76 protein-coding genes and 7 pseudogenes (1 of these 83 cut by a window edge) are annotated in these 115,343 nt (G+C 45.2%); 37 read left to right on the top strand and 46 right to left on the bottom strand.

Annotated features, from left to right (window positions below):
* The 3 genes in view from G7Y45_RS17515 to G7Y45_RS17525 are tightly spaced (at most 29 nt apart) and all read left to right on the top strand, a layout consistent with a single transcriptional unit that may run on beyond the window.
* Window positions 1-832: the 3' portion of a two-component regulator propeller domain-containing protein gene (locus G7Y45_RS17515; protein WP_022011633.1), read on the top strand. 3,164 nt of this gene lie to the left of the window's left edge; only the last 832 of its 3,996 coding nucleotides appear in the window; its start codon lies beyond the left edge, outside the window; the stop codon is at window positions 830-832.
* Window positions 833-861: 29 nt separating this feature from the next.
* Window positions 862-1,404: a chromate transporter gene (locus G7Y45_RS17520; RefSeq protein WP_005807708.1), complete on the top strand. Its 543-nt coding sequence runs from the start codon at window positions 862-864 to the stop codon at window positions 1,402-1,404.
* Between the two features lie 25 nt (window positions 1,405-1,429).
* On the top strand, window positions 1,430-1,978 hold the full coding sequence (locus G7Y45_RS17525) for a chromate transporter (protein ID WP_005780686.1): 549 nt from the start codon (window positions 1,430-1,432) through the stop codon (window positions 1,976-1,978).
* A 142-nt stretch (window positions 1,979-2,120) separates the two neighbouring features.
* Here the strand turns inward: G7Y45_RS17525 and G7Y45_RS17530 are convergent, their stop codons facing one another.
* Window positions 2,121-3,629, bottom strand: a complete 1,509-nt coding sequence (locus G7Y45_RS17530) for a glycoside hydrolase family 10 protein (protein WP_005807709.1) — start codon at window positions 3,627-3,629, stop codon at window positions 2,121-2,123.
* A 169-nt stretch (window positions 3,630-3,798) separates the two neighbouring features.
* Here G7Y45_RS17530 and uvrA point away from each other — a divergent pair, with 169 nt between their 5' ends.
* The gene (gene uvrA, locus G7Y45_RS17535) at window positions 3,799-6,576 is read left to right on the top strand and encodes an excinuclease ABC subunit UvrA (protein ID WP_032540178.1); all 2,778 of its coding nucleotides are present in this window, start codon (window positions 3,799-3,801) and stop codon (window positions 6,574-6,576) included.
* A 168-nt stretch (window positions 6,577-6,744) separates the two neighbouring features.
* On the opposite strand, the gene G7Y45_RS17540 is transcribed toward uvrA, so the two are convergent.
* Genes G7Y45_RS17540 through G7Y45_RS17550 form a run of 3 tightly spaced genes read right to left on the bottom strand, consistent with a single transcriptional unit; the run spans window position 6,745 to window position 8,918 of the window.
* Window positions 6,745-7,227, bottom strand: a complete 483-nt coding sequence (locus G7Y45_RS17540; RefSeq protein ID WP_005807711.1) for an outer membrane beta-barrel protein — start codon at window positions 7,225-7,227, stop codon at window positions 6,745-6,747.
* Window positions 7,228-7,234: 7 nt separating this feature from the next.
* Window positions 7,235-7,465, bottom strand: coding sequence for a hypothetical protein (locus tag G7Y45_RS17545; RefSeq protein WP_005807712.1), 231 nt, complete (start codon window positions 7,463-7,465; stop codon window positions 7,235-7,237).
* Window positions 7,466-7,472: 7 nt separating this feature from the next.
* Window positions 7,473-8,918 (bottom strand): carbon starvation protein A, encoded by a 1,446-nt coding sequence (locus tag G7Y45_RS17550; RefSeq protein ID WP_022011283.1) that lies wholly within the window; start codon window positions 8,916-8,918, stop codon window positions 7,473-7,475.
* Window positions 8,919-9,168: 250 nt separating this feature from the next.
* Between G7Y45_RS17550 and G7Y45_RS17555 the strand changes: the two genes are divergently transcribed.
* On the top strand, window positions 9,169-10,686 hold the full coding sequence (locus G7Y45_RS17555; protein WP_022011284.1) for a glycoside hydrolase family 10 protein: 1,518 nt from the start codon (window positions 9,169-9,171) through the stop codon (window positions 10,684-10,686).
* Between the two features lie 82 nt (window positions 10,687-10,768).
* The gene (locus tag G7Y45_RS17560; protein ID WP_165015711.1) at window positions 10,769-13,039 is read left to right on the top strand and encodes an ATP-binding protein; all 2,271 of its coding nucleotides are present in this window, start codon (window positions 10,769-10,771) and stop codon (window positions 13,037-13,039) included.
* Window positions 13,040-13,047: 8 nt separating this feature from the next.
* On the opposite strand, the gene G7Y45_RS17565 is transcribed toward G7Y45_RS17560, so the two are convergent.
* Window positions 13,048-14,229, bottom strand: coding sequence for a hypothetical protein (locus tag G7Y45_RS17565; protein ID WP_032535696.1), 1,182 nt, complete (start codon window positions 14,227-14,229; stop codon window positions 13,048-13,050).
* A 769-nt stretch (window positions 14,230-14,998) separates the two neighbouring features.
* Here G7Y45_RS17565 and G7Y45_RS17570 point away from each other — a divergent pair.
* The 5 genes from G7Y45_RS17570 to G7Y45_RS17590 all read left to right on the top strand — a co-directional run bounded on the left by G7Y45_RS17570 (window position 14,999) and on the right by G7Y45_RS17590 (window position 21,594).
* Window positions 14,999-16,177, top strand: coding sequence for an ATP-binding protein (locus G7Y45_RS17570; RefSeq protein ID WP_165015586.1), 1,179 nt, complete (start codon window positions 14,999-15,001; stop codon window positions 16,175-16,177).
* An 18-nt stretch (window positions 16,178-16,195) separates the two neighbouring features.
* Window positions 16,196-16,774 carry a DUF4870 domain-containing protein gene (locus tag G7Y45_RS17575; protein ID WP_032529961.1) on the top strand — a complete coding sequence of 193 codons (579 nt, stop codon included), beginning with the start codon at window positions 16,196-16,198 and terminating at the stop codon, window positions 16,772-16,774.
* Window positions 16,775-16,788: 14 nt separating this feature from the next.
* Window positions 16,789-17,298: a DUF4870 domain-containing protein gene (locus G7Y45_RS17580; RefSeq protein ID WP_005821240.1), complete on the top strand. Its 510-nt coding sequence runs from the start codon at window positions 16,789-16,791 to the stop codon at window positions 17,296-17,298.
* Window positions 17,299-17,334: 36 nt separating this feature from the next.
* Window positions 17,335-20,889: a pyruvate:ferredoxin (flavodoxin) oxidoreductase gene (gene nifJ / locus G7Y45_RS17585; RefSeq protein WP_005807720.1), complete on the top strand. Its 3,555-nt coding sequence runs from the start codon at window positions 17,335-17,337 to the stop codon at window positions 20,887-20,889.
* A gap of 201 nt (window positions 20,890-21,090) precedes the next feature.
* A complete protein-coding gene (locus G7Y45_RS17590; RefSeq protein ID WP_165015583.1) occupies window positions 21,091-21,594 on the top strand; it encodes a GNAT family N-acetyltransferase in 504 nt (167 codons plus the stop codon).
* A gap of 41 nt (window positions 21,595-21,635) precedes the next feature.
* On the opposite strand, the gene G7Y45_RS17595 is transcribed toward G7Y45_RS17590, so the two are convergent.
* From G7Y45_RS17595 to G7Y45_RS17650, 13 genes and pseudogenes are all read right to left on the bottom strand, one after another.
* A complete protein-coding gene (locus G7Y45_RS17595; protein WP_165015580.1) occupies window positions 21,636-22,493 on the bottom strand; it encodes a glycine betaine ABC transporter substrate-binding protein in 858 nt (285 codons plus the stop codon).
* Window positions 22,494-22,511: 18 nt separating this feature from the next.
* The gene (locus tag G7Y45_RS17600; protein WP_005780712.1) at window positions 22,512-23,336 is read right to left on the bottom strand and encodes a proline/glycine betaine ABC transporter permease; all 825 of its coding nucleotides are present in this window, start codon (window positions 23,334-23,336) and stop codon (window positions 22,512-22,514) included.
* Window positions 23,333-24,559: a glycine betaine/L-proline ABC transporter ATP-binding protein gene (locus G7Y45_RS17605; RefSeq protein WP_005807723.1), complete on the bottom strand. Its 1,227-nt coding sequence runs from the start codon at window positions 24,557-24,559 to the stop codon at window positions 23,333-23,335. The genes G7Y45_RS17600 and G7Y45_RS17605 overlap by 4 nt, the downstream gene beginning before the upstream one ends.
* Before the next feature lie 341 nt (window positions 24,560-24,900).
* Entirely contained in the window at window positions 24,901-25,236 is a 336-nt protein-coding gene (locus G7Y45_RS17610) for an MGMT family protein (protein WP_022011291.1), read from the bottom strand.
* Window positions 25,237-25,266: 30 nt separating this feature from the next.
* Window positions 25,267-26,031: pseudogene (locus G7Y45_RS20170) on the bottom strand (response regulator); the annotation flags it as partial.
* 90 nt (window positions 26,032-26,121) lie between these two features.
* Window positions 26,122-27,990, bottom strand: a pseudogene (locus G7Y45_RS17615) (substrate-binding domain-containing protein); the annotation flags it as partial.
* 256 nt (window positions 27,991-28,246) lie between these two features.
* Window positions 28,247-29,137 (bottom strand): carbohydrate kinase, encoded by an 891-nt coding sequence (locus tag G7Y45_RS17620; protein ID WP_005780717.1) that lies wholly within the window; start codon window positions 29,135-29,137, stop codon window positions 28,247-28,249.
* 172 nt (window positions 29,138-29,309) lie between these two features.
* Window positions 29,310-30,476 carry an MFS transporter gene (locus G7Y45_RS17625; protein WP_005780718.1) on the bottom strand — a complete coding sequence of 389 codons (1,167 nt, stop codon included), beginning with the start codon at window positions 30,474-30,476 and terminating at the stop codon, window positions 29,310-29,312.
* Window positions 30,477-30,507: 31 nt separating this feature from the next.
* Window positions 30,508-32,376, bottom strand: coding sequence for a GH32 C-terminal domain-containing protein (locus G7Y45_RS17630; RefSeq protein ID WP_165015574.1), 1,869 nt, complete (start codon window positions 32,374-32,376; stop codon window positions 30,508-30,510).
* Window positions 32,377-32,499: 123 nt separating this feature from the next.
* Entirely contained in the window at window positions 32,500-34,788 is a 2,289-nt protein-coding gene (locus G7Y45_RS17635) for a TonB-dependent receptor (protein WP_165015571.1), read from the bottom strand.
* Between the two features lie 249 nt (window positions 34,789-35,037).
* Window positions 35,038-35,394: a helix-turn-helix transcriptional regulator gene (locus G7Y45_RS17640; RefSeq protein WP_165015568.1), complete on the bottom strand. Its 357-nt coding sequence runs from the start codon at window positions 35,392-35,394 to the stop codon at window positions 35,038-35,040.
* 147 nt (window positions 35,395-35,541) lie between these two features.
* On the bottom strand, window positions 35,542-36,315 hold the full coding sequence (locus tag G7Y45_RS17645; RefSeq protein WP_033572500.1) for a BT1926 family outer membrane beta-barrel protein: 774 nt from the start codon (window positions 36,313-36,315) through the stop codon (window positions 35,542-35,544).
* Window positions 36,316-36,362: 47 nt separating this feature from the next.
* A complete protein-coding gene (locus tag G7Y45_RS17650) occupies window positions 36,363-37,895 on the bottom strand; it encodes a DUF4082 domain-containing protein (protein ID WP_165015565.1) in 1,533 nt (510 codons plus the stop codon).
* Window positions 37,896-38,873: 978 nt separating this feature from the next.
* On the opposite strand from G7Y45_RS17650, the gene G7Y45_RS17655 reads away from it, so the two are divergent.
* The 3 genes and pseudogenes from G7Y45_RS17655 to G7Y45_RS20175 all read left to right on the top strand — a co-directional run.
* Window positions 38,874-39,260 (top strand): phage integrase SAM-like domain-containing protein, encoded by a 387-nt coding sequence (locus G7Y45_RS17655; protein ID WP_241158977.1) that lies wholly within the window; start codon window positions 38,874-38,876, stop codon window positions 39,258-39,260.
* A 163-nt stretch (window positions 39,261-39,423) separates the two neighbouring features.
* Window positions 39,424-40,176, top strand: a complete 753-nt coding sequence (locus G7Y45_RS17660) for an exonuclease subunit SbcD (protein WP_241158981.1) — start codon at window positions 39,424-39,426, stop codon at window positions 40,174-40,176.
* Between the two features lie 38 nt (window positions 40,177-40,214).
* A pseudogene (locus G7Y45_RS20175) lies at window positions 40,215-41,000 on the top strand (PDDEXK nuclease domain-containing protein); the annotation flags it as partial.
* A 340-nt stretch (window positions 41,001-41,340) separates the two neighbouring features.
* On the opposite strand, the gene G7Y45_RS17675 reads toward G7Y45_RS20175, so the two are convergent.
* A complete protein-coding gene (locus G7Y45_RS17675) occupies window positions 41,341-43,305 on the bottom strand; it encodes a radical SAM protein (protein WP_137569168.1) in 1,965 nt (654 codons plus the stop codon).
* An 80-nt stretch (window positions 43,306-43,385) separates the two neighbouring features.
* Window positions 43,386-43,579 (bottom strand): annotated as a pseudogene (locus tag G7Y45_RS20180) (tyrosine-type recombinase/integrase); the annotation flags it as partial.
* A 134-nt stretch (window positions 43,580-43,713) separates the two neighbouring features.
* On the opposite strand from G7Y45_RS20180, the pseudogene G7Y45_RS17680 reads away from it, so the two are divergent.
* A pseudogene (locus G7Y45_RS17680) lies at window positions 43,714-44,518 on the top strand (DUF4099 domain-containing protein); the annotation flags it as partial.
* A gap of 49 nt (window positions 44,519-44,567) precedes the next feature.
* Here the strand turns inward: G7Y45_RS17680 and G7Y45_RS17685 are convergent.
* Window positions 44,568-44,852, bottom strand: a pseudogene (locus G7Y45_RS17685) (helix-turn-helix domain-containing protein).
* A gap of 10 nt (window positions 44,853-44,862) precedes the next feature.
* On the bottom strand, window positions 44,863-45,984 hold the full coding sequence (locus G7Y45_RS17690; protein ID WP_032535642.1) for a YhcG family protein: 1,122 nt from the start codon (window positions 45,982-45,984) through the stop codon (window positions 44,863-44,865).
* 577 nt (window positions 45,985-46,561) lie between these two features.
* Here G7Y45_RS17690 and G7Y45_RS17695 point away from each other — a divergent pair.
* Window positions 46,562-48,874 carry an ABC transporter permease gene (locus G7Y45_RS17695; protein ID WP_032529969.1) on the top strand — a complete coding sequence of 771 codons (2,313 nt, stop codon included), beginning with the start codon at window positions 46,562-46,564 and terminating at the stop codon, window positions 48,872-48,874.
* 218 nt (window positions 48,875-49,092) lie between these two features.
* Window positions 49,093-50,358, top strand: a complete 1,266-nt coding sequence (locus G7Y45_RS17700) for an MFS transporter (RefSeq protein WP_165015563.1) — start codon at window positions 49,093-49,095, stop codon at window positions 50,356-50,358.
* On the opposite strand, the gene G7Y45_RS17705 is transcribed toward G7Y45_RS17700, so the two are convergent.
* From G7Y45_RS17705 to G7Y45_RS17730, 6 genes are all read right to left on the bottom strand, one after another.
* Complete coding sequence (locus tag G7Y45_RS17705) at window positions 50,355-51,083, bottom strand: nitroreductase family protein (protein WP_165015561.1); 729 nt, start codon at window positions 51,081-51,083, stop codon at window positions 50,355-50,357. The two genes, G7Y45_RS17700 and G7Y45_RS17705, sit on opposite strands and share 4 nt — an antisense overlap.
* Window positions 51,084-51,085: 2 nt before the next feature.
* Window positions 51,086-51,796: a type 1 glutamine amidotransferase domain-containing protein gene (locus G7Y45_RS17710; protein WP_165015558.1), complete on the bottom strand. Its 711-nt coding sequence runs from the start codon at window positions 51,794-51,796 to the stop codon at window positions 51,086-51,088.
* A gap of 137 nt (window positions 51,797-51,933) precedes the next feature.
* The gene (locus G7Y45_RS17715; protein ID WP_005807747.1) at window positions 51,934-52,773 is read right to left on the bottom strand and encodes a patatin family protein; all 840 of its coding nucleotides are present in this window, start codon (window positions 52,771-52,773) and stop codon (window positions 51,934-51,936) included.
* 37 nt (window positions 52,774-52,810) lie between these two features.
* Window positions 52,811-55,000, bottom strand: coding sequence for a cation:proton antiporter (locus tag G7Y45_RS17720; protein WP_165015555.1), 2,190 nt, complete (start codon window positions 54,998-55,000; stop codon window positions 52,811-52,813).
* A 375-nt stretch (window positions 55,001-55,375) separates the two neighbouring features.
* Entirely contained in the window at window positions 55,376-55,702 is a 327-nt protein-coding gene (locus G7Y45_RS17725; protein ID WP_227560173.1) for a DUF4907 domain-containing protein, read from the bottom strand.
* Window positions 55,689-56,741 (bottom strand): kelch repeat-containing protein, encoded by a 1,053-nt coding sequence (locus G7Y45_RS17730; RefSeq protein ID WP_005821296.1) that lies wholly within the window; start codon window positions 56,739-56,741, stop codon window positions 55,689-55,691. The genes G7Y45_RS17725 and G7Y45_RS17730 overlap by 14 nt, the downstream gene beginning before the upstream one ends.
* 195 nt (window positions 56,742-56,936) lie before the next feature.
* On the opposite strand from G7Y45_RS17730, the gene G7Y45_RS17735 reads away from it, so the two are divergent.
* Complete coding sequence (locus tag G7Y45_RS17735; protein ID WP_005821298.1) at window positions 56,937-58,262, top strand: DUF4270 family protein; 1,326 nt, start codon at window positions 56,937-56,939, stop codon at window positions 58,260-58,262.
* Window positions 58,259-59,464, top strand: coding sequence for a hypothetical protein (locus G7Y45_RS17740; RefSeq protein ID WP_005821300.1), 1,206 nt, complete (start codon window positions 58,259-58,261; stop codon window positions 59,462-59,464). Before G7Y45_RS17735 ends, G7Y45_RS17740 begins: the two co-directional genes overlap by 4 nt.
* 1 nt (window position 59,465) lies before the next feature.
* On the opposite strand, the gene G7Y45_RS17745 is transcribed toward G7Y45_RS17740, so the two are convergent.
* Complete coding sequence (locus G7Y45_RS17745; protein WP_005821302.1) at window positions 59,466-59,924, bottom strand: copper resistance protein NlpE; 459 nt, start codon at window positions 59,922-59,924, stop codon at window positions 59,466-59,468.
* A gap of 119 nt (window positions 59,925-60,043) precedes the next feature.
* Here G7Y45_RS17745 and G7Y45_RS17750 point away from each other — a divergent pair, with 119 nt between their 5' ends.
* The gene (locus G7Y45_RS17750; protein WP_005780746.1) at window positions 60,044-61,228 is read left to right on the top strand and encodes an aminopeptidase C; all 1,185 of its coding nucleotides are present in this window, start codon (window positions 60,044-60,046) and stop codon (window positions 61,226-61,228) included.
* Window positions 61,229-61,319: 91 nt separating this feature from the next.
* Here G7Y45_RS17750 and G7Y45_RS17755 read toward each other — a convergent pair whose 3' ends face one another.
* Both G7Y45_RS17755 and G7Y45_RS17760 read right to left on the bottom strand, forming a co-directional pair.
* The gene (locus G7Y45_RS17755; protein ID WP_165015550.1) at window positions 61,320-62,057 is read right to left on the bottom strand and encodes a LytTR family DNA-binding domain-containing protein; all 738 of its coding nucleotides are present in this window, start codon (window positions 62,055-62,057) and stop codon (window positions 61,320-61,322) included.
* The gene (locus tag G7Y45_RS17760) at window positions 62,054-63,175 is read right to left on the bottom strand and encodes a sensor histidine kinase (protein WP_165015547.1); all 1,122 of its coding nucleotides are present in this window, start codon (window positions 63,173-63,175) and stop codon (window positions 62,054-62,056) included. Before G7Y45_RS17760 ends, G7Y45_RS17755 begins: the two co-directional genes overlap by 4 nt.
* A gap of 233 nt (window positions 63,176-63,408) precedes the next feature.
* Here G7Y45_RS17760 and G7Y45_RS17765 point away from each other — a divergent pair, with 233 nt between their 5' ends.
* The 13 genes from G7Y45_RS17765 to G7Y45_RS17825 all read left to right on the top strand — a co-directional run bounded on the left by G7Y45_RS17765 (window position 63,409) and on the right by G7Y45_RS17825 (window position 90,966).
* A complete protein-coding gene (locus G7Y45_RS17765; protein ID WP_005780751.1) occupies window positions 63,409-64,089 on the top strand; it encodes a transporter in 681 nt (226 codons plus the stop codon).
* Between the two features lie 53 nt (window positions 64,090-64,142).
* Window positions 64,143-67,367 carry a SusC/RagA family TonB-linked outer membrane protein gene (locus tag G7Y45_RS20010; protein ID WP_165015544.1) on the top strand — a complete coding sequence of 1,075 codons (3,225 nt, stop codon included), beginning with the start codon at window positions 64,143-64,145 and terminating at the stop codon, window positions 67,365-67,367.
* Window positions 67,368-67,592: 225 nt separating this feature from the next.
* Window positions 67,593-69,029 (top strand): sialate O-acetylesterase, encoded by a 1,437-nt coding sequence (locus G7Y45_RS17775; protein ID WP_032535634.1) that lies wholly within the window; start codon window positions 67,593-67,595, stop codon window positions 69,027-69,029.
* 17 nt (window positions 69,030-69,046) lie between these two features.
* Complete coding sequence (locus tag G7Y45_RS17780) at window positions 69,047-71,857, top strand: NPCBM/NEW2 domain-containing protein (protein ID WP_165015540.1); 2,811 nt, start codon at window positions 69,047-69,049, stop codon at window positions 71,855-71,857.
* 20 nt (window positions 71,858-71,877) lie between these two features.
* Window positions 71,878-73,800 carry a glycoside hydrolase family 97 protein gene (locus G7Y45_RS17785; protein ID WP_165015537.1) on the top strand — a complete coding sequence of 641 codons (1,923 nt, stop codon included), beginning with the start codon at window positions 71,878-71,880 and terminating at the stop codon, window positions 73,798-73,800.
* A gap of 917 nt (window positions 73,801-74,717) precedes the next feature.
* Complete coding sequence (locus tag G7Y45_RS17790; RefSeq protein ID WP_165015534.1) at window positions 74,718-77,873, top strand: TonB-dependent receptor; 3,156 nt, start codon at window positions 74,718-74,720, stop codon at window positions 77,871-77,873.
* Between the two features lie 13 nt (window positions 77,874-77,886).
* Entirely contained in the window at window positions 77,887-79,575 is a 1,689-nt protein-coding gene (locus tag G7Y45_RS17795) for a RagB/SusD family nutrient uptake outer membrane protein (protein ID WP_005821310.1), read from the top strand.
* 79 nt (window positions 79,576-79,654) lie between these two features.
* Window positions 79,655-81,535: an alpha-L-fucosidase gene (locus G7Y45_RS17800; RefSeq protein WP_005821311.1), complete on the top strand. Its 1,881-nt coding sequence runs from the start codon at window positions 79,655-79,657 to the stop codon at window positions 81,533-81,535.
* A gap of 193 nt (window positions 81,536-81,728) precedes the next feature.
* Window positions 81,729-82,940 (top strand): 6-bladed beta-propeller, encoded by a 1,212-nt coding sequence (locus tag G7Y45_RS17805; protein ID WP_005780762.1) that lies wholly within the window; start codon window positions 81,729-81,731, stop codon window positions 82,938-82,940.
* 150 nt (window positions 82,941-83,090) lie between these two features.
* The gene (locus G7Y45_RS17810; RefSeq protein WP_005780764.1) at window positions 83,091-83,963 is read left to right on the top strand and encodes an electron transfer flavoprotein subunit beta/FixA family protein; all 873 of its coding nucleotides are present in this window, start codon (window positions 83,091-83,093) and stop codon (window positions 83,961-83,963) included.
* A 15-nt stretch (window positions 83,964-83,978) separates the two neighbouring features.
* Complete coding sequence (locus G7Y45_RS17815; RefSeq protein WP_005780766.1) at window positions 83,979-84,998, top strand: electron transfer flavoprotein subunit alpha/FixB family protein; 1,020 nt, start codon at window positions 83,979-83,981, stop codon at window positions 84,996-84,998.
* 3 nt (window positions 84,999-85,001) lie between these two features.
* Window positions 85,002-86,705, top strand: coding sequence for an acyl-CoA dehydrogenase family protein (locus G7Y45_RS17820; RefSeq protein ID WP_005780768.1), 1,704 nt, complete (start codon window positions 85,002-85,004; stop codon window positions 86,703-86,705).
* Window positions 86,706-86,940: 235 nt separating this feature from the next.
* Window positions 86,941-90,966 (top strand): glycoside hydrolase family 2 TIM barrel-domain containing protein, encoded by a 4,026-nt coding sequence (locus tag G7Y45_RS17825; RefSeq protein ID WP_165015531.1) that lies wholly within the window; start codon window positions 86,941-86,943, stop codon window positions 90,964-90,966.
* Window positions 90,967-91,112: 146 nt separating this feature from the next.
* Here G7Y45_RS17825 and G7Y45_RS17830 read toward each other — a convergent pair whose 3' ends face one another.
* The 5 genes from G7Y45_RS17830 to G7Y45_RS17850 all read right to left on the bottom strand — a co-directional run bounded on the left by G7Y45_RS17830 (window position 91,113) and on the right by G7Y45_RS17850 (window position 97,141).
* Complete coding sequence (locus G7Y45_RS17830) at window positions 91,113-91,424, bottom strand: chaperone modulator CbpM (RefSeq protein ID WP_005780772.1); 312 nt, start codon at window positions 91,422-91,424, stop codon at window positions 91,113-91,115.
* Window positions 91,425-91,439: 15 nt separating this feature from the next.
* Window positions 91,440-92,381: a DnaJ C-terminal domain-containing protein gene (locus tag G7Y45_RS17835; RefSeq protein WP_005807793.1), complete on the bottom strand. Its 942-nt coding sequence runs from the start codon at window positions 92,379-92,381 to the stop codon at window positions 91,440-91,442.
* A 73-nt stretch (window positions 92,382-92,454) separates the two neighbouring features.
* Window positions 92,455-94,092, bottom strand: coding sequence for an ATP-binding protein (locus G7Y45_RS17840; RefSeq protein WP_032529981.1), 1,638 nt, complete (start codon window positions 94,090-94,092; stop codon window positions 92,455-92,457).
* 141 nt (window positions 94,093-94,233) lie between these two features.
* The gene (locus tag G7Y45_RS17845) at window positions 94,234-95,934 is read right to left on the bottom strand and encodes a phosphoethanolamine transferase (protein WP_165015528.1); all 1,701 of its coding nucleotides are present in this window, start codon (window positions 95,932-95,934) and stop codon (window positions 94,234-94,236) included.
* A complete protein-coding gene (locus G7Y45_RS17850) occupies window positions 95,921-97,141 on the bottom strand; it encodes a BamA/TamA family outer membrane protein (protein WP_005821320.1) in 1,221 nt (406 codons plus the stop codon). The genes G7Y45_RS17845 and G7Y45_RS17850 overlap by 14 nt, the downstream gene beginning before the upstream one ends.
* A gap of 284 nt (window positions 97,142-97,425) precedes the next feature.
* Between G7Y45_RS17850 and G7Y45_RS17855 the strand changes: the two genes are divergently transcribed.
* Window positions 97,426-99,936, top strand: a complete 2,511-nt coding sequence (locus G7Y45_RS17855; RefSeq protein WP_165015525.1) for a glycoside hydrolase family 9 protein — start codon at window positions 97,426-97,428, stop codon at window positions 99,934-99,936.
* A 215-nt stretch (window positions 99,937-100,151) separates the two neighbouring features.
* On the opposite strand, the pseudogene G7Y45_RS17860 reads toward G7Y45_RS17855, so the two are convergent.
* Window positions 100,152-101,273: pseudogene (locus G7Y45_RS17860) on the bottom strand (ISAs1 family transposase).
* A gap of 896 nt (window positions 101,274-102,169) precedes the next feature.
* On the opposite strand from G7Y45_RS17860, the gene G7Y45_RS17865 reads away from it, so the two are divergent.
* Complete coding sequence (locus G7Y45_RS17865) at window positions 102,170-104,386, top strand: TlpA disulfide reductase family protein (protein ID WP_022011757.1); 2,217 nt, start codon at window positions 102,170-102,172, stop codon at window positions 104,384-104,386.
* Window positions 104,387-104,500: 114 nt separating this feature from the next.
* Here the strand turns inward: G7Y45_RS17865 and G7Y45_RS17870 are convergent, their stop codons facing one another.
* The 3 genes from G7Y45_RS17870 to G7Y45_RS17880 all read right to left on the bottom strand — a co-directional run bounded on the left by G7Y45_RS17870 (window position 104,501) and on the right by G7Y45_RS17880 (window position 106,705).
* Window positions 104,501-105,514 carry a low specificity L-threonine aldolase gene (locus G7Y45_RS17870; protein ID WP_005807807.1) on the bottom strand — a complete coding sequence of 338 codons (1,014 nt, stop codon included), beginning with the start codon at window positions 105,512-105,514 and terminating at the stop codon, window positions 104,501-104,503.
* A 268-nt stretch (window positions 105,515-105,782) separates the two neighbouring features.
* On the bottom strand, window positions 105,783-106,154 hold the full coding sequence (locus G7Y45_RS17875; protein ID WP_050496807.1) for a hypothetical protein: 372 nt from the start codon (window positions 106,152-106,154) through the stop codon (window positions 105,783-105,785).
* Window positions 106,154-106,705, bottom strand: a complete 552-nt coding sequence (locus tag G7Y45_RS17880) for an RNA polymerase sigma factor (RefSeq protein WP_122330555.1) — start codon at window positions 106,703-106,705, stop codon at window positions 106,154-106,156. Before G7Y45_RS17880 ends, G7Y45_RS17875 begins: the two co-directional genes overlap by 1 nt.
* Before the next feature lie 134 nt (window positions 106,706-106,839).
* Here G7Y45_RS17880 and G7Y45_RS17885 point away from each other — a divergent pair, with 134 nt between their 5' ends.
* Window positions 106,840-107,265, top strand: a complete 426-nt coding sequence (locus G7Y45_RS17885) for a DUF6249 domain-containing protein (protein WP_005807813.1) — start codon at window positions 106,840-106,842, stop codon at window positions 107,263-107,265.
* 68 nt (window positions 107,266-107,333) lie between these two features.
* On the opposite strand, the gene G7Y45_RS17890 is transcribed toward G7Y45_RS17885, so the two are convergent.
* Window positions 107,334-107,552, bottom strand: a complete 219-nt coding sequence (locus G7Y45_RS17890) for a winged helix-turn-helix domain-containing protein (RefSeq protein ID WP_005780792.1) — start codon at window positions 107,550-107,552, stop codon at window positions 107,334-107,336.
* A 240-nt stretch (window positions 107,553-107,792) separates the two neighbouring features.
* Here G7Y45_RS17890 and G7Y45_RS17895 point away from each other — a divergent pair, with 240 nt between their 5' ends.
* Entirely contained in the window at window positions 107,793-109,532 is a 1,740-nt protein-coding gene (locus G7Y45_RS17895) for a thiamine pyrophosphate-dependent enzyme (protein ID WP_165017771.1), read from the top strand.
* A gap of 103 nt (window positions 109,533-109,635) precedes the next feature.
* Here the strand turns inward: G7Y45_RS17895 and G7Y45_RS17900 are convergent, their stop codons facing one another.
* From G7Y45_RS17900 to G7Y45_RS17920, 5 genes are all read right to left on the bottom strand, one after another.
* Window positions 109,636-110,214: a flavodoxin family protein gene (locus G7Y45_RS17900; RefSeq protein WP_005807817.1), complete on the bottom strand. Its 579-nt coding sequence runs from the start codon at window positions 110,212-110,214 to the stop codon at window positions 109,636-109,638.
* Window positions 110,215-110,369: 155 nt separating this feature from the next.
* Window positions 110,370-111,653 carry a carboxypeptidase-like regulatory domain-containing protein gene (locus G7Y45_RS17905; RefSeq protein WP_032535619.1) on the bottom strand — a complete coding sequence of 428 codons (1,284 nt, stop codon included), beginning with the start codon at window positions 111,651-111,653 and terminating at the stop codon, window positions 110,370-110,372.
* 21 nt (window positions 111,654-111,674) lie between these two features.
* A complete protein-coding gene (locus tag G7Y45_RS17910; RefSeq protein WP_022011761.1) occupies window positions 111,675-112,832 on the bottom strand; it encodes a 6-bladed beta-propeller in 1,158 nt (385 codons plus the stop codon).
* 145 nt (window positions 112,833-112,977) lie between these two features.
* Complete coding sequence (gene groL, locus G7Y45_RS17915) at window positions 112,978-114,615, bottom strand: chaperonin GroEL (protein WP_005780800.1); 1,638 nt, start codon at window positions 114,613-114,615, stop codon at window positions 112,978-112,980.
* A gap of 42 nt (window positions 114,616-114,657) precedes the next feature.
* Window positions 114,658-114,930, bottom strand: a complete 273-nt coding sequence (locus tag G7Y45_RS17920) for a co-chaperone GroES (protein ID WP_005780804.1) — start codon at window positions 114,928-114,930, stop codon at window positions 114,658-114,660.
* Window positions 114,931-115,343: the final 413 nt, after the last annotated feature.

The raw sequence follows: 115,343 nt of genomic DNA on the forward strand, positions 1-115,343 counted from the left end.
TATTTACGAAAAGGCGAAAAAGCAGCATGACCAGAACCTGCAACGTTTACTGATCGTTGAAGACAATGATGAATTGCGTAATTACCTCACCCACACGTTATCGGATAATTACACCATCCAAACTTGTTCCAATGGCAAAGAGGCACTGACTATCGTAAAAGAGTATATGCCGGAATTGATCATTTCGGATATCATGATGCCGGAAATGCGGGGAGACGAACTTTGCGCCGCCATAAAAAATGACATTGAAACGTCACACATTCCCATCATCCTGCTTACGGCGCTGAATGATGAGAAGAATATCCTGGAAGGACTGAAAATAGGAGCAGACGAATACATAGTCAAGCCGTTCAACATCGGCATTCTGAAAGCAACCGTTGCCAACTTGCTGACAAACCGCGCACTGCTGAAAAGCAAATATGCCAACCTTGAAGTCAGCGAAGAGGAAGAGGCCTCTCCTAATTGTGCAACAGATCTCGACTGGAAATTCATTGCTACGGTCAAGAAGAGTGTCGAAGAAAACATAGACAATCCCGCCTTCAATGTAGATGTACTCTGCAACCTTTTGAATATGAGCCGCACGAGCTTCTATAATAAGCTAAAGGCATTGACCGATCAGGCTCCCGGAGATTATATCAGACTGATCCGCCTGAAACGGGCTGCAACATTATTAAAGACCGGACAACACTCCATCACCGAAATATCCGAGATGACGGGATTCAGTGACGTCAAGTATTTCCGTGAAGTATTTAAGAAACATTTCAATGTGAGTCCCAGCAAGTACTCTAAAGAGGGCGGCAAAGAGGATAAGGAAGAAGACCCACAAGAGTAAGAAAAAAGAGAATAAGAGTAACATATCAAATGAATATTTATCTTGAAGCGTTCGGCATCTTTTTCAAGATTGGTGCCTTTACTATCGGAGGTGGCTATGCCATGGTACCTCTGATAGAAAACGAAATCGTAACCAAACGGAACTGGATTTCCAAGGATGACTTCGTTGATCTGCTTGCCATATCCCAGTCGGCACCGGGCATCCTGGCGGTAAACATTTCCATCTTTATCGGATATAAACTGCGCGGTATACGCGGAAGCCTTGTAACTGCCCTTGGAACGGTGCTCCCGTCGTTTATCATCATACTGGCCATTGCCATGTTTTTCCATAACTTCAAAGATAACCCCATCGTAGAACGTATCTTCAAGGGTATCCGCCCGGCAGTGGTCGCACTGATTGCGGCACCCACTTTCAGTATGGCGAAATCTGCCAAAGTCAACCGGTATACAATCTGGATTCCGGTTGTTTCTGCCCTGCTTATCTGGTTACTGGGCTTCTCTCCTATCTGGATTATTATCGCGGCAGGCGTAGGCGGCTTTTGCTGGGGAAAATGGAAACAGTCACATCGCTAATCATCCACTTTGACATTTAAACATTATGATCTACCTGCAACTCTTTTATACATTCTTCAAGATCGGACTATTTGGCTTCGGAGGCGGATATGCCATGCTCTCAATGATTCAGGGTGAAGTCGTGACACGCTATGACTGGGTTAGTACTCAGGAGTTTACCGACATTGTAGCCATCAGTCAATCCACTCCCGGACCTATTGGTATCAATGCCGCCACTTATGTGGGTTTTACGGCTACGGGCAGTGTCTGGGGATCTGTCATCGCCACGTTTGCAGTAGTGCTCCCCTCTTTTATCCTGATGCTCACCATCAGTAAGTTTTTTCTGAAATACCAAAAACATCCTGCCGTAGAAGCTGTTTTCAGCGGACTCCGACCTGCCGTAGTAGGACTGCTGGCGTCGGCAGCACTGGTCTTGATGAATACGGAGAATTTCGGTTCACCGACAGGGGATACTTATACATTTGTAATCAGCATTATCATCTTCTTAGTGGCCTTTATCGGAACGAAAAAGTACAATGCCAACCCGATTCTGATGATTATTGCCTGCGGAATAGCAGGACTGATATTATATTAGGAGAGGATTGATGAACCACAGGATGACACATTGATGAACCACAGAGTTTTCAGACAAAAGAACATAAGAACAAATAAAGAATAGCCTGTTCTTTTGTTCTTATGTCTAAAAAAAGCTCTGTGTTACTCTGTGGTGAACTACTTTATAATTTCACCTTCTTACTTACCGATTTCGATTCATTGTGCAAGCGGTCGAGTGCTGTCACAACATAACGGTATTTGGTCTTTCCGTCATCGTAGGGAAGTTTATAGAAATTGTTTCGGGTAATGGCAACGATATGCGAAGCGTCATCAATGTTCACTTTCTCTTTTCCATCAAAACGGTAAACCACATATTGCACGGCACGGTCCATCTCGTCTTTTGCTTTCGGAGCAGTCCAGAAAAGCATATAGCCATCTTCCGTCCACACTTTTTTCACTTTACGCACCTTGCCCGGAGCCTTATCGTCCATAAAATCGAAGACAGGAACCAGAGCAGGATACTTATGATACTCTTGCACAAGTGCGTCCCGATACTTCCCGGCGTTTTCCACCACAGCGCTTGCCGGCCATTGGCAACTTCCGCCGATAGTCTGATAAGCTCTTTCCAGAGCCATCTTGCGAGGCAACTGATTGATGGACGGATTTTTCGGATCGGCATTCTGAACCGTATTCATTACGGATTGGCCGATGAACAAAGGACGGTTCTCCGTATTCTTTGCCCACCACTTCACCAGGGTTTCATAATCGGCAGCGGGGTGACCTATCTGCCAGTATATCTGCGGGATGTTATAATCCACCCAGCCATTACGCGCCCAGAGCAATACATCGGCATACAGGTCATCGTAATTCTGCAAACCATTGGTTTTACTACCCAACGGATCATTCTTCTCGTTACGGTAAATACCGAACGGACTGATACCGAACTTCACCCAGGGTTTCAAGCCACGGATGGTTTCATGAATCTTCTGGATCAGTATGTTCACGTTGCTTCGGCGCCAGTCGGCACGGTTGGTGAATCCTCCGCCGTAACGGGCAAAGCTCGCATCATCGGGGAAGTCGACGCCCTTTGCCGGATAAGGATAAAAGTAGTCGTCCATATGGATGGCATCCACATCGTAACGCGAAACAATGTCTGCCACCACCATACAGATGTGACGGCGGCTCTCGGGCAATGCCGGATCAAAATACAATTGATTATTGTAGGTGACAAACCATTCAGGATGGATATTGTACAGGTGATTGGCTGCCAGTTCACTCTTGAGCGATGTCTTTACCCGGTAAGGGTTAATCCACGCATGGAACTCCATTCCCCGTTTATGGCATTCGTCAATCATAAACTGCATCGGGTCCCAATAAGGCGAAGGCGCCTGTCCCTGCACACCGGTCAGGAAACGGCTCCACGGCTCCAATTGCGAAGCATACAAGGCATCCGCTTCGGGGCGCACCTGAAATATGATTGCATTGATACCTGCTCCCTGCAAAGAGTTGAGCTGATCAATGAGTGTCTGTTTCAGCTTCTCGGTAGGTATGCCACGGAACTGACCATTCACTGCCTGTATCCACGCTCCGCGGAATTCTCTCTTCGGATAAGGGCTTTGTTGTTGGATTTGTGCCCCCACTCCTGTTGCAAGGAAGAGAGCTAAAAGAAGAATCAATTTTCTCAGGTTCATAATCGGTTTCATAAAAATGTGGTGCAAAGATACAATTTTGCTCCTCATTTGCAACGGCTAAGCGAGCAATTCACTATTCGCAAGGTGTTTTTAAGATAAAAGTTCCTTTCTCTGTTAGGTTAAACGTTTCCGACTCGTTATCTTTGCAGTCCAAGTAACGAAAACGCTTATGACTGACAGTAAATACATCTCCATAAAGGGGGCCAGAGTCAACAATCTGAAGAATATTGACGTAAACATTCCCCGCAATAAACTGGTGGTGATAACCGGCCTTTCCGGTTCCGGAAAATCATCGCTTGCTTTCGACACCCTCTATGCCGAGGGACAGCGCCGCTATGTAGAAAGCCTCAGCAGTTATGCCCGCCAGTTCCTGGGCCGAATGAGCAAACCGGAATGTGACTTTATCAAAGGGATTCCGCCTGCCATCGCCATCGAACAGAAGGTAAACAGCCGCAACCCGCGCTCCACGGTGGGTACTTCGACCGAAATCTACGAGTACCTGCGCCTGCTTTATGCCCGTGTGGGCAAAACCTACAGCCCTGTCAGCGGTGAAGAAGTGAAAAAACACTCCATCGAGGACATTGTAAACTGCATGCTCTCATATCCCGAAGGAACCCGCTACACGGTGTTGACGCAGATTTTCCTGCACGACGGACGCACACTTGAACAGCAATTGGAGATCGACCAGAAACAAGGTTTCAACCGTCTTGAAGTGAACGGTGAGATGGTGCGTATCGACGAATACGCTGCCGGCAAAGACGACGTAGTCTACCTTCTCGTCGACCGAATGACGGTGGCAACAACCAAGGATGCCGTCAGCCGCCTGACCGACTCGGCCGAAACAGCCATGTACGAAGGCAATGGCATGTGTATGCTTCGCTTTTATCAACCGGACGGATCGACCCGGCTTCACACCTTCAGCACCAAGTTCGAGGCCGACGGCATCATATTTGAAGAACCGAACGACCAGATGTTTTCGTTCAACTCACCGATCGGTGCCTGTCCGGTATGCGAAGGATTCGGCAAGGTGATCGGCATCGACGAACATCTGGTAGTGCCCAACCGTTCGTTGTCGGTCTACGACGGAGCCATCGTCTGCTGGCGGGGCGAGAAGATGGGTGAATGGCGCGAAGAACTGATTCACAATGCAGAAAAATTCAACTTCCCGATTTTCACCCCTTACTACGAGCTGACCGATGAACAGCGCCGGGTGTTGTGGGAAGGAAACCAATATTTCCACGGCATCAACGACTTTTTCAAGATGCTTGAAGAGAACCAGTACAAGATTCAATATCGTGTGATGCTGGCACGCTATCGTGGAAAGACGCTTTGTCCGAAATGCCACGGTACCCGCCTGAAACCCGAAGCGGGATACGTGCGCGTAGGTGGAAAAAACATCTCGGAACTGGTGGACCTGCCCATCACCGAATTGCAGAAGTTCTTCGATTCGCTTGAACTGAACGAACACGACCAAGCCGTGGCACGCCGCATCCTGACAGAGATCAACAGCCGCATCCGTTTCCTGATCGATGTGGGATTGGGGTATCTCACCCTGAACCGGCTCAGTAATTCGCTCTCGGGCGGCGAAAGCCAGCGCATCAACCTGGCCACTTCGCTGGGAAGCAGTCTGGTGGGCAGTCTCTACATCCTCGACGAACCCAGTATCGGGCTTCACAGCCGGGATACGGACCGCCTGATCCACGTACTCCGCCAACTCCAACAGTTGGGCAATACGGTAGTGGTGGTGGAACATGACGAAGAGATCATACGTGCAGCGGACTACATCATCGACATCGGCCCGAATGCCGGCCGGCTGGGCGGACAGGTAGTCTATCAGGGGGATATGAAAGATTTACAGAAAGGCAGCAACAGTTACACTGTGAAATACCTGCTGGGCGAGGAAAACATTCCCGTACCGGAACACCGCCGCCCGTGGAACAACTATATCGAGATAAAAGGTGCCCGCGAAAACAACCTGAAAGGAGTAGACGTACGCTTCCCGCTCAATGTGATGACCGTCGTAACAGGGGTCAGCGGATCGGGAAAGAGCACACTGGTACGTGACATCTTCTACCGGGCGCTGAAGCGTGAACTGGACGAATGCACTGAACGCCCGGGTGAGTTTGCATCCATCGGAGGCGACCTGCGCAACCTGCGCAACGTGGAGTTTGTCGATCAGAACCCCATCGGTAAGTCCTCCCGTTCGAACCCGGTAACCTACATCAAAGCATACGACGAAATCCGTAAGCTCTGGGCAGATCAGCCACTGGCCAAGCAGATGGGCTATACGGCAGGCTATTTCAGCTTTAACAACGAGGGCGGACGCTGCGAAGAGTGCAAAGGCGACGGAACCATCACAGTGGAGATGCAGTTCATGGCCGACTTGGTGCTGGAGTGTGAATCGTGCCACGGCAAACGCTTCAAAGCCGATACGCTGGAAGTGAAGTTCCAAGATAAAAACATTTATGACGTACTGGAGATGACGGTCAACCAAGCCATCGAGTTCTTCACGGAACACGGGCAAAAGAAGATCGTAAAGAAGCTGATCCCCCTGCAGGATGTCGGTTTGGGATATATCAAGCTGGGACAATCATCGTCCACCCTCTCGGGAGGAGAGAACCAACGCGTGAAACTGGCTTATTATCTGAGTCAGGAGAAAGCGGATCCGACTTTGTTCATCTTCGACGAACCGACCACCGGACTGCACTTCCACGATATACGCAAGCTGCTCGACGCATTTGATGCGCTGATCCGTCGCGGACACTCCATCGTGATCATCGAGCACAACATGGATGTCATAAAATGTGCCGATTACGTGATAGACCTCGGACCGGAGGGCGGAGACAAAGGCGGTAATATTGTGGCAGTCGGGACACCGGAAGAGGTGGCTGCCTGTGCGGCAAGTTATACGGGACAATTCCTGCAGGAGAAGCTGAACCACTTGTAAAACAAGTAAGGGTTCTCTAATCAATTTTATCGGGAACTCACCACAAAGGGGCTGTCAAAAGTCTTTTCACCACAGAATACACAGATTATCAATATGGATAATCAATGACTTAAAATTCACCCAGTGTTACTCTGTGCCCTCTGTGGTGAGTTCCTTTTAAAGGAAAAATCAGAAGTAGAAGCCGAAGCCGACTTTCAGTCCGAACTTCGACCAATCGCTGTCTTTAAAACTCAAATCATAGTAAACAGCCGGCTCTATGGTCACTGTCCGTGTCAGGAAAAAAGCATAACCGGCCTCTGCACCAAGCGCAAAGTCGGTGGTGTCTCCCACCTTCCAGTTATAGCGGTTCATCTTCAATCCGGCACCTAAATAAATGCCACACTTATCAAAGTAATATCTTCCTCCGACACCCAGCGTGTATTTATCCTCAGGTTTGCTCCAGTTGGCACCGGCTGTAACCATCAACGCCACATTGTCCACCAGAAAGGCTCCGCCTTGCGCCTGCAATCCGAACTGTGTTTTCTCGGACTTGCTGTAAGAGAGTCCCAGCCCCGTCACCGAGGGATTCACAATCCACTTTCCTTTCTCAAACTGTGCCTGTGCCGTCACTGAAACAACAAGCAGACATACCATCCACATTAATTTCTTCATAACATTTCTATTTTTTCAGGTTGTTCATATGTTCTTCCTCCCGGCGGCGTTGCTGCATCTGTTCCTTTTTCCTCAGCACCAGCCAAAGAACGAGAACAATGACATACGAAGCAGCCAGGGTGAGATACTTCTCTGTATCGCTTACTTCATTATTGCGAGGCAGCAGATAAGCTGCTGTCACAGACACGTAGATCAGTAGGGCGACAGTAACCCAGGTTGATTTCTTTACTTTCTTCATACGAGTGTTAATTATGTAATAACTTCTTCAACTCCTGATTCGAGTTAAATCTATTTTTCCAAACAGCAAACCAAACGGCCGCCCCCAGCGTGCAAATACCTCCTATCGCATACGAAACGGCGTGTGACAATCCCAATCCTTCGGGAGCAATGCAAATATAAGTGGAGCAGACAGCTGTCATGAACAGGGCCGGAACCAGCGTCAATCCATACATCTTACGGGCACACGCCAGATAGACCGTAATGGCCCAGAGGGTAAATACCGACAAGGTCTGGTTGGCCCAGGCAAAGTAGCGCCAGATCATGTCGAATCCGTCCTTATCACGCAAACTATAAAGCAGCAGCCCGATGGCGGCAACAAACATCGGGACACAAATATACAAACGGCGGCGAATGCTTTTTTGTTCCAGTTTCAGGAAATCGGCAACAATCAGACGTGCCGAACGAAACGCGGTGTCGCCCGACGTAATAGGAGCAGCAATCACCCCCAGAATGGCAAGCACGCCACCCACTGCACCGAGCCACCCTTTCGTGATGGCATCCACAATGACAGAAGCGTTGTTTTCCTCCATACCATGCTCACGATAAAAATAAGTGGCGGCAGCGGCCCAGATCAAGGCGACGATTCCCTCGGTAATCATGGCACCGTAGAATACGGGACGGCCATGACGCTCGGAAGTCATGCAACGGGCCATCAACGGGCTTTGTGTAGCATGAAATCCGGAGATGGCTCCACAGGCGATACTGACAAACATGATTGGAAAAATAGGCAATGCGGCTGCATCCGGATGGGTATTCTGCAATCCGTCCCACAACTCGGGGAGCGCCGGATGATGGACATAGAGCATCACAAGGATGCCCACTGCCATAAACAGCAAAGCTACGGCAAACAGGGGATATATCTTTCCGATGATTTTATCGACCGGCAGCAATGTGGCGAGAATATAATAGATGAATACGACAATGATCCAGAAGGTGGTATCGAGGCTGTCGGGAGTGAGCTTTGCCAGCAGTCCGGCCGGACCTGCCACAAAGACGGCACCTACCAGGATCATCAGGATGACGGTGAAACCGCGCATCACCTGCTTGGTGGTCAGCCCCAGGTAGCGGCCGACAATTTCGGGTAAGCTCTCACCTCCGTTGCGAAGTGAAAGCATACCGGCAAAGTAGTCGTGCGTGGCACCGGCAAAGATGCTTCCCAGCACAATCCACAGGTAAGAAGCCGTACCGAACTTTGCGCCCATAATAGCTCCGAAGATGGGGCCGAGACCGGCTATATTCAGAAATTGAATCATAAAAATCTTCCAGGTGGGGAGAGGGATATAATCCACTCCGTCGGCATGTGTCAGTGCCGGGGTCTTTCGGTCGTCGGGGCCAAAGACACGCTCCACCAATCGTCCGTAAATGAAGTAACCTGCAACCAATGCCAGCAGGCAAATTGTAAATGTAATCATGGCGTGTTGAATTGTTAATCAGCGCAAATGTAACATAATCTGTGGAAACTACACAACTTTACAAAGGGTTTTGCTAACTTTGCGGAAGTTGTGTCGGAACTCTTTCACCACGGAGTAGCACAGAGTATCACAGAGTTTTCACTAATAATCAACAACTTAAAATCGTCTCTGTGTTACTCTGTGTCCTCTGTGGTGAGTTTTGACAGCCCCAGTTTAGAATTCTGTGGTGAACATCAAAACCATTATATTTATGAATACCATCTATAAAAGCCATAACGACTCTTTCTCAGTGAAAAAGAGAGCCGGAAGAGGAACATCCCTCCTCTTTCTTTTTCTCCTCTCCTTACTTCCGCTCCATGCGCAGACCTCCCCGAAACACGAGGTACGGGCTGCCTGGATCACTGCCGTCTACGGACTGGACTGGCCACGCACCAAAGCAACCACTCCCGCAGGCATCCGGCGGCAGAAGGAGGAGCTGATCGACATCCTCGACCGCCTGAAAGAAGCCAACTTTAATACAGTCCTTTTCCAGACACGTACCCGTGGAGATGTACTCTACCGTTCGGACATTGAACCTTTTAACTCCATACTGACCGGCAAGGTCGGCGGCGATCCCGGATACGACCCTTTGGCCTTCGCCATCGAAGAGTGCCACAAACGGGGTATGGAGTGTCATGCCTGGATGGTGACCATCCCACTTGGAGGCAAGAGACACGTAGCCTCACTCGGCAAACAATCGGTAACCAAACGCCAGCGGGACATCTGCGTGCCTTATAAAAACGAATATTTCCTCAACCCCGGACATCCCGCCACCAAAGAGTATCTGATGAAGTTGGTACGTGAAGTGGTCAGCCGCTACGACGTGGACGGAGTTCACTTCGACTACCTCCGCTATCCCGAAAACGCGCCCCGCTTCCCGGACAGTTACGACTTCCGCCGCTACGGTAAAGGACGTTCGCTGGCACAATGGCGCCGTGACAACCTGACGGACATTGTGCGTTACATCTATAACGGAGTGAAAGCCATGAAGCCCTGGGTGAAGGTGAGCACCTGTCCGGTAGGGAAATACCGCGACACGTCACGATACTCCTCCAAAGGCTGGAATGCTTTTTTCACCGTCTACCAGGATCCTCAGGGATGGCTGGGCGAGGGCATTCAAGACCAGATCTACCCGATGATGTATTTCCGCGGCAACGGCTTCTACCCCTTTGCGCTCGACTGGCAGGAGCAAAGCAACGGACGCCACATCGTGCCCGGGCTGGGAATCTACTTCCTTCATCCCGACGAGGGTAACTGGACCTCCGAAGAAGTGGAACGCCAGATACATTTCATCCGCGCCAACCACTTGGCAGGCGAAGCGCATTATCGGGTAAAGTACCTGATGGACAATACCCAGGAAGTATACGACATACTCCGGGAGCAGTTCTATCAATATCCGGCACTGCAACCGCCCATGCCGTGGATCGACAACGCGGCTCCTACCGCACCGTCGGAACTAAATGTAGTTTCCACCGGCGACGGATATACCCGGCTCAGCTGGAAAGCTGCCACGGATAATGACAGACAGAATGCACCGATGTACATAATTTACGCTTCGGACACCTATCCGGTGGACATTACGAACCCGGAAAACATTCTTGTACAAAACCTGCGGGACACGCACTACACCTATGCTCCCATCCGTCCGTGGATGGCCCGGAAGTATTTTGCCGTCACGGCAGTGGACCGCTGCGGGAATGAAAGTGAGGCGACACAAGGAGAAAAATGACATTTTTTTTAATGATACAATTTAATACACTATCTTTGCAAAACAAACAACGAATCAAACAAACAAACCATCAAAACATTGAATTAAAAGTATGCGGTTCATCCTATTATTTATAAGTTGCTATATCACCATATTTTTACTCACAGCATGCTCTTTCGAAGAAGAACGACGGATATTGGTAATCCACTCTTATGAAAACGATTATCAAGGATACGCAGAATACAATAAACTGATAAAAAAGGAGTTCTCAAAAGCCCGTATACCGGTGAAACTCTCTTTCTTTTATCTAAATTGTGAACGCTATAACGAACCACAAGAAATAAAACGAATCAACCTTTTCATGGATTCTATTGCCAAATGGAAACCCGAAATCATTCTTGTGAATGATGATCAAGCCACTTATTCGTTACTGAAAAGCCACAATCCCATATTAAAAGAAATACCCATCGTGTTTTCCGGAGTCAACTATCCCAATTGGGAACTGATAAAGCAGTATGATAATGTGACCGGATTTGAAGACAAGATAGATTTTAGCAAAAACCTGAAAATGATAAAAAGGCTAACCGGTATAACTAATATTTACACGATATTGGATTATACTTTTTTAGACCGGAAAATCAGAAACCACATCAACTGTCAATTAGAGTCAACTGATATCATATCCAACTTAGACTGGCATCTGGACAAACAGGCATCATGGAAAGAAACTCACAAAGGTAACATAGTATTTACCGCCCTATCTGCACGCAAAATATCCGAGGAACAAACTGAAGACCCAACAAACGGTGCAGACTTTTTATGGGCTATCGGTAAATACAGCAAAATGCCTTATCTACAAACCAAATTAGACTATACGACGCTCACGATGGCATCTTTTTCTACCCAGATGCGCTTTACAGCCATCAATGAGCTTTTTGACTGCGGATATAATTTTCTGGGCGGATACATGACTCCGAGCCACATTCAGGCACAAGAATCTGTCCATGCAGCAGTGCAGATCCTTAGAGGGAAAAACATCACTGACATGTCTATCCAAGAAAGCTCCAAAGGATATTTTATCGACTGGAACGTCATGCAAAAAGAGGGTATGACCATTGCAGACATCCCCAATGAATATACCATCATCAATATTCCCTTTAAAGCCCTGCATCCCGTCCTTTGGTGGTCCGGTTTATTGGGTAGTATCTTTTTTATTCTCGGCCTGCTGTCAGGCATCACCTACTTGTATTGGCGTGAAACCCAAAAGAAGCGTTCCATCCTCTATGAATTGGAAGATGAAAAAGAATCATTGGCACTGGCAGTGGAAGGAAGCGACACTTATGCGTGGCGGTTAAAAAACAACATGATGGTATTTGAAAATGCATTCTGGAAAAACTTAGACATAACTCCCCGCCCATTGACGATTCAGGAGTTCCTCTCTTTTGTAGATGCCGAATATCTGTCCGCAGCACAATTCCTTTTGGCAAAGAACGCCATCAGCAGCAAACACTTCATAAAGCTGAAATGTGATTTCAACGGGAAGGGGTATCAATGGTGGGAACTTCGATGCAGTACCATGGAAAGCGCTTTGGGAGGACAGAAGACCACGGGACTTTTATTGAACATAGAAGATTATAAAAAACGGGAACAAGAACTGATAGAAGCACGTAAGATGGCGGAGAAAGCAGAGCTCAAAGAGTCTTTCCTGGCCAACATGAGCCATGAAATACGTACACCATTAAACGCTATCGTCGGATTTTCCACCCTGCTTGCTTCTCCTGATGATACAGACATCTCGCAAGAAGAAAAAGACCTGTATGTGGAAACCATCCACCGCAACAACGAACTGCTGCTGAAACTTGTCAATGATATATTGGAAATATCCCGGATTGAATCCGGCTACATGTCATTCAAATACGACGATTATCCGCTGGCTACTCTTATCAACGATACTTACCAGACCCATAAGGTTCTAGTTTCTCAAAATATCAATTTCATACTGGAAGAGAGTGGCGAAGACATTATCGTGCATCTTGACAAAGACCGATTGATTCAGGTTATCACCAACCTCTTAAACAATGCTGTAAAATTCACTCAGGAAGGCTATATAAAACTGGGTTGGAAGTACCTTTCGCAGAATGAAGAAGTTGAAATTTATGTTGAAGATAGCGGAATAGGCATTCCGCAGTCCGAACAGAAAATGATATTCAACCGCTTCTACAAACAGAACGAATTCGCGCAAGGAACAGGACTGGGACTCTCCATCTGCAAAGTTATAGTAGAAAAACTTCAGGGAAGACTGTCATTACAGTCGATAGCAGGTGTAGGAAGCCGCTTCTCCATTTTCTTTTCCTGCAAAAAGCAATCCTTATAAACTCCGTCTCAGTCCTCCACAAGGATATATGCCCGGTAACGGCTCGTCTTCAGGACGGGGACCAATGGCAGATACCCCTTCACCACCCGGCCTTCTTCCGTATGCAGCGGGTGCCCGGCCTTCATCGCATTGTGTTCCTGCAATGCCTGCCCGTCGGATGGATAATAAGAGACACGAAACACCCCCGAAGCCCCGGATTGTACATAACGGTCGTATATCAGGCGGGACACAAGCCCCATATTCATGCGCAAATTGATTTCCACACAAGGATGGATGCGAAACGCCGGAAGAGCCCCGCACCGGCAAATCATCATATCTACTCCCAGATAACCGGCATACTCCGTTCCTAAAGAGACGGACAATCGTCTTTGCAGCTCTTCCCGAAGCCGACGTAAAGCCGCCACAGGCACATAAGCCGACAATCTTCGTTCAATCTCCACATCGGACAGCAACCGGTTTCCTTCGTAAGCTCCACCAGCGTTGGTACGGAACAAAGAGTATCCGGCAAAAGTAATCCGCCCCTTTCCGTCCGAATAAAACTCCATGGCAAAATCTTCTACCTTATTATATACAGGTTCACCGACAACTCCTCCCTGCTGCTCTATAACCCGGGCACACCAACGCTCTATCAGAGGAGTGAACACTCCCTTGCACCAGTTCAGCCCTTTACCGCTTCCGGACAAGGGGGCTTTGAGCAGACAGCGTTCCAGACTCTCTACAAATGCTCGGCAATCGGACAAAGCGGTTAGGTAACAAGACTCTCCACAAAACGCTTCATCCACTTGCAGACCGGACAACAACTTCACGGCTTGCAAACGATGGGACAGATTGCGCAACCGCCCTATATCCTCCACCGAAGGTACCGCAGCATCAGGTACTCCCAATGAAAGCAGACGTTTCCGGAGTGCCGGATTCCATCCCCAGGGAACCACCGAACGTACTTCCGAAAAATCTTCGGCCTGGGTTCTCAAAGATGCGGGAAGCGGAAATAAGTCGAGCATCTCTTCCAGAAAAGACTGATTATAGGCAGACGGAGCAAGCACACCGCACGGCCCGTCCGTAAACCATACGGGGAGCAACGCCAACTCTTCCGCCATCCGGCGGGCGGAGGCAGGCGGCATATAATTGACTTCGCCACTGGCAAGAGCCAGATCCTGATCGGGATTAAACAAGTAAAGCAGATTCGACATTAGCATCAATTAATTAAACAGAATTCATCCGGATGCAGAGACTTGTACGAGTGACAGCAACGAACAGTTACGTGTTTTTTCACCCTAAGATACATCCATGCCCGGGGATAGAAACTATCATTTAATTCCTTAAACGTATCGTCACCTGTCCTTTTGTTGCCATTTCCGGTTTTTCACTTACAAACCCTTTGTTCTCCAAGAAGCAACTAACATTAAAACCGGGAAATTTCCTGCAAATATATGCACAAAAACGCATATAAAACCGAGAAACAAGCCATTTTCTGCGGGGCAAACCGTCACTTTCCGCCAGGCAAAGACTTCACTTCCCCCGGGAAAAGACTTCACTTCTCCGGAGCAAAGCCTTCACATCTCCCGGAGTGACGATTGACAGCCCATCAACAAAGGCTCTTCTCCCCTTCCCCGACTCTATTTCCTCTCTCTCGACGAAGCATTTCAAACTAACAAAAGAAACCCTTTTTCAAAGAAATACCGGCATAAACTACCGAAAATGAAAAACTATATTTATATTTGCAAGCAAACACTGAAGTAGACAAGCAAAAGCATAATTGCCCGATTGAACTGGCTGCGTTTTTTCAGAAGCAGCTTGCCGTTGACCCGAAATAACGCCTCTACCACCTATTAGGAATACCGTTTTGACAAAATGAAGCAAAAGATAAACTTGCTAAACGAAACTACAATTTTGCTATCTCTACTTTGCAATTTCTAAAAAAAGGCTTATATTTGCCCCCCGAAAAACCCAAGAAAAGAGATGGAAACATTCTACCGCACACATGCCTACCTTGTTGAGCACACCAATGCCCCGGTCCGCCGCGACTTGATGGACGAAATAAACTGGAGTGACCGACTGATTGGTATCAAAGGAACACGTGGCGTGGGAAAAACCACTTTCCTGCTTCAATACGCCAAAGAGAAATTCGGAACCGACCGTTCATGCCTCTTTATCAACATGAACAATTTCTATTTCTCCGGACACAGTATCGTCGACTTCGCCAATGAATTCCAGAAACGGGGCGGAAAGGTATTGCTGATCGACCAAGTATTCAAGCATCCCGACTGGAGCCGCGAATTGCGTATGTGCTACGACCGTTTCCCCAATCTGAAAATCGTATTCACCGGTTCATCCGTCATGCGCCTCAAAGAAGAGAATCTGGAGTTGCGCGACATTGTGAAGAGCTACAACCTCCGGGGCTTTTCGTTCCGCGAATTTCTGAACCTGCAAACAGGCATGAAATTCCGCCATTATACACTCGAAGAGATATTAAGCAGCCACGAACAGATAGCCAAGGGAGTACTTTCAAAGGTCCGCCCGTTGGATTATTTTCAAGACTACCTCCACCACGGTTTCTACCCCTTCTTCCTTGAGAAACGCAATTTCTCGGAGAATCTGCTCAAAACCATGAACATGATGGTAGAAGTAGATATCCTGCTTATTAAACAAATTGAGCTGAAATATCTCTCAAAGATAAAAAAATTATTATATTTGTTGGCTGTAGACGGGCCGAAGGCCCCAAACGTAAGCCAATTGGCAAGCGACATACAAACATCACGCGCCACGGTGATGAATTACATCAAATATCTGGCCGACGCACGACTGATCAACCTGGTCTATCCCAAAGGGGAAGAATTCCCCAAGAAACCATCGAAGATTATGCTGCACAACCCCAATCTGATGTATTCCATCTACCCTGTAAAGGTGGAAGAACAAGATGTGCTGGACACTTTCTTTGTAAACACGATGTGGAAAGACCATAAAGTGCACAAAGGTGACAAAAACACCTCGTTCATGGTAGACGAAGTGATGCCTTTCAAGATATGCTGCGAAGGGGTGAAGATCAAGAACAACCCCGGAGTGACGTATGCTTTGCATAAGGCCGAAATTGGCCGTGGCAACCAGATACCTCTCTGGATGTTCGGTTTTTTATATTAACATCTAATCTCAGTCATTATGGATTACGAAAAGCTTGAACAACTGAAACGCCTCCACGACAGCGGAGCGTTGAACGATGAAGAATTTGAAAAAGAAAAGAAAAAGATATTGGATGAAGAAGATGCGGGCAAACCCACAACCGTACTCCCCATGGGACTGACAGAAAATACTTATCTGGCACTGATGAACTTCGCCATGTTCATACCGTATGTAGGCTGGATTGCCCCCATTGTGCTTTGGATCATGGGCAAAGAAAGTTCCGCACCCGTCAACCGCCAAGGCAAATACATCCTGAACTGGTACATCAGCTGGTTTCTGTACAGCATCGTGCTGACGGTACTCTTCATCATATTCATGTTCAGCGGCATAGTATCCATAAGCGATATGAATTATGAAAACGACCAGAGTTCTCCATTGGCGGTCCTCTTGAGCATATTCGGCGGAGGAGCCGGAATTCTGCTTCTCCTGATACTCGGAGTAGGCTGTTTCCTGTGTCTGCTGTTCCCTATCATCGGAGGCATCAAAGGGCTGAACGGAAAAACATGGAAGTATCCGCTTTCCATACCGTTTTTTAAAGTCTCAGCTTCTGGCAACTAAAACAAGGACAGATTATGGATTACAAGAAATTGGAAGAATTAAACCGGTTGCGCCAATCAGGCGCATTGACCGACGAAGAGTTCGAACAGGAAAAACAAAAGATACTGAATGGTGAATCCCGTAAAGATACATTTGGCATTTCGGACAGCAGCTATCTGGGTTTGATAAACCTTCTGCTCCTGATACCGACATGGGGATGGATTGTTTCTATCGTCGCATGGATCATCGGCAGAGATAAATCGGAAGCCATCGCCATACAAGGAAGATACATCATCAACTGGCTGATCAGTTGGGCCATTTACATGATAATAGTAGGAATTACCCTTGCGGGAAACCTTTTTGGAGCCCTTATCGGCTCGTTGAGTTCCCCTTTAGGACTGTTAAGCGGTTCTTTCTTTACGCTAAGGGCATTACCTATTATCCTTTTATCAGCTGTTTTTTTTGTGTTCCCCATCATCGGAGGCATCAAAGGACTGAACGGAAAAACATGGAAGTATCCGCTTTCCATACCGTTTTTGAAATAAACAAATAAATTACTTACTTAAATATTATTTTTAGTTATGACTAAACAGAAGAAATTCATCACATGTGATGGTAACCAGGCTGCTGCGCATATCTCGTATATGTTTTCAGAAGTAGCTGCCATTTACCCCATCACTCCTTCTTCTACGATGGCTGAATACGTAGACGAATGGGCTGCCGCAGGACGTAAGAACATCTTCGGCGAAACAGTATTGGTACAGGAAATGCAATCTGAAGGTGGTGCGGCAGGTGCTGTTCACGGTTCTCTTCAGGCCGGTGCACTGACTACTACTTACACTGCTTCTCAGGGTCTTCTTTTGATGATCCCGAACATGTATAAGATTGCCGGTGAGTTCCTGCCTTGCGTATTCCACGTATCGGCCCGTACACTGGCTTCTCACGCACTGTGTATCTTCGGTGACCATCAGGACGTAATGTCTGCACGCCAGACAGGTTTCGCCATGTTGGCTGAAGGCTCTGTACAGGAAGTGATGGACTTGGCCGGTGTTGCACACCTTGCCACAATCAAAGCCCGCGTTCCTTTCATGAACTTCTTCGACGGTTTCCGTACTTCACACGAAATCCAGAAGATCGAAATGCTGGAAAACGAGGACCTCGCTCCGCTGGTTGACCAGGAAGCTCTTGCTGAATTCCGTGCCCGTGCGCTGAACCCGATGAATCCGGTTGCCCGTGGTATGGCCGAAAACCCTGACCACTTCTTCCAGCACCGCGAATCATGCAACAACTACTATGACGCTGTTCCTGCCATCGTTGAGGAATACATGAACGAGATTTCCAAGATCACAGGACGCAAATACGGTTTGTTCGACTACTACGGAGCCGAAGATGCAGAACGCGTAATCATCGCCATGGGTTCTGTAACCGAAGCTGCCCGCGAAGCTATCGACTACCTGACCAGCCAGGGCGAGAAAGTAGGTTTGGTTGCAGTTCACCTGTACCGTCCGTTCTCTGCCAAACATTTCATGGCTGCCGTACCTAAGACTGCCAAAACAATCGCAGTACTCGATCGTACAAAAGAACCGGGTGCTAACGGCGAACCTCTGTATCTGGATGTTAAAGACTGCTTCTATGGCACAGAAAATGCTCCGGTTATCGTAGGTGGTCGTTACGGTCTGGGTTCTAAAGACACTACTCCTGCCCAGATCATCGCCGTATTCAAGAATCTGGCTATGCCGATGCCGAAAAACCACTTTACTATCGGTATCGTAGACGACGTAACTTTCACATCTCTTCCTCAGGAAGCAGAAATCGCTTTGGGCGGCGACAGCATGTTCGAAGCTAAATTCTACGGTTTGGGTGCTGACGGTACGGTAGGTGCCAACAAAAACTCAGTGAAGATTATCGGTGACAACACTGATAAACACTGTCAGGCCTACTTCTCTTATGACTCTAAGAAGTCAGGAGGTTTCACTTGCTCTCACCTGCGCTTCGGTGACGACCCTATCCGTTCTACTTATCTGGTAAACACTCCGAACTTTGTGGCTTGCCACGTTCAGGCTTACCTGCATATGTATGACGTAACCCGTGGTTTGCGTAAGAACGGTTCGTTCTTGCTGAACACCATCTGGGAAGGCGAAGAACTGGCAAAGAACCTGCCTAACAAAGTGAAGAAATACTTTGCACAGAACAACATCTCTGTATATTATATCAACGCAACCCAGATTGCACAGGAAATCGGTTTGGGCAACCGCACCAACACCATCCTCCAGTCTGCTTTCTTCCGTATCACAGGCGTGATCCCCGTAGACCAGGCTGTAGAACAGATGAAGAAATTCATCGTGAAATCTTACGGTAAGAAGGGTGAAGACGTTGTGAACAAGAACTACGCAGCTGTTGACCGCGGTGGCGAATACAAGACTTTGGCTGTTGACCCGGCTTGGGCTAACCTGCCGGATGATGCTAAAGTTGAAAACAACGACCCGGCATTCATCAACGAAGTGGTTCGTCCGATCAACGCTCAGGACGGAGACCTGTTGCCTGTATCTGCATTCAAGGGCATCGAAGACGGAACCTGGTATCAGGGTACTTCGAAATACGAAAAACGCGGTGTAGCTGCTTTCGTACCGGAATGGAACGCAGAAAACTGTATCCAGTGTAACAAGTGTGCTTACGTTTGTCCTCACGCTTCTATCCGTCCGTTTGTACTCGACGCAGAAGAGCAGAAAGGTGCAAGCTTCGAACAACTGAAAGCTGTAGGCAAAGCATTCGACGGCATGACATTCCGTATCCAGGTTGACGTTCTCGACTGTCTGGGTTGCGGTAACTGTGCCGACATCTGTCCGGGCAACCCGAAGAAGGGTGGCAAGGCTCTGACTATGAAACACCTTGAAAGCCAGTTGGCTCAGGCTGATAACTGGACTTACTGTGCAGACAACGTGAAGAGCAAACAACACTTGGTAGACATCAAGGCTAACGTGAAGAACTCTCAGTTCGCTACTCCATTGTTCGAATTCTCGGGAGCTTGCTCAGGTTGCGGTGAAACTCCGTATGTGAAACTGATTTCTCAGTTGTACGGTGATCGCGAAATGGTTGCCAACGCTACCGGATGTTCTTCTATCTACTCAGGTTCAGTACCTTCAACTCCATATACAACAAACGCAAAAGGACACGGTCCGGCTTGGGCTAACTCACTGTTCGAAGACTTCTGCGAATTTGGTTTGGGTATGGAACTGGCTAACGAAAAGATGCGTGCACGTATCGTGAAGTTATTCAACGAAATCCTGGCAGCCGACAATGCTCCGGCTGAAGCTAAGGAAGTATTGAAAGCATGGATCGAAAACATGTACGATGCAGACAAGACCAAAGAACTGGCTCCGCAGATCGAAGCAATCATCGAACAAGGTATTGCGGCAGGTTGCCCGATCAGCAAAGAGCTGAAAGGTCTGACTCAATACTTGGTTAAACGCAGCCAGTGGATCATCGGTGGTGACGGTGCTTCTTACGATATCGGTTACGGTGGTCTCGACCACGTTATCGCTTCGGGTAAGGACGTTAACATTCTGGTTCTGGATACAGAGGTTTACTCTAACACAGGTGGTCAGTCTTCTAAAGCCACTCCGGTGGGCGCCATCGCTAAATTTGCCGCTTCCGGTAAACGCGTACGTAAGAAAGACCTCGGCCTGATGGCTACTACATACGGTTATGTATATGTTGCACAGATCGCTATGGGTGCTGACCAGGCTCAGACTCTGAAAGCTATCCGCGAAGCTGAAGCATATCCCGGACCGTCACTCATCATCGCTTACGCTCCGTGTATCAACCACGGTCTGAAAGCCGGTATGGGTAAGAGCCAGGAAGAAGAAGACAAGGCTGTTAAGTGCGGTTACTGGCACTTGTGGCGTTACAACCCGGCTCTGGAGGCTGAAGGCAAGAATCCGTTCACGCTGGATAGCAAAGAACCGAACTGGGATGACTTCAAAGGCTTCCTGAAAGGCGAAGTTCGTTACGCATCGGTTATGAAACAGTATCCTGCAGAAGCAGAAGAACTGTTCCAGGCTGCCGAGGACAACGCTAAGTGGCGTTACAACAACTACAAGCGTCTGGCCAACCAGGCTTGGGGTGTTGCTGAATGATCTTTGATCGGATAATATAACTCTCAAAGGGGGAAGGGACTAAAATAGGTTCTTTTCCCCTTTTTTGCCAAATAGAAATGAATAGGTTTCACCACAGATTACACAGATTAACACAGAACTCTTAATTCGATATATTGACGAGATAAATTATCAATCTGTGTTAATCCGTGTAATCTGTGGTGACCCCCAAACGGAATAATTATGAACATAACCATACGACCAACCCGACTTGAAGAACTCGACCAAGTGATGCCATTCTACGAACGTGCCCGCCGCTTTATGGCTGCCAATGGCAATGCCAACCAGTGGATCAACGGATACCCCGCTTCCGACGACATCCGGCAGGATATCGAAAACGGGGACAGTTATGTATTTGTAAATGAAAACCAAGAGTTAGAAGGCTGTTTTGCTTTCATCCGGGGAGAGGACCCCAACTATAAAGTTATCAAAGACGGCGCTTGGCTCAACGATGCCCCTTACGGGGTAATCCATCGCATCGCATCCGGCGGACGGGTAAAGGGATTGATGGACTTATGCCTGGAATGGTGTTCGTCCCACTGTCCGAACCTGCGTGTAGACACTCACCGTGACAATAAAGTTCTCCAAAACATTCTCTTAAAGAACGGTTTCACCTATTGTGGCATCATTTATGTGAAGAACGGTACGGAACGACTTGCCTACCAACGCATCGCCGTTACCCGATAGACAGAACTCAGAAGTTGGATTCCCGGACACACATATACCGCTTATGATTCAGGAATCCAGCTTTCTATCAGTTCCCGGTGTTCATCACGCCATTTTCGGACAAGGTCTTCTTCGTCCATCCGTGCATCTTTCAATGCTTTCATCAACGAACTGATCTCTTCTGTAGTGAATTTAATATTGCTGAAAAACTTTGCCGCAAAAGGATCTTTCTCCGTAAATCCTTTCCATCCGATGACATAGATAGATTCCACATTCCCATAAGTACCTTTCGGATCATGCAGGAACTTCAGGGGATAGCGGTCGAACATCCAATGCGGTGTCCATCCGGTGATGACGATCCACGATTCTTTATCCATGGCTTTCTGCAAGGAAGCCAACATGGTAGAGCTACTGGAAGTAAGCAACTTATATCCATCGAGCCCATAGTCCGCAATAGCCTTATCCGTAGTTTTCATAATGCCCGCTCCGGCATCGATCCCGACAATCTCGGAAGAGAATTGCCCTTTATGGGAAGCAAGTTCTCCGATTGAGTCGATACTGACGTACTGAGGCACTACCAGCCCGACCCTTGCACTGTCATATACCTCACCGATAAACTCGATCTGATCGCCATACTGATCCATGTAGTCTTTCATCGTCACAGGCAGCCAGGCATCCATAAACACATCCGCTTTCCGACGCGAAACCGACGCAAAGATGGGGGCCACATCCGCATTGAGCAGTTCTACCTCATACCCCTGCTCTTCCAGCACCACTTTGGCCAGATGACTCATGGCAATGCCCTCCAGCCAGTTGGCATAGGCGATGCTTATCTTCTTTTTCCCGGTATCCGGGTTACAGGCCGTACACATCACGGCCAGTAACAACAATAAACTTCCTATTATCCTATATTTCCGCATATCGATTCTTTCTCCTTTCTATTTTTTGTTCTTACGACGAACCATCCCTTGGGTAATCCGGTCCAAAATAATTGCCAGTATCACAACCGCTATACCTCCTTCAAAGCCCAAACCGATTTTCATCTGAGTAATACCCTTCAGAACGATTTCACCCAAGCCGCCTGCCGCAATCATAGCTGCAATGACAACCATAGAAAGAGACATCATAATCGTCTGGTTCACTCCGGTCAGGATAGTGGGCAAGGCCAGAGGCAACTGCACTTTATAAAGCAGCTGCCACCGGGTGGCCCCGAACGAACGCGAAGCCTCTACCACGTTCTTCGGTACCTGGCGAATGCCAAGTCCCGTCAGCCGAATCACCGGAGGCATTGCAAAGATGATGGTGGCAAACACTCCCGGCACCACCCCCAGCCCGAAAAACAGGACGGCAGGTATCAGGTAGACAAAGGCAGGCATGGTCTGCATCAGGTCCAGTATGGGGTGTATCACTTTCTCCGCACGGTTACTGTTTGCCGTCCACACCCCGATGGGCACCCCCACGATAAGGGCGAGACAGGTAGATGACAGTACCAGTGCCAATGTCTGCATAGTGGCCTCCCAAAAGCCCATACCGTAGATAAGCAGCAACCCTAAAAGGGTGAAAACCGCCACCCCGCGCCCGGCTTTCATCCATGCCAGCAACACCATTGCAGCAATGGTCAGATAAAAGGGGATACCAAACAAGATATGCTGAAACCCATTGATAAAACTGCCGATGCCCAGATTCAGCGCATCGAAAAAAGCGGAGAAGTGTATCATCATCCAGTTGATGAGTTCTTCAATATATTGTCCTATGTTGATCATAATTCTATTGCATTTTGAATGATTTCATTGATTTCCTGTTTGTTCTTTCCGGTCACTTCGAAAATGAGCGATGACAAGGGGACGACTCCCTGAAATTCACGGCCTTCGTTCACCACCCAGATAGGAGAATTGGTCTTGGTCATCAATGGCAGGATGTCTTCCAATATCGTATCTCCCAGCACCGAATGCACTTCTTCGCGAACAACCGACTCTATTGACTTCACCTGCTCTTTACGCAACCGGAGCAAATCCTTTAAACGCACCTCTCCCACCAACACATTGTTTGCATCTACCACAGGCAACACGGTCAGATTATGTTCGAACATTTTACGGATCAGAACTTCCGGCCCTTCTTTCTTCAACCGGGCCACGAGGGGTTTATCAACCATCACCGAAGCGGCGGTAATGATCTTGCTACGATCCACACTCTCCACGAAGCGTTCCACATAAGCATTCGCCGGCTCTGTCAGAATCTCCTCCGAAGTACCTACCTGCACCACTTCCCCATCCTTCATGATGGCAATCCGGTCACCCAGCTTGATGGCTTCATTCAAATCGTGAGTAATAAACACAATGGTCTTTTTCATTTTAGACTGTAAAGTCAGCAATTCATCCTGCATTTGTATACGGATCAAAGGATCGAGGGCAGAAAAAGCTTCATCCATCAGCAGCACTTCAGGATCGTTGGCCAGAGCACGGGCCAGCCCGACGCGTTGCTGCATCCCGCCGGACAGTTCGCTGACCATCTGATTCTCGTAACCTTTCAAACCCACCAACTGCATACTTTCCATCGCCCTGTGCTCACGTTCCTGTTTTTTCACTCCCTGCAGCTCCAGCCCGAAAGCTATGTTATGCAACACCGAACGATGGGGCAACAGTCCGAAATGCTGGAACACCATAGCCAGTTCTTTTCTCCGGATACGGAGCAGCTCTTTATCGGTAACATTCGAAATATCTCTTCCATTGATGATTACCTCACCGGAAGTAGGTTTTATCAATCGGTTGATACAACGCAGCAAAGTGGATTTCCCACTCCCCGAAAGTCCCATAATCACGAATATCTCTCCCTCCCGGACAGAGAGGTTTGCGTCTTTTACGGCAACCGTGCATCCGGTTTCCTTTAAGATCTCACTCTTGCTCTTTCCTTCTTTCAACATACGCAAAGCATGCTGCTTGTCGTTGCCAAAAATGAGATACAAGTCTTTAATCGTTATTTTACTCATACATAATAGGGTTTAGATTATTAAAAAACGGACCAGGCGGCCTACACACACGAAAACAAACACTTCTTTATAGTAAAAAAGTTGATACCGGAAAACAACGGTTGTGTTGTTCCCCCGGTCAAATATGATTTCTTAACCCGGTTATTACAGACAGGATTCCTGTCAACAGATAGTTACTATATCCCGAAAGTCAAATTCACATCCATACACAGGTATTACCCAAAGATGTGTGTACGGGCAATTAAATAAACAAGCCGAGCGTTCAAATAGTTCATCACATTATTTTCGATGAACACGCCGCATGTACATAAACTGCCACAAGAAAGCCGGCATCACCCCACTCAAATACTGTCGCTCTTCCACCTGTGAAGTTTAAGGTCGACACAACCGTTTTTTCGGAATGAAACACCTTCATCGGACAGCAGTTGCCGCTGTTCATCCCATCCGGGCACCAATCGCCCTATGGCATTGACTACCCGATGACAAGGAAGGCTTAAACCGGCAGGTACCTGCTTCAATGCACGCCCCACCATACGTGAATATTGCGGCATCCCGAGCAAAGCGGCAATATCACCATAAGTAACAACGCTACCGGCAGGAATTTCACGCACGACACTGTATACTTCATTGCAAAAAGTTTCGGACAAATTAGATTTATTTTCTTTATAATCTTTCATGGGTGTATCGCTTTTATGCAGCAGGTTCTTTTATAATCCGCTTCTTTTCAAAAACTCCGTCGGGCTTTCACCGAACTGTTCTTTGTAGCATTTCGTAAAGTAGGAAGGTGACGTAAAACCCACTTCATATCCAACCTCTGCTATCGTCATGTCCGAAGAGGCCAGCAGCGAAGCCGCTTTCTTAAGCCGTGCCATGCGAAGCAGTTCGTTCGGCGCAAAATTGGTGAGCGACTTGATCTTCCGGTAGAGCTGAACACGGCTCAGCCCCATCTCCTTGCCCAAATCTTCCACATTCAGTTCCGAATCACCCATCTTTGCTTCAATCAGGGACTTGAACCGTTCGACAAAATCTTTATCCATATCGCAGATATCCTCTTTGGCCAATGTCTGCCGGTCGCCAAAGAACTGCTTCATGCGCCGTCGCGACTCAATCAGATTGCGGATACGAGTCAGCAGCAACTGCGAACTAAAAGGCTTGGAAATATAAGAATCGGCTCCACCGGCATATCCCTGAATACGCTGCTCGTCAAGCGAACAAGCTGTCAGCAGGATCACGGGAATGTGGCAGGTCTGCAATTCCCCCTTCAACCGCCGACAACATTCGATACCATCAATCCCCGGCATCATCACATCGGAGATGATGACATCGGGAACATACTTCATCGCTTTACGGATTCCTTCGGTCCCGTCCGCAGCTTCGATGACGGAGTACTCCGAATTGAGTAATGTGTGCACATAAGCACGGATGTCAGCATTGTCGTCGACCACAAGTACAGAAGGTTTGGACGGATCATTGAAGTTCTCCGCTTCATCCTCCCGGAGCAGGTTATCCACCCGGTCCGGAGCAGATGCCTCCACCGGAGCAGATGCCACGCCGGTCTCCGCTTCGCATGTCCGCACCGGCAAATCGACGGTAAAGACAGTTCCCTGCCGTTCGTCGCTCTCCACCTCGATGATTCCGCCATGTATCTCGACAAACGCTTTTACCAGTGCCAGCCCGATACCGGAACCGGTATGATGCCTGTCGATCTTATAGAAACGGTCGAAGATGCTGCGGATATGTTCTGCCGAAATCAGACTCCCGGTATTGGCCACTGTAAAACGGAAGAAAGGAGTGCCCTCTTTCTGCAAAGCCGAAAGCCGGACAGTGACTTTACCATTCTCGGGGGTAAACTTGAACGCATTGCCCAACAGATTGAAGTAGATACGCTCCATCTTCTCAGCATCCGCCAGAGTGTGGTAATCGGCACCGGGCATGCTGTCGAACGAAAAATGGATATGCTTCCGCCGGGCGGCTGCCTGAAACGAATCGTTCCACTCTCCGAAGCACTGCAACAGGTTGAGCGGGACCGGGGTAAACTCCATCTTTCCCGTCTCGTATTTGCGAAAATCGAGTATCTGATTGACCAGACGCAACAGGATCTGTACGTTGCGCTGCACCAGCAACAGCATCCTGCGCCGGTCACCCTCCAATGACGGGTCGGCCAACAACTGCTCCACCGGATCGGCAACCAGAGTGAGAGGGGTGCGGAAGTCATGTGAAATGTTGGTAAAGAAAACCAGTTTGGCATGTGTGGCTTCCTCCAGTTGATGGGAAAGTTCTATCAGTTGGTCTCTCTGCTCTTCCAGTTGCTCCTTCTGGCGGGAAAGTTCCCGGTACAGGCGATTCTTGGAACGGAGAGATTTATACACGACAATCAACAATCCGACGATCAACAACAGGATGACAAAGCCCCCATACAGCACCACCTGCTGCGTGGCCACCCGCGAAAGATACGTCCCTACCCGGCTGTTGAGCGTCTCGATTTTTCCATCCAACTCGCTGATATGGGCTGTCTGCAATTCCATCACGTGCGCATTTACCGCGTCGACTACTGCTGTCTTCAGTTTTGTCTCCCGTTTAAAAGGTTTCTTTTGCAGAATATCCATCGCCAGCTGAACCACCTTGTCTCCTTCGGTGGGATAAATGAAGGTAGCATCCAGCACGCTGTCCAGTACCAGTTCCACTCCGTTACCCTTGCCGGGCAGAGCATCGATACCTACAAACAGCATCTCCTCCTCACGTCCCAGACGTCTGGCAGCCTGATAAGCACCGGCGGCCATACGGTCGTTCATCCCATACACGGCATCAATCTCCGGAAAACACTGCAAGAGGGAATCCATCTTTATTTCGGCAGGCTGCCTCAACCAACCCGCATCTTCCCGGGCAAGCAAGGTGATGCCCGGATACTGGCTGATGGCACTCATAAAGCCTTGGTGACGTTCGATGGCAGGAGTGGAACCGACAAGTCCGCTCAGTTCGACTACTTTTCCGCGCCCCTTCAGGCGATGGGCTATGTAATTGCCGACGGCTTTGCCCAACTCGTAATTGTCGGCTCCGATGTATGCGGTATATTTATCGGAAAGTATCCTGCGATCCACCATAATCACCGGAATACCTCTATCGAAGGCCTCCTCCACAACGGGAGTGAGAGCCATTCCCTCGTTGGCAGCCACAATAAGCAAGTCTACCTTCTGCCGGATGAAGTGACGTATATCTTCTATCTGTCGCCGGCTGTCGTCATTCGCCGTACGCGTCTCTACCTCTACGCCTCCGTAAAATAAGGCTTCGCGCTGTATCTCGTCATTCATCTTATGCCGCCAGGTATCATCGCTGCATTGCGACACGCCGATGACGTACCGGGGAGCATCATGGCTACACGAGACAAGCAGTCCCGACAAAACCAGCCCAAGTAAGAAAAGTACACGTTTCATGGTTGGTTATTACATAAAAGGTTCCGGAGGCAAATATAACAATTTCCCTCCGAAATCTTCCATCCGGCCGGTTTAAAACCAAGACGGATGTGTGTCAAAACTCACCACAGAGGACACAGAGTAACACAGAGATGATTTTAAATCGTTGGTTATTAAAAAGACTCTGTGATACTCCGTGATACTCTGTGGTGAAAAGAGTTATGACACATCCCCACGACTCTATCAACCAATCAATAACCCTATATAAACCAACACATTAATCATCTAAACGATTTCTCAGAGCATCCGGTAGTACGGGCATCGCACCGCTCTGTGTACACACGTAAGCCGACACTTCCACCGCCAGTTTGTGTGCCTCGGGTATACTCTTTCCTTTCAGAACAGATGAGCAGAAAGCTGCCGTGAACGAGTCACCTGCCCCCACGGTATCGGCAACCGGCACTTTCGGGGTTTCCTGGAAAGAGACCGCACCGGGGGTAAATACATAACTACCGTTCGTACCGCATGTCAGGATCAGCATCTTCAGGTTGTACTTGGCCAACAGAATCCAGCATTTATCCTGAAGGTCGATGCCCGGATAGCCGAACATACGGCTGATGGTAACCAGCTCCTCATCGTTAATCTTCAGCACGTTACACTTCAGGAAAGATTCGCGCAACACTTCCCTGGTATAGAAACTCTGGCGGAGATTGATATCGAATATTTTCAACTGTCCGTCCATGTCGGGCATGGTGTCGAGGAAGCGGTTGATGGTGGCGCGGCTCACCTCGTTGCGCTGTGCCAGCGAACCGAAACATACGGCCCGCGTGTTCAGTGCCAAACGCTTCAAATCGTCCGTGAAGGGGATATTGTCCCATGCTACGCCTTCCTTAATATCATAACACGGCACTCCTTCACCGTCAAGAGTCACCTGCACGGTTCCTGTCGGATAATTGACCCGCTCAAGCTGGTGCTTCAACTGTTTTTCCCGGAATACTTCCAGAATTTCATCTCCCAGCTCGTCATTTCCCACCGCACTGACCACACGGCTGTCAAAGCCAAACTGCGACACATGATAAGCAAAATTAGCCGGGGCTCCCCCGATTTTCTTTCCTTCGGGCAGCACATCCCAAAGTGCTTCGCCCATTCCTACGATTATATTGTTCATGGCATGAATTGGGAAGCCTCACCTCAGGAAGGTGTGTCGGAACTCGTATTCACCATAGATTACACAGATAAATATCCATTAGCTATCAACAGATTAAGTTCTCTCTGTGAAACTCTGTGGTGAATTATAACACACCCTCAAGGTTACCGCTTCATTATGGTTATTAAATAAATTACTTTCTGATTCTCAATGTATAGAACATCAAATAGAGTACCCCGACCGTCATCACGGCCACGGCTCCGCTCTGTCCCACTGCATCCGAAGCCACTCCCATTGCCAACGGGAAGATGGTTCCTCCGAAAAGTCCCATAATCATCAGGCCGGAAACCTCGTTCTTCTTGCCCGGCATATAAAGTAATGCCTGCGAGAAGATGATAGGAAATACATTGGAATTTCCAAACCCGATCAGGGCGATACAAACGTAAATCATCGTCTGATCCTGGAAAATAAACAACCCTGCCATAGCCGCCAGCATACACAACACGCTGATGGCGAAGAAGGTTTTGGCTGCCATCTTCTGCAAAACAAATGCCCCCAGAAAACAACCTGCCGTACGGAAGATGAAGTAGAGACTGGTTGCAAACCCGGCATCTGCCAGAGTCATGCCCAAACGTTCCATCAAAATCTTCGGTGCTGTGGTATTGGTGCCGACATCGATCCCGACATGACACATAATGCCCAGAAACGAGAGCAGGATGAAAGGTTTGCCCAGCAAAGCCAAACACTGCCCGAAAGTGGAGGGTTTACCCTCTTCAGGCTCCTCGGTGATCTGCGTGGCATTGAGCATCAGGATGGCAGCGACTGCCACCACCATGTAGATGGGGAACAGTACCCGCCAGCCTAAATCGAAGGTAGGGATAGCCTGCGTAGCTCCCCACATAGCGATGTAAGGGGCAAGGAAAGAGGCAATGGCCTTTACGAACTGCCCGAAAGTAAGGGTGCTTGCCAGGCGTTCACCGCTCACGATGTTGGAAAGCAGCGGATTGAGTGATGTCTGCATCAGTGCGTTGCCGATTCCGAGCAACGAGAAAGAAACCAACATCAGCAGATAGCTGTCGCCAAAGACAGGCAGCAGCAACGATGCAAAGGTGATCAGCAGACTAAGCAACACGGTCTTTTTACGCCCGATGCGGTTCATCAGCATTCCCGTAGGCACCGAGAAGATCAGAAACCAGAAGAACACGAGCGACGGAAAGATATTTGCCTGTGAATCCGTCAGTCCTAAATCTGCTTTCACATAGTTGGAGGCAATGCCCACCAAGTCTACGAATCCCATGGCGAAGAAGCAGAGCATCACCGGGATAAGTTTCATGTAAGAGTTGTTTTTGGTATTTTCCATGATATGTTAATTTAAAAAAAGCAGATTTAAGCTACAGCCTGTACACCTTGCACTGGCTGACCTTGAAAGCTCCCCCACGGCTATAGAAACTCATCTGGTTATAGGGAGTTGTGGGGAATATCAGGTTTGTCATGGCAATCTTTCCACCGTTCAGAAAGATTTCCACCGAACATTTATCAACAAAGATATCCAGTTTATAGCTGTCGGCCTTCTTCACCGGAGCCCAGGTACCCAAGGCAAAATCGTCCACATAGTTGATGGAGTTCTGCTTCCGGCGGTCGTGTGCCTCGATGGCATGAGGGGCGCTGTCCTTTCCGAAATCTACAATGCCGCTCTTAGTGCGGTCCATCACCAGTTTCTTCTCCGGAAGGCTGATATAGATATCTACATTCTCCCCTTTCTCATTAAACAGTTTCAGTCCCATGATTTCCGCCGAACCGGCAGCCAATTCCAGCTCTATCTCGTAAGCTCCCCGGTTATCGGCCAGCAGTGAATCCACATGATAGGCGTCCGCCACCTCAAAGGCCGGGATCTCCCGCGACTCCTTACGCAGCGACTTCGTCTCTTCCACCGGAGCGGCAGCCATATAGATATCTCCATCCTGAGTATAAAGGCTCAGTTCGCGAGGCAACGCATTGGCACTACGGAACTGGCGGGTAGGCACAATATTGGCATACTGCCAGTTGCTCATCCAAGGCACGGCAATCGTACGGTCACCCGTATTTGAGAAGCAGACAGTCGCATAGTGATCTTTTCCCCAGTCGAGCCACTTCACCGTTTCCGGCTTATTGTCGCAAACAAATTTCTCGCCGTCAAAATCACCGATAAAGTACTGAGTGGCACTTCCACCGAAGTAGCATCCCGGATTCACGTTGACTATCAACGCCCATTTCTTATGATTCGGATCACCGTCCACCGGAAGTTCCACCATATCGGGACACTCGAACTGACTGGGCTGAACACCGTAGCCTTCGCCCCAACCGCTCATATACGTCCAGTCCTTCAAGTTCAGTGACGAATAGAAACGCATCTCTTTATCGGCCGATACCACCATCACCCACTTCTGATCCGGAGCATACCAGAACACTTTCGGATCGCGGAAGTCCTTCAATCCGTCAAACGGAGTCAGGATGGGGTTCTTTTCATATTTGGTAAACGTACGACCGTTATCGGTGCTGTAAGCCATACACTGTATCTGTCCGTTCTTGTCACTGGCCGAGGTATAGAAAGAAACGATGGTACCTGCGCCGTAACCGGCTGTATTGGCATCGTCCACCACCGAACTTCCGGAGAAGATATGCCCTAACGTATCGCGGGCAAGCGCCGGTTCCAGATGTTCCCAGTGTACCAGATCCTTACTTACCGAATGCCCCCAGTGCATGTTGCCCCACATAGAGCCGTAAGGGTTATACTGATAGAACAGATGGTATTCGCCATCCTTGTATACCAGCCCGTTGGCATCATTCATCCATCCGTAAAGCGGAGTATGATGATAGACAGGACGGTATTTGTCCGTATTGGCGGTATCAAACGTATCCGAGAGTTTGAGCTCTTTCCAGCACAAGGCATCTTTCGGTAAGTGGCGGATGCGCACAGCTACTTTTTTCTCTCCTTCAGGTAAGGCGTAAGGGACGAAATAGTCCACCTTCGCCCTCGACAGGCGCACGTCCATCTCTACCGGAACCGAATCTGACGCAATGCAAACCTGCGCTTCGGGAGTCTGTTCTTCGATGGGCAAAAGTAAATATCGGGTAGGATTTGTAATATGAATTACGGTAAGGCTGTCGCCTTCTTGTTCAAATGTCATTTCAGATTGTGAGCTCTGGCAAGACGAAATTCCGAGTAAAACAGCCAAAGTGCCGATCACTCTTCTACTTACATTCATAAAAGTTGTTTTCATGATAACAGGATGTTTTTTATTAGTAATGCAATAGCTGTGTTTACGATGGCAAAGATAGCGGAGTTATCTGCCACCGGCTATTATTTTTGTTTCAAATAGTATAACGATTGATACCAAACCGCGTCAGAAACGAATGCTGGCAGCAAATTCCACGGTAAACGGACGAATATAGCTGCCTGCCATCCAATGACCGTTATAGGATGCCGCGTCTTTTTTGTCCACCAGTTCGGCACCGGCAATACTTCCTTTGGCTCCGGTCTGATTGAGGAAATTAACGACTGTGGCACTCAATGCAAGATGTTTGTTCACCGTCCAGTTGACACCACCGAAAGTTTCCCAACGCCCATTGAAGTAGTAAGCATTTTTAATGTTAGCGTACGTCTTGCTGAAATAGCGGAAGCTGGCCCAGACTCTGAGATCGTTCGTAATGTTGTAGCTGGGATCGAGTTCGACAAGCACTTTCGGAATCTCCGTCACAATATTTCCCGTGGCATTGATTTCACCTATCGTACCGTCCTTGAAAGTCACACTCGTTTCATATTTCTTGTAAGTCGGGCTTTGGTAGGTAAACAGGAAATGGAAGTTGAAGCCTTTGAACGGTTTGATCACTGCATCCGTCGTCCAGCCGATGGTCTTGATGTCATAACTCAACGGAGCGGCAAGAATCTCGGTCCGGTCATTCGGGTTAATCAGATTGAGCGTCGAGTTATTGTTTGTTTTCGAAATGTAGGAAAACAGAGAAGTCAGGCTGATCCAGTTCGTGTTATAATAGACCCCGGCACGTCCCAGGGGAACGGATATTTTATCGGTATTGGGCATAGTGGCAGGTGAAAAGTTCGACAAACCGGGACGTTGTGTATTGTAAGTAAAGTCGGCGGTGAAACCGAACTCCCGGGTCAGTTTATAGGTAGCGGCGGCAGTGAATGCCATGTTCATCCAGTCGTAATCGAAAGGGCGGGGTGTAATCCTGACTCCTTTATCGGATACGGCGCCCAGATAATAATCTGCGAAACGACCTACGGCATTTCCTTCTGCGTCATACACAGCCGCATTCTCTCCTTCCAGATGCTGCCATTCCAGACGTGCACCATAATATACATTCCATTGGGGAGAAATATCCCAGTCGTGGGTGGCATAAACAGCTAACTTGTTTTCGTGCCCTTTGTAGTATTCCGAAGCATTTTTATTGAAATCGTAGTACACGCCGTCCGTATTCCCCTCACGCACCAGACGCTCGGGATACTCTTCTACCGTATGGTCGTACATGGTTGTGTTCGAAGCATAATCCACTTTGTAGTGCCATTCGTTCACACCGAGCCTCCAGGTCATATTGCGATATTGGCGTGAAAGTTCGGAAGTGGCGAAGAACTCGTCAATCGTCCCCCGGTTAAAGCAAGACATGCGACTTTGCACATACCCTTCATACGGTTTCAACGTACCGTCCGTTCCTTTCAGAAAATAGCCGGCGGAGGCATCCTTCTGTTCCATAGCCATCGGGGTCTGATAGACATACGAACCCAAGGCATGATCATACTTCAGGTTAACCTTCCAGTTCAGACCGTTGTCCCAAGTATAGGTATTGAGCAAAGTCAACTGGTTTCCTTTATTCAGAGTGGCATCATAAAGATTGGTCTTTTTCAGCTCCCCCGTACGCATATCACGATAAACCATTTCTCCCGTGGCAGGCAGGTAAGAACTTGTTCCGAGGCTGAATCCCGGTATTTCTTTCACGCTGCCGTCTCCAACATAGATGAAAGGAGCGGAAGTCGTTTCATTACTCGGCCAACGGCTGTTGCTGTAATGATAGATGGCCGACAGCTGTCCGCGCCCTTCGCTATAATTCTTGGTCAAGGCCGCTTTATAGATTTGAGTGCGGTCCTGATTGGAAGTAAAGCGCAGTTTGAAACTGCCCGGGTCAAAGTTCTGGTAGACACTTCCACTGTAAAACCAGCCTTTCCCCATACCACCGCTGATATTGGCATCGAACTGCTGCTTGCCAAAGTGGTTGGTACTGTAATTGACGATTCCACAGAATTTCTCAGTCCCCAACTGAGTAAAAGAGTTTACGGCATAGCCGATATTTCCGGTAGTAATAGCGGTTTCGGAGATTTTTAGCAGTCCGACGTGTCCGAGACTGCTGTCTCCACGCCAGTGGGTATTTACGTTATGCGGATTAGAGGTATAGACTACAGGAAGTCCGTTTTCGAGTACGTTTACGTCTCCACCAGGCAGGCCGATAGAGATTTCGCGGGGACCATTGGCGCTCGAAGCGTTCAGCATAACGTTGCGATTGCCTTCTTCTTTCGATCCGGAAGGTGTCCGGGAAGATTCTTTCTTTTCTTGTGCGGTTGTGAAGCCGGCCATCAGGAAGCAAGCCAGCAACCAAACAGCCCTTTTTTTGTTCTTCATCATGGTACTTAAATTTTTTAGTTGATTGAGATTGTTTTGATGCCGCAAAGGAACGCGGAATCCCATTTCTCAACTAAAAGATTTGTTTCAAAGGCTGCTACTTTTGATTCACCGGCACATTACACATTAATTATCAATCGTTTACAAAAACAGAAAAAAGTCAGTTTACAGCAATAAATATGAGATGATACCATTCTTTCTTCAATTGATTTATAGAAAGAACAGATAAAAGAAGATATCAGATACGCAAAATCACTTTCCTTTTCCTTCCAGCAGATCTGCGATCTTCTGCTTCAGGTTCAGTTTCAACATTTCATCCTGTCGCAACTCGATCTCTAAAGTGACCTTTGCATTTCCCATTTTAAACGTCTCCTCTTCATCAACAGGGAGAGCAGCTCCTTTTTTTATGGAATATAGAACAGCAAAATCATAATCCAGTGCCAATGACAAACTATACAGCGTATCTGTATCAATGCTCTTTCGTGTCAGCAGATAGTCCACACTCTGTGGCCTCACCCCCAATCTACGAGCAAGTTCGGCTTTTGTCACCTGCCTTTCGGCCATGACCTGTTTTATCACTTCACCTATGTATACATTACTCTTCTTCATACTCTAAATACCATTCAGTCATCCAAAATGCCAATCACGTAAAAATCCCCGACAGCCGTCACGGACACCGGGGAGGTATAAATAAATGGACTTATTTATAAAATCACCCACCCGACCGATAACCTATCGGCCGGATGGAGATAGAGGTCAAAACTTAAATCCGATCTTCAATGTCGGAGCCGCCAAAACACTGTAGTTATGGCTGTCTGCCGACAGATCGCCAAGACCGGCTTGCGGATTATACGTAGTCTTGTTGTACGTATAAGCAAACGGATCGATTTGCGCACCGACGTAGAGGGCAGGAAGAACATAGTAATCGACACCGATAGTCAGGGCGCCACGAAGATTCCAGCTCTCGGCAACCGATTTGCCCATAGAGGTCTCTTCATCATACTTCATTTCATTTTCGCCGTAAGCAAAACCTACGCGAACGCCTGTATACCACATCAGGTTAGGAACACGCTTGATGTTGAAATAACGATCAACACCTGCCGACACATTATAGGCGAACGACTGAGCACTGGCTACAGCACGGTAGTTCGGGATTTCTCCCATATTCTCGTCTGCCGAGTTATCCTTATTCGAATCGTCTATCGTGCCGGGAACAGCCGGATAACCGGGGTTATTCGTGAAGCTGACACCGCCACCCAAATTTAGTTTCCACTGATCTTTGAAGAACCAGCCCCCTTCGAAACCAACCATCAGCTTTTTGTCTGCCCAGTTGGTTGAGAGCGCTCTGACTTCATAGTCAGTCAGCAGCCCCGAAGGGGCTGTGACATTTGTGTAACTATTGTATCCAACAGTAGCTGCTACCGTAAAGTCACCCTTTTTAGGAGTATTGTCTTTACTACAGTTCTGCGCATTAGCTGCAAGACACATCATGGGTAGAACGGCCAACACTAAAAGTCTTTTTATTTTCATACGATACTTTTTTTGATTTGTTGTTTATTTGCCGTTACTATTGGCGATTATTTCTGTGCTTCGATAGCAGCTTCAATCTGAGCCTTCCAGTTATTTACGATTGCAGTCTGAGCTTCAATCTTCGTCTTAATTGTTTCAAGCTCAGCTTTCTTGCTGGCAATGGCATCTTCTTTACTATTGATACTAGTTTTAAGCGTATTGATCGTCTGTTCACAACCAGCAATACTATATTTCAAGTTTTCAATAGCACTATCAACATCAAAGGCAGCATTTGCTAAACTATTAGCTGTTTCATATTCCGCCCAAGCTTTACTTGCAGTATCCAGAGCATCGTTATATTCTTTAAGAGCTGTTTCAAATGCTTCCGCAAGTGCTTTCTGATCTTCAATAGCTTTATCATAAGCCTTCAAGTCGTCACCAGCGAATGTTGCGATCAATGCGGCGAACTCTTTAACATCATCTTCAGCATCTTTTAAGTTAGTTTTAGCTGTTTCAATATCAGCTTTATATTGATCAACCACTCCCTGCCAATAATCTATATTATCTTGATTTACCGGCTCAGCCTTTTTGGCATTCTCTAAATTAGTTTCCGCAGTAGCTAAACTTGCATACAGTCCTGTTGCGGCAGTTTCCCCAGCCTTAGGAGCTCCCAAATAATCCTTCTGATTTTTAGCAGTATTATCCAATTGTTGCTTTTGACGTTCTACCTCAGATGCTACCAATGTATAATAAATAATGTTTCTATTAGCTGATAACTCTTTATATTCAAAGGTATAGACATACCAACCTTTAACTTGGAAAGTTTTTACACTGGCAACTGTCTTAATCGGATTTTCAACTTGATATTCTCCTCCTTGTCCTGTTGGATAATTATAAGCATCAAATCTTGGTGAAGATTCATAAAAAGCATCACTAGCATGTTCCTTAGCTGTCTCCTTTGGACCAACCAACGCATTCACTTTCTCCCACTCTTTATACAATGTGGTAGCCTTCTGTTCCAACTCTGTTTTATCAACCTTTTCATACTTCTCATACAGTCCGATCTGGAAATTATAGTTGGCTATAAATTTCTCCTGACGAGCGATATCAATATCTTTCTGAGTTTTAAAAGAAATTAATCCATCTTCCAAACTGGCAAGTGCTGTTGTAGCATTTAACTTTTGTGAGTTCAATCCATCAAGTTGACCAATTGCTCCCATATACTCTCCGTATAGTTCTCTCAATCGTTTATCAGCGAGATCCAACAATGCCTGCTGATCTTGAGCAGCCTGCAATTTTGCCGCAGCGATAGCCTTCTCCGCGTTAGCTTTGATCTGCTCAATCTTCACTGCAAATTTTTGTTTAGCCTCTTCAGTCATTTCTTTCTGATATTCAGCTTGTGCATTCTTCAATGCTGCCTCTGCTTCAGCAGTAACTTTAGTAGCTTCCGCCTGTGCATTGGCCAATGCAGCAAGGCCTTTCAATTGTTCTGCTTTTGCGTTACGCACCGCTGTTACCGATGCCGATTCGTCGTTGTCTACGCAAGCTCCCAGTGACAACGCACCCAGAAGCACTGCAACCATCATGAGTTTCTTTTTCATAATCTCAATTTTTAGTGTTAATAATATAATTAATTCAATATTAGTGTAATACCTTTATTTTTCTCTATTCTATCAAAATTGGCTATATTTGCCAATGGTTAACATACTTTTCAAAGAACCCTTTAATAATTGGGTATATTTAATTGTTCGAAGCAAATGTAGATATTATAATTATACTAAGCAAGAGTTAAGAGAAAAAAAATTAGAGTTTTTTGTATAAGTCTGAGTTTTAATGGAATCCAAGTAAAAAGAAAAAGCCTAAACAGCTTCTTCATACTCATATAATCATAAAACAAGGAAATATCCACGTAATATAGAACTGTGAAAAAAGCCCTCAACATAAAAGAAAATAAGGATATAATTATTTCACATATAATAATGTATACCATTATACACATGTCAAACGAACATCTTACAAGCCGCTAATATATAAGATGTTGTCACAAAAAGAATCTGCAATTCCCGGAGATATGGCCTTAGATTCACTTCCGGAGATAATAAAACAGACACCAACCGAATTGGATAACTCAAGTTTAGAAAGCGGATTTACACCGCTTGAACCGGTATCTTCACCCTTATGCCTTTCTTCATTAACATTGTTAACACCTTTTTCAGGCTTGTCTTATTCTTATGCGCCAATAACAAGTCTTTTGCATTTAAAGAACTTGTTATTCACATCTAAAGAACAAGCTTTAACTCTGTGTTAAAACAAAGCTTTTGAGGACAGAAATCTTACTGTTTAAAGATGTTGATTTTCAGATGGTTTAGTCTAAAATTCGCTTCTTCACCTCACGGATGGACTCTTCGGGCGAAAGCCGGGATACTTACTTCTTTGTCAACTATAAACAACGAGTTTCAGCATTGTGAAACAAAGTATTTTTAAAAGATGCGCAAAGATAACGCAATCACACTAAAAATCAAATAGTTATAAAACAGATTTTTTAGCGAAGTCGGACAAGAAAGCAAAGGAAAGCATATTTGGAAGGGAGTTACGTTACCAGTTTGTATCCTGTTAAAGCAAAAACGGTCAAAACGCAGGAAACACTTATCAGCTATTGCAACCGATACAACCACCAACTTGCAGCCAGAATCGGTGTAAACATAACATTGGAAAGTTATAAACGATACGGCGCATCATTCAACCACCTACGCCGTTTTCTACGAACAAAGTACAATCTGAGTGACATTTCGTTTCAAGCATTGGATTATTCTTTTGTCGAAGCCTTTGATTTCTACCTACGGGTACAATTGAAATTCAAGCCCAATACCATTGTAGGTATTTGGGGTAACTCAAAAGGCAGCGAGTTGCTCGCCACACCTTGCCCTTACAGGGAGCAATCGCCCTCCCAAGTCGGGCGATTGTAGAAATCAAGAATAGGATTACTAAATAAATATATGAGAAAACAATGTTACTAATCTGCATTTTCAATCTATTTGCAGTAGATGGAAATTATGGAAAGAGGAATGGAAAGATCTTAAAATAGATGAGATAAAAAAAGAATGGTATAAATAATAATAAATAAAAATAATTCATACTGCAGATTGGCATTTAGGGCAGACGTTTTTTGAATATGACCGTAAAGGTGAACATACTCTATTTTTGACGTGGTTTCGAGAGCAAGTGAAAGTTCACGAGGTGAATGTGTTGTTTATTGACGGAGATTTGTTTGATATCCCAAACCTATCGGCTGAATTACAACGGCAGTACTATACTTTTTTCAAAGAGGTGACGGCGAAGAATTTCGCTCTGCAAATCATCATTATTGCCGGAAATCATGACTCGGAAGCCCAGCTCGAAGCTCTCAATTCGCTTTTGGTATCGATGGATGTTACTGTGTGGGGGATTGTCAAGCGTACCGAAGAGGGTAATATTGATTTCGACCATTTGATTGTACCGCTCGGTAAAAGAGAGTATTGTTTGGTTGTACCCTATTTGCGACAAGAGGATTATCCCGAATCAGATGCCTATGCAGAAGGAGTGCAAGTGATGTATAGAGAACTTTTTGATACACTACCTATGCCGGACAAAAGTAAACTTTTCATTGTAATGTGGTATTTACAGGCTATGTGTTCGAAGATTTTGGAAAAGAACCGTGCCGAACGCACGATTATCGGAAGGTTAGAGTGTTTTTCGCCTGAAGTATTCGACGAAGAGATTGCATACACGGCACTCGGACACTTGCACTGTACCCAAAGGGTGTCGAGGCATGAGAATGTCCGATATGCAGGTGCTCCGTTACCGATGTTATTTGCCGAAAAAATAACAAAGAAAGTGTACTGAAAAAAATATAATAGATTAGTATTGAAAGAATTCATGATATGGCAAAAGAAATAATAATAAATGATAGCGAGTACGCTCAAATATTACAGCTGGCAGTCTCTGAAATTCAGACCGCTCGCACTATCATTGCCCGGCAAGTAAACACTTCCGTCAATTCTGTATATTGGAATATCGGAAAGTTGCTCTTTGATAGAAATTTAGAGAGTGGATATGGTAGTGGCGTAGTTAAACGATTATCAGTGGATTTGAAAGAACAGTTTCCGGATATGGGATTGTCTCCTCGTAATCTATGGGATATGAAGCGTTTTTATGAAAGATATAAAACTTGTGATTCAAAACTGCGACAAGCTGTCGCAGTTTTACCTTAGGGACATAATTTATTATTGATAAACAAGATAGATGACAATAATGCTGTGAAATTTTATGCAGAAGAGTGCTTGCAGAAAGGTTGGTCGAGAGATATGTTACTCAATGCAATAAAGATGAATACTTACGCAGCTCATCAGACACAAATCAAAACGAATAATTTTGATTCGGTCTTACCTGTAGCACAAGCAGACTATGCGAATGAGGTCTTTAAAAGTTCATACAACTTGGGGTTTCTTGGGATAACAGAACCGGTTAAAGAGCTGGAATTGGAGAAGCGGCTGGTTGCTAAAATCAGATCGTTTATACTGGAGTTAGGTAAGGGATTTTCTTTTATTGGAAACCAATACCGTCTGGAGTATAACAACAAGGAATATGCGGTGGATATGCTATTCTTTCACAGGGGTTTGCGGTCACTTGTTGCCATCGAATTGAAGATCGGTGCTTTTAAGGCAGAATAAAATGTTCCTCTTTCTTCACAATAGTCGTAAGCAATCTAATATTTTATTTATCAATAAAATAATCTTAATTAATCCTTTATTTTTCTGAACACAAAGATAGATTCCAAAAATAAAACGGCAACACCAAGCCCTACGGGTTCTGATAAATTTCTTCCTTTTTCGTTCCTTAAAAGAGTAAATTTATCAAAAGAGCTACTTTATTTATTCTCTCCATATAGTTAATGCTTATCAGAGAAAAAAAGGAAAAAATATGTTGGTTACATTAGGGTACTATAGTAGTCAATTCTTCTTGCTTTAGGTACTATTTTCTCAGCCAATTCGTTTTAGTGATAACCTCCTATTTTTTCGTAGATTGAACATACTGGTTAACTAATGCTATCATTTCATTTTTTACGTCTTTGATAAAAACGGACTCACTCATTGATTTCAATTCATCAAGCGTTACCCATTTGACTTCTGTGTGATTTATAGATTTAGGTTCACCACTTTTATACATACATAAAAAGAATACTCCTTGAATTGGTGATTGTTTATTCGGTGATATATAATAGAATCGATGGATTTTGTTAATAACTTCAACATCAAGCCCCATCTCTATTTTAAAATGCCTTTTTACGCCATCATTAAATAATTCACCGGGTCTTAATTGTCCTCCACAACCTTCGTATTTATCAGGAAATAAATCTCTATCTGGACTTCTTCGAGCTATCAATATGGAAATTATTTCATTCTCTTGTTTAATACAAAGTCCTGCAACATGCACCTCTACTAAATGTTTATAATCTTCTCTATTTATCAACAATGAAGTGCTATTTTTATCATTAAAATCAATACAATTTTTATGAAAATCGCCACTACTGTCTATTGAGAAAATATTTTGTCTACTTGGACATATAGTATCTTCGCAGATAGGAATAATCAATTCAATATTTTTAATAAATGAAACATCTCCAAAATCCCCATTAATTATTTTCTGATATGTTTTTAATAAATCTGTTTTTGAATTATTCCTTGTTCTTATTGGATATGAAATAGTAATATCCTCAAATTTTTTATCTCGCCAAAAATCGATGAATTTTTTTGTATTGGAAAGAAAGTAAGAATCTCCAATGACATTAATATTAAATCGAATATTTAATGATTGACATTTTGATAAAAATTCAACTACCTTGTCAAATGCATTGTTGTTTTTTTCTATGTGTTTAGTTTTACAATAATTATCATTCTTATATCCTTCCAAGCTAACAACAAACTTATCAAACTTACTAAATTGATTTATTTTATCAATTAAAGCAATTTGATTATGATAATAAATCCCATTAGTGCATATGGAAAATTTCATTACTGGAGATTCGTTTATTTTTTCTACTATATCAAATAAATTACTAATAAGGAAAGGTTCTCCTCCTGATAATACCATTTTTTCTACTTGATATTTACTTATATTATTGTAAATTTTATCATAATCAACATTTATATTTATGGGATTTGTATCAACCTCTATGTCAATAAAACAATGGCGACAATGTGTAGAACAATGATGTGTCATTCTCCAACAGACTGTTTTAGTCTTGTCATTAAATCTACATAATCTAATATTTGAAGTTGGATAATTAGTCTTTTTGTATAGCATAATTAATTTATTGTAAACGTATTTCAAATCTTTATATACGCTTAAATTTTCAAACTCGTCAATATCTTTAAATATTAACTTAGGATTTTTTTGCAGATTCTTTAATTTGAAAGCATAATACATGGAAATATGATATTTTTCTTTTGATGTTTTATTATCTCCAAATTCTTGTATCATAAAAAAAGGAGGAGGCGTGATATTATGATTCAAATATTCTCTGAAGAATTTTTTTTCTTCATCTGTCTTCAATAAATCCTTAAGTAAATATTCTCTATTATTTCCAGAATAAGATAGGTCAATCAATTCAATATCTATATCTTCCAGCCCTGTTTCTTTTCGTATTGTTTCAATCATTTTTTTAAATGGTGTTTCCAAGGACATATTTAGCATTGGCTTATTCGTTCTATAATAAGAACCAGGCTGCATATGTAAACCGTTATTGTTTTTTATCAATAACATCTTGTTATTTTCATCAATAATTATTGCAGATACAGCAAATACCCCCTTTGGATGTAAAATATGTAGTCTAAAAATAGTATAATACGCCGAACATATAATAAATATAAATATACCTGTTAGTATGTATATACTACCACAGTCATTTGCGATAGCGTAAAGGAGATTACCTATGCTAAAGATTACTGGTATCCAATCTAGTATCAATTTCATATTATATTAATAGATGAGGTTTAACTTGTTTATATAGACAAAAATATGAATATTTATTTATATTTGCATCTTTTGAAATGTTATTGTTTAGCCAAGCTATACTTTTTTTCAATCCGCTCCGCAAGGTTAGTCATATCCTCATTAATTTTGGTACGGGTTATATCCGCATAGATTTGAGTAGTGGAAATGCTTCGATGTCCTAATGTTTGGCTTATCGTTTCTATTGGAACACCCATTGAAAGCCAAGAGTTGCATAGCTATGTCTTGCCTTGTGATAGGTTAGCCGCTTCTCGACATTGGCTGTTTTGGCTATCTTTTTCAACTGAATATCAGCATTTTCTATTGTGCACAACCTAAAGACCTTTCCATCAAGCCCGGCAAAAGCCGTATTCCGGTATTTCTCAATAAGTAGTCCAGATCCGAAAAGGGGAAGATCCCGAAGTGGAAGGCAAAAAACTGGTGAAGAACAGCGAACTCAACGATGAAAGGCGTATCGCCAAACTTGCCCGCCGGTATAAGTTCGACGAACACCAGCTTCCGTGGAAAGAACTCGCCGTATTGGGAATTGACAAGCAACTCTTGTTCGACAACCATTGCATGGGTGAGATACTGAAAGGAAGGATTACCTCAATGGCTTTCCCCATCAGCAAGGAAGTGAACGGTGAAAAGAAGGATATGGAGGAAGCCTGTTTCCTCTGCATCAAGGGCGAGGATGGCAAGGTGCAACTGAAAAACCCTAAGCAGGCTCGACAAACCGCAGTATGACCTACCTGCCTATAAGGGAATATTCACGGACGAGGAAAAGCTGTCGCTTAAAGACACTGGAACTTTGGGGGCAGTCAAGGAGATGAAGGACACCCATACAGGAACGGTCTGCAACTGTTATGTATCTTTCCATGAACCGAGCAACCGTATCATTACCATGCCGGTGGATGCTATCAAGATACCCGATTACATATACAGTAAAAGACTGGATGACAAACAGAAGCAAATCCTTGCATCAGGAGACCGGCTTCCCATCAACGACATACAACGCAAAAACGACACACTGCTTTCCGGGGTTGCTTTCGTCGATCCGAGAATAATGGACATCGCATTCAAGCAGTCCGGCGAACAGCTGAAAGTCAACGACACTATCATGGGTACCAAAATCACGCCTGAACAGAAGAAGATGCTCCAGAACCATGAAATGGTCTTCTTCCAATTCATGAAGCCTTGCAATAATGGCATCTATATTCATTACATCCATATATGTTATGGTTTTAATCCAAGACTTTTTGAGCGACCTTTATTGCTTCTTTTTTCAAATTATCATTGTCCTCTTCAATAGCGTCAAGTACTTTGTCTGCAAGCCATAGCGTTAAGAGTTCCTTTTCATCAACCTTAAATTGTTTGGCAAGGGTAATTACCTACTCACGTTTTGCTCTTCTATCGCCACGTTCAATTTTGCTAAACATAGGAGTGTCTATTTCAAGAATAGCCGCTAATTGCCGTTGAAGCAATCCTTGTTCCTCTCTTAATTCTTTTATTCTCTTTCCTAATAACATATGTAATGAATTAAAGAAGTTTTTCTAATTCTTCTACAGGAGGGAGCAGTCTCTTTAGACGCTCATCCATATCGGCAGTAGTCTTATATGTCGCCACACCCATAGGCTTGTCATAGTCTTGGATTACATACTCAACAAATTTCTTATTGGCACTCTTGCAAAGAATGATTCCTATAGACGGATTCTCATTAGGCTTGCGTACTTCATCATCCAAAATACGCAGATATGCCGCCAATTGACCTAAATACGAGGTCTTGAACGGACCATCTTTCAATTCCACACAAACAAGAGCAGCCAACTCTCTATTGAAGAATAGCAAGTCCGGAAACTCCTCTACACCGAATTTTTCCAAATGATATTGGTTGCCTACAAATGTAAAATCCTTGCCGAATGTCATAATAAACTCTTTCACATTCTGCACTATGCTTTGTTCGATTACCCGTTCATCTCTATCCTTGTCCCTAACAAACAACTCTTCGGTGTTGATAAAGTCAAGCAGATATTCATCTTTGAACATCGTGATTGCACGATATGCCTGTAGCTGACCAGGGATTGTTTTCTTGAAATTATTTGTCAACTCACCTTGATGACTATACAAATCGTCATTTATCATTCGTTCCAAATCCTCTACCTTTGCTTTTGTGTCAGCTGCGAATTGAATGTAGAATTTTCGTTGCTCTGTATCCTTGACTTTGCTGATGATAACATAATGGTGGGTAAAACCAATGTTCATAAATGCTGCAATCGGGAAATTTGCATCTATCTTAAACTGCACTGTAGGCAATTCATTCGTTCCAACGAACGAATTATGCTTTTCGCTTATTAAATTGTTCGTTTCAACGAACGAATTGTCCGAAAGCATCTGCCACTCCTCATAGAATGTACGCATCTTTCGTAAGCTTGCTGCGGAAAAGCCTCTTAACCCGGGTAATTCTTTACGAAGTTGTTCGCTGATTGCTTCAATGAATCCCTTGCCCCAATTCTTATTGCGGGTATTCACAGAGACAAATCGTCCAATGCCGTAGTAAAGTGCTAATTGTTCTTGGTTAATTATAGCCAAGGCTCGTTGTTGGCTTTGCAAAATCGCACCTTTAATTGCTTGAACAGCATTGGTGAGTTCTGTATATTTCATTGTATTAATAATATTGCTCATTTTAATATCAAATTATTGTATATATCTTGAATAGTCAATATTTGACAACAAATTTAGTAAAAAGATTCTATAAGCAACCTTAGTTGTCCATTATTTTTTCTCCTAACCCAATAAATAGACTACTACCTTTTTCTTTCCGTTGGCATAAACTATTCAAAACCTTTAGCCTTATTTTGCTTGCCTCGTATGTTTTTAAGCCTAACCCCATTGATATACAAAATGATGCAGAACGATGAAACGTAATGCCACAAAGAAAAATCAGACTCTGTCATCGGGTAATGATTTGAAAACTGTCCGCCTTCATTCCCTTGCTTTATTGCCATTGTTCCTATTTCCGAGCTTCTCTGTTTAATGCGTTATAAATCAGTTCTTAAAGCATGTATTCACTTTTTTTGCTACGGGAGGGGCAGCCGGATGTAATTGTGCGATAGTGAACCTCATTTGTGCGTGTTCGCACAAATGCAAGAGAGCGTTCGGGAATATATTGTATTATATAATAGCTATTTAGCTATATGGCATGATTCTTGCAAGTATAAAGAAAAAACAGTAATAGAACATGATTAAGCATTACTTGAAAGTAGCATTACGCAATCTAATGAACTTTAAAGTTCATAGTCTTATTTCGGCTGTTTGTTTAGCGATAGGCATCACCTGCTTTTGTATGATGAATCATTTTATTGATGCCGTATCCGGTAAGATTGAACTGTCCGATGATAATGAATACAGCATCCGGTTGCTCGGAACATCTTCCCAGACAGCCGCCGATATCTATTTGTTTAAGGAGGATTTTGATTATCTGAAAGAGTTGCCGATAGCGGGCATAGATACCCTTGTGGCTTCTTCCTCTTATAGCAATGGAAAAGAAATTACGGCCATCGACAAAAAACAACGGGAACTGCCGTTTCTGGTGTCGTTCAAAGATGTATCATCTAATTATTTCACTTATAATTCGCTCCAATTGAAGTATGGCAATCAAGAGATAACAGCTCCCAACGAGGTGATCGTTTCCGAATCGTTTGCCCGGAAAGCATTTGGACAAGAAGATCCGATAGGTCAGGTCATCCGTCAGGAGACAGAGGCTAACGACTCGTCTGATCTTGTGGTGTATAAAATTGTCAATGTTGCTTTGACAGAAGAAAAAGATCATCGTGGAAAAACAATCGATTGTTATTTTCCCCTGTCCGCAAAGTCCCGTACTCCACTCAGTATCAGATCACGTCTCACCGGACAAACCACGACGGAAAGCCTGAATAAACAGTTAAAGAACCTGACCTGGAAGCATGGAGACCAGGATATCTATTTATATGCTTTCCTGGAGTCGGAACAGAATGACAGCGTCCAAAGAACGATAAGTATTCTGCTCGCCCGGTTTATAGCTTCGCTGATTTTATTGTCGGGTTTGATCAATTTTCTGAAGTTCATTATCCAGATGTTCTATAACCGGCAACGAGAACTGGTGCTTCGCAAATGTATCGGTTCGGACATCAAAGGATTGTTTGCCCTGCTTTTCGCCGAGATCTTCTGGATGCTATCTGTCGCTTTCTTTCTGTCATTGGCCGTGACGGAAATCACCCTCTCTCTGGCATATACATACATCCGTCCGGAAGACATGATCTCATTCTCCTTGGTAGATCTATATGGTTCACAATTAGGCTTGTATCTCGTTTTGCTGTTGATCTGCATGCTCGCCATTCTTTATCCTATCTATCGGTTACGCCGGTTGAGTGTCCTCCATTCGGTCGTGCAGAGACAGAAGCGGCACGTGTTCCGCAATTTCATGATTGCTTTACAATTGGCGATCTCCATCCTTTTCACAGGCGGTGTATTTGGCATAACGCTTTTGTTCGATGAGATGTTTGAAGGAATGTACCATCCTTTGAGCACGGAAGAAGAGAACCGGGTGATTTCAATATCGGTCAATACCATACGCATGCAGAAAAACATGGATGCCATTCTTTCGGATATCCAGTCCTTACCCGAGATAACCGATCGGACATCCGCTTTCAATACTTTCGATGCCGATGTTTATACCTACATGACCTACATGAAAAACGGAAAGCCGAGAGGAAGTGTGCTGATGAACGAAGCAGAACCCCATTATTTTGAGTTCTTCAAGATCCCGTTCTCCGGAAAATTGGTGGATAAGGATGCTCAAGACTTTGTTTATATAAGCGAACAGTTTAAAGAACAATTGCAAAAGGATAGTATAGAAGGTAGTGTCACGTTGGATGGCAAAGAATACCAGATTGCCGGAACTTACCGCGCACTGAACAAGGAAAATGCTCAGAACAGGGCAGTCGGTTCTGTCTTTTTAGTTAATCCGCAAGCTTATACCTATTACTTCAAAACCCTCCATTCGGATATTACTCCGGTCGCCCTGGAAAAAATAACAGAGATCTGCCGGCGTTATGTACCTGAGACATTGCCTCTTGATATTCGTAATATGGGTGATTCCAAACAGTCCGTTATGGGAACTGTAGCACTCTTGCAGACAGCATCCCTGTTGTTGGCAATAGTCAGTATCCTCTTGTTGATATTAAGTATTTATTCCGGAATCTCCATGGATGTGGTAAACCGTCAAAAGGAAGTAGCCATCCGAAAAATAAACGGAGCTACCCCGAAAGTGATTGCCCTGTTATTCGGCAAAATCTATCTGATCATTTACCTCTCTGTCTTCGTAATTATCTATCCGTTAGTACGATTGGTATTGATAGGGATCGCGCAAAAAAGTAGTTTGAAAAGCATATATAGTTGGAATTGGGGAATCTTGTTGTTCTTCACGATGGCCCTTTTGATCTTCTTGGTTACGGCATACAAGATTTATAAAATAATGCACCTGAATCCGGCAAGTGTTTTGAAAAAGGAATAAAAACGCCCTCTATTGCGTCTGCCTGTTATGAGGGCGTGTCCAACTAAAGTGAACCCCAAAAGTTTTGTGCCTAACTTTTTGGGGGCACTTCATATTTAGTTCGCTGCCAGAATGAAGAAGTCTTTCAAATTTCATTATAATATGGGTAAATAATATGTTTTTATTCAACTTTCAAAACGAAAGATTGTTTCCAAAACATGTAATCCAAATGATCTCTTATGAACCAAAAGCGTAATCAAACCAAGGTCGTAAACGTATTTACCGTATTTACGGTAATGCTGATATTGTATTTTATTGTAGGACTTTTCACCGTCATCAATCAACAGTTCCAGATACCGTTACAAACAGCTATGCTGCCCCATGATGGTAATATCACCAATGCATTGGTGACGATGCTGAATTTCTCATGGTTCCTTGCCTATCCCCTATCCGAAGGATTCGGGACACGATGGCTGGAAAAATACGGATACCGAAAAACGTCTTTTCTTGCCTTACTGATACTTATCGCCGGACTGGCGATCTATGAAGCAGCCGTGCTTTTCCATATATATACACCCATGCAGGTCACCATCATCGGCAACCCTATCTCTGTCGGCTTTTTCATTTTTCTGATCGGCTCTTTCGTGATCGGTGTAGCCGCCACGATCCTACAAGTAGTGCTCAATCTATATCTCACGGTTTGCCAGATTGGTAAAACGACGGCCTTGCAGCGGCAGATGATCGGTGGAACGAGCAACTCGATCGGCATGGCTATCGCTCCGTTGGTAATCAGTTATCTGATATTTCACGGAACACCCTTGCATGACATCGTGACGAAGCAATTTATTATCCCGCTGATCGTATTGATTCTGATCATGTTGATTGTCACCCTTTTTGTCGGCAGAATACAAATGCCTTCTATCGGCAATGTACTCCAAGCACCGGGAGAAAACCTCGATAAAAGCGTATGGTCATTCAGAAATCTCAAATTAGGGGTATGGGGAATTTTCTTCTATGTAGGCATCGAGGTTGCCGTCGGAGCCAATGTCAATATGTATGCATCCGAACTCGGAGGATCGTTCGCCTCAAATGCCACGCATATGGCCGCTTTATATTGGGGATTGCTGCTATTGGGACGCTTCTTAGGCTCCTTTATCAGGCGAATCCCTTCTGAAAAGCAATTGGTGACAGCCTCTATCGGGGCCATCATACTACTCGTGCTTGCGATGTTGACGGCCAATCCCTGGATCTTGACGTTGATAGGCTTTTTTCACTCTATCATGTGGCCGGCCATTTTTACATTGGCAACCGACAAACTGGGGAAATATACCACTAAGGCATCCGGAGTGCTGACAATGGGAGTCATCGGAGGAGGTATTATTCCTCTTCTGCAAGGAATCTTTGCCGATGTGATGGGTGGCAACTGGCTTTGGACATGGCTGTTGGTCATTGCCGGAGAAGCTTACATTTTGTATTATGGCCTAAACGGATACAAGCAACATTAAACTCTATGATAAACTTCATTAAACGGTACTCTGCCCCGTTCACCCCAGATTCCTTTATTTCCATCCCGTATTCCGCATGCAATCACCATATTCACCCCGGCACCATGAGGCAATTTCAACAGTTTCTTCATTTGTTTACTGTCAAAGCCCTCCAAGGGACAAGTATCATACCCTTCGTTGGCCATTGCAATCATAAATGTCTGAGCGGCAAGCGCACAAGATTTATGGACGACGACACGCATATCACCCTCGGAAACCTCACGCACAATAGGGCGGAAAAGGCCGATGGCTTTAGTCAATAAAACTCTCAAAAAACCCAGTATGCCAAAGAAGCGGGCATAAAGAAACGGCATTAACTTTCCATAATAGAGTTCTCTGTCCTTGATACGTTTTTCCTGACGCTCCCGGGGACTGTTTCGTCTGACGTTCCCTCTTTCAAAATCGAGTACAAACCTGGCCCTACTCCGATATAAATCCTGACGTGTAACAAAAACGATAATCTCTGAAGCTGTTGAAGTCGCAGTCTGGTCAAGACAGGCTTTGGATATCTTTGCCAGCAACTCCGGTTGCGTGACCTGATAAAACTCCCACAATTGCATATTTGAACTGTTGGGTGCCAACGTTGCCAGTTCCAGACAATGTTTCACCTTTTCCGGATCCAACTGTTTCTCTCTATCAAACACCCGTACAGAACGACGATAATTTAAGACTTCCTCTAAATTCATTTTTATCTGATCAAATTATTTTTCCCATTTAATTGTTGCATTACCACCTCCGCCATTTCTTTTGAACTGAACGGGTTTTGCCCCGTTATCAGATTATGGTCCACCACTACTTTTGAGGTCATCGGAATCAATGCTTTTTCGTAATCGGCTCCTCTCTTTTTCAACTCTGCTTCAAGATCAAAAGGTACCTCCTTCTTTCTCCCGGCAACACTTTCCTCAAACCAGGAAAATCCTGTGAGCCTTTTATCTTTTATAAGATACTCTCCGTTGGACAATTTGACATTCAAAAGCCCACTTACACCATGGCAGATCGCGGCTACTATTTTAGTATGCTCATAATGCTCCTTAATAATCGTCTGCAAAGTGGTATTATTAGGAAAATCATACATCGTACCATGTCCGCCCGCCAGATAGATACAATCAAACAGCTCTCCGGTAACCTCGTCCAAACTCTTCGCATGTCGCAACTCATTCCTAAATTCAGGATCATCCCAATACCCTTTCGTAAGTTTGTCTAAAACCATCGGCTTTAAACTTTCCGGATCAACAGGGACGTTGCCACCTTTGGGGCTTGCTATGATTATTTCATATCCCTTTTCTTCCGCACAATGATAGATGTGGGTCAACTCACTGAGCCACAACCCTGTTTCCAGATTTCCATCAGCATACATATCCGTTCCCGTTACAACAGCCAGCATTTTCAAAGTATCCATATATATTCTTTTTATAGTGACGTTATATAGGAACATGGCTGTAACTTACTTGTTACTTAACCAATCAGACTTTTAACTTTATTTTCAACCACTTGTGACCCGGCTTCTTAAAACATCCACATTCTTTGCCGGGAATATCAGCCAACTTCAAACTGCTGCTTCGCACATTCGTATCCTTCTTCATACAGATCGGTCAGTTTATGAATGTCACGTTCAATGCGATCGACAACAACCGGTTTCCGGGGCCGGATAACAGTTATATTTCCCTCTTCTTCCATACGCTCAACCATCTCCAATTGTTCGTTGTATACAGCACAACGCCTGCTCAACGCTTCACGTATCTTCGGATATTTACGATAAACAAAAGAGGGAACGCGGATGTCTTTATTCTCTTTCCGATAACCGCGGTTCCGGGTAAGGACAACCACATTGTTCCGATATCCATCGTCTATGGCACGTTGCAAAGGAATAGAGTCGACAATACCTCCGTCCAGCATGGGAATACCGTCTACATAAGCTATGGGGCAAACGAAAGGAAGGCTGCTGGAAGCACGGACAATGTCGATCACACGGTTTTTATCCTCTTTCTCCTCAAAATAATTAGCTTCTCCGGTCAGGCAATTGGTAGTCACCATCACATAACGCCCGGGAGAATTGAAGTATGCCTGATAATCGTATGGAAGTATATGCTCGGGAAACTCCGTAAAAAGGAGATCGAAGTCCAGAATATTCCGTTTCTTAAGCAGATGTTTCAGCCCGATATAATGATATTTTTCTAACAGGTCGATATTACTGTACTTGGCACGCCCACGCTGTCGGGACATATACGAAAGGCCGTTACAAGCCCCTGCAGACACCCCGATCGTATAAGGAAAACGAATATCATGGTCCATCAGATAGTCCAGTACCCCACAGGTAAACACTCCGCGCATACCTCCGCCTTCAAGCACCAGACCGGTTTGATTATCAATTGTCATCTTTCAGAATAATTAATCGTTAGAAATTAGTAGTACCTTAGTTTTTCTTAGGCCGCCGGATGACTAACAAGGAAGGAAAATCACGGAACACTTCTTCCTCTTCGGACAACTTCGTATAGGACAGGTGGCTCATCACAAGCAAGCCGTCCTTTGCTACCGAAGCCAGATCAACGGCGCTATTAAAGGATTGCGTTCGTATCCGGGAGGAATATTTGGCCAGTATCGACTCTGTAGACTGCCGGAAAGCCTCATCATCCGTATCGAAGAGGAAAAGATGTACCTGTGCGCCCCCCTCCAGCATACTCTCAAGATAAGTAAGCAGAAAAGCATCGATCACCCCACCCAACACAAAAGAGACGGGGACGTTTCCGCTATAACCACGGTTGACAAAAACGGCTACCGGACATTTCACCTGTTCCATCACATCATCTATCTTATCACGAAACAGAGAGAGCCATAACACTCCACTGCCTCCGGCAGCATCCGGTCTGTACTTACTTCCTGCTCCCAGCAGAAACATGTCAGGACGCTCTTTTCGTGCCAACCGAATCATATCCTGCACCAATTTATCGGTCACCCGGTAACGGTTTTCAACACTAAGTCCCAACTCGGAAGCTTTTTCGTCCACCAGCGAGAAACTATCACGGGCATATTGCTCTGCATTCAATGGGTTTAAGTCCGTCCCCACCGTAAAATGGGCAGCGACCACATGGGCAGCTTTCATCTTTTTTCCAAATAATAAGAAAAAAACGGAAAGCAGGCTGCGTCCCGACTCCGGTCGTCCAAAACAAAAGACCAACTTCAACTTAGCCGATAAACGTTCTTCGCGACGGGCAAAAATCTGTTCAACAAAATGCAGCAACGGGGTGGTCATGAAGGTAGTCACCAGAGCCATAATGACCAGGATTACAAAAATAGAAGGTGGAAGCACTCCCATTTCGTATCCGATGTTTAATGCGACCAACTCCATCAATCCCCGTGTATTCATCAGCGTACCGATAGTAAAACTGTCTTTCCACGACTCTCCCACCAAACGGGCGGCAACGGCGCAACCACCCAGCTTTCCTGCCACAGCAACCGTAATCAACAACAGGCAAACTCCCCAAAGCGCCGGACTGTTAATCAATCCGATCTCCGTACGCAACCCGGTAAAGGCAAAGAAAAGCGGAAGGAAAAAGACAAGAGCAATGTCTTCCACTTTTTCCATCATCACTTTACGGAATCCCAGGCTGGGAGGCATCACGACTCCTGCCATGAAGGCTCCGAACAGGGCATGAATACCGATAATCTCGGTAAGCGTAGAGGAAATAATCAAAATCAGCAGAATCAGGGCCACAAATGTTTTATTAATCACCTCCTGATTGGCATACACCTCTCCTACTTTCTTGAGAAACGGCCGTACCACCATAAACATGATTATGATATAAAGGGCAGTCAGCCCGATGGCATAAAGAGCGCTGGCAAATGTTCCGGCCTTGGCAATGGCTATGACTACAGCCAGCAAACACCAGGCAGTGACATCATCATTGGCAGCCGAAGCTATGGCCAAAGTTCCCAAAGGAGTTTTCGTCATATTCCGTTCCTGAATGATGCGGGCCAATACCGGGAAAGCGGTAATACTCATAGAGATACCGATGAAAAGGGCAAACGGCAGGAAACTTGTCTGGGCAGCGGCATATTCTTCATAAATCCAGTAAGATGCGACGATGCCGAGGAAGAACGGAACCAATATACCTGCATGGCTGATGACCAATGTTTCGTTGATCTTGTTTTTAAGTACACTGAAATCGAGTTCCATTCCGATCACAAACATGAAAAGTACCAGACCGACCTGGCTCAATAATTCAAGATTCGTAAGGGACTCCGGAGGGAACAGGGCCTGGAATACATCCGGAAAGAAATAGCCCAACACGGAAGGTCCCAACACAATTCCCGCCACAATCTCACCAATCACCCCCGGCTGCCCGATATGTTTAAACAGAAAACCAAAAAGCCTCACCATCAACAAAACAGCGATTATCTGTATCAACAATATACTTAACGGATGATGCAGGTTGTCGGTGACAAACTGACAAAACATAGCGAAAGGAGTCTCCTCCGCAACAGCTGATGATGCTACCACATGGTGTGAAAAACGGTCACCTTCCTCGATAGCCATGTAAATAAGTGCCCCGAAAAGGAGCAACATGATTACATAAATAAGATAATTTTTTTTGGCTCTCTGCATACAAGCATATTTTTGTGTGAAGTGTGTCTATGCAAAGATAAAACAAACCAAAAGAAAAAATAGTTTTAGAGCGGGTTTAAATATTGATTCATATAAAAAGGCACTGAAAAGAATATATGGACACTCTGTTTACTTTCCTTATTTCCGCTTCAAAGTTCCTGTTTGTCATCAGTAAAACGAAGATACAGAGGAATAAGAAAGAATAAAAGAGAAAGATAACCAACAGGAAAACAAGATTATAACAACACACAAAATTGATTTAAAACCAAAGGCTTGTTGATTTAAGAGGTAAAACCCGTTAGTTAAAAACCCAGAGGACTTTGGTTTTAAACTAACGGGAACATAGTTTCGAATGTATCCTAAAACACCTGTTCACTAATCGCCGGTAATTCCCTGCCCCTTCAGGTCGGCAGCCGATATTGTAAAATCATTTCCCTGCCTGATCCGTTCCAATACCAGGTTGCCTACTTTCCGGGCATCTTCTTCCAAAGCAAACCCTTTCCGCCCCGGAAGGGAAGGTATGTATGGTTGGCAGATCACTACCCGGTCGCCACAAAGAATCTGATAACCATATCCGTTCCCATTTTCTGTTTCAATTACTTTGAGACGATACGTACAAGCTTCATGCCGATCATAGAAAAAGAGGACTGAAACAGCGCAGGCAACGCATATCATACAAAGCAGCTTCTTATTCCTCTTCATATTCATAAGGTTTCAGTTCCCAGGTATCGTCAAAGTAAGAACTCGAACCACTGCCACCCGTCGCAACAATACCCCGGGTCCCGGTAGAGAAGCAAACAGCATGGATACGGGTACTTCCTTCAAACGCCGTCAGGTCGTCACCTTCCCAAAGATCGGTTGCCGGATCATAAATCCAATAATTCGAATAATAGCTTCCTCCGGCAGTGGAACCCAGAGTCAGATAAGCTTTTCCATCGATCACAAAACTGACTCCATAGGAACGGACAATAGATGTATAGTCATCATCGTAATCATCATCACTCGTATTGGCGATGTCTCTCAATTGTGTCCAAGGTGTAGCAGCGGAAGGGTCGAAGCACCAGAAGTCCGATACATCGGAATTATTGTTCTGCCCTCCGCAGACATAAGCTTTCCCGTCGATGACAAATGCCGTACCTCCCTGACGCTTTTGTCCTCCGAAACCGTTCACGATAGTCCATTGTGAACCGGCTGCGGCAGTAGGGTCGAAACGATAAAAGTCCTTCAGGTAATTATCGTTGTAACCGGTTCCCACATAACCATAATTATCAATCCCGAAGCCAAGGGCATAATAGCGGGCTCCTCCCTTGAAGTCGTCCATCTGCCTCCAACTATTCGTTTCCGGATTATACTCCCACGTATCGGACAGGTATTTCTGATCGGGATTGTATCCGGTAGTGACATACCCTTTGCTACCTACCGAGAAGCCGGTGGCAGCATTGCGGACCGTACCGGGCATATCGGCACGCTGAGTCCACCAGTCATTGTCGATATCATATTCCCAGGTATCGGCGAGCCGGGTCGTTTTTCCGTTATAGCCTCCGCAGATGTACCCTTTATTACCAATGGTGAAACCGGCAGCATCGGTCCGTGCTACCCCGTCAAAGTCCGAACGCCGGTACCATACTCCGGCCGTATAGGAAGCATCTTCCGTACAGGCACACAAACAAAAGAGTATGGCACAAAGCACCAATACTCCGGACGCGGACTTACTCGCTACAGTTTTTTCTATTCCAGTCATTCTTTTATTCTGTTTTTTAATCGTTAATTACTGACCGCAAATGTAGACGACATCAGTAAGGGTGAAAAAAAGGATCGACTAACAGGCACATTCTCTCTACCAACCAAAATGCAGTCGATAAATCATTCCGGTTAGTCGATAGTTTTTTAACAGGGAAGAGAAATCGACTTCTTTTGCGGCAAAATTATCCGATTAATGAAACAGAAAACCTTATCATTTTTATTCATCACTCTTTTAATATCCCTCCTTGCCTCTTGCCGGGACGAACTGTCGACAGTAGGAGGCAAATGGGTGGAAAGTTCCCTGCGGACGGTGCAGACCGATACTTGCACGGTCCGCATCAACACTATCCTTAGTGATTCTCTTGCCACATCGGGCGACACAGTCTGCCAGATAGGAACCATTGACGATCCTGTCTGGGGCAAAATAAAAACCGCTTTCTATGCAGAATATGACGTACCGGGAGTTTCATTCAGCGAAGACGCAGATTATGGTTTCGATTCCATTACCATCCGGTTCTACTCTTCGGGCAACTATCTGGGAGATACTCTGAATCCGCAACGCATCTCACTGCACAGCCTCTCAGAAAATCTGTCGCTGGACGAAGGATACTTGTATAGTAAATCGACAGTGGCTTACCACGCCACTCCCTTAGCTTCGTTCACCTTCACTCCCACTCCGGGCGAAACCACCCGGGAACACGAAATCCGCCTCCCCGACGAATGGGGACTCGAGTGGTTCGAACGTTTCCAAAACGGATCACGCGAGATGGAGTCACAAGAATACTTCCGCGACTATTTCAAAGGCATTGCATTCATTCCCGAAGAGGGAGGAAGTTGTATCAACGGTTTTATGGTGAATGATTCAAGCCTGTGCATCACACTTTATTATCACCAAACGAAAACAGACGCAACGGAACTGTCCGCCAGTTTCCCGGCCAACAGCGACTTGAGATTCAACCAAGTCAGTTGTGACCGTAGCCAGACAGCCCTCTCCTCCTTACAAAGCGGAATCAATAACGGGCTTCCTTCAGAAAAGTCCGACCACCAGGCCTACCTGCAAGGACTGACGGGAATGTATCTCAACATTGACTTCCCATTCCTCAATGACTTGCGAGCCGAAGGCAAACTGGTAACTATCGAAAGTGCGCTCCTCCGCCTTTACCCGGTAAAAGGGACGTATGGCGAACGGTATCCTCTCCCCGAATCGCTGACACTATATACAGCCGACGAAAACAATATAACGGAAGATGTCGTGACGGATATTTCAGGCAGTTCGGTACAAACCGGAAGTCTGGTAACGGACGAAATGATGGGAGAAGAGACCTATTACTCTTTCGATATTACCTCTTTCCTGCAAAGCAATCTGGGGACGGTGGGATACAACCGGAAAATCCTTCAGCTGATGCTTCCGGACAATTTGTTTTTCACCACCCTGAGTGGAGTCGTATTCGGAGATGCCGGCCATCCGGACAGTAGCCCCGTGAAACTAACCATACTTTATAAAACATATAACCCATGAAAAGACAGCTGATTCTACTGCTTACGCTTTGTCACTCTACCTTATTAATATATAGTCAGAACACAACCAACTCCCCTACATCCATGTTCGGCCTGGGCGAACTTTCGACCGGAGAAGGCGGACAGTACGCCGGACTGGGCGGAGCGGGAATCGCCCTGCAAAGCTATAACTTCCTGAATACTGCCAATCCTGCCTCACTTACCGCCATCGAAGGACAACGTTTCCTGATAGACACCGGACTGATGGGAGCATACAAAATCTACACCCAAACCGGAACAAACAATCATTCGGTAGTGGGAAACCTGAATAACCTCAGCATCGGTTGCCGTCTCACTCCCCATTGGTACGGGGCTGTATTTATGGCACCGGTCAGCAGTATGGGATACGCTATCACACTGGATCAGGACATCACGGGAAGCGGAAATTCCACCGTATCATCACTTTTTGAAGGAGAAGGGGGGCTATCTAAAATGGGTATCAGTACCGCCTACCGCCTTTTCAAAGGTTTCTCTGTCGGTGCCAATCTTTCGTACGTGACCGGAACCACCAAACAAACAGAGACTCAGGGAAGTCTCAGTGTGGAAGAGAGTTCTTACAAGCATGCTTTTTATGTCGATTTCGGCGTGCAATACAAGTTTTCCCTAAATAGGGACAAGTCCATTATAGCAGGGCTTGTATACGGGTACTCACAAGATCTGGCACAAGACAACAACCTGTCGGTGAGCAGTTCGTCGAGCAGCGAGTCGATTGATGAAAGCCAACGTTATGTGCGCCAATGCCTCCCGCAGTTTATCGGGGCGGGATTATCATACAATAGCCTCCGCTGGATGCTGACAACCGAATACAAATATACGGATTGGAGCCGCATGAAGTCTTCAAAAAGCAACGTCCGCTTCGAAAACCAACACCGGTTATCGGCAGGTATGGCCTACACAGCAGGCAATATCTACCGCAATCCGGTGAAACTGTTACTCGGAGCGGGCGTCAACAATTCATATATGGTCATCCAGAAGAAGAAAGCAACCAACTACTACATCAGTGCAGGAAGCAACTTCACTCTCTATAACGGAAATGTCCTCTCGTTAGGAGTGAAATACAGTGATCAACTCCATCTACCCAACAGTATGCAACGGGAACAAGGGCTGCTACTCTTCTTCAACTTTACCTTCTCGGAACGGACATACCGGGCGAAAATACAATAGACTAATCACGGAACACTTCTTCCTGCTTCAGAACGTAAGCATCAGCCAAAGCACCGGTAGCAGGTTGTTTCTCATTGTTCAGCATCACCAGGCTGCCCTCCTGCACCTTAAAGTAAGAGACTTCGCCTCCTTTTTCAGTAAGTGTCAGCAGATTGTCTTTTACCGTGAATGTGCCGGTTTCATCAAACTCGGCATCTTTGCGGTCAATGTAAAGCCAGTGATATGTATAAGTGCGGTCCTTTTTCAGGGTCAGAGTCAGTTCTATACCCGGACAATCGGCAGCCGGAATCGTACCTTTGTAAACTCCATAGTAATCGAGAGAGGTTTCGGCAGTGTGCATATCTACCACTTGTGTGGTATCGCTGCCTGCCGCAGACACATCGGCTTTCTTCACATTTGTACAACCTACAGCAGTTAAAGTGATGAATGCTGCTGCCATCCAATAAAGATTCTTTTTCATCGGTTTAAGTTTTTATAAATGAAACATTAAAATATGATAGCAAAGATAGGCGTTCATTTCCATATTTAAGGATATTCAGCTATCTTTGTCGCATAAATATTAATAAAAACGACATAATAATGAAAAAGACAATCCTCCTGGCCGCTTTAGGCTTGATCAGTCTGAGCGCATTGGGCAAAGACAAACCAAAAGAAGAAGGCTTCGTTTTCACGACAGTGAAAGAAAACCCGATTACATCCATCAAAAACCAGAATCGTTCAAGCACTTGCTGGAGCTTCTCGAGCCTCGGCTTCCTCGAATCGGAACTGCTCCGTACGGGAAAAGGCGAATACGATCTTTCTGAAATGTTCGTTGTACACCACACAATGGTTGACCGCGCCGTTAACTATGTCCGCTATCATGGCGACAGCTCCTTCTCTCCGGGCGGAAGCTTCTATGACATCATGTTCTGTATGAAGAACTACGGACTTGTTCCGCAAGAAGCTATGCCGGGAATCATGTATGGTGACTCACTGCCCGTTCACAACGAACTGGATGCAACAGCAGGAGCCTATGTTAACGCTATTGCCAAAGGTAATCTGAAGAAACTGACTCCCGTATGGAAAAAAGGTCTTTGCGCCATCTATGACACTTACCTCGGACAATGTCCGGAGAACTTCACTTACAAAGGTAAAGAATATACTCCGATGACTTTTGCACAATCTCTGGGTTTGAATCCGGACGACTATGTATCTCTGACTTCATACACACATCACCCCTTCTATTCACAGTTTGCCATCGAAATTCAGGACAACTGGCGCAACGGATTGTCATACAATCTGCCGCTTGACGAATTCATGGCTGTAATGGACAATGCTGTAAAGAACGGATACACGTTCGCATGGGGTAGTGACGTCAGCGAAGAAGGATTTACCCGTGACGGTATCGCCGTAATGCCGGACGCAGCCAAGGGTGCTGAACTGACAGGTTCGGATATGGCCCGCTGGACCGGAATGACCGCCGCCGACAAACGCAAAGAACTGACTTCAAAGCCACTGCCGGAAATTAAAGTTACTCAGGAAATGCGCCAGACGGCTTTCGATAACTGGGAAACAACCGATGACCACGGAATGATTATCTACGGTATCGCCAAAGATCAGAACGGAAAAGAATACTTTATGGTGAAAAACTCTTGGGGCACTAATAACAAGTACAAAGGTACCTGGTATGCTTCTAAAGCTTTCGTTGCTTACAAGACTATGAATATTCTGGTTCACAAAGATGCGCTTCCTAAAGATATCGCAAAGAAACTGGGAATCAAGTAAGAAACTACAAGTTACAGAGCCACGGGCTGTAGTCTGCAAGGTGTAATCCACTTGTAGATTACAGCCCGTTCTTATGGCTTGTAACCCGACCTTAACTGCTGATACAAATCTTGTTGATATATTCTGTAAACCTCTCCTTATAATTGTCGCCGACAGGTATGTATATATTCTTATTAAAAATGATGCGCAACCGTGAGACCTCCGTTATTTTCCGGAGATTGACGATATAGGAGCGATGTACCCTCATAAACATTTCTTGCGGCAGACGCTCTTCCAGTTTTCTCATACTCAGCAGAGTGACTACCGGCTTATCCGCCATATTCGTGTAAATGCGCACATACTCACTCATGCCTTCGATATAACAAATATCCGCCACATTGATACGGATAATCCTGGATTCGGACTTCACAAACAACGAACCGTCCCGTTCCAGCAAATCCGGTTCTGCCCCTCCCCCGTAATCCTGCAAATGATACTCAAACTGCCTGCGTGCTTTGTCCGCAGCCTTCAGGAGATCCTGAAACTCGAACGGCTTCAACAGATAGTCCACCGCATCCACTTTAAAACCTTCAACAGCATATTCCGGATAGGCGGTAGTAAACACAATCAGAGGTTTCACTACCAATGAACGCACCAGATCGAGTCCGTTCAGGTCCGGCATATGAATATCGGCGAACATCAAGTCAATTTCTTCTTCAGAAAGCACCTGCATGGCACCGAAAGCATCCTGACAGGAAGCAATTAGTTGCAGGAAAGGGACACGTGAAATATAACCTACCAATTGTTCAAGTGCCAACGGCTCGTCATCAATAGCAATGCATTTTATCATAACAGAGGAATGATTAATAAAACGTTAAAACTACCCTCGCGCTCGTTAATAGACAGGGTATAGTCCTGCCCGAACAAAAGCCTCAACCGCTTACGGACATTTTCCAATCCGATGCCATGATTCTGTTCACCGGATTTTCCCCAATTGCTGTTGGAACAGCGAAACGCAAGTTTCCCATCTTCTACAGTCATGGCAACCCGTATGAACGACTCTTTCTGATAACTCACTCCATGCTTAAACGCATTCTCTACAAAAGAGATAAAGAGTAAAGGCGGTATCTGTACTTTTGGTATTTCGCCGGGCATGTCGCACATGATGCAAACTTTATCGGTATAACGAAGCTTCATCAGGGTAATATAGTTATCGAGAAACTGTATCTCACGCGAAAGCAAAATCGTTTTATTACTTGCTTCATAAAGCACATAACGCATCAGTTTAGAGAGTTCGACAATGGTCTTCTTGGCTTTCCCGGCATCCATATCGACCAGTGCATGAATGTTGTTGAGCGTATTCATAAAAAAATGCGGATTGATCTGATACTTCAGATATTGCAATTCCGATTGCAGATGCTGGTGTTCCAACTCTTTCAGTGCCTCTTCATCCCGCATGGACTTGAATAGAAGCTTGATAGCCACATTGAACCCCACCACCAGCAAAGCCAGTGAGAAACGTCCAAAAAGATAGCCCGGCAAAGGATAAGGCCCCTGCCGGAGCGGATCCATCACTCGCTTGGGCATGGGTGGTTGAGACGAATGTTCTTCATAAATATAACCGGGAGGAACGGGCATCGGGTTGTTGAACTGCCTGTGCCTCGGCCGGCTGAAGGAGGGATATAAGAAAAAAAGCAGAACAATGACTCCTATCAATGAAAATGCATAGTACCAATATCGCTTCCGAAGCAACAATCGGGGGGCGAGTAAATAGTTGTTCACTACAAAAAGCAGAAAAAAGGGTAACGTCAACAGCCATGCCACCCGTATGGTCTGCCAGCTGAAAGTATGTATCGAACTAATGGATGAAAACAGATAGTCACCCACCAACGGTACGAAGGTGACAGTCAGCCAGATGACGAGATAAACCACCTGCTCCAGTAATTGCTGCTTATTAATCTGTTTCATTATGATAAAGTCTTTCTGAAGATTAGTCCACAAAAATACCCCCTTTTGTCCATACCCGACAAAAGAACTCGACAAAGAGGGACGTTTTGACGATAAAGCATGGTAAATCATGAACTTCCCTTTTCTCCGCCGGTGCATTTATTCGTTACCCTGAAAAGATCGATGCCCCTCAGCCACGAATTTTGCCAGTAATTACCTATCTTTGCAGCCCGAAAAAATAATCCGCCATTTTAATGAAGAAATTAGCCATACTTGCAGCTTTCATCTTTTGCCCCTTTGCCATACAGGCACAAGAAGTATTTATCAATGCCGACCTGGTAAGCAGTTACATCTGGCGTGGAATGAAGAATGGAAATGCTTCCGTACAGCCTACTCTCGGTGTAGAGTGGAAAGGATGGACCCTATCGGCATGGGGATCGACAGAATTCAGAAACGAGAATAATGAAATAGACCTTACGCTGGAGTATGAATATAAAAACCTCCAACTGTGCCTTAATAACTACTTTTACCAAAGTGAAGACGAACCATTCAACTATTTCCACTATACTCCCCGCACCACAGGTCACACCTTCGAAGCAGGAGCTGTCTATACCATTAGTGAAAGTTTCCCGTTATCGTTGGCCTGGTATACCACCTTTGCCGGAAACGATTACCGGGAAAATGAAAGACGTGCCTGGTCCAGTTATTGCGAACTCAGCTATCCATTCACTGTAAAGGGAGTAGACTTGGCTGTCGAAGCCGGGTTCACCCCATGGGAAGGAGAATACGCTGACAAATTTAATGTAGTTAATGTCGGGCTTTCGGCTACCAAAACATTGAATATTTCATCCGGATTCACTCCATCTGTTTTTGGTAAACTGATAGCTAATCCATACGAAAACCAACTCTATTTTGTTTTCGGAATAAGTTTGTAGACAATTGGCATTTCCATATTTCTTTGGGGCTGAAGGCTTCTTTACACCTGAATATGGACACCCGAAACGATCGCAAACCTTACTGGAAATGGGATAACGACAATGACAACATGGGTAATCTCTATAACGGACTATTACGCCGTGGTCTTTTTGCCCCCTATATCGATGGAAAACCCAACGGGACATTCCTGGCATGGCACCCCATGGAGGTTATTAACGGGAATAGCGGTTATAATAAAAAGCGTTATTCCAACTACGAGATAAATGTAGCTCTCCAATACGATATTCCTTTCATTAAAGGCTTAAGCCTGAAACTGTCATACAACCGGTATGAGCGGCATACTTTCATCAAACGTTTCAGTCGCCCCTACGACTTGTACGTATTTAAAACAACCGGCGTACACAATCATATCCCAACCAATGAAATTGATTATGTCAAAACCAGAGATGATGGAGACTTTCTGTATGAGAAATACAATAATGATAACAGTTATCAGTTGAACGCCATGGTTACCTACAACAAGACCTTCGGCAAACACGATATCAACGCATTGTTTGTATACGAACAGTATGAAGGTACTAACGACTGGCTGGACGGGCAACGAAATTATTTCATCTCCTCTGCCGTAGATCAAATATTCGCAGGTAGTTCCGATCCAAAGAATTCGACACTAAACGGAAGTGGTTCAGAAGGCGGACGTCTTTCGTATGTAGGCCGGCTGGGCTATACTTATGATAGTAAATACTTGCTGGAAGCCTCTTTCCGCTATGACGGTTCTGTCAATTTCGATCCAAAACACCGCTGGGGCTTCTTCCCTTCCGCATCTGTCGCCTGGCGTATTTCAGAAGAAAATTTCTTTAAAAACAACATCGGGTTTATAGACTACCTGAAACTTCGCGGATCAGTCGGTTTGCCAGGTAACGATGCTGTAGGCGGCTGGCAGTGGATGCAACGCTATAACCTCAACTCAGGCGTCTACTTCGGTTCGTTGAGCAACGGGGTATCAGCCAGTGTAATCCCCAATACAGAAATTACATGGAAAAAATCATTGGATATAGATTATGGATTTGATATGCAAATTCTACGTAATCGTCTGTCATTAAGTGTCGGTGGATTTTACAAACATACCTACGACATTTTAGGTGACCGCCTGGCCAGCCTGCCTTCTACTTTTGGTGGCACCATGCCCAAAGAAAACTATGCCACCATCGATACCAAAGGCTTCGAAATAGAGTTCTCATATAAGGATAAGATAGGGGACGATTTCAGTTACAACATAAGCGGAAACCTCGGATATGCAGTCAACGAACTAATTACCAAAGACGAAGCTGAAAATATTCGTCCTTACAAATCAGAGTTAGGATACAATACGGACCGCCAAATGGGCTATGTAGCTACAGACATTATCCGTACACAAACCGAACTCGATGCCCTGCCCGAAGGATATACCATCTTTGGTAAAAAGCCCGAATTGGGAATGTTGAACTATAAAGATATCAGAGGTGCCAACTCTGATGAACCGGATGGAAAGATCGATAGTAATGATCAGGAATGGGTAATCAAACACACCAAATCTCCAATCAATTACGGTTTCTCCGTAGGAGGATCATGGAAAGGACTGAGCGTCGACCTGTTCTTCCAGGGTGTAGCCGGTGGAAAACGTTTCTATGACAAACGTATAGAATGGGGTGGAATGGAAGAAACGTCATACGCATTCAGGGCAGACTACTGGACTCCTGAAAACACGGATGCCAAATATCCCGCAGCCGGATGGGATCAGGACGTAGCAGGTTATTCGGACGAGGCTTATGGAGAGACCGGTATATTGTACGAACAACTTACCACCAATTCCATAGATACTTGGAATTACAGCAGCATTCGTAACATTAATATCATGCTGAACAGCATTAAGACCGGCGATCTGGATGCAGAAACCAAAGCCTCCTTAAGGGCACAGGCTCTAGTGCTCAGGGCATGGCGGTATTTCCAGATGGTGCGCCAATATGGAGGCGTGCCGATGATCATGGAACCGCAGGCACTGACCGATGATTTGTATGTTACCCGCAACAAGACCTCAGAGTGTATCAATTTGATCATTCAGGATTTGGATGAAGCCATTCAAGATTTGCCATGGAAATGGACAGGCGATGACGAAGGACGTTTCAGCAAAGCCACAGCCATAGCACTAAAAGGTCGCATCTTGCTGTATTATGCCAGTCCGCAATTTAATCCGGAAAATAAAGCGGAACGCTGGGAAACAGCTTATGTCTATAACAAGAAGGCTGCCGAACAAATAGAAACGAACGGTTATGATTTGTATGAAAGCTATGAAAATATCTGGTTCGATGAAATGAATAAGGAAGTTTTGTTCGTGACGCGCTATCAAGAACCCGACATCGTACATCACTGGGATGCGGCAACCCGTCCGTTATCGGAAGCTCAGAATTATTCGGGAGCCAACCAACCCACTAAGGAAATGGTAGAATCTTACCAAATGATCACAGGCGTTCCTATCACAGAATCAGCAGATTATGATCCGCTTCATTTCTGGAGAAATCGTGATCCACGGTTTACCAGTACGATAGCCTACAACGGCTGCCTATGGGAACTTAGTGGCAAAAAAGACAGAATCCAATGGACTTACCAAGGCAGTTCCACCCTCAACCCCTCTGCCAGCGGATTCTACTGCCGGAAAGCCATCAACGTAAATTTCACCCCTTATGATACCGAAAGAAGTAGTACGGACTGGGTGGAAATACGCTTTGCCGAAGTGCTGATGAATTACGCCGAATGCGCTGCCGAAACTCAGAAATACGATGAAGCATATAGTGTATTGAAACGTATCCGTAAACGCGCCGGAATAACAGCCGGAGACAATAATATGTACGGATTAAAAGAAAACATGTCACACAATGAAATGATAGCCGCTATCATGCTGGAACGCAAGATAGAATTTGCCTATGAAGGAAAACGATATTGGGACTTACGCCGTCGGCGCATGTTTGCTTCCGAAATGAATGGAATCAAGCGCCATGGCCTTTTACCCAAACTAAAAGGATCTCCAACAGAATTTGATAATCTAAAAGATAAAGTAGATATAGAGAAAGACTATACCATTTATTTTAAAGACTCAATAGTGGTATTGGATCAGAAATATGAAATTGATTTTCAAGATAATTACTATTTTTATGCCATTCCTAACAAGCATCTGGAGCAAAACTCTAAATTGCAGCAGACACAAGGCTGGGATAATGGGACATTCAATCCTTACGAATAATATAGAATAAGATAACGGTAGACAAAAGACAGAGATGCCTTGAAAAAACATCTCTGTCTTTCTAAAAGGAGAATAAAGTCTCCGGTAAAAAGAAAATCATCCATCTTTTTTTTACAAAAGTACATTGATTTATATCATTCTATTCTCTTTCTTTACAAACGAATTTAAAGCAAAGCTGTTTGCTTTAATAATACCTTTATATATTCACCTTAGTAATATAGCATTATGAATGTTTCCAGAAGAATTGCATTTTTATCTTTAGTCCTATGCAGCAGCCTGATTATCAAAGGGCAAACTTCTACCCGGCTATCTTTGCCTGCCATCTTTTCGAATCATATCGTACTCCAGCAACAAAGTTCAGCCCCCATCTGGGGATGGGGAGAAGCCGGCACAAAAGTTAAAATAGTAGGAAGTTGGGCGCAAAAAGACACTATCGAGACTCTTATTGACGACTGCGGGCATTGGAAAACCCAAATACCCACCACCCAACATGGCGGTCCTTATACCCTACAACTATTTTCTAACAACATGAAAGGAAATAAAATCGAGTTGAAAGACGTTATGTTGGGAGAAGTATGGCTATGCAGCGGGCAGTCGAATATGGAATGGTGTCCCAATAACGGCATCCCCAATCAACAAGAGGAAATTGCGACAGCCATACACCCCAACCTTCGTTTTTTCAGCCTGAACAAGCAAGGTAGCCGAACCTTACAGGAAGACTGCTATGCGCAATGGGAAAAATGTACACCGGAAGTCATGCGACAACGAAGTGCTGTCGCCTATTTCTTCGGTAAGCACCTGCAACAGAAGCTGAATGTTCCGATAGGGTTGATCGTTTCAGCCTGGGGAGGAACTCCGGCAGAAGTATGGACACCACGAGAGGTAGTCATGGGCACCCCCCTAATAAAAGACGCGATCATTGACAAGACATATCCCTGGTGGCCGGTAGAGCCCGGTGTGCTTTATAACAGCATGATCCATCCCTTGATGCCTTACGACATAGCCGGAACAATATGGTACCAGGGTGAATCAAACAGAGACAACCCCTCTTCATACACGACATTGATAGAGAAAATGGTTGAAAGCTGGAGAAGTGGATTCGGCAAAGAATTTCCTTTTTACATGGTTCAAATAGCTCCATTCAACTACGGTTCAACCCATAACGGACCTGCGCTTATACGTGAAGCGCAAGAAGAGATAACACGCAAGGTTCGCAACACGGCGCTCGTCGTTATCACAGACAAAGGCGATCCGAAAACCATTCATCCGATTCAGAAACAAGAAGTAGGCGTACGATTAGCCAACATGGCGTTGGGCAAAAAGTACGGTTTACTGAAAGACGGATACGAAAGCCCCACCTTGGAACAAATGGTTGTTGACAAGAAAAAAGCCATACTTACTTTTAAACATGCCTCCAAAGGGTTGGTCTGTCCGGAGAAGGAAATCAGGGGACTGCTCATAGCCGGTGAAGACGGGCGCTTCGTAGAAGCCAAAGCGCAGATAAAAGGCAACAAGATAACGGTTTACTCACCGAAAGTAAAACATCCGGTAGCCGTCCGCTATTGCTTCGATGATGCCACTATCGGAAATTTATTCAATCAAGAAGGATTGCCTGTCGCTCCGTTCCGAACGGATAGTAACAAACGATGTAACAATCAATAAAAACACATTAAAATTATATGGATAAAAAAATATTACTTCTTATGGGTACTCTTTTCACATGCTTATGTGGACAAGCCCAGCACACCATCAAACTGTCCGAACTGGACTTATCTAAATTGTGGCAAGAATACGGAAAGGTACAAACCGGGAAATCGGTAAGCGGAGAACCAGCCACCATCCAAAGACAGACTTTTAAGGACGTGATAGGCACCCATGCCCAAAGTATCTTAAAAATAGATCTGCACGGCAATGCCACACGCTTTCATGCCCAAGTGGGAGTTGCCGATTCTCAGGTGGAGGTCTCAGACAAAAGCCTGACCATCCTTCCGTTAGTTAATGGAACGAAACTCTATTTCCGCAAAGAAGGAGATGACAAACAGTTCATAGGACTGGCCGGTAAAAGTGGAAAAATAGAAAATGGATCAGTTCGGTTCGTCTTGAAAGGCGACAACAAAGAACTTTACAATAGCGGCATTGTGCGTGGTAACGAGGCTCCCCAGTCCATTGATGTAAGCCTGAAGGGAGTTCGGGTTCTGGAATTGGCAGTAGAACCGACCAATGACGGCGCAAGCGGCGACAACGCTTTATGGATTGCGCCAACTATAGAATATCAATCCGATCGCCCATGCACCCTCGATGCCGGATATGCCGGAAAAGGTCCTGAAATGACAAAGACCATCTCCACTCTGTTGGCGAAAAAAATAAGTAAACTCCCTGTTTTATCCGAACCGGTTTCCAGTCAAACCAACTTTGACTGGCTGATCAGTTCCGAGAAGTCAAAAGCGGGCATTTACGCATCGGCAAATCAAAAGAGTATCATTGTGGCCAATCCGATGGTGTCACGCACTTTCCGGATATTCCCCAATCTGGCAACGACCAACTTCATCAACCGAATGACAGGAGAGAGTATGCTACGCGCTGTCAGCAGTGAAGGGAGTATACAAATTGATGGCAAGAAATGGATGATAGGCGGCTTGACCGGACAACCGGAACGAGGTTATTTAAAAGAAGAATGGATAGAAAAAATGACCACCATTCCCGAATCTTTCCTCATAGAAGACTTTGAAATACTCCCTATCAAAGAAGATATAAAATGGGCACGTAGCCGCTGGGCATTGAATAAGGAGGCGGCAACAGGCTGCGAAATCATATTCACTTTGCGTGGCGATAAGGAACTAAAGGATGTCACAGTGAAGCTCCATGTTTCCGTTTATGACAAGATTCCTGTTATTCGCAAACGTTTTGAATTAGTGAACCACTCTGTTCTTCCTGTCAATATCGATGCCTTTCAAGTGGAATACCTGGCCTTTTCCGAACCGGAATCTCCCGGAGGGGGCGATCCCACCAAATTCCTTTTACCCAATATTCACATAGAAAGTGATTACGCCTGCGGCGGAAGTTTTACTGAGAAAGAAACGGATATTACGGAAAAGTGGGTAACCGATCCTGCCTATACATCTCAGCGCAACTATATGTTACAAACCCCTTGCGTGCTGGATGTCTCTCCTCCGATAGGTCCCGACCAGCGTTTGCAACCCAACGGTACATTCCAGTCTTTCAGTGTATACGAAATGCCGTTCGACAGCTACGACCGGGAGCGCAAAGGCTTATTCACTCGGAAACTATACCGCACGATAGCACCGTGGAGCACAGAAAATCCAATCTTTATGCATCTCACTTCCACAGATCCGAAGGTGGTGTACCGTGCCATCGACCAATGTGCCGAAACAGGTTACGAAATGATTATCCTCAGCTTTGGCTCCGGACTGAATGCAGAAGATATTTCTAATGCCAATATAGCAAAATACAAAGCATTTGTGGATTACGCCCGTAGCAAGGGTATTGAAATGGGTTGCTACTCACTACTTGCCAGCCGCTGGATCAGTGATGAGACAGACGTTATCAATCCAAAGACAGGTAAACGTGGGGGCATGAGATTTGGTAGTTCTCCTTGCCTCAGTAGTGATTGGGGCTACGAATACTTCCGTAAGATAAAAATTTTCTTTGAAAAAACCGGCATGCGTTGTTTTGAGCACGATGGTTCTTATCCCGGAGACTTTTGTGCTTCCACTGCCCATACCCATCATAAAGGATTGGAGGACTCACAATGGAACCAATTCTATAAGATTACGGAGCTTTATCATTGGATGTGTGAGAACGGAATATACATCAATGTACCCGACTTTTACTTCCTGAACGGTTCTACTAAAGTAGGTATCGGCTATCGCGAAGCCAACTGGTCGCTTCCACGCGATCGTCAGCTGATCCATACCCGCCAGTTGAACTATGACTGTACATGGGAACGCATTCCTTCCTCACTTTGGAGCTTTGTCCCATTAGTAGAATATCAAGGAGGCGGATCGGCTGCCACATTAGAGCCGTTGAGCGAACACTTGTATGAGTATAAGACATTGATGTTTCAAAACTACGGTGCCGGTATACAAGCTTGCTACCGCGGCCCCCGCCTTTACGATACGGAAGAAACCAAGAAGGCAGTCGTGGAAGTGATTAACTGGTATAAAAAATACAGAAACATACTGAATAGCGACATTATCCATCTACGCAAACCCGATGCGCGCGATTGGGATGGCATCATGCATGCCAACCCTGCGGAAAAAGAAAAAGGGTTAGCCATGTTCTTCAATCCCACAGACAAAGAAATCATCCGCCGCATCCGGTTACCTTTATATTATACCGGCCTGACAAAAACCGCACAGATAAGAGAACAGGAGGGAACGCCCACTACCCATACCTTACAACGGGATTACTCAGTAGAACTGACTGTCAGAATTCCTGCCGGCGGATACACATGGTATGTCATTGAATAGCCACACATAAAAATTAATATATGAAAAGTAAACTAACAATTTTCTTATTCTCCCTCTGCTTTCCCGGTTTTGCCGGAGCCCAGCAGACAAAGATAAACCTCAGCACGGCAACCGGCCGACTCTGTTTCGAAGTAACCTATAAAGGCGAACCAACCATCAGTTCATCGCCCTTGGGCATGAACATTGACAATATAGATCTGGGTAAATCAGTCGAAATAAAGTCGGTCGAACAAACAGATGCGGAGTACAAAACGTATACAATAGAAAAAAAGGATGGGGACATTTATCACCTTGACATCCGCGAATTTGATAACGGAATAGCTTTAAGATACCGCATTCCATCTACAGGCAGCCGTTGTGTATATGGTGAAGAGACGTCTTTCACATTTCCAGCGGGAACCCGGGTATGGTACGCCAGCGGCCCTTTTCAATACGGATGGATACAAGCTTACCAGGATCGCACCACCGACAAGATAGAAAACGAGCTGTTGGCCCCTCCCGCCACTTTCCGTCTTCCCAACGGTACCTATGCTGCCATCACCGAGGCCAATCTGTTTAATTTTCACGGTGCAGTATTGTTTGGACATAAAAACAACAGGGTACAATTAGGCTATGTAGACAACAAAGGCCATCTGGAAACAGGAATAATCACAGGCATTCCGGCCAGTAAATACTGGCATGAAGAAGTACGCAACTCCCCCTGGATCGTCTCTCCCCGCAACGGTAGTAAGGAAATAATCACTCCCTGGCGTATCCTGATGTTATCGGAGAATCTGGATGGATTGGTTAATAATCGTATCATAGCCCAAGTATCAGACCAGCCGGAGCGTACACTTTTCCCCGAAGGAAAAGATACCCAATGGATTAAACCGGGACGTTCGGTTTTCACCTGGTTAGTGGAAGGAGAGAACAGGCTGAGCGTAGAGACTCACAAAAGATATGTTGACGGAGCAGCCGAGTTAGGTCTGGAATCTGTTGTGGTGGATGATGGCTGGGAACTTTGGCCGGAAACAGAGAAAAATACCAATGGACGTACCAAATGGGAATTACTCAAAGAGTTAGTCGATTATGCCCGCAGCAAAAACGTAGATATCTGGGTATGGCGGCCTTCTTCTCCAAGATATGGTAATAAATCCGATGTCGGCTTGCTGGATGAGGACGAACGCAACAATTTTATGAAAAGATGTGCGGAAATCGGTGTAAAAGGATTAAAAATAGATTTCTTCCACACAGAGAATCTATTTACAGTCAATTTTATGGAGAATATATTGAAAGATGCTGCTAAAGCACATCTGATGGTTATTTTCCATGGGGTGAATAAACCTACAGGCGATAGCTATACGTATCCCAACCTGTTGGCTAAAGAGGCTGTACGCGGTTTAGAGTCCGTAGGTGGAGAAAATAACTGGGCTCCAGGCCCACCGTGGCCTTATCACAATACGGTGTTACCCTTTACCCGCTGGCTGGCAGGTCCTGCCGACTATACCCCATTGAACTTCCGCCAATTCTGCCCTCCATCTGTCACTTTCACGCATCAATTGGCGAGTATCTACACGTTCACATCGCCCATGCTGATCTTTGCAGCCGACATGGAAGATATGCTGACATGTCCGGGACGTATGTTTATTGAAGAAGTACCAGTCGTCTGGGATCAGACAAAAATTCTAAAAGAAAGCCGGATAGGCGAATTGGCCGCATTATCCAGGAGAAAAGGGGATATATGGTATCTTTCCATCTTAAATGGAGAAAAGGCTGTTACCCAAGAAATCGAATTGGACTTTTTGCCCAAAGGCAACTACCGCATGACTTATGCATCCGATGACGGAGAAAACAGAAAAAAGATTGTGATAAACAATCGAAAAATAAAATCGGGTAAAACGCTAAAAATAAAATTATTATCGGGAGGAGGTTATTTAGCCAAATTTGAAAGAACCGACAAATAGCATAAAACTAATCCCCTGCAACACATTGTCAAAGAAATAATGTGATCTATCAACCTGCTTCTCCCCTCCTATTCCTTCAAGAACAAGAGGAGAGAAGCAAGATTAAAAACACTTCGTCCACTGTAAACAGAACACATTTAGCAGTTCAAACAGGATCGCCAGAGGAAAAAGAACACACAAATAGAACCAACATAACAAATATTGGACATTCAATCACAAAAATTTCGAATATTTCATCGAGATTCACACCTTCTTTCTTGTAACCGACAGATTGTTACAACATACAGAACCAGAATTCGATTCATCCCCCCACCTAACGCATATACACCTATTACACAACAGATTAGCTAAAGACAAAATAATAAAATACAGATTATTCCTAACAGAACTATAACCATATTAATCGGTTTTAAAGAAATACATTTTATGATGTATTAAAAAAGAACAGAATATTTTTTGTTTTTTAGATTAACAATGATGCAAATATAGCGATTATTTTAAAAATAGATAATAATCACAAAAGTTTTTTTTCATTCTAACCCAATATTCCTTACCCTTTACGCTCCTTCCGGAAATAAATCAAGAGAAATAAACTTCGATATATGTCAGGGTAGACAGAGAGGATTGCAAAAAGTCTTCAGTTTGTCATAAAACACTAAATACCAAACAAGATAATCGGTCATTTAGTAGAACAACAGGCCATTTCAATCTTTTATTTCCCGTCTACAAAGCTATTCACAATAAAAGAAGAGCTGTGCGTAAATGTGCATACCCTGTGATAATAAACGCCTTGCAGTACGCCAAGTTCTGTTAGAACTAATCCTGTTTTAAAGAAAAAGGAAAGGCAGATGAATGGAGAAAGTGAAATGTAAAAGAACCGAACAAAACCTTTATTATTAATCTAAAACAAAATTGTTATGTTAAAAATCACTAGACAAGTTACTCTGCTCTTGCTCGCCGGTGCACTAAGCTTCCCAGCTTATTCGTATGCAACGCAAGCCACAGAAGCATTGGTTCCTGAAGTTACTCAAGAGAAAGTAACAGGAACGGTTGAAGATGCAATGGGCCCGGTTATTGGTGCCAGTGTCATGGTAAAAGGCACGACTAACGGCGTCATCACAAATTTAGAAGGTAAATTCTCGTTGGATGGCGTGAAAAAAGGAGATATTATTGTAATATCTTACATCGGATATGTCACACAGGAAATTCCTTATACCGGAAAGCCCATTCAAGTGAAGCTTGCTGAAGACAGCAAGGCATTGGAAGAGGTGGTAGTCGTTGGTTATGCCACCGTGAAAAAAGCCAACCTGACCGGAGCCGTATCAGCTGTGGACAGTAAGGTGCTGGAAGACCGCCCGATTGTCAATCTCGGACAAGGTTTGCAAGGTGCTATCCCCAACTTAAACGTAACCACCAGTGGTCGTCCGGGCGAAGGTTCAAGTTTCAATATCCGTGGTACCACTGCCATGAGTGGAAGTTCACCGCTGGTATTGGTCGACGGTGTGGAAATGGATCCGAACCTCATTAACCCGCAAGACGTGCAAAGTGTTTCCGTATTAAAGGATGCTGCATCCGCATCTATCTATGGTGCACGTGCAGCCTATGGTGTTGTGCTGATTACCACCAAAGGAGGCCGCAAAGACCAGCCGACACAAGTATCATTCGATGCTTCGGTTTCTTTCAACGGACCTACTACGCGCCCCACCTATATGAACTCCATGCAATATGCTACTTGGATGAACACCGCACAGCAAAACACAGTGGGACGAGACTATTTCGATGCAGAATGGATGCAGCACATTGAAGCTTACTATAAAGATCCGGCAAACAACTCTCCGGTATTTATCCACTCAGATCCGAGTATCAGTAAAAACGGCACCAAATACACGTATGCCGGCAATACCAACTGGATGAAAGAATTGTATAAGAAGAATTATCCTGTCCAGAAATACAATGTCAATATCAGTGGCGGCGGTAAGAAGGCTACCTATTATACTTCTTTAGGATATACCGACCAAGGATCTCTGATTCGTTTCGGTAACGAACAGTTCAAGAAGTTCAACGTGATGAACAACATCAACTATGACATAAACGAATGGTTGCACCTCTCCATGAAAACAAGCTTCAACCGCACCAAGCTGAGAGGATTGAATCAGGACAACGTGCATGGCGATAATTTTATGGGAGGTGATACGCGTCCTATCATGCCGGTGAAACACCCGGATGGGAACTGGGCCGGACAAGGCGACTTTACCAACTTTCCTGCCATCCTTGAAGACGGTGGTAGCCGGCAAACCAACAAGAATGACCTTTGGAACACGATCACGATGAAGCTGACTCCTATTAAAGGTATGAGCATCAACATGGACTATACGTTCAATTACTATAGTGAGAATAATAAAGTACACATGAAGTCATTCGACGAATATGGAGCCAACGGACAATTCCTGCAAACTTTTGCATGGACCAATCCGAACTCTGTATCCCAGTCACAAGCCAACGATACCTACAATGCTTTCAACTTTTTCGGCGATTATGAAAAGACATTGGGCAAACATTACCTGAAGGGAATGATCGGTTACAATCAGGAAAGCAAGCACACCACCGGATTCAATGCCGGACGCGAACAACTGATCTCAAATGACCTGGGCTCATTGAGCTATGCCACAGGCGACCGTTGGGTAGGCAGCTATGACAACTCCTGGGCTACCCGAAGCGGCTTCTTCCGCATCAACTACGGATATGACGATCGTTATTTACTTGAAGTAAACGGTCGTTACGACCTCTCTTCCAAATTCCCCAAACACGACCGTGCCGTGTTCAATCCTTCTTTCTCGGCAGCCTGGAGGCTATCCAATGAAAGCTGGTTCAAGAACTGGACAAACAGTTTCTTTGATGAATTGAAAATCAGAGGTTCTTATGGTAGTTTAGGCAATCAGGCACTCGACAATGGATGGTATGCTTATCTCTCTAATTACAGTACCGGACAGACCAGTTGGATCATGGGCAGCAACCAGCCGCAATATGTGGTTCCCGGCGGGCTCGTCAGCTCGTCCATCACGTGGGAAACCGTTACACAATGGGATTTGGGACTTGATTTTAACCTCCTGAACAGCCGGTTGAAAGGAGCTTTCGACTATTATCAAAGACGTACATCGGATATTCTTGCCGCAGGTAAAATCCTGCCGGGTATCCTGGGTGCCAACGAACCTCAGGAAAATGCAGCCGAATCATTGACGAAAGGTTGGGAATTTGAGATCAGCTGGAACGACCAGTTGGCAAGCGGGTTCCACTACACAGTCGGATTCAATCTGTCCGACTATCAATCGGAGGTTACCAAGTTCGATAATAAGTCAAAAGAACTGGGCAACTGGTATGTGGGACAGAAACAAGGAGAAATCTGGGGTTATGAAACCTATGGCTTATTCCAGTCCGAACAAGAGATAGCCGGAGCTGCCAATCAGGATAAAGTATCGGGAGGTATCAAACTGATGCCGGGTGACATCCGTTTTGTAGACCGCAACAACGATGGCGTTATTGACTGGGGTGACAACACTGTTGATAATCCGGGCGATATGAAAATTATCGGTAACAGCACTCCGCGTTATCATTACGGTATCAATCTGGGAGCCGATTGGAAAGGCTTCGACTTGGGTATCTTCTTCCAGGGTGTGGGCAAACGTGACCTCTATCTGCCGGGCACTTCATTCCGCAGCCATTACGGAAGCGAATGGCAGGTACCTTCAGCCTACAACAACGATTACTGGACTGAAGAGAACACCGGAGCCTACTTCCCACGCGCTCGCTTCAATGGTGGTTCGGCCATCAATCAGGCTCAGACACGCTATCTGGTTGACGCTTCTTACTGTCGTCTGAAATCGCTCAGCATTGGTTATACATTACCTAAAGTATTGACCAAGAAAGCTTCGATCGAAAAGATACGTATCTACTTTACCGGTGAAAACCTTTTCACTATTTCAGACACTCCCGACGGACTCGATCCGGAATTGGATAACCCATACAAATATCCGATGCAAAGATCATTATCTGTTGGTTTAAATCTCACATTCTAATACAAAGCATCTTATGAAAATCAAATATTTATTCTATATCGGAGTGGCAACACTCGCCCTATCGAGTTGTAACGACGGTTTCCTGGAAAGAGCCCCGGAAGCAATCAATGACAAAACCTTCTGGAATACCACAGGAGATTTGGAAACATATGCCAATCAATTCTATAGTTACCTCCCCGGAGGTGTAACCTCAATAGCAGACGGTGAGAGCGATAATCAAGTACCTAACAGCATCCCCCAGTTCTTCTGGAATCAGTTGAGCACCCCCGCAGAGGCAGCAAGCTGGTGTAACTGGAGCAAAGGCGGATGGCAGCCGATCCGGCTGGTAAACTACTTCCTGACCCACTATCAGACGGTAAGCGGCAAGGAGTCGGAAATCAACCAATATGTAGCAGAAGTCCGCTTCTTCAAAGCGATGCAATATGCCGGATTGATGAGAACGTTCGGCGATATCCCCTGGCTGGATAAAGACCTGGGCACGGGTGATACGGATATTCTTTACGGACCGAAACTGAAACGGTATGAAGTGATGGATAAAATCATTGAAGAATTTGATTTTGCCATCCAATGGTTACCCGAGAAACCGGCTACCGGACGCATCGGAAAAGATGTAGCACGCCAGTTGAAAGCCAGGACTTGTCTGCACGAAGGTACATATTATAAATATCACACCGAATTGGGATGGGCAGACAAAGCAGACCGTCTGCTGAAAATGGCAGCCGACGAAACAGATGCAATCATGGCAACCGGCAAATACGAGATCTATAACACCGGACATCCGGAAAAAGACTATTACGACGTATTTGTAATGGAAGACAAAACAAACCTGAAAGAGGCTATCTTACCGGTGATCTATCTGGATGGCAAAAGAAAACACGGTATGAGCCGTACGTTGTCCGAAGCCAATACCGGCTTTTCAAAAGACTTTGTAGAAAGTTATCTGTGTCTCAACGGTAAACCCATTACAGGAAACGACCAATATAAAGGGGATGACAATATGAAAAATGAAACTACCGACCGCGACCCACGCCTGAAGCAGACCATCCTGACCTGGGACTTCCCTACACGGGTGACTGTGGCCACCAACGACAGTACGTATGTTGAAAAGGAAGAAGATTTCATTTCGCAATACTGCCTGACCGGATATAAGTCCATCAAATACCTTATTCCGACAGATAAAGCCTTTGAGGCAAACAACAATACTTATGACGGCATCGCCTATCGTTATGCAGAAACCTTGTTGATCAACGCAGAGGCTAAAGCCGAACTGGGTACGATTACACAAGCGGACTTGAACAAGACCATCAATGTATTGCGCGACCGTGCAGGTATGCCTCACCTGACTATGGAAGTAGGTTTCACCGATCCGAACTGGCCCGCCTGGGGATACAGCCTTAGCCCGCTATTACAGGAAATCCGCCGCGAACGCCGCATTGAGTTGGCTGGTGAAGGATTCCGCTGGGACGACCTGGCCCGTTGGAAAGCCGGAAAAATATGTGATAATGTGAAGACATACGTCGGAAAACGTGAACCTTATAAGGAAGGCAAGTACGCAGTCGTATATCCTGCCTATACCAATGCCGACTACTCTTATGAAGCAGGCAAAAGCCGCACCTGGAATGACAGGCTTTACCTGAGGCCGATACCGACCGGGGAACTTCAGAGAAACGAGAACCTTCTCCCGCAAAATCCGGGATGGTAATAATTGCTTTTTAGTTAATCCCCGGAACGAGTTTCCGGGGATTTTTTTATCTTTGCATCATTAACCCTTTTAACATATCATGAAAATAAACAAACTACTGTATGCCGGAGCTGCCCTGACCCTACTTGGCGCTTGTGCTCCTGCTGTGAAAGCTCCCGAAGCTATCTTACCTGTTCCCGAAGAAAAACAAGTGGAATGGCAGAAAATGGAAACATATGCTTTCGTTCACTTCGGTCTGAACACTTTCAACGACCGTGAATGGGGATACGGAGATTCGGACCCGAAAACGTTCAACCCATCCAAGCTGGACTGCGAACAATGGGTGAAAACCTTTGTAGAATCGGGTATGAAAGGAGTAATCCTTACCGCCAAACACCATGATGGCTTTTGCTTGTGGCCTACCGAACTGACAGAATATTGTATCCGTAACACTCCTTACAAGGACGGTAAAGGAGATATTGTAGGTGAACTGGCAGCCGCCTGTAAGAAATACGGCATTAAATTCGCTGTTTATCTCTCTCCCTGGGACAGACACCAGGCTAACTACGGTACACCGGAATATGTAGATTATTTCCATAAACAACTGACTGAGCTGATGACCAATTATGGCGAAGTATTCGAGGTTTGGTTTGACGGTGCCAACGGCGGTGACGGATGGTATGGCGGAGCCAAAGACAGCCGTACCATCGACCGCAAGACTTACTACAACTATCCACGTATCTATGAAATACTGGATAAACTCCAACCACAGGCCATTGTTTTCTCCGACGGAGGTCCCGGTTGCCGTTGGGTAGGTAACGAGAACGGATTTGCCGGAGCTACCAACTGGTCGTTCCTGCGTGCGGGCGAAGTGTATCCGGGCTATCCGAAATATCGCGAACTGCAATACGGACACGCTGACGGTAACCAATGGGTACCGGCAGAATGTGATGTCTCTATCCGTCCGGGGTGGTTCTATCATCCGGAAGAAGACAACCGAGTAAAAACCGTAGACCAATTAACAGACCTTTATTACCGGAGTGTGGGACACAACGCGACCCTCTTGCTTAACTTCCCGGTTGACCGCGACGGGCTGATCCATCCGATCGACTCGGCCAACGCAGTAAACTTCCACAAGAATGTACAGAAACAATTGGCACACAACCTGCTCGCAGGTATCCAACCGAAAGTATCGGATGAACGTGGAGGAAAATTCTCAGCCAAAGCCGCAACAGATGAAAGTTGGGATACTTACTGGGCTACCAACGACGAGGTGACTGCCGCAGAGATTGAGTTCGACTTCCCCAAAACGGAGAAGGTCAACCGTATGATGATCCAGGAATATATTCCGTTGGGACAACGTGTCAAATCATTCGTAGTGGAATATGACAAAGATGGAAAATGGCTGCCGGTGAAACTGAATGAAGAGACTACGACCGTGGGCTACAAACGCTTGTTGCGCTTTGAAACCATTTCGACCGACAAACTCCGCATACGCTTCACGGATGCACGCGCCTGCCTCTGCATCAACAACATAGAGGCTTATTATGCAGGTGAGACACCCGACACATTCACCGTAGAGGCCAAAGAATTAAAAAGTTATCCGTTTACACTCGTAGGAGTATCCGAAGAGGAGACTAAGAAATGTATGGATAAAGACAAGAGCACCACTGCTTTTGTTGAAGGGGACGCATTGGTGATCGATCTGGGAGAAGAACGCACAATTACCTCTTTCCATTATCTGCCGGATCAAAGCGAATATAACAAAGGATTAATCTCCTCTTATGAACTATCTGTAGGTACTGAAGCAAATGCGGTAAACCAGATAGTAGCTAAAGGGGAATTTTCAAACATCAAAAACAATCCGATTCTACAGTCTGTCTACTTCACTCCGGTGAAAGCACGATACCTTTCTCTGAAACCTACCAAAATGGTAACAGAAGGAGAAACTATGGGATTTGCAGAAATAGGAATCCAATAACAACAGTACTCCGGAGGTATGCCAAAAGTAATTATAAATCTGAGGCATACCTCCAATATTCAACCCTTTCTCTCTTTTTTATATATTCCTTATAAGAAGGATAATGCTAAAGGATAACATAGTTTAACTATCAGGTTTTATCTAAGTTACGAATATTACGTAGTTTTATGCCATTTACTAAAAAGCATAGACTATGAGAACGAACACAACCCTTTTCAGCTTACTCCTTTCCTCCGGTTTACTCTTCTTGGGATGTACCAATAAACCCTCTTCGTCACAAGAACCAATTTCCGAAACAACATTTCCCGTCACTCTCCCTTTTGAAACCGGAATCGGGACGGAACAAACAGTTACCTTGAGCCAGATAGCCCGGGAAGTGAAAATCATCCCTTTGGAAACCACCGACCAATGTTTACTGCCGGCCATCATAAAAAACAGCATTACACTCTGCGGACATAACTTATACATCCCTACGCAAAAACAGGTCTTTCAGTTCACGGACGAAGGTAAATTTGTCCGGACAGTTGCCCGGATGGGACAAGGCCCCGGAGAATATACCGGTATTCGTTTTATATCAACAGACGATGTTTCCAAACAAGTATTCCTGATGGACCATGGAAAACTACTGGCATATTCCGGCAACGGAGAGTTCATGAATGAATGTAAGTTTCCATTTGCCTGGCAATTTTCGGCACTGAACGACAGCACTTTCGCTTCCTACATTTACAACAATACGGGAAACAAGCTTTTCAGATTATTAATAATCAACTCTAAAGGCGATACACTGACTTCATTTCCCCAATATGACCGTTTCACCATTCCCAGCGGGCTAAACTTCTATTTATGGGGAAAATGCGACAAATATTTATACCGGTTCCAGAATCAGGTTTGCATGAAAGAATACTATAATGACACAGTATTTACCGTCCGTCCGGATACACTCCTGCCCCGCTATATCCTACAACTTGGAAAATATAAATTGCCCAAAGAGAAACGCTTCGAAGTTCTCGACGGCAACTGGAACGTTTATGAAACAACGGCTTCCAACTATCTCCGTCCGGATATATTGGAAACGCCCGGATACCTGTTCATCCCTTATACTTCATGGAACGTAACGGACAAGTCGGAATCTCCCCGCCTGGCTATATACGACAAACAGAAAGGACAGCTATTCGGTGTAAAAAACGGAATGATACAGAACGATATGTATGGCAAAGTCCCTTTCTACCCGGCAATGCGTGTGGCAGATGATGTTTTATTGTATTATTGGGAAGCAAGTGACATACTGGAGTTGGCAGAAGAAGATCCGGAGCTGAAAAACATCCCCGAATTAAAAGATCTGAAAGCCGACGATAACCCGGTAATCATGATAGTAAGAACCAAACAAGTTGCTCAGAATCTTTAAACTTGTGCATTTTTCAGACGGATTTCTTGTCAGAACCAAGCGTTTGCTTAAATTTGCAGGCTGATAGTTAACCGGATAGTGAATAGCAAGAACCTTACTACTGACTACTGGCTGCTAACTTGTAGAAATACTAATACTAAAATTAATAACATGAGTTTGAAAATTGTTGTATTGGCAAAACAAGTTCCCGACACACGCAACGTTGGGAAAGATGCCATGAAAGCCGACGGAACCATTAACCGTGCGGCACTCCCTGCCATCTTCAACCCCGAAGACCTGAACGCTCTTGAACAGGCTCTCCGACTGAAAGATGCCCACCCAGGCTCTACCGTTACCATCCTGACCATGGGACCGGGACGTGCAGCCGACATTATTCGTGAAGGACTTTTCCGTGGTGCCGACAATGGTTATCTGCTGACAGACCGTGCTTTTGCCGGTGCTGATACACTGGCTACTTCGTACGCTCTGGCAACAGCCATCAAAAAGATCGGTGGATATGACATCATCATCGGCGGTCGTCAGGCCATCGACGGAGATACAGCACAGGTAGGACCGCAGGTTGCAGAAAAGTTAGGACTGACTCAGATTACGTATGCGGAAGAAATCCTGAAAGTAGGTGACGGAAGCATTACCGTGAAGCGTCACATTGACGGTGGTGTGGAAACCGTAGAAGGCCCGCTGCCCATCGTTATCACTGTCAACGGAAGTGCAGCTCCCTGCCGCCCGCGCAATGCAAAGCTGGTTCAGAAGTACAAACATGCCAAAACCGTTACCGAGAAGCAACAGGGCAACCTGGACTATACCGACCTTTACGACACCCGCGACTACCTGAACCTGGTGGAATGGAGTGTAGCAGACGTAAACGGTGATCTGAAACAATGCGGCCTCAGCGGTTCGCCGACAAAGGTAAAAGCTATCCAGAACATCGTGTTCCAGGCGAAAGAGAGTAAAACCATCAGCGGCAGCGACCGTGAAGTGGAAGAACTGATTGTTGAACTGTTGGAGAACCACACTATAGGGTAAGAGGAGAGAAAAGATATGAATAACTTATTTGTATATTGCGAAATAGAAGACGGCATCGTCGCAGACGTAAGCCTCGAACTTCTGACAAAAGGACGCTCGTTGGCCAATCAGTTAAACTGCCAGCTTGAAGCAGTCGTTGCCGGAACCGGTCTCAAAGATATTGAAAAACAGATTCTCCCGTACGGAGTAGACAAACTCCATGTATTCGATGGTGAAGGACTCTATCCTTATACTTCACTTCCCCACACTTCAATCCTCGTGAATCTGTTCAAAGAAGAACAGCCGCAAATCTGCCTGATGGGTGCAACCGTGATCGGTCGTGACCTCGGCCCGCGTGTATCGTCAGCTCTGACCAGCGGATTGACAGCGGACTGTACCTCACTGGAAATCGGTGACCACGAAGATAAGAAAGAAGGTAAGGTTTACAAAAACCTGCTTTACCAGATTCGTCCGGCATTCGGAGGTAACATCGTTGCTACCATCGTCAATCCCGAACACCGCCCCCAAATGGCAACCGTTCGCGAAGGTGTGATGAAAAAAGCCATTCTGTCAGCCGACTACAAAGGTGAAATCATTAAGCATGATGTGAAGAAATACGTAGCCGACACCGATTACGTAGTAAAAGTCATCGAACGCCACGTAGAAAAAGCCAAGAACAACCTGAAAGGTTCTCCGATCATCATTGCCGGCGGTTACGGTGTAGGTTCGAAAGAAAACTTCAACTTGCTGTTCGATCTCGCAAAGGTGTTAAACGCAGAAGTAGGCGCCAGCCGTGCCGCTGTAGATGCAGGCTTCGTTGACCACGACCGTCAGATCGGCCAGACCGGTGTTACAGTACGTCCGAAACTCTATATTGCCTGCGGTATCTCCGGACAAATTCAGCACATTGCCGGTATGCAGGAAAGCGGTATCATCATCTCCATCAACAACGATCCGTCAGCTCCGATCAATACGATTGCAGACTATGTGATCAACGGAACAATCGAAGAAGTTGTACCGAAGATGATTAAGTATTATAAACAAAACAGTAAGTAAGAAATGGCTAACTTTTATTTAGATACTCCGGAACTCAAGCATCACTTGAACCATCCGTTGATGAAGAGAATTGTTGAGCTGAAAGAGCGCAACTATGCTGATAAAGATAAATTCGACTATGCTCCGGTAGACTTCGAAGATGCAATGGACAGCTACGATAAAGTACTGGAAATTGTAGGGGAAATCTGTGGTGACATCATCGCTCCCAATGCAGAAGGCGTCGATCACGAAGGTCCGGTTTGTGCCGACAACCGCGTAACTTATGCCAGCGGAACTGCCCAGAACCTGGATGCCTGCCGTAAAGCCGGGCTGATGGGTATGGCTATGCCCCGCCGCTTTGGAGGTCTGAACTTCCCAATCACTCCATACATCATGGCTGCCGATATCGTGAGCCGCAGTGATGCAGGTTTCGAGAACCTCTGGGGACTACAGGACTGTGCCGAAACCATCTACGAGTTTGCCAACGAAGAACAGAAGCAGCGCTACATCACCCGTGTATGCCAAGGTGAGACCATGTCAATGGACCTGACCGAACCGGATGCAGGTTCCGACCTACAATCTGTCATGCTGAAAGCCACTTACAGTGAAAAAGACCAATGCTGGTATCTGAACGGCGTGAAACGCTTTATCACAAACGGTGATGCCGATATTCATCTCGTATTGGCACGTTCGGAAGAAGGAACACACGACGGACGCGGTCTGTCTATGTTCATCTACGACAAGCGCAATGGCGGAGTTAACGTACGCCGCATCGAGAACAAAATGGGTATCAAAGGCTCCCCTACTTGCGAGCTGGTATATAAAAATGCCAAAGCCGAACTTTGCGGTGACCGTAAACTGGGTCTTATCAAATACGTAATGGCGTTGATGAACGGTGCCCGCCTGGGTATTGCCGCACAATCGGTAGGTTTGTCACAGGCAGCTTACAATGAAGCCCTGGCTTATGCCAAAGACCGTAAACAGTTTGGCAAAGCAATCATCGAATTCCCTGCCGTAGCCGAGATACTTTCTTTGATGAAAGCTAAACTGGATGCTTCCCGTTCACTGCTGTACGAGACAGCTCGTTTTGTAGACATTTACAAAGCACTGGACGACATTGCCAAGGAGCGCAAACTGACTCCGGAAGAACGTGCCGAACAGAAAACATTCGCCAAACTGGCTGACGCCTTTACTCCGCTGGGCAAGGGCATGGGCAGTGAATTTGCCAACCAGAACGCTTACGATTGCATTCAGATTCACGGTGGTTCGGGCTTTATGAAAGATTACGCCTGCGAACGCATCTATCGTGACTCACGCATCACTTCCATCTACGAAGGTACCACCCAGTTGCAGGTTGTGGCTGCTATCCGTTACGTAACGACCGGTGCTTATCTGGCACGTATCCAAGAATACGAGAACATGCCTGTAGCTCCAGAACTGGAAGGTTTGCAGAACCGCCTGAAAAGCATGGCAAGCAAATATGCAGCCTGCGTGACTCAAATCACAGAAGCAAAAGACCAGGAACTGCTCGACTTCTGCGCACGCCGTCTGGTAGAAATGGCTGCCCACATCATCATGGGTCACCTGATGGTTCAAGATGCTTCGAAGAGCGATCTGTTCTCCGAATCGGCTCAGGTATACGTACGTTATGCTGAGGCTGAAGTAGAAAAACATATCAACTTTATTCGCAAATTCGATAAAGACGATCTGGCTTACTACAGAAAGTAAAGAGTTTACTTCAAGACTAAAAAAAGGGATTCGGACAACCGGATCCCTTTTCTTTTTCTACTGCCGGAGAGAGGCGAGTTATTTTTATCTCCCGAAAATACCCAATTAATGTCAAATGATTTGGCTATGTGACTGGTTTTTACGAATATTGCAACAAAATTAGAGAGATACCGGATTACGGATCAATATAACACGAAAAAACTTCAGTAAATAATCTATTAAAAGAAAAACAATTATGCGGAAAATCACGTTAGGTCTGATACTATGCAGCATGGTTACGCTTTGCTTTGCCGGTCAAAGACCTTTAGAGGGATTTAAGTATGCCTCGGAAAAAGCCCCGGTGGGCAACGAATGGGAATCACCGGAAAACTTAGCACTCAACAAAGAACAACCGCGCGCCTGGTTCTTTTCCTTCCAGGATGTGGAAAGCGCACGAAAGGTGTTGCCTGAGAACAGTAAATACTGGTTGTCACTGAATGGTGACTGGAAATTCAATTGGGCACCCGATCCGGACTCCCGCCCTAAAGATTTTTATCAAACAACCTTCGATGTTTCAGGATGGGACAATATCCCGGTTCCTTCAAGCTGGAATATTTATGGCATCCAGAAGGACGGAAGCCTGAAATACGGAGTACCCATCTATGTGAACCAACCTGTAATTTTCATGCACAAAGTGAAAGTAGACGACTGGCGCGGAGGTGTGATGCGTACCCCCCCGACCAATTGGACTACTTATAAAGACCGTAACGAAGTGGGTTCGTTCCGTCGCGACTTCGACATCCCGCAGGACTGGGACGGTCGTGAAGTATTTATCAGCTTCGACGGCGTGGACTCTTTCTTCTACCTCTGGATCAATGGACAGTATGTAGGTTTCTCCAAGAACTCACGCAACACAGCCAACTTCAACATCACTCCTTACCTGCAAAAAGGAAAGAACACCGTTGCTGCCGAAGTATACCGCAGTTCGGACGGCTCATTCCTTGAAGCACAGGATATGTTCCGTCTGCCGGGTATCTTCCGTACCGTAGCCCTCTATTCTACTCCGAAAGTACAGGTACGCGACCTTGTTGTAATCCCCGACCTGGACGAGACATACACCAATGGTTCATTGGCTATCAGCGCTGACATCCGTAACTATGGCAAGAAAGCTGCCAAAGGATACCAGATGGCTTATACACTTTATGCAAACAAACTGTATTCGGACGAAAATACCCCCGTTGCCAATGCGGTTGCCAATGCTACTGTGGACCTGGTGAACCCGAACGAAACCGCAGAGGCTGAAAAAGCGATATTGAACGTGCAGTCACCCAACAAGTGGTCGGCTGAGTTCCCTTACCTCTATACACTCGTTGCTGAATTGAAAGATAAGAAAGGCAAAACAATAGAAACCGTTTCAACTACTGTAGGTTTCCGTAAAGTGGAAATCAAAGACACACCTGCTTCTGCAGACGAATTCGGACTGGCAGGCCGTTACTATTATGTAAATGGCAAGACCGTGAAACTGAAAGGTGTCAACCGCCACGAATCAAATCCTGCCGTAGGTCATGCCATCACTCGCGAAATGATGGAGAAAGAGGTAATGCTGATGAAACGTGCCAACATCAATCACGTACGTAACTCTCACTATCCGGACGATCCGTACTGGTACCATCTGTGCAACAAATACGGACTCTATCTGGAAGATGAAGCCAACATCGAGTCTCACGAGTACTATTATGGAGCCGCTTCACTGTCTCATCCGGTGGAATGGAAAAACGCCCACGTAGCCCGTGTGATGGAAATGGTTCATGCCAACGTAAACAATCCTTCGATTGTCATCTGGTCATTGGGTAACGAAGCCGGACCGGGAAAGAACTTCGTAGCAGCCTATGATGCACTGAAAGCATTCGACTTGTCACGCCCTGTTCAGTACGAACGTAACAACGACATCGTCGACATGGGTTCCAACCAGTATCCTTCCATCGGCTGGATGCGTGGTGCCGTGAAAGGTAATTATGATATCAAATATCCGTTCCATGTTTCGGAATATGCTCACTCTATGGGTAACGCCTGCGGTAACCTGGTGGACTATTGGGAAGCTATCGAGTCGACTAACTTCTTCTGTGGTGGAGCTATCTGGGACTGGGTAGACCAATCGATGTACAATTACGATAAGAAAACCGGAGAGCGCTATCTGGCTTACGGTGGTGACTTCGGTGATACTCCGAATGACGGACAGTTCGTTATGAACGGTATCGTATTCGGTGACCTGGAACCGAAACCACAATATTATGAAGTGAAGAAAGTGTACCAACACATCGGCGTACAACCAATCGATGTAGAAAAAGGACAGTTCGAAGTATTCAACAAGTATTACTTCAAAAACCTTTCGGACTATGAAGTTAAATGGTCACTTTACGAAAACGGTAAGGAAGCACAATCGGGCATATTGTCTATGGGTGAAGTGGCTCCGCGTACCCGTACGCAGATCACGGTTCCTTATCAGTTCAGTAAACTGAAAGCCGATTCGGAATATTTCGTGAAGATTCAGTTCCTGCTGAAAGACAACATGCCTTGGGCTGACAAGAACTTTGCGCAGGCAGAAGAACAGATACTCGTTAAAGAAGCTACTGCACGTCCTGCCATCAACACTGTAGCATCCGGAAGCGACAAACCGGAAATAATTATGATTAAAGCGAGCGATATCATTACCATTAAAGGCAATGGCTACACAGCTCAATTCGATATCAAAACAGGTACTATCTACAGCCTGACATACGGAAACGAAAAAGTAATTACTGACGGTAACGGTCCGAAACTGGATGCGCTCCGCGCGTTCACGAACAATGATAACTGGTTCTACTCTCAGTGGTTCGACAACGGACTGCACAACCTGAAGCACTCAGCTACCGGCTTCGATATGACTACCAAAGAAGACGGCACAGTCGTATTGTCATTCACTGTAAAATCCCAAGCTCCAAACGCAGCTAAGATTTTGGGTGGAACGAGCTCTGGCAAGAACAAAATTGAAGAACTGACGGACAAGAAGTTCGGCAGCAATGACTTCAAGTTCACCACCAATCAGGTATGGACTGTCTATAAAGACGGCTCCATCGAACTGGAAGCAAGTATCACATCCAATCAGCCGAGCCTCGTATTGCCTCGTCTGGGATATATGATACGCGTGCCTCAGCAATATGATAACTTCACTTACTACGGACGCGGACCTATTGACAACTATGCCGACCGCAAGGTAGGACAGTTCATCGAGCAACATAAGAACACGGTTGCCGGAGAATTCGTCAACTTCCCCAAACCACAGGATATGGGTAACCACGAAGATGTGCGCTGGTGTGCATTGACCAACAACGCAGGCAACGGTGCTGTGTTTGTAGCTACCGACCGCTTGTCGGCTTCGGCTCTGCCCTACTCCGCACTCGACCTGATCCTGGCTTCACATCCGTATCAGTTGCCGAAAGCCGGTGATACTTATCTTCATCTGGATGCAGCCGTAACCGGCCTGGGTGGCAACAGTTGCGGCCAAGGTGGTCCGCTGGAACAAGACCGTGTCTTCGCCAGCCATCACAACACAGGTTTCATCATCCGCCCTGCGGGTAAAGACCTGACTGCAACAGCCAATGTAGCCCCTGCCGGAGAGGTGCCGTTGTCCATTACCCGCAACCGTGCCGGTGCAGTATCTGTATCATCACAGAAAAAGGATGCGGTTATCCTCTACACAGTAGATAAGAGTAAACCCAAAACTTACACCGAACCGATCGCATTACGCAATGGCGGTACAGTGACTGCCTGGTTCAAAGATGCACCTTTCATCAAAGCAACCATGACATTCGACAAGATCGAAAGCATCCAGACGGAAGTGATCTATGCAAGTAGCGAAGAATCGGATGGAGGCGAAGCCAAGAACCTGACCGACGGTGACCCGAATACCATCTGGCACACCATGTTCTCTGTAACCGTGGCTAAACACCCGCACTGGGTAGACCTGGATGCCGGTGAAGTGAAAACAATTAAAGGTTTCACTTACCTTCCACGTCAGGACAGCAGCAACGGTAATGTGAAAGATTACACCATACACGTAAGCCAGGATGGCAAAGAATGGGGTGAACCAATCCTGAAAGGTAATTTCGCAAGAGACCTGAAAGAGAAGAAAGTAATGTTCGAGAAACCTGTAAAAGCCCGTTACATCCGCTTCACCGCTCTGAGTGAACAACGCGGACAAGACTACGCTTCGGGTGCCGAACTGACGATTCTGGCTGAATAAGAGTACGGCCAAGCATAAAAAAACAGAGCCTTTATCGGGGCGGAACAGACACTCTGTCCACCCTTGATAAAGGCTCTGTTTATATCATATAGAGGCTCTGATAGAAACCGGAAAAGCCTCTTTATCCAACACATGAAATAAACCTTTTACCAGTCCTCCATTACACCTTCCCTCTTAAAGACGATAAGCTGATTCCGGAGAGTACTGATTTCACGTCTCATCAGTTCCATCCTTTCCAGCAAATGATGAATGGCATCGATACCCTCCATATTGATGGACAGGTCGTAATACATACGGCTGTATCGTTCCACATCGGGAAGTTGCGACGCAAGCAGATAGTGCTCGCCGCCCTCGGTGCGTACCTCAATCAAGCCACCCTCTTCTAACAGGTCGATAAATGAAGGCTCAATATGACATTTGTGACAGTATTCACTGACTATTATTAATTCGGTCTGCATAGCGCTCTTTCATTATTAGTTCATACTCTGTTGTAACTCTCTGAACAGTTCTTTCTGCCTATCTGTCAGACTCGTAGGTATCTTGACTGAATAAGTGACAATCAAATCGCCAAACTGTCCTTCTTTCTTATATATGGGGAAACCTTTACCCTTCAGGCGTACTTTCGTACCATTCTGGGTTTCGGGCTTTATCTTCAGTTTCACTTTACCTTCCAGCGTATCAACCACCTTTTCACCACCCAGTACGGCAGTATAGAGATCGACTTCCACATCCACGTACAGATCATCTCCGAGACGCTTGAATACAGGATCTTCGGCTATCCGGAAAGTGATATACAGATCGCCTGCCGGACCACCGTTAATACCTTCACCACCGTATCCTTTCAGTTTAATCACCTGTCCGTCGGCTACACCGGCCGGTATTGTGATACGAACCTGCTTTCCATTCACATTCAACACCTGCTTATGGGTCTGTGCCGCATCGCGAAGAGACAGGTGTAGTTCCGCATTAAAATCTTGTCCGCGGAAACCTGAGCCGCCTCGTCCGCCTCCGCCCCTATGCCCGAACATAGACTCGAAGAAATCCGAGAATCCTCCGGCATCACCACCCGAGAATCCTTCTCCATCGGACGAGTACCAATAGGAACCACCGTCTCCGCCAAAACCGGAGAAGCCGCCTCCACCCGCACCGGCATGCTGGCGGGCCTTCTTTTGCGCTTCGAATTCGTCCGCATGTTTCCAATGTTCGCCGTATTCATCGTACTTTTTCCTTTTCTCCGGATCGCTCAATACTTCGTTGGCTTCATTAATCTCCTGAAACTTATCCTTGGCGCTTGGGTCATTCGGATTCAGGTCGGGATGATATTTACGGGCTAATTTGCGGAAAGCCTTCTTGACATCATCCTGAGAAGCATTCTTGTCAACTCCGAGAATCTTGTAATAATCTATATAAGCCATGTTTTTTATATATTTAAACCTCTATATTAAGTGTATACAAACAACACGCCAACCGGAGTTTTAGGTTCAATTTTTAGCACAAATTAATAGGAATATCGAGCGGTATGTCCTCTTGAACAGGAAGACGGAACCAGAAGCAGGCACCCTCTTCTACTGCCGTATCGACCCCGATCGTTCCTCCCAGGCGCTCTATGATCACCCGGCAGATGGCGAGTCCCAGCCCCGTGCCCTTAACGAAGGAGTTCAGTTTGACAAAACGTTCAAAAACTTTTTCAGCTTTATCGGCGGGAATACCGATACCTGTATCTTTCACGAAGAAATAAAGTTCATTCCTCTGTCCGTTCAGCCGGTATCCCAACGTAATGGAACCTTCGGCGGTAAACTTCATTGCGTTATTCATCAGATTGATGATGACCTGCGACAAACGCAAACGATCCGTATTGATCACACAGCAGGGTTCCTTTTCAGTAAACAGAATCTGTACCCCCGGGCGTTGGTTCTTCTGCTGCATTTGCAGGCAGATGTCCTCCATCAGTTCGTTGATATCCGTCAGGGCATAGGAAAAATCCATCGTTCCGGCTTCTATCTTCGACAGGTCGAGAATGTCGTCGATAAGCTGCAACAAAAGTTCGTTATTCGAAGTAACAATCCGGATGTACTCCTCTTTCTCTTCGGCATCATCTGTCTGGCAGATCAGGTCGGAGAAACCGATGATGGCATTGAGCGGTGTACGTATTTCATGGCTCATATTGGCAAGGAAGGCCGACTTCAGCCGATTGGACTCCTCTGCTTTCTCCTTGGCCTCTTGAAGCATACGGTCTACTTTCAGTTTCTCGGTGATATCTTCAAAGCGCAGCAATCCACCGATAATTTCACCTCCCGTATCACTATAAACGGGGGTAGCGGTAATTTCAAAGTCTACATGATCCACATGGGTAATATGCCTCACCATTTTGCCGGTACTGATGGCCTCCTGAAAAGCACATCTTTTACACGGTTTGTCCCCTCGCCCCGTTGTCCGGTAGCAAGTAGTGCCGGGAATATAATGACGTCCGACAACCAGATTCTTTATATTACTGGTCTCTTCCCATTGCACCTTATAATTTCGGTCAATATAAATCAGGCCGAAATCAATACTTCTTAAAGCCAGTTTCTGTTTACGAACGGCTCCCTCCAGTTGCTCTTTGGCAGCCAAAAGCTCCCTTTCGTACATCTTAAGCTGAGTGATCTCCCAACGGGCCACCAGTAACCATTTGCCCAGTTTGCCCGAAGATATGATTGATTTCACCACAAGGGTATCATGCACTTTTCCATCGGCAGTCACATACCTCTCTTCCGCTTTATAGGGTTTTCCGGCTTTAACGAGATCTTCATCTATTTTACGGTACTGTTTACCCCGTTCTTCACCAAAAATATCGGCATCTGAAAAGCCGACGGCATCTTTGCGGCTGATGCCCGACTGCAACTCGGCCTCCTTATTCCAGTACGTGTACTTGAATTGTTCCTGAATATCCTTCACCATAATAGGAAACGGAAGATTATCTAATATCTCAAACAGGAAGCGACGATAGTCATCGTCTGCCGAAGCCGATTTACGAAGCCGGAAGTTCTGAAAGAGCAGGAAGCAAACGGTCAGAAACAAAAATACGGATAACACATAAAGCCATAGATTATCGGTTACCCCCATTACCAATAGTAGTTTGGTTGCCATAATTGCATATTGTGATGAATTGACGGTAAATATAGAAATTATTCTCCGACTTTCACCACAATATGAAACAAAAGCACCTGTAGGGAACAAAGTTTCGAGATACTACACTTATATCCCCAAGTCTATAGTTTAAATGCGTTTTCAGCGAATATTCATTTTCCTGAACATCTCAAAGTCCTCCTTACGCAATCCGATATCGTCGTAAGCCCGCGGCTCGTTGTGGTCATTCAGGTAAAAGCGGGGGAACTCCGTATAGGACGGGCTTGCCACGGACAGCGAGTCGTTCACATAGGCAGTAGTCACTCCGGCCAGATCGAGTACCGAATGGAACACTACCCGGTTCGAAGCGACAGACTTTTGACGGTTTTGCTGTAAAGCAGCGATATGCTCCGGATATTTCTCCCGGTATGTATCCGAAGTCCAGACAATAAACGGCACGTGCAACTGATAATACGAAGGCACAGGCGACGCATGCAGGAAAAGGTGACGGTCGTCGTCAAAAATATCTTCTCCATGGTCCGAAGTATAGAGCATGGCCGAACCGGCATCCTGTTGCTGCAACAAGCCGATCAGCCTTGCCAGGAAATCGTCGGTATAGCGGATGGAGTTGTCATAGGCATTAATCAGATTGTCCCGATACTTAAATTCGGCATCCGCCGGACTGTCGGGCCGGAAAAACGCAGCCCCGGCAGGATAGCGCTCACGGTAGTTAAAGTGCGAACCATAGGTATGCAACACAATGAATTGTTTGCGGTTTCCTTTGGCAAGTTCCTCTTTCACCAATGCCAGCAGGTTGTCATCCGAAAGATTCTGACCGGCGGTCAGCGAATCTTCTTTGATGAAATCGCAATGATCGGCCTCTTTTCCGAAGAAGTCTATAAAAGAATTATTGTAACGCTGATTGGAGAAAAAAGCCGTTTTGAAACCTGCCTCCCTGAAAGCCGTAATAATACCTTTCTGATGGTAGATAGAGTCGAAATTCTCTGCCGAAACGGCGGACATCAGCATCGGAACGCTCTTATGGGTTGTGTTCGACTGGGTCAGCACATTCGTGAAAGCCGTAAGGTTGGGTATTTCCGACAATTTTGGGTTCGTTTCGCGGTCATAGCCATACAACGACCAGTTGAGAGCACGGGATGTCTCCCCCACAACCAGCACGTATATCTCGCGGTCCTCCGCCGGATGGGTGGCAACAGCATGGAAAGTAAAATCCTTCGAAGTCTCTGCATAGTCAAGGGTCTGCGCGTTGCGCTCTACGGCAAGCACCACGTTGTAGCACACATTGACCGGATATAAATCGGTGGTCATCTCATATTTCTTATCCAGCAAGTAGGCAGCTCCCAACGAAAGAAAGCCAACGGCAAATACTCCCCACGCACGTTTCCGTTGCCTACGGATAAAGTCGACAGAGAGCCTGCGTTTACGAACTATGGAAATCATACCCAGTATCAGGGCGGGTATATACAGTATCACGATCGTAACGAGGGCCGGCAGCAGATTATCGAGCAACTCCATGGCTTCGGAAGAATTGGTCGTAGCCAGATTGAGGAACATATCCACCGCTATGATGGACTGCCCGAACAGATAGAGCAACACGATCTGAAAGGCCCCGAAGAATACAAAAAGAAACAATATCCAGAGCATCTTTCCGCAATTCCTGGACAGGGTCATAATCAGATAATAACAACCCAAAGGTAACAGAACGTTGGCAACCTTGGCCACAAGCGGTAAAGGTTCCGTGAAACACAGTGCTATGTTGGGCACAATCAGCACAAACAAAAACAGGTAGAACAAGTTCTCCTGATTATCGAACCATTTCTTTATCTTATTAAAAAGCTTCATTGATATTAAATATAAATCCGGTCTGGCCTTTTCCAAACCCTAAATCCAATCGTACATTCACTCTCTTCTTGAACTCCCACCGGTAGCCGAATCCATAATTGGGAAGTATATGTTTCACCTCGAACGAAGAAAAGTCGGGAAAAACATTTCCGGCTCCCACCCAGACAGCTACTCCGTTACGTTTCCATACATGCTGCCGGAGTTCAACCTGCATATCCACCACATTCTTGTCACGGAATCTGCCATCGTAATATCCGCGCATGGAATACGAACTTCCCAATGTTGCCATCAATCCCCAGGGCGGATTGCCGTAAGTCAGCAGCGTATGAAATTGTCCGGCAAGTATTCCACCTTTCCACACCTTACGATAGTAGCTTGTGGTCAGCTCCGTACTGCTGAATGCGTAGTCATTCCCCAGAAACGCAGGACTGAAACGCTGGTCTATGCGCAGATAATACCCCTTATAGGCATTCGTGAGGAAGTCCCGAGAATCATACACAAGGGAAAGCCCTGCACTGACGTTGGTCGTACGGGCGTCCATCCCCTGCCAAAGTTCGGGCTTCTCAAAGTTGCGTCCGTCGATATAATCGAAACTTGCCATAGGTCCCAGATAGAAGTTTTTTGCCAAACGGAACATAAAGTCGACTTTCACCTGTGCCTGGAAGCGCTTGTAACTGCTTTCATTTTCGTCATTCACCGCATTCCGGTATCCTATTCCCCAATACAAACTGGGAAAAGAATAAAAATAAAGGTTATAATTCAGCCTGTATTTATCTTTCGGAAAGATATGATTGCCCCGAACGCCCAGCAGATAGAATCCGACAGTGGACACATCGCCATACAATGATACGGTGGAAAGCGGCAGAAGTGTATCGGCACGGTCGGTACGGTATAATCCGGCAGCCACCAGTCCCAGCCCAAGCTTGGTATCACTGGAATAATGCGGACCGCCGATTACACTGAAATCAAACTTCTTGTTCTTCTTCTCCTTATTGGCATCATTGAAGTAATCAAGGAATTTCTTTAAAAAACTACGCTTCACCGCAGTAGAGTCGGCAACGACAACAGTAGAGGCGGAATCCTCCGCAACAGGAATATACGTAATCGGTGAGAGACTATCGTTGCAGTTCTCCCCCTGTGCCAAAGATACAGTCCACAGTGCGGAAAAGCATCCAAGTAATAGCCAGTTTTTGTGTTTAGGTTTCATATATTGCTCCCTCTTAAGAAAACTCAATCTACAAAAGTAGTTTTATCATTCCTTGTTACAATCATATTACATTCTCTTTTATCATTTATTGCCTCCATTTAACACTTAATAAACGAAAAAAGTTCAGAATATGCCATATAAAGCAATATCAAATTCTAAAAACTTGTAAACGACACATAATATCAGCTAATAAAACTACCCTATTATTCTTTAAGTAAATTAAATCCGCTTTATTTGCATTATACAACTTAACACATTCCCCAACCTTAAACAATGCTTCCATTATGAAACGGAATTACTGGCTTTTGGCCATTGTTTTCTTGCTTTCCACCCTGCACGCTCAGGCAGGTGAATGGATACGGATCAACCAACTGGGCTACCTCCCCCAATCTAAAAAGGTAGCCGTATTTATGAGTGAAGTACCGGTTGAAGTGAACAACTATTCACTGGTCGATGTATTCACCGGAAAAACGGTACGTACTTTCACATCTCCCCGGAAGACAGGCCCGATCGGACAAATGAAATCAACCTACCGGCTGGACTTCAGTACCTTTGATACACCCGGAACCTACTATCTGAAAGCCGGAAAAGCAGTATCGCCCCACTTCCCCATCAACCACCGGGTATACAACGGAACGGCCGACTTCCTGCTGAATTACATGCGCCAGCAGCGATGCGGTTACAACCCCTTCCTGAAAGACAGTTGCCATGTACATGACGGCTTTATCGTGTATCATCCTACAAAGACCGGACAGCACATCGATGTCCGGGGAGGATGGCATGACGCGACCGACTATCTGCAATATACCACAACCTCGGCCAATGCCATTTACCAGATGATGTTTGCCTATCTGCAAAACCCGGAAGCATTCGGCGATGCTTACGACGCTGCCGGACACCCCGGAGCTAACGGTATCCCGGACATTGTGGACGAAATAAAATGGGGGCTCGACTGGTTGAACCGGATGAACCCTGCCCAAGGAGAACTTTACAACCAGATTGCCGATGACCGGGACCATGCAGGGATGCGCCTGCCCGGCAAAGATTCGGTGGACTACGGCTACGGACGAGGACAAGGGCGCCCGGTTTACTTTTGCAGTGGTGAGCCTCAGGTCCGCGGCAAATTCAGAAATGCAACCACCGGAGTGGCCAGTACCGCAGGCAAATTCGCCTCTTGCTTTGCACTGGGGGCAAAGGTACTGAAAGATTTCTATCCGGACTTCGCCCAAGAAATAGCCTCTAAAGCAGACAATGCCTATCAGGAGGGTATAAAAAAACCCGGCCCCTGCCAGACAGCCTCGGTAAAGTCACCTTATATTTATGAAGAAGACAATTGGGTGGACGATATGGAACTCGGAGCCATGGAACTGTTCAAAGCTACCGGCGACCCCAAATATCTGGAGCAGGCAGTAGAATACGGAAGGCGTGAACCGGTGACACCGTGGATGGGTGCCGACAGTGCCCGCCACTACCAATGGTATCCGTTTATGAACATGGGACACTACTGGGTAGCCAAAGCTTCGGGCAACGAGCGCCTGCGCGACGAATTTATCCGGAACCTGCGAACCGGAATACAGCGAACGTACGAAAAAGCCGTCGGTAGTCCTTTCCTGCACGGCATACCTTATATCTGGTGTTCGAACAACCTGACCACCGCCATGCTTACGCAATGCCGGCTTTACCGTGAGCTGACAGGCGACACGACTTATGAAGAGATGGAAGCCGCTCTGCGCGACTGGCTCCTGGGGTGCAACCCGTGGGGAACCAGCATGATCGTAGAGCTACCTTTATCCGGAGATTATCCGATACAGCCTCACTCTTCATTGCTGAACGCAGGAGTAGGCAACACTACCGGCGGACTGGTGGACGGCCCGGTATACCGCACCATTTTCGAAAGTCTCCGGGGAGTGAACATGGAGGGCATTCCGGGAATGCCCGGACAGGATTACGAACGTTTCCAACCGGACTTAATGGTCTATCACGACGCCCTCCACGATTATTCGACCAATGAACCGACCATGGACGGAACCGCTTGCCTGACCTACTACTTATCTTCTTTGCAGAAAGACGGAATGAAGCAGGCAAACGCAGCAGCAGATAAGAACATCTACAGCAATGGCGGCATTGTACGTACCGACCCGTCCCAAAAACAGATCACGCTCGTATTCACCGCCGCCGATAGAGCGGACGGAGCGGACGCCATCATCAGTACTCTGAAAAAGCAAGGTATCAAAGGAGCATTCTTCTTTACCGGAGAATTTTACGAACTCTATCCGGACGTAGTGCAACGCCTGCTGAAAGAGGGGCACTACGTCGGCAGTCACAGTTACGGACATTTGCTGTACAGCCCGTGGGGGAACCGCGATTCGCTGCTGGTGACGCGCGAAGAGTTTGAAAAAGATCTGTTGAAAAGCTACGAAGTGATGCGAAAGGCCGGTATTGAATTTAAAGATGCTCCGCTCTATATACCGCCTTACGAATATTACAACCGGCAGATTGCAGCGTGGGCAAAGAATATGGGCATCCAGGTGGTTAACTTCACCGCCGGCACAGCCAGCAATGCCGACTATACCACACCGGACATGAAGAACTACCGGAGCAGCCAGGCAATCTACGATAAAATCCTTTCGGTAGAAGCTGCCGAAGGATTGAACGGTCACCTGATGCTGATCCATTTCGGGACGGACGCCCGCCGCACGGATAAATTCTATAAAGGTCACCTTGAACGGTTGATTAAAGTCCTGAAGAATAAAGGATATAAATTTGTCCCACTGCGAGAAGCCGTTGGCATATAATTCAGTTACAAGATAAAGGTTAGTTAAGAAGGTTATCATAATAGGTATTTAAGGTAGACAATCGACCGGATTGTTTTCAGTAAACAAACCCCTCCACCCCCAAGGAGCGTGGTTTGAATAAGCGAAGGTCCGCGCCTGCGAAGGTCCGGACCTTTATTATGCCCTCACGGCTCTTTCAGGGCGGACGCTCAATAAGTATAACATCTTATCATTTTCTATATTTTTTCAATACCAATGACTTTATCTCTTATTTTCTCATCCCATCCACATGCTTTCCTCTTTCCTGCCATTCCCAGTTTGATGTCACTCTGTTTCAATAGCATGAGTGCTAACTTTGATATGGCAGAAAAGTTGATAGCTGCATTTCCTGTTTTCCTGTCATCATCTTCTCTGAATCCTATATCAAGTACCCAATGTAGGTTATTTTCAACCTCCCAGTGTGATCTAATCGATTTGAGTATGATAATCGGGTCAGGTTCCAATGATGATATATAATACCTTGTTTCCATGACAGCTTCTTTATCCCCCATTTTTCTAATAGAATTTATCATTGCCAATGTCTTGATTCCCGTCCAGCCTTTGAGAAAATACTGAAGATTTTTAGCGCTTATGCATACACATTCTCTGTATTCACTTCTTCCATGCCCTTTGTTTTCCTCAAAGTACCTTTTTGCGTGACATAAATAGTATCTCGATTCCTCACTAAGATTAAACTCTATTATATCCCTGAGTGCTTCGTGATTATCTTTGGCACATAAAATATAGTCAGCCTTGTTCTCTATTATTAGTTTAGTGATTGATTTCTGACAGCCGATAGCATCAATGGTTATGATACAATTCTCAAGATCCAGTGTCTTTATCAGCTCGGGGATAGCTTTTATTTCATTCGATTTTTCTTCTACTTTTCTTTGCCCAAGGCAAATACCCTTAGATACAGACCAGGCACTGACCATGTAGAGTTTACTTCTCACTCCATTTTTTGAGTTACTACTTTTATCGGGATTATCACAAATGGCTTTTCCATCAATAGCTACCACTCCGGGGATTCTACGGCAGATGTCATCAACCCACAACCTGAAACATTTCTTCAAACCAATCGATATCCAATATGGAGAAGAAACGGCTCAAGGTATCATGAGAAGGAATAGAAACCAAGCCGGAAGACGAGCCTTGAAATATGATTCATGTGTTTTTCCGAATGTTTCTATTTCGTTCCACGTATCAGCACCGCAGATAACAGCGACTAGGGCGATGAACACTATTTCGTTAGACTGATATATTTTATTCTTATCATCTCTTACATCAGGAATAATAGCTGAAAATGCTTGAATGGTCATATTGCGATATGGATTTAATATAGTAAAAAACAAATGTAATGAATTATATTACACACAGACAAAAGGAGCAGGAAATATTGAAAAATACAGGGAAGGGACTACATATTTAGGAAATAATACAACCCTAATAAGATGTTATACTTATTGAGCGTCCGCCCTGCGGCTCTTTCATACTCAGCCTTCTTCTCATACAAAAAACACGTTTCGATCTTCCATCTTCCACCTTTTAGAGTGCATGCCGTTGATTGTGAGATGTATAGATTGGTGGAAGATGCGGTTTTTATGCCATTTATCTTCCACCCCCATCTTCCATCTTCCACCCGCTGTTTTAGGGAACATTTCAGTAGTAACGGTTTGGAAAACAAATGGATATGTCCAATTTCTTATCCGTTTATCTCTCTAAAAGCATTTCATTTCCCTTACTCTCTTTAGTGCAAATGGTCGGATCCTTATCTCGGCCCGGGCATGCGGGCTCATCGGCCCGGGTATACGGGCTCATCAGCCCGGGCATGTGGGCTCATCAGCCCGGGTATGCGGGCTGGGATAAAGAGTTATATGATAATGGTTAATCTGCTGGATTTCTTCGGTAATAGTCGGCCGGATTCTTTCTTAAAAAAGAAACAACGAAGCACTGCTTCCGCATGGCTGTGTGCGAATGGAAGGTTTTGTGGGGGCAAGGGAGGAAGACGGTTGTTAAATGAAAGAGCCGTGATTATGCCTTCCCTCCAAGACCGGCTCCGTTTCTCCGAGACATCTGTTTGCCAAGTTGCACAACTGGTATGCCATATCTCCTAAAAGAGAAGGAATTTGCCTCCCGGACAAAAATAAAACGCTATACAGTAAGGTTTCTCCCATGAAATATTTATCTTTACCGTCACAACTTTAATCATACGGATATGAAAAACAAGATACTCCCGCTACTGCTACTTCTGGGAAGTACGTATGCCGCAGCACAAACCGTAATTGAAAACCCTTCTTTCGAAACACGCCAGGGAAGTGCACACACCATCTCGAAGATAGAACTATCTCCGACAGAAACCCGGCTCACGATACGGACGGTATTCCGCCCCCAATGGTGGACCAGCATCGACAGCCTGACTTATATTTATGCCCCCGAAAGCAGAAAGCAATTTTATCCTCTCCGCATAGAAGGGCGCAAATTTGGCGAACGCGTAACGACTCCCGCCTCAGGAATAATAGAAAACGACTGTGTCATCACCTATCCTCCCCTGCCCGAAGGCACAACCCGGATAGATTGGATGGAGGACGATCTTAAATCGGAAACCAACACCTATGGCATTCTGCTGGTGAAACCGCAGGAGACCAAAGAGCAGGCCTTCCTTCGCGAAATCCGTGGAAACTGGCAGCAGACAGATGCAGGAAACGGATGGGACATCGGAATTTACGATTCACTTGCCATCATGGATAACCGGTTCTGGAAATATGAACTTTGCCGGAAACAGGGGAAAAAGCTCAAACTGAATTTAAGGAATGAAACTGACGGACAGTGCCAACTTGAAATAACACAAGAAAAAGACGGCAACATACGCATCGGCAAAAACGGTGAAAAAGAGAAAAAGTATATCCGCGCCGGACTGCCCCATCGAAATTACGCATCGGTAACAACTGCTTCCACTACTCCCCGGACTGATTTTTTCCGGAAAGATACGGCTCACATACGTGGTTTTCTGGATGGATACAACCCGCAGTTAGGATTTACCACCGCCCTGATCTATACAGACAATCATATCACCCGCGAGAGTAGTCCCGCCCTGGTGACCATCCATCCGGACGGACGTTTCGAGTCGGACTTCATTGTCAATTATCCTGGGGTACATCACCTTAGTCTGGGCAGCTGTTGGATAGGGTTTTATGTCAAACCGGGCGAAACACTGATCCTTTACCTCAGTTGGGAAGACCTGCTGGACTACAACCGGCAAAGAAGGTTGAAACCCATGCTGACAGAAACTCAATATATGGGGGCTTCAAGCACTTTCAACCAAGAATTGATGCCTTGTGAACCGCTCTTCCCAAGAGACTTCAACATCCTGTTGAAAGCATGCGGCACGCTGACTCCCGATGAATTTAAAGCACAGCAAAAGCCGATGTACGACCTGTGGATGCATCGGCTCGACTCGTTGGAACAATCAAAAACGCTGCAACCCGAAGGAATGCAAATGCTGAAGAATAATGTGAAAATGATGTACGGCAGCTGGCTTCTCGATTTTATCCTGCAAAGAGACATGAATGCCCACAAAGATACCACCAACGCGATATTAAAAATAAAAGAGGCTCCGGACTATTATGATTTCCTGAAAGAAATGCCGCTCGATGACGTCCGTGCCATCGGTTGCAGTTCTTTTTCAACCTTCATCAACCGACTTGAGTATATGAACCCTTTAAACCGGGCAAGTTGGCAAATCAAGATCGGCACAGACGACCATGTGAAAAAATATGCGGAAAGCTGGCAAAAGAAAAAGGAGATATTGGAGGACACGACAGGAATCCCATTCCCAATGGCCGGAGAACTCATTCTCACCCGTTCTTACCCCTTCCTGGCCGGAACTCTCAAGGATGGGAAAAAAGCTTTCACACTACTCAATATCCTGAAAAGCTATTTACACGAGCCATTCCTTATGGCAGAGTCCGAACGTATGTACCGTCAGATTTATCCGCCACAAGGGAACCAGCCACAAGAACTTCCGGCAGGGAAAGGAACGGATATCATCCGCAAAATCGTAGCACCTTATCATGGAAAATTGGTGGTCATTGACTTTTGGGCAACTACTTGCGGGCCTTGCCGTGCCAGCATCGAGCATCATGCAGATTTGCGAAAAGAGTACCGGAACAGTCCGGATATCAAGTTCATCTTCATCACCAGTGACAGTGAATCACCTGAAAAAGCTTACAACGATTATGTAGAGAAGAATCTGAAAGAAGAAGTCATATTCCGCCTTCCGCAAAGCGACTATAACTATTTGAGGGAGCTATTCCACTTTAACGGTATCCCCCGTTACGTATTACTGGACCGGGACGGAAAACTGCTGAACGGGGATTTTCCGATGTACAACATCGAAAAATTCCTGAAAGAATCTAAAATAAGAAAAGAATAAGAAGACTTCACCACGGAGTAACACAGAATCCCAAAGAATTTAATTTCTATCATTCTCCCTCTGTGAGACTCTGTGCTACTCCGTGGTGAGCATCTGGCGCTATTGGATGCAATCCTATTTTTTCAATATCCGGATAAACGTATCGATGTCCTCCTCCGTTGTGTCAAACGAAGTAACCAAACGAATTTCATCCGCCTCTTCATTCCAAAAATAAAAAAAGTAAGATTGCAGCATACGATCTATTTCGGCGCGAGGCATGGTCAGGAATAATTGGTTACTTTCCACCTTTTGGGTGAAACGCACACCGGGAATCTGCTTCAAAGCTTCATAGAGACGTTTGGCCATCGCATTGGCATGCATTGCGTTCTTCAACCACAGTTCCTCTGTCAGATAAGCCGTGAACTGGCAGGAAAGATAACGCATCTTCGATGCCAGTTGAGCCGATTGCTTGCGTACGAATCGAGCTTCCGCTTTCAACGAATCATCAAATACGATCACACACTCTCCCATCATCAATCCGTTTTTGGTTCCGCCAAAACTGAGCACATCGATACCGCAATCTACGGTCAATGCTTTCAGTGAAAGGCCGAGGGCAGCACAGGCATTGGCTATACGTGCACCATCCATATGTACCCGCATCCCGTGTTGGTGGGCCAGTGAGGTAATTGCTCTCAACTCTTCCGGCGTATAAATAGTACCCAACTCCGTACACTCCGAAAGATAAACAGCGCCCGGCTGCGAATGGTGCTGGTCACCAAAGCCATGCAGATAGGGAGCGATCAGTTCAGGTGTCAATTTTCCGTCGGGAGTGGCTACGGGACGGATCTGGCAACCGGTCATCTTCACCGGAGAACCACATTCGTCTACATAAATATGTGCAGTTTCGGCACAAATAATAGAATTATAAGGACGAGTCAACAGTTGCAAAGCAATGACATTACTGCCTGTTCCATTGAAAACAAACAACGGCTCACAGTCGGCAACAAATATTTCTTTAATTTTCCGGACAGCTTCTTTTGTCCACGAATCGTCACCATAGCCCAGCGCATGATCTTGATTAGCCCGTGTCAGAGCTTCCATGATGGCAGGGTGTACACCCGAATTATTATCAGAGGCAAAACTTCTCATAGTCTATAAAGATAAATTTTTCTGCAAAGGAAGAAAATTATTCGCAGAAAAAGAAAAGATTTCCCCACAGACTACACGGAGGGCACAGAGGTTTTCTGATATTATATCCTCAGCTGATGAATGGACAATCCGGAATAAAAATGAATATTATTCACCACAGAGTACACGGAGGACACAGAGTTTTAATCTCTTGTTTATTAAGATGTTTAAGAGAAAGATATTCTCTGTGTTCTCTGTGTCCTCCGTGGTGAATAAAACTCAAAACCACTCAGGAATGAAACTTCTTCTTACGCAGCCAATAATCCAATCCGAGCAGGAGCAGAACCAAAGTTGCAATATAGCTATAGAAAACCATCATCGGAGAAGCGGTATCGGACCAATCGACTCTGGACAAACACTCCTTTAAGTTGAATTCTAATTTGAAAACGAGTGTATAGACCGCCATCCCTATCAATAGCAATATACCCAGAATCATGCCGCAAAGCATAGTCCGTTCTTTCCGTTTCCGCTGTTTTTCGGCCTCCAGTCGAACCTGTTCCATCATCCGGTAATTAAAATTGGACGGCAGATTACCAGGTTGTCTTTTCCGAAGGGCCTGCTTCAATGCATTTTCCGTACATTTCTTATTTGCTTCCATAATTACTCATCTCCGTTCATTAATAAATAAATCTTTTTGCGGGTACGGTGCAACTTCACCTTGACATTTCCCGATGAAAGTTTCAGCACCTCTCCTATCTCCTCTATCGACTTCTCTTCAAAATAGAAAAGTGTAATCAAGGCTTTTTCCTCAACATTCAGCAAGTCGATGGCTTGCATCAGTTTCGCAGTCCGTTCTTCGTCATCGGTAGGACAAAGTATTTCGTCGGCCTTTTCATCGGGTACATTATTTATGGTACCTTCCTCAATATAAAGAAATTCCTGTTTCTTTTTGCGGGTAGCGGATACAGCCGCATTATAAGCAATCCGATAAAGCCAGGTAGAGAAGCGGCACTCTCCCTTATAACTGTCAAGACAGCGGAAGGCTTTCAGAAAAACATCCTGTACCAACTCTTCCGCATCTTCGGGACAACCGACAATCTGCACAATCAGCACATAAAGCGGACGGCTGTAACGGTCGAGAAATACAGAAAAAGCTTCTGTGTCCCCGTTCAGTATCCGTGCGATGTATTGTGTTTCTTCGTTCTGTACCATGATATTCGGTTAGACGCAAACGAATCAGAAAGGTTACAGGCAAAAAAATATTTTTTTCTTTGTAACCTTTCCGTAGTCTATTGCGTCAAACAGTGCAAAGAACGGAATTATTCACTTAAAAACATACGATTATGATGGATTTCATTACAGTCCCCTTAGTTGTGGGTATCATTACCTTAGGTATTTACAAATTGTTTGAACTTTTTGCGTGCAGACGCGAACGCATCACTCTTATTGAAAAGTTAGGAGAGAAAATGTCAGAAGGCAATCTCGAACTGAATGGGAAGATTTGTTTGCCTGACTATAACCGTTCTCAATTGTCATTCGGAACCTTAAAAGGTGGCTGCCTGCTATTGGGAGTAGGACTGGGGCTATTAACCGGTTTCATTATCAGTTACGTAAGCATCTCTCCATATGACTTTGGTAGATTCGACAGGGGATATACCCGCGAAATGATAGGAGTTATCTACGGATCATGCACACTTCTCTTCGGAGGAGCTGGATTAGTGACTTCTTTTTTGATAGAACGGAATTTCTGCAATAAAAAGAAAGAGGAATAAAAAATAATCCCCGGAATACAATACCAATGGACTGTTCCGGGGATTTTTTTCATAATAAGCAGCATCATCTACCCAATATAAACATTTACACAGAGGTAAACATAAAGTTCCTCCTCTTCTTGTTCAAACTCAATCTTATCTTCTCTGGCTAACCAGCCCAGAGCTGCCCCCAATTCCTTATCCTTCAACCCGGATTTCCTTTTCAGGTTACCATAACTCCATTTGTCATTGTTGCTCAACAATTGCCAAACTTTTCCGGCATTCAAGCCGATTTCATTTTTATCCATTTGATACAAAAGTTTAAAGGTTAAAACACATAAAGTTACTATTTACGCGGTGTAAGTTAACAAAATTATGTAAGCATTGTTACTACAAAAACACTAAAAACATACTACATACGATATTTTTAACATAAAATCTATCTTATATACCAATATACCAAGGTTATTAGCATACGTTAAATATACAACTTTTTGATATAATCACCTGTTATTGCATCATTGAATAACCTAAACTGAATGATAGATATGGGAAAGAAGGTAGCAGAACAGCTTGTCGACACTCTGATTGAGGCAGGCGTCAGAAGAATTTATGCAGTAACAGGCGACAGCCTGAACGAAGTGAATGAAGCCGTCAGGCAAAACGAAGCAATGAAGTGGATACATGTACGTCATGAAGAGACCGGTGCGTATGCCGCAGGTGCGGAAGCACAACTGACCGGACTGCCGGGATGTTGTGCAGGAAGCAGCGGACCGGGACATGTCCATTTAATCAATGGGCTTTACGATGCTCACCGTTCGGGAGCTCCTGTGATAGCCATTGCCTCAACTATTCCAACCGGAGAATTCGGAACTGAATATTTTCAGGAAACCAATACGATCAAGCTATTCAATGACTGTAGTTTCTATAACGAAGTAGCTACTACTCCCCAACAGTTTCCCCGCATGCTGCAATCGGCCTTGCAAACAGCCACTACCCGAAAAGGAGTAGCCGTAATCGGGCTTCCTGGTGACTTGGCAAAGAAACCGGTAGCCCAAGTAGAGTCCTCTGAACAGATTTATCCGTTAGCTTCGTCCGTATGTCCGGCCGAAGAAGACCTGATCCGGATGGCCGGCATGCTGAATCACTACGGACGCATCACCTTGTTTTGTGGTATAGGCTGTAAAGGAGCACATGAGGAAATCATCCGGATGTCCGAGATTCTAAATGCTCCTGTCGCGTATACTTTTAAAGGAAAAATGGAAGTACAATATGACAATCCCTATGAAGTAGGTATGACCGGACTGCTGGGTATGCCTTCCGGCTATTACAGCATGCACGAAGCAGAAGTGCTTGTCATGCTCGGAACCGATTTCCCCTATTCCGCCTTTTTACCCGATGATATAAAAATCGTCCAGGTGGATATTAAACCCGAAAGACTGGGACGACGTGCCAAAGTGGATCTGGGGCTTTGTGGAGATATACGCTCTACTCTCCGTGCCTTATTGCCCATGCTACAACAGAAAAAGGATGACTCTTTTTTACGCAAACAGCTGAAACGCTACGAAGGAGCAAAGAAAGATCTGGCTGCCTATACGGAAGATAAAGGCAAAATGGATCAGATTCATCCGGAATATGTGATGTCCGAAATCAATAAGATTTCATCCGATGACGCCATCTATACGGTAGATACAGGTATGACGTGTGTATGGGGAGCCCGCTATCTGCAAGCGACCGGAAAGCGGCACATGCTGGGCTCTTTCAATCATGGTTCGATGGCAAATGCCCTGCCCCAAGCTATAGGAGCAGCGTTGGCTTGCCCGGACAGACAGGTAATCGCCCTTTGTGGTGACGGAGGATTATCCATGACATTGGGAGATCTGGAGACTGTGGTACAATATAAACTTCCTATAAAAGTGATTGTGTTCAACAACCGGTCCTTGGGAATGGTAAAACTGGAAATGGAAGTAGACGGACTGCCGGATTGGCAGACGAATATGCTGAATCCTAACTTCGCACAAGTAGCCGAAGCAATGGGTATGACAGGCTTCAATGTTTCCGATCCGGAAGAGGTATTAAATACATTATGTAATGCATTCGAACTGGAAGGTCCCGTATTGGTAAATATCATGACCGACCCGAATGCTTTGGCCATGCCTCCGAAAATAGAATTAGGCCAAATGGTAGGCTTCGCCCAATCCATGTATAAACTACTGATCAACGGACGCTCACAGGAAGTTATCGATACGATCAATTCGAACTTTAAACATATCAGAGAGGTATTTTAATGATGAACAGGGTTGGTTGAATGATGAATGGTAAACGATGAACGGTAAATAATGGATAATTATGATCCACACCTTGCGTTCATCGTACACCATTCAGCATTCATCATTTATCATGTACAGCCTTTAGCAACCACGCCAATTGTACTCCCAGGTCTTTCATATTTCTCAACCCTTCTGCATCATCATAAACTTCTCCCGGCATTTCACCAATACCGAAGTTCCAGTAAGTAGATCCGGGAACAATCATTCCGCTTCCGAGCATGAAACGGTTAAGTTCATCATAAACCGTTACGGCACCACCTCTGCGGACACTAATCACGGCAGCTCCAACTTTACGTGTCAGTGTACGCCCTTGTCCGATAGTGGTCAACCCCAATCGGTCCATAAAAGCTTTCATCTCCGCGCTCACACTACCATAGTAAGTAGGTGATGCCAGAATTATTCCGTCTGCCTCCTGGGCTTTTCGGATAAACTCATTCATTGGGTCGGTCTTGATGACACATTGTCCGTCCTTTGTCTTGAAACAAGTATAACATGAAGCACAGCCACGCAGCAACTTCCCACCCAACTGTACCAATTCGGTTTCTATACCGGCTTCCTGTATAGGTTTAAACACTTCATTAATTAGCATCTCTGTATTGCCACCTTTACGGGGACTTCCGTTAAACGCCACAATTTTCATTTTGTCTGTTCTTTTATAGGTTTAAAATGCAAATATAAATTAGTAAAATATGTTAGAGTAAAAGTGCCCTTGGTTCCGGCCCTCCTATTTTGTTTTATTATTGATACACAAGCACAATTTAACACAATTTACCGCAGTTAACGTACGATGACTCCTTAGGGATTAATCTGACTTACATCAACAGCAATCACGCCTCTAAGAGGGGTTACATATATCCCTTGACGGTTACATCCACCCACTATGTAAAGCGTATTTTTCCAGTAGAAAAGCCCTGCATTTTCCACGTCCAAAGCAGCCAGTTCGTAAATACGCACTGTATCTGTTTCAATATTGTAAACCTGTAAGTTGCGATTCTCAAAAATATAAATATAGCTGCCATCAGAAGCCAGTCCGGGATAGGAAACTCCATCTTTCAGATCACACAATCGTTGCCATTCCCCCGTCCGCAAATCGTAACTCGCAGCTGTCCACATAGGTGCTGTATGGTAACCACCCCAAAAATAAACCTTATCTCTCACCAGAATGCCATTCATTCTGCCACACCGCCCGGCAGGAATGGTATCTTCCAGTTCATACCAGACACCTCGTTTCAAATCGAGCATGTGTATTTTATTAGAAAAAACTTTCTCTTTTATAGCCCCTCCCATCGCATACAAACAGTCACCGTAAATGAAAGAAGTGAAATCAACTGCCTGATGGGGATTGACGGGATCGACATACAACGTATCCTTATCCAAATCATAAATTTCCATTGTAGCATCTGTATACTCCAACTGCCGGTTAGTGGAAAATCTTTTCCCTCCTAAAACAAAAACTTTGCTATTATAGAAATGGGCAACATGGCCGGCACGCGGTATAAAGCCTTTAGCACATTTCTTCCACATATCGGTTGCAATATCATACACATACATATTGGAAGAACGATACTCCCAGGCTTCAGTACCTTGCCTGTATTTATTGGATGCCATTCGGACCAGTGTTTCATCACCGCCAACCACATAAATCTTCCCTGCATGCAGAAATCCGCCGTAAGAGTATAAAGGCTTGGGTAAAGGAGCTAGTGAAGTCCACTCCAGGAAGAATGGCGGACGCTCTCCGCTAACCACTACCTCATGCAGCAATTGGGGATGCTCATATAGAGTCACTTTATATTCGAGACGCTGTAATTGGGGTAATGTACACTTCAACGGCAAATAGCCGACATGCGAAAAGACGATGGTATCACTTTTCGTCATCATATCACAGCTAAAGAAAAATTCTCCTTTTCGGTCTGTCGATCCGATTCCAACGGAATCTTTCTGCAAGTAAATATTCACACCGGACAAGAGCCGTCCCTTTACACCATCCACAACAACTCCTTTAGTTTGAGCATCAACAACTGGTCCCCCCAAAAAGAGAGCACATAGAAATAAAGCCGCACGCGAATACTTTGTCAACATATTGATCCCCCAAAATATGAGCTACAACTCCATCACCATCAATATCGGATTATCATCCTCCCTTATCTTTACTCCCGGAATTTCACCCATAGCTTCATCCGCCGGAATAAAAAAAGCAAGTTTATTTCCACTTATATAAGCAGGTAATAATTTGATGATTGTACCCGAAGGTAAACGAAATTGGATTCCACGGAACACTGTAAACTGATTGGGACGGGTCAAGATACTTCTCGACACGATTTGATTCGTTTTCCGGCTCCATATTTCGCCCAGAACTTGCTCTTTGTATGCATACTGCAAATAATAATATCCCGGGAAAGTACTAATAGATAATCCTTTAATAAATGGATCATATTGATTCCACTTCATGAATTGCTTTACATCTTCCGAAGACGGCGCATATTTGCCTTTACGAAGGATAAAGTCAAGTTTCAATCCGTCCGGAGTCAAAAGAAAAACACTATCGCTATTAATGTGATTAAACAAACAAAGATCAGGACTGCACGCTTTTATACTGCTATTCAACATAGTAGCTCCCCGTGTAATATAATCGGCCGTCGAATCAAAAGGTAAAATGGAAGACTTCACCCGCAACGCCGTATCTGTCACAATAACTTCTGATTTACCTTTACTGAAACTACCACGAAAAAAATAAGAATCGCCCTGCATGTGCAATAAATAATTAAATTCGGAATCGGCCAAATTAATCTCCCGGAAGAACTTCCCCTGCTTATTATAGATGATATGTTTATAACTGCCATTATCAAAAACACGAATAGTGGAATCTTTTAGATGGTATACGACTGAAGATAAATAAACATATTCTCCGGGCCCATTGCCTACATGCCTGAAGCTATTTAAGAAATTACCTTTATAATCGACACAATTTATCCATTGACTTTTCCCTTCCGAAATAATGCACATATCATCATCGAGATACTCTATTACAGGATGACCGTCCATCAGATGAGAAGAGGACAATGGTATATAAGTAATCTTTTTGGCCACACTATTCCACATAAACGTATCAGGAACTTGTTTATGGATTGCCGAAGCAAAATCCAATACAGGTATAGTATCTCCTTTTATTTTGTGGCCACCGGTATCAATCCCCGGCTGAGAAGTACAAGCTATCACCCCCAAAGCAACGAACCATAGAAATATAAGATGTGCCTTCATATATAAGTTTGTTTTGGTTTGAATATACGAATGTACACAAATATATAATCTCGGCAAAGCGTTCCACGCAATATCCGCAAAGGTCAACAAAAAAAGCTGCTTCCGTTTCCGAAAGCAGCTTTCTTTTTTCAATCCTGGGAATAAATTACATCATTCCACCCATTCCTCCCATTCCGGGAGCGCCCATCGGCATTTCGGGTTTATCTTCTTTCTTTTCTACAATCACACATTCGGTAGTCAGGAACATACCTGCGATAGAAGCGGCATTCTCCAAAGCAACACGTGTTACTTTAGCAGGATCTACCACACCGGCTGCATGAAGGTTTTCGTAAACATCCAAACGGGCATTATAGCCATAGTCACCTTTACCTTCACGAACTTTCTGAACTACTACAGCACCTTCTTTACCGGCATTGGCTACAATCTGACGCAACGGTTCTTCGATAGCACGTTTAATGATTTCGATACCGGTTGTTTCGTCGGCATTGTCGCCTTTCATACCTTCCAAAGCATCGATTGCACGGATGTAAGTTACGCCACCACCCGGTACGATACCTTCTTCAATAGCAGCACGAGTAGCGCGAAGTGCATCATCCACACGATCCTTCTTTTCTTTCATTTCTACCTCAGAAGCAGCACCTACGTAAAGAACAGCTACACCACCTGACAGCTTAGCCAAACGTTCCTGCAATTTCTCACGGTCATAATCTGATTTAGTAGCAGCAATCTGAGCCTTGATCTGGTCGCAACGTTCTTTGATGTTTTCTTTAGCACCGGCACCGTTTACAATTGTAGTGTTGTCTTTAGAAACAGTCACTTTGTCAGCAGTACCTAACATTTCGATAGTAGCCTGCTCCAGTTTCAGACCCTTTTCTTCGCTGATCACCACACCACCGGTCAATACGGCAATGTCTTCCAGCATTTCTTTTCTGCGGTCACCGAAGCCCGGAGCTTTTACTGCACAAATCTTCAACTGAGAACGCAGACGGTTCACTACCAATGTAGTCAATGCCTCACTATCTACATCTTCCGCGATAACCAACAAAGGACGGCCTGACTGTACAGCCGGTTCGAGGATAGGCAAGAAATCTTTCAGGTTAGAAATCTTCTTGTCGTAAATCAGGATGTAAGGTTTCTCCATCTCACATTCCATCTTCTCCGTATTAGTCACGAAGTAAGCCGACAGATAACCGCGGTCGAACTGCATACCTTCTACCACACCGATAGTAGTATCAGTACCTTTAGCCTCTTCAATAGTAATTACGCCATCTTTAGAAACTTTACGCATGGCATCAGCAATCAGTTTACCGATAACCGGATCATTATTAGCGGAAACAGTAGCAACCTGCTCGATCTTGTCATAGTTATCACCAACTTTCTCTGCCTGATTTTTAATAGAATCAACCACTTTGACAACAGCCTTGTCAATACCACGTTTGATATCCATAGGGCTTGCACCGGCAGTTACATTCTTCAAACCTTCTGCTACGATAGCCTGAGCCAAAACAGTTGCAGTAGTTGTACCGTCACCGGCATCGTCACCTGTTTTAGAAGCAACTTCCTTTACCAACTGTGCACCGGTATTCTGGTAAGCATCTGTCAGTTCAATTTCTTTTGCCACTGTCACACCATCTTTAGTGATGTGAGGAGCACCGAATTTTTTCTCAATAATTACATTACGTCCTTTCGGGCCCAGTGTTACTTTTACCGCATTTGCCAAAGCATCAACACCTTTTTTCAATTGATCGCGAGCTTCGATATTGAATAATATTTCTTTTGCCATAATGATTTTACTATTTAATTAATTGATTAAACACTACGTTTATTAACCCAAAACAGCGAGAACATCGCTCTGACGCATGATAAGGTATTTTGTACCTTCTACTTCAAGTTCTGTTCCGGCATACTTTCCATAAAGAACCGTATCGCCTGTTTTTAATACCATTTCTTCGTCTTTCGTACCGTGACCAACTGCCACAACTTCACCCTTCAAAGGTTTCTCTTTTGCTGTATCAGGAATAATGATACCACCAATTGTTTTTTCTTCTGCAGGTGCAGGGAGTATCAGCACTCTGTCTGCTAATGGTTTAATGTTCATAGTTACTTTTTATTTTTTATATGTTATACTTATTATAGTAATATTTTGTCCTTTTAGCAGGACGAATAACCTATTGCGAAAAGTGTGCCAAAAGGGAAGAATGATTGTTTGTCAGAGAAGGACTGCCAAAATGACTGATGACATTGGAAAAACAGGCGCTTACTTAATAGGTAAGAGAATGATAAGTCATTCATTTTATCGTTGCAAATGTATGGATTATTTTTAATGTATCCAAAATATTTCTTTTCTTTTTTTTAAATGAAACTATTTAATATTTGCCTTTTACACCAGTTCTTTTTATTAAATTGTTATCTATGAATGATTTTTAAAGTAAATATAATTCCTTATTATAAAATAATATATATCTATATGACTGTTTCTTGCCATGAGATTATGAATTTAACTCAAAACTA

The organism is Bacteroides sp. ZJ-18 (assembly GCF_011038705.2).
Taxonomy (GTDB): Bacteria; Bacteroidota; Bacteroidia; order Bacteroidales; family Bacteroidaceae; genus Bacteroides; species Bacteroides hominis.

Bases quoted from the DNA above. Each gene is read 5' to 3' on its own strand.
- G7Y45_RS17580 (WP_005821240.1), top strand. From the start codon at position 16,789: ATGGATTACAAGAAATTGGAAGAATTAAACCGGTTGCGCCAATCAGGC.
- G7Y45_RS17800 (WP_005821311.1), top strand. From the start codon at position 79,655: ATGAAAATAAACAAACTACTGTATGCCGGAGCTGCCCTGACCCTACTT.
- G7Y45_RS17880 (WP_122330555.1), bottom strand. From the start codon at position 106,705: ATGGTACAGAACGAAGAAACACAATACATCGCACGGATACTGAACGGG.
- G7Y45_RS17635 (WP_165015571.1), bottom strand. From the start codon at position 34,788: ATGATGAAGAACAAAAAAAGGGCTGTTTGGTTGCTGGCTTGCTTCCTG.
- G7Y45_RS17910 (WP_022011761.1), bottom strand. From the start codon at position 112,832: ATGAAGGCACATCTTATATTTCTATGGTTCGTTGCTTTGGGGGTGATA.
- G7Y45_RS17565 (WP_032535696.1), bottom strand. From the start codon at position 14,229: ATGTCGAATCTGCTTTACTTGTTTAATCCCGATCAGGATCTGGCTCTT.
- G7Y45_RS17855 (WP_165015525.1), top strand. From the start codon at position 97,426: ATGAAACGGAATTACTGGCTTTTGGCCATTGTTTTCTTGCTTTCCACC.
- G7Y45_RS17600 (WP_005780712.1), bottom strand. From the start codon at position 23,336: ATGATCAACATAGGACAATATATTGAAGAACTCATCAACTGGATGATG.
- G7Y45_RS17710 (WP_165015558.1), bottom strand. From the start codon at position 51,796: ATGGATACTTTGAAAATGCTGGCTGTTGTAACGGGAACGGATATGTAT.
- G7Y45_RS17845 (WP_165015528.1), bottom strand. From the start codon at position 95,934: ATGAAGCTTTTTAATAAGATAAAGAAATGGTTCGATAATCAGGAGAAC.
- G7Y45_RS17890 (WP_005780792.1), bottom strand. From the start codon at position 107,552: ATGGATAAAAATGAAATCGGCTTGAATGCCGGAAAAGTTTGGCAATTG.
- G7Y45_RS17570 (WP_165015586.1), top strand. From the start codon at position 14,999: ATGGAAACATTCTACCGCACACATGCCTACCTTGTTGAGCACACCAAT.
- G7Y45_RS20010 (WP_165015544.1), top strand. From the start codon at position 64,143: ATGGACACCCGAAACGATCGCAAACCTTACTGGAAATGGGATAACGAC.
- G7Y45_RS17715 (WP_005807747.1), bottom strand. From the start codon at position 52,773: ATGACAATTGATAATCAAACCGGTCTGGTGCTTGAAGGCGGAGGTATG.
- G7Y45_RS17700 (WP_165015563.1), top strand. From the start codon at position 49,093: ATGAACCAAAAGCGTAATCAAACCAAGGTCGTAAACGTATTTACCGTA.
- G7Y45_RS17695 (WP_032529969.1), top strand. From the start codon at position 46,562: ATGATTAAGCATTACTTGAAAGTAGCATTACGCAATCTAATGAACTTT.
- G7Y45_RS17780 (WP_165015540.1), top strand. From the start codon at position 69,047: ATGGATAAAAAAATATTACTTCTTATGGGTACTCTTTTCACATGCTTA.
- G7Y45_RS17775 (WP_032535634.1), top strand. From the start codon at position 67,593: ATGAATGTTTCCAGAAGAATTGCATTTTTATCTTTAGTCCTATGCAGC.
- G7Y45_RS17730 (WP_005821296.1), bottom strand. From the start codon at position 56,741: ATGACTGGAATAGAAAAAACTGTAGCGAGTAAGTCCGCGTCCGGAGTA.
- G7Y45_RS17575 (WP_032529961.1), top strand. From the start codon at position 16,196: ATGGATTACGAAAAGCTTGAACAACTGAAACGCCTCCACGACAGCGGA.
- G7Y45_RS17720 (WP_165015555.1), bottom strand. From the start codon at position 55,000: ATGCAGAGAGCCAAAAAAAATTATCTTATTTATGTAATCATGTTGCTC.
- G7Y45_RS17885 (WP_005807813.1), top strand. From the start codon at position 106,840: ATGGATTTCATTACAGTCCCCTTAGTTGTGGGTATCATTACCTTAGGT.
- G7Y45_RS17740 (WP_005821300.1), top strand. From the start codon at position 58,259: ATGAAAAGACAGCTGATTCTACTGCTTACGCTTTGTCACTCTACCTTA.
- G7Y45_RS17725 (WP_227560173.1), bottom strand. From the start codon at position 55,702: ATGAAGAGGAATAAGAAGCTGCTTTGTATGATATGCGTTGCCTGCGCT.
- G7Y45_RS17525 (WP_005780686.1), top strand. From the start codon at position 1,430: ATGATCTACCTGCAACTCTTTTATACATTCTTCAAGATCGGACTATTT.
- G7Y45_RS17870 (WP_005807807.1), bottom strand. From the start codon at position 105,514: ATGAGAAGTTTTGCCTCTGATAATAATTCGGGTGTACACCCTGCCATC.
- G7Y45_RS17555 (WP_022011284.1), top strand. From the start codon at position 9,169: ATGAATACCATCTATAAAAGCCATAACGACTCTTTCTCAGTGAAAAAG.
- G7Y45_RS17645 (WP_033572500.1), bottom strand. From the start codon at position 36,315: ATGAAAATAAAAAGACTTTTAGTGTTGGCCGTTCTACCCATGATGTGT.
- G7Y45_RS17590 (WP_165015583.1), top strand. From the start codon at position 21,091: ATGAACATAACCATACGACCAACCCGACTTGAAGAACTCGACCAAGTG.
- nifJ (WP_005807720.1), top strand. From the start codon at position 17,335: ATGACTAAACAGAAGAAATTCATCACATGTGATGGTAACCAGGCTGCT.
- G7Y45_RS17820 (WP_005780768.1), top strand. From the start codon at position 85,002: ATGGCTAACTTTTATTTAGATACTCCGGAACTCAAGCATCACTTGAAC.
- G7Y45_RS17735 (WP_005821298.1), top strand. From the start codon at position 56,937: ATGAAACAGAAAACCTTATCATTTTTATTCATCACTCTTTTAATATCC.
- G7Y45_RS17640 (WP_165015568.1), bottom strand. From the start codon at position 35,394: ATGAAGAAGAGTAATGTATACATAGGTGAAGTGATAAAACAGGTCATG.
- G7Y45_RS17620 (WP_005780717.1), bottom strand. From the start codon at position 29,137: ATGAACAATATAATCGTAGGAATGGGCGAAGCACTTTGGGATGTGCTG.
- G7Y45_RS17750 (WP_005780746.1), top strand. From the start codon at position 60,044: ATGAAAAAGACAATCCTCCTGGCCGCTTTAGGCTTGATCAGTCTGAGC.
- G7Y45_RS17690 (WP_032535642.1), bottom strand. From the start codon at position 45,984: ATGAAATATACAGAACTCACCAATGCTGTTCAAGCAATTAAAGGTGCG.
- G7Y45_RS17815 (WP_005780766.1), top strand. From the start codon at position 83,979: ATGAATAACTTATTTGTATATTGCGAAATAGAAGACGGCATCGTCGCA.
- G7Y45_RS17705 (WP_165015561.1), bottom strand. From the start codon at position 51,083: ATGAATTTAGAGGAAGTCTTAAATTATCGTCGTTCTGTACGGGTGTTT.
- G7Y45_RS17790 (WP_165015534.1), top strand. From the start codon at position 74,718: ATGTTAAAAATCACTAGACAAGTTACTCTGCTCTTGCTCGCCGGTGCA.
- G7Y45_RS17850 (WP_005821320.1), bottom strand. From the start codon at position 97,141: ATGAAACCTAAACACAAAAACTGGCTATTACTTGGATGCTTTTCCGCA.
- G7Y45_RS17830 (WP_005780772.1), bottom strand. From the start codon at position 91,424: ATGCAGACCGAATTAATAATAGTCAGTGAATACTGTCACAAATGTCAT.
- G7Y45_RS17785 (WP_165015537.1), top strand. From the start codon at position 71,878: ATGAAAAGTAAACTAACAATTTTCTTATTCTCCCTCTGCTTTCCCGGT.
- G7Y45_RS17595 (WP_165015580.1), bottom strand. From the start codon at position 22,493: ATGCGGAAATATAGGATAATAGGAAGTTTATTGTTGTTACTGGCCGTG.
- G7Y45_RS17550 (WP_022011283.1), bottom strand. From the start codon at position 8,918: ATGATTACATTTACAATTTGCCTGCTGGCATTGGTTGCAGGTTACTTC.
- G7Y45_RS17765 (WP_005780751.1), top strand. From the start codon at position 63,409: ATGAAGAAATTAGCCATACTTGCAGCTTTCATCTTTTGCCCCTTTGCC.
- G7Y45_RS17630 (WP_165015574.1), bottom strand. From the start codon at position 32,376: ATGAAAACAACTTTTATGAATGTAAGTAGAAGAGTGATCGGCACTTTG.
- G7Y45_RS17520 (WP_005807708.1), top strand. From the start codon at position 862: ATGAATATTTATCTTGAAGCGTTCGGCATCTTTTTCAAGATTGGTGCC.
- G7Y45_RS17900 (WP_005807817.1), bottom strand. From the start codon at position 110,214: ATGAAAATTGTGGCGTTTAACGGAAGTCCCCGTAAAGGTGGCAATACA.
- G7Y45_RS17865 (WP_022011757.1), top strand. From the start codon at position 102,170: ATGAAAAACAAGATACTCCCGCTACTGCTACTTCTGGGAAGTACGTAT.
- G7Y45_RS17605 (WP_005807723.1), bottom strand. From the start codon at position 24,559: ATGAGTAAAATAACGATTAAAGACTTGTATCTCATTTTTGGCAACGAC.
- G7Y45_RS17760 (WP_165015547.1), bottom strand. From the start codon at position 63,175: ATGAAACAGATTAATAAGCAGCAATTACTGGAGCAGGTGGTTTATCTC.
- G7Y45_RS17675 (WP_137569168.1), bottom strand. From the start codon at position 43,305: ATGAAATTGATACTAGATTGGATACCAGTAATCTTTAGCATAGGTAAT.
- G7Y45_RS17835 (WP_005807793.1), bottom strand. From the start codon at position 92,381: ATGGCTTATATAGATTATTACAAGATTCTCGGAGTTGACAAGAATGCT.
- G7Y45_RS17530 (WP_005807709.1), bottom strand. From the start codon at position 3,629: ATGAACCTGAGAAAATTGATTCTTCTTTTAGCTCTCTTCCTTGCAACA.
- G7Y45_RS17825 (WP_165015531.1), top strand. From the start codon at position 86,941: ATGCGGAAAATCACGTTAGGTCTGATACTATGCAGCATGGTTACGCTT.
- G7Y45_RS17905 (WP_032535619.1), bottom strand. From the start codon at position 111,653: ATGTTGACAAAGTATTCGCGTGCGGCTTTATTTCTATGTGCTCTCTTT.
- G7Y45_RS17920 (WP_005780804.1), bottom strand. From the start codon at position 114,930: ATGAACATTAAACCATTAGCAGACAGAGTGCTGATACTCCCTGCACCT.
- G7Y45_RS17795 (WP_005821310.1), top strand. From the start codon at position 77,887: ATGAAAATCAAATATTTATTCTATATCGGAGTGGCAACACTCGCCCTA.
- uvrA (WP_032540178.1), top strand. From the start codon at position 3,799: ATGACTGACAGTAAATACATCTCCATAAAGGGGGCCAGAGTCAACAAT.
- G7Y45_RS17755 (WP_165015550.1), bottom strand. From the start codon at position 62,057: ATGATAAAATGCATTGCTATTGATGACGAGCCGTTGGCACTTGAACAA.
- G7Y45_RS17540 (WP_005807711.1), bottom strand. From the start codon at position 7,227: ATGAAGAAATTAATGTGGATGGTATGTCTGCTTGTTGTTTCAGTGACG.
- G7Y45_RS17650 (WP_165015565.1), bottom strand. From the start codon at position 37,895: ATGAAAAAGAAACTCATGATGGTTGCAGTGCTTCTGGGTGCGTTGTCA.
- G7Y45_RS17895 (WP_165017771.1), top strand. From the start codon at position 107,793: ATGGGAAAGAAGGTAGCAGAACAGCTTGTCGACACTCTGATTGAGGCA.
- groL (WP_005780800.1), bottom strand. From the start codon at position 114,615: ATGGCAAAAGAAATATTATTCAATATCGAAGCTCGCGATCAATTGAAA.
- G7Y45_RS17840 (WP_032529981.1), bottom strand. From the start codon at position 94,092: ATGGCAACCAAACTACTATTGGTAATGGGGGTAACCGATAATCTATGG.
- G7Y45_RS17545 (WP_005807712.1), bottom strand. From the start codon at position 7,465: ATGAAGAAAGTAAAGAAATCAACCTGGGTTACTGTCGCCCTACTGATC.
- G7Y45_RS17745 (WP_005821302.1), bottom strand. From the start codon at position 59,924: ATGAAAAAGAATCTTTATTGGATGGCAGCAGCATTCATCACTTTAACT.
- G7Y45_RS17805 (WP_005780762.1), top strand. From the start codon at position 81,729: ATGAGAACGAACACAACCCTTTTCAGCTTACTCCTTTCCTCCGGTTTA.
- G7Y45_RS17610 (WP_022011291.1), bottom strand. From the start codon at position 25,236: ATGAAAGATTATAAAGAAAATAAATCTAATTTGTCCGAAACTTTTTGC.
- G7Y45_RS17810 (WP_005780764.1), top strand. From the start codon at position 83,091: ATGAGTTTGAAAATTGTTGTATTGGCAAAACAAGTTCCCGACACACGC.
- G7Y45_RS17625 (WP_005780718.1), bottom strand. From the start codon at position 30,476: ATGGAAAATACCAAAAACAACTCTTACATGAAACTTATCCCGGTGATG.